General features: G+C 47.9%; 102 protein-coding genes, 1 pseudogene and 1 other annotated feature (1 of these 104 cut by a window edge). Of the genes and pseudogenes, 81 read left to right on the forward strand and 22 right to left on the reverse strand.

All coding sequences use genetic code 11. The features are described 5' to 3' along the window. The coding region (locus tag GCWU000182_RS10200; RefSeq protein ID WP_023391887.1) for a hypothetical protein at window positions 1-6,996 on the forward strand (6,996 nt) is incomplete at its 5' end. 362 nt (window positions 6,997-7,358) lie between these two features. Next, a complete protein-coding gene (gene trpB, locus GCWU000182_RS05890) occupies window positions 7,359-8,570 on the forward strand; it encodes a tryptophan synthase subunit beta (protein ID WP_023391888.1) in 1,212 nt (403 codons plus the stop codon). A gap of 51 nt (window positions 8,571-8,621) precedes the next feature. Here the strand turns inward: trpB and GCWU000182_RS05895 are convergent, their stop codons facing one another. The 5 genes from GCWU000182_RS05895 to GCWU000182_RS05915 all read right to left on the reverse strand — a co-directional run bounded on the left by GCWU000182_RS05895 (window position 8,622) and on the right by GCWU000182_RS05915 (window position 13,422). Further along, window positions 8,622-8,810, reverse strand: a complete 189-nt coding sequence (locus tag GCWU000182_RS05895) for a hypothetical protein (RefSeq protein WP_023391889.1) — start codon at window positions 8,808-8,810, stop codon at window positions 8,622-8,624. Between the two features lie 12 nt (window positions 8,811-8,822). After that, entirely contained in the window at window positions 8,823-10,868 is a 2,046-nt protein-coding gene (locus GCWU000182_RS05900; RefSeq protein ID WP_023391890.1) for an FtsX-like permease family protein, read from the reverse strand. A 1-nt stretch (window position 10,869) separates the two neighbouring features. Continuing rightward, window positions 10,870-11,628, reverse strand: a complete 759-nt coding sequence (locus GCWU000182_RS05905) for an ABC transporter ATP-binding protein (protein ID WP_023391891.1) — start codon at window positions 11,626-11,628, stop codon at window positions 10,870-10,872. Window positions 11,629-11,753: 125 nt separating this feature from the next. Next, entirely contained in the window at window positions 11,754-12,746 is a 993-nt protein-coding gene (locus GCWU000182_RS05910) for a sensor histidine kinase (protein WP_023391892.1), read from the reverse strand. Next, window positions 12,736-13,422: a response regulator transcription factor gene (locus GCWU000182_RS05915; RefSeq protein ID WP_023391893.1), complete on the reverse strand. Its 687-nt coding sequence runs from the start codon at window positions 13,420-13,422 to the stop codon at window positions 12,736-12,738. The genes GCWU000182_RS05910 and GCWU000182_RS05915 overlap by 11 nt, the downstream gene beginning before the upstream one ends. A gap of 249 nt (window positions 13,423-13,671) precedes the next feature. Between GCWU000182_RS05915 and GCWU000182_RS05920 the strand changes: the two genes are divergently transcribed. Continuing rightward, the gene (locus GCWU000182_RS05920; protein ID WP_035364190.1) at window positions 13,672-13,872 is read left to right on the forward strand and encodes a cold-shock protein; all 201 of its coding nucleotides are present in this window, start codon (window positions 13,672-13,674) and stop codon (window positions 13,870-13,872) included. A 50-nt stretch (window positions 13,873-13,922) separates the two neighbouring features. Here the strand turns inward: GCWU000182_RS05920 and crcB are convergent, their stop codons facing one another. Continuing rightward, the gene (crcB, locus tag GCWU000182_RS05925; RefSeq protein WP_023391895.1) at window positions 13,923-14,279 is read right to left on the reverse strand and encodes a fluoride efflux transporter CrcB; all 357 of its coding nucleotides are present in this window, start codon (window positions 14,277-14,279) and stop codon (window positions 13,923-13,925) included. A gap of 90 nt (window positions 14,280-14,369) precedes the next feature. Then, on the reverse strand, window positions 14,370-15,299 hold the full coding sequence (locus tag GCWU000182_RS09635; protein WP_051372933.1) for a hypothetical protein: 930 nt from the start codon (window positions 15,297-15,299) through the stop codon (window positions 14,370-14,372). 194 nt (window positions 15,300-15,493) lie between these two features. Between GCWU000182_RS09635 and GCWU000182_RS05935 the strand changes: the two genes are divergently transcribed. From GCWU000182_RS05935 to GCWU000182_RS05945, 3 genes and pseudogenes are all read left to right on the forward strand, one after another. Further along, window positions 15,494-16,687: an acetate/propionate family kinase gene (locus GCWU000182_RS05935; RefSeq protein ID WP_035364192.1), complete on the forward strand. Its 1,194-nt coding sequence runs from the start codon at window positions 15,494-15,496 to the stop codon at window positions 16,685-16,687. 273 nt (window positions 16,688-16,960) lie between these two features. Beyond that, window positions 16,961-18,592, forward strand: a pseudogene (locus GCWU000182_RS05940) (PTS transporter subunit IIBC); the annotation flags it as partial. A 75-nt stretch (window positions 18,593-18,667) separates the two neighbouring features. Further along, window positions 18,668-19,504: an endonuclease/exonuclease/phosphatase family protein gene (locus tag GCWU000182_RS05945; RefSeq protein WP_023391899.1), complete on the forward strand. Its 837-nt coding sequence runs from the start codon at window positions 18,668-18,670 to the stop codon at window positions 19,502-19,504. A gap of 574 nt (window positions 19,505-20,078) precedes the next feature. On the opposite strand, the gene GCWU000182_RS05955 is transcribed toward GCWU000182_RS05945, so the two are convergent. The 8 genes from GCWU000182_RS05955 to GCWU000182_RS09640 all read right to left on the reverse strand — a co-directional run bounded on the left by GCWU000182_RS05955 (window position 20,079) and on the right by GCWU000182_RS09640 (window position 26,054). Further along, on the reverse strand, window positions 20,079-20,741 hold the full coding sequence (locus GCWU000182_RS05955) for a hypothetical protein (protein ID WP_035364195.1): 663 nt from the start codon (window positions 20,739-20,741) through the stop codon (window positions 20,079-20,081). Between the two features lie 17 nt (window positions 20,742-20,758). Continuing rightward, a complete protein-coding gene (locus tag GCWU000182_RS05960) occupies window positions 20,759-21,397 on the reverse strand; it encodes a hypothetical protein (RefSeq protein ID WP_023391902.1) in 639 nt (212 codons plus the stop codon). Between the two features lie 20 nt (window positions 21,398-21,417). Continuing rightward, window positions 21,418-22,020 (reverse strand): hypothetical protein, encoded by a 603-nt coding sequence (locus tag GCWU000182_RS05965; protein WP_023391903.1) that lies wholly within the window; start codon window positions 22,018-22,020, stop codon window positions 21,418-21,420. A 14-nt stretch (window positions 22,021-22,034) separates the two neighbouring features. Beyond that, complete coding sequence (locus GCWU000182_RS05970; protein WP_035364197.1) at window positions 22,035-22,640, reverse strand: hypothetical protein; 606 nt, start codon at window positions 22,638-22,640, stop codon at window positions 22,035-22,037. A gap of 169 nt (window positions 22,641-22,809) precedes the next feature. Then, a complete protein-coding gene (locus GCWU000182_RS05975; RefSeq protein ID WP_035364200.1) occupies window positions 22,810-23,073 on the reverse strand; it encodes a hypothetical protein in 264 nt (87 codons plus the stop codon). 9 nt (window positions 23,074-23,082) lie between these two features. Beyond that, a complete protein-coding gene (locus tag GCWU000182_RS05980; protein ID WP_023391906.1) occupies window positions 23,083-23,643 on the reverse strand; it encodes a hypothetical protein in 561 nt (186 codons plus the stop codon). Window positions 23,644-23,760: 117 nt separating this feature from the next. Further along, the gene (locus GCWU000182_RS05985; protein WP_023391907.1) at window positions 23,761-24,999 is read right to left on the reverse strand and encodes a toxic anion resistance protein; all 1,239 of its coding nucleotides are present in this window, start codon (window positions 24,997-24,999) and stop codon (window positions 23,761-23,763) included. Then, complete coding sequence (locus tag GCWU000182_RS09640) at window positions 24,999-26,054, reverse strand: 5-bromo-4-chloroindolyl phosphate hydrolysis family protein (RefSeq protein ID WP_023391908.1); 1,056 nt, start codon at window positions 26,052-26,054, stop codon at window positions 24,999-25,001. The genes GCWU000182_RS05985 and GCWU000182_RS09640 overlap by 1 nt, the downstream gene beginning before the upstream one ends. Before the next feature lie 169 nt (window positions 26,055-26,223). Here GCWU000182_RS09640 and GCWU000182_RS05995 point away from each other — a divergent pair, with 169 nt between their 5' ends. From GCWU000182_RS05995 to GCWU000182_RS06030, 8 genes are all read left to right on the forward strand, one after another. Beyond that, complete coding sequence (locus GCWU000182_RS05995) at window positions 26,224-26,805, forward strand: NUDIX hydrolase (RefSeq protein ID WP_023391909.1); 582 nt, start codon at window positions 26,224-26,226, stop codon at window positions 26,803-26,805. Beyond that, window positions 26,798-27,292, forward strand: a complete 495-nt coding sequence (locus tag GCWU000182_RS06000; protein ID WP_023391910.1) for a hypothetical protein — start codon at window positions 26,798-26,800, stop codon at window positions 27,290-27,292. Before GCWU000182_RS05995 ends, GCWU000182_RS06000 begins: the two co-directional genes overlap by 8 nt. A 20-nt stretch (window positions 27,293-27,312) precedes the next feature. Further along, the gene (locus tag GCWU000182_RS06005; protein ID WP_023391911.1) at window positions 27,313-28,014 is read left to right on the forward strand and encodes a 5'-methylthioadenosine/adenosylhomocysteine nucleosidase; all 702 of its coding nucleotides are present in this window, start codon (window positions 27,313-27,315) and stop codon (window positions 28,012-28,014) included. Further along, the gene (locus GCWU000182_RS06010; protein ID WP_023391912.1) at window positions 28,014-28,562 is read left to right on the forward strand and encodes a DNA-3-methyladenine glycosylase I; all 549 of its coding nucleotides are present in this window, start codon (window positions 28,014-28,016) and stop codon (window positions 28,560-28,562) included. The genes GCWU000182_RS06005 and GCWU000182_RS06010 overlap by 1 nt, the downstream gene beginning before the upstream one ends. Window positions 28,563-28,806: 244 nt before the next feature. Beyond that, entirely contained in the window at window positions 28,807-29,415 is a 609-nt protein-coding gene (rpsD, locus tag GCWU000182_RS06015; protein ID WP_023391913.1) for a 30S ribosomal protein S4, read from the forward strand. 93 nt (window positions 29,416-29,508) lie between these two features. After that, window positions 29,509-30,468, forward strand: a complete 960-nt coding sequence (rnhC, locus tag GCWU000182_RS06020) for a ribonuclease HIII (protein WP_023391914.1) — start codon at window positions 29,509-29,511, stop codon at window positions 30,466-30,468. Between the two features lie 337 nt (window positions 30,469-30,805). Next, window positions 30,806-31,237 (forward strand): DUF3378 domain-containing protein, encoded by a 432-nt coding sequence (locus GCWU000182_RS06025; RefSeq protein ID WP_023391915.1) that lies wholly within the window; start codon window positions 30,806-30,808, stop codon window positions 31,235-31,237. A 496-nt stretch (window positions 31,238-31,733) separates the two neighbouring features. Next, entirely contained in the window at window positions 31,734-34,358 is a 2,625-nt protein-coding gene (locus GCWU000182_RS06030; protein ID WP_051372935.1) for a Spy0128 family protein, read from the forward strand. A 109-nt stretch (window positions 34,359-34,467) separates the two neighbouring features. On the opposite strand, the gene GCWU000182_RS06035 is transcribed toward GCWU000182_RS06030, so the two are convergent. Then, complete coding sequence (locus tag GCWU000182_RS06035) at window positions 34,468-35,379, reverse strand: DMT family transporter (protein WP_051372936.1); 912 nt, start codon at window positions 35,377-35,379, stop codon at window positions 34,468-34,470. Between the two features lie 166 nt (window positions 35,380-35,545). Here GCWU000182_RS06035 and zapA point away from each other — a divergent pair, with 166 nt between their 5' ends. From zapA to GCWU000182_RS06115, 16 genes are all read left to right on the forward strand, one after another. Continuing rightward, window positions 35,546-35,884 carry a cell division protein ZapA gene (gene zapA / locus GCWU000182_RS06040; protein ID WP_023391919.1) on the forward strand — a complete coding sequence of 113 codons (339 nt, stop codon included), beginning with the start codon at window positions 35,546-35,548 and terminating at the stop codon, window positions 35,882-35,884. Between the two features lie 30 nt (window positions 35,885-35,914). Next, window positions 35,915-36,481, forward strand: coding sequence for a CvpA family protein (locus tag GCWU000182_RS06045; protein ID WP_023391920.1), 567 nt, complete (start codon window positions 35,915-35,917; stop codon window positions 36,479-36,481). 20 nt (window positions 36,482-36,501) lie between these two features. After that, window positions 36,502-38,856, forward strand: a complete 2,355-nt coding sequence (locus tag GCWU000182_RS06050) for an endonuclease MutS2 (protein WP_023391921.1) — start codon at window positions 36,502-36,504, stop codon at window positions 38,854-38,856. A 74-nt stretch (window positions 38,857-38,930) separates the two neighbouring features. Beyond that, window positions 38,931-39,242 carry a thioredoxin gene (gene trxA, locus GCWU000182_RS06055; protein ID WP_023391922.1) on the forward strand — a complete coding sequence of 104 codons (312 nt, stop codon included), beginning with the start codon at window positions 38,931-38,933 and terminating at the stop codon, window positions 39,240-39,242. A gap of 396 nt (window positions 39,243-39,638) precedes the next feature. Beyond that, a complete protein-coding gene (gene atpB, locus GCWU000182_RS06060; protein WP_035364204.1) occupies window positions 39,639-40,358 on the forward strand; it encodes a F0F1 ATP synthase subunit A in 720 nt (239 codons plus the stop codon). Between the two features lie 34 nt (window positions 40,359-40,392). After that, entirely contained in the window at window positions 40,393-40,608 is a 216-nt protein-coding gene (atpE, locus tag GCWU000182_RS06065) for a F0F1 ATP synthase subunit C (RefSeq protein WP_023391924.1), read from the forward strand. Between the two features lie 39 nt (window positions 40,609-40,647). Then, window positions 40,648-41,160: a F0F1 ATP synthase subunit B gene (gene atpF, locus GCWU000182_RS06070; RefSeq protein ID WP_023391925.1), complete on the forward strand. Its 513-nt coding sequence runs from the start codon at window positions 40,648-40,650 to the stop codon at window positions 41,158-41,160. Next, on the forward strand, window positions 41,157-41,714 hold the full coding sequence (locus GCWU000182_RS09645) for a F0F1 ATP synthase subunit delta (protein ID WP_023391926.1): 558 nt from the start codon (window positions 41,157-41,159) through the stop codon (window positions 41,712-41,714). Before atpF ends, GCWU000182_RS09645 begins: the two co-directional genes overlap by 4 nt. Beyond that, window positions 41,715-43,235, forward strand: coding sequence for a F0F1 ATP synthase subunit alpha (atpA, locus tag GCWU000182_RS06080; protein WP_023391927.1), 1,521 nt, complete (start codon window positions 41,715-41,717; stop codon window positions 43,233-43,235). A 22-nt stretch (window positions 43,236-43,257) separates the two neighbouring features. Continuing rightward, window positions 43,258-44,199 (forward strand): ATP synthase F1 subunit gamma, encoded by a 942-nt coding sequence (gene atpG / locus GCWU000182_RS06085; RefSeq protein WP_023391928.1) that lies wholly within the window; start codon window positions 43,258-43,260, stop codon window positions 44,197-44,199. Between the two features lie 3 nt (window positions 44,200-44,202). Beyond that, window positions 44,203-45,660 (forward strand): F0F1 ATP synthase subunit beta, encoded by a 1,458-nt coding sequence (gene atpD / locus GCWU000182_RS06090; protein WP_023391929.1) that lies wholly within the window; start codon window positions 44,203-44,205, stop codon window positions 45,658-45,660. A gap of 13 nt (window positions 45,661-45,673) precedes the next feature. Then, on the forward strand, window positions 45,674-46,120 hold the full coding sequence (atpC, locus tag GCWU000182_RS06095) for an ATP synthase F1 subunit epsilon (RefSeq protein WP_023391930.1): 447 nt from the start codon (window positions 45,674-45,676) through the stop codon (window positions 46,118-46,120). A gap of 111 nt (window positions 46,121-46,231) precedes the next feature. Further along, entirely contained in the window at window positions 46,232-46,909 is a 678-nt protein-coding gene (locus GCWU000182_RS06100; protein ID WP_035364214.1) for an MgtC/SapB family protein, read from the forward strand. A 442-nt stretch (window positions 46,910-47,351) separates the two neighbouring features. Further along, window positions 47,352-47,984 carry an AAA family ATPase gene (locus GCWU000182_RS06105; RefSeq protein WP_023391932.1) on the forward strand — a complete coding sequence of 211 codons (633 nt, stop codon included), beginning with the start codon at window positions 47,352-47,354 and terminating at the stop codon, window positions 47,982-47,984. Window positions 47,985-48,567: 583 nt separating this feature from the next. Then, entirely contained in the window at window positions 48,568-51,210 is a 2,643-nt protein-coding gene (locus tag GCWU000182_RS06110) for a valine--tRNA ligase (protein WP_023391933.1), read from the forward strand. A gap of 83 nt (window positions 51,211-51,293) precedes the next feature. Continuing rightward, the gene (locus GCWU000182_RS06115) at window positions 51,294-52,613 is read left to right on the forward strand and encodes a bifunctional folylpolyglutamate synthase/dihydrofolate synthase (RefSeq protein ID WP_023391934.1); all 1,320 of its coding nucleotides are present in this window, start codon (window positions 51,294-51,296) and stop codon (window positions 52,611-52,613) included. A gap of 96 nt (window positions 52,614-52,709) precedes the next feature. Here the strand turns inward: GCWU000182_RS06115 and GCWU000182_RS06120 are convergent, their stop codons facing one another. Together GCWU000182_RS06120 and radC are read right to left on the reverse strand one after the other, a co-directional pair. Further along, entirely contained in the window at window positions 52,710-52,913 is a 204-nt protein-coding gene (locus GCWU000182_RS06120; protein ID WP_023391935.1) for a cold-shock protein, read from the reverse strand. A 211-nt stretch (window positions 52,914-53,124) separates the two neighbouring features. Then, the gene (gene radC, locus GCWU000182_RS06125) at window positions 53,125-53,820 is read right to left on the reverse strand and encodes a RadC family protein (protein WP_023391936.1); all 696 of its coding nucleotides are present in this window, start codon (window positions 53,818-53,820) and stop codon (window positions 53,125-53,127) included. 183 nt (window positions 53,821-54,003) lie between these two features. On the opposite strand from radC, the gene mreB reads away from it, so the two are divergent. The 21 genes from mreB (at window position 54,004) to queA (ending at window position 72,708) form a co-directional block, all read left to right on the forward strand. After that, a complete protein-coding gene (gene mreB / locus GCWU000182_RS06130; protein WP_035364217.1) occupies window positions 54,004-55,026 on the forward strand; it encodes a rod shape-determining protein in 1,023 nt (340 codons plus the stop codon). Between the two features lie 22 nt (window positions 55,027-55,048). Beyond that, window positions 55,049-55,885 (forward strand): rod shape-determining protein MreC, encoded by an 837-nt coding sequence (mreC, locus tag GCWU000182_RS06135; RefSeq protein WP_023391938.1) that lies wholly within the window; start codon window positions 55,049-55,051, stop codon window positions 55,883-55,885. A gap of 2 nt (window positions 55,886-55,887) precedes the next feature. Continuing rightward, window positions 55,888-56,430 (forward strand): rod shape-determining protein MreD, encoded by a 543-nt coding sequence (gene mreD, locus GCWU000182_RS06140; RefSeq protein WP_023391939.1) that lies wholly within the window; start codon window positions 55,888-55,890, stop codon window positions 56,428-56,430. A 118-nt stretch (window positions 56,431-56,548) separates the two neighbouring features. After that, a complete protein-coding gene (locus tag GCWU000182_RS06145) occupies window positions 56,549-56,992 on the forward strand; it encodes a MarR family winged helix-turn-helix transcriptional regulator (RefSeq protein WP_023391940.1) in 444 nt (147 codons plus the stop codon). Beyond that, a complete protein-coding gene (locus GCWU000182_RS06150) occupies window positions 56,989-57,720 on the forward strand; it encodes an ABC transporter ATP-binding protein (protein ID WP_023391941.1) in 732 nt (243 codons plus the stop codon). Before GCWU000182_RS06145 ends, GCWU000182_RS06150 begins: the two co-directional genes overlap by 4 nt. Further along, on the forward strand, window positions 57,713-59,230 hold the full coding sequence (locus tag GCWU000182_RS06155; RefSeq protein WP_023391942.1) for an ABC transporter permease/substrate-binding protein: 1,518 nt from the start codon (window positions 57,713-57,715) through the stop codon (window positions 59,228-59,230). Before GCWU000182_RS06150 ends, GCWU000182_RS06155 begins: the two co-directional genes overlap by 8 nt. A gap of 52 nt (window positions 59,231-59,282) precedes the next feature. After that, window positions 59,283-60,047, forward strand: coding sequence for a nuclear transport factor 2 family protein (locus tag GCWU000182_RS06160; RefSeq protein WP_023391943.1), 765 nt, complete (start codon window positions 59,283-59,285; stop codon window positions 60,045-60,047). Window positions 60,048-60,116: 69 nt separating this feature from the next. Beyond that, window positions 60,117-60,190, forward strand: a sequence feature (ribosomal protein L21 leader region). A 36-nt stretch (window positions 60,191-60,226) separates the two neighbouring features. Then, window positions 60,227-60,535 (forward strand): 50S ribosomal protein L21, encoded by a 309-nt coding sequence (gene rplU, locus GCWU000182_RS06165; RefSeq protein ID WP_023391944.1) that lies wholly within the window; start codon window positions 60,227-60,229, stop codon window positions 60,533-60,535. A gap of 5 nt (window positions 60,536-60,540) precedes the next feature. Next, window positions 60,541-60,885, forward strand: a complete 345-nt coding sequence (locus GCWU000182_RS06170) for a ribosomal-processing cysteine protease Prp (RefSeq protein ID WP_023391945.1) — start codon at window positions 60,541-60,543, stop codon at window positions 60,883-60,885. Window positions 60,886-60,898: 13 nt separating this feature from the next. Continuing rightward, complete coding sequence (gene rpmA, locus GCWU000182_RS06175; protein ID WP_023391946.1) at window positions 60,899-61,189, forward strand: 50S ribosomal protein L27; 291 nt, start codon at window positions 60,899-60,901, stop codon at window positions 61,187-61,189. 161 nt (window positions 61,190-61,350) lie between these two features. Continuing rightward, on the forward strand, window positions 61,351-62,622 hold the full coding sequence (locus GCWU000182_RS06180) for an FtsW/RodA/SpoVE family cell cycle protein (protein ID WP_023391947.1): 1,272 nt from the start codon (window positions 61,351-61,353) through the stop codon (window positions 62,620-62,622). Continuing rightward, window positions 62,612-62,995, forward strand: a complete 384-nt coding sequence (locus GCWU000182_RS06185) for a YlbG family protein (RefSeq protein ID WP_023391948.1) — start codon at window positions 62,612-62,614, stop codon at window positions 62,993-62,995. The genes GCWU000182_RS06180 and GCWU000182_RS06185 overlap by 11 nt, the downstream gene beginning before the upstream one ends. Next, the gene (rsmD, locus tag GCWU000182_RS06190; protein ID WP_023391949.1) at window positions 62,992-63,558 is read left to right on the forward strand and encodes a 16S rRNA (guanine(966)-N(2))-methyltransferase RsmD; all 567 of its coding nucleotides are present in this window, start codon (window positions 62,992-62,994) and stop codon (window positions 63,556-63,558) included. Before GCWU000182_RS06185 ends, rsmD begins: the two co-directional genes overlap by 4 nt. A gap of 12 nt (window positions 63,559-63,570) precedes the next feature. Beyond that, window positions 63,571-64,071: a pantetheine-phosphate adenylyltransferase gene (coaD, locus tag GCWU000182_RS06195; RefSeq protein WP_023391950.1), complete on the forward strand. Its 501-nt coding sequence runs from the start codon at window positions 63,571-63,573 to the stop codon at window positions 64,069-64,071. Between the two features lie 117 nt (window positions 64,072-64,188). Further along, window positions 64,189-64,989: a TIGR00282 family metallophosphoesterase gene (locus GCWU000182_RS06200; RefSeq protein ID WP_023391951.1), complete on the forward strand. Its 801-nt coding sequence runs from the start codon at window positions 64,189-64,191 to the stop codon at window positions 64,987-64,989. 18 nt (window positions 64,990-65,007) lie between these two features. Next, window positions 65,008-67,590: a DNA mismatch repair protein MutS gene (mutS, locus tag GCWU000182_RS06205; RefSeq protein WP_023391952.1), complete on the forward strand. Its 2,583-nt coding sequence runs from the start codon at window positions 65,008-65,010 to the stop codon at window positions 67,588-67,590. Between the two features lie 32 nt (window positions 67,591-67,622). Continuing rightward, complete coding sequence (gene mutL / locus GCWU000182_RS06210; RefSeq protein WP_023391953.1) at window positions 67,623-69,596, forward strand: DNA mismatch repair endonuclease MutL; 1,974 nt, start codon at window positions 67,623-67,625, stop codon at window positions 69,594-69,596. Further along, complete coding sequence (msrB, locus tag GCWU000182_RS06215; protein WP_023391954.1) at window positions 69,593-70,030, forward strand: peptide-methionine (R)-S-oxide reductase MsrB; 438 nt, start codon at window positions 69,593-69,595, stop codon at window positions 70,028-70,030. Before mutL ends, msrB begins: the two co-directional genes overlap by 4 nt. A 5-nt stretch (window positions 70,031-70,035) precedes the next feature. Continuing rightward, window positions 70,036-70,623: a Holliday junction branch migration protein RuvA gene (ruvA, locus tag GCWU000182_RS06220; RefSeq protein ID WP_035364220.1), complete on the forward strand. Its 588-nt coding sequence runs from the start codon at window positions 70,036-70,038 to the stop codon at window positions 70,621-70,623. A 13-nt stretch (window positions 70,624-70,636) separates the two neighbouring features. Then, window positions 70,637-71,665 (forward strand): Holliday junction branch migration DNA helicase RuvB, encoded by a 1,029-nt coding sequence (ruvB, locus tag GCWU000182_RS06225; protein ID WP_023391956.1) that lies wholly within the window; start codon window positions 70,637-70,639, stop codon window positions 71,663-71,665. An 8-nt stretch (window positions 71,666-71,673) separates the two neighbouring features. Further along, on the forward strand, window positions 71,674-72,708 hold the full coding sequence (gene queA / locus GCWU000182_RS06230; protein WP_023391957.1) for a tRNA preQ1(34) S-adenosylmethionine ribosyltransferase-isomerase QueA: 1,035 nt from the start codon (window positions 71,674-71,676) through the stop codon (window positions 72,706-72,708). A 74-nt stretch (window positions 72,709-72,782) separates the two neighbouring features. On the opposite strand, the gene GCWU000182_RS06235 is transcribed toward queA, so the two are convergent. Both GCWU000182_RS06235 and GCWU000182_RS10080 read right to left on the reverse strand, forming a co-directional pair. After that, a complete protein-coding gene (locus tag GCWU000182_RS06235) occupies window positions 72,783-73,136 on the reverse strand; it encodes a winged helix-turn-helix transcriptional regulator (RefSeq protein ID WP_023391958.1) in 354 nt (117 codons plus the stop codon). Window positions 73,137-73,159: 23 nt separating this feature from the next. Then, a complete protein-coding gene (locus GCWU000182_RS10080) occupies window positions 73,160-73,312 on the reverse strand; it encodes a DUF4044 domain-containing protein (RefSeq protein WP_023391959.1) in 153 nt (50 codons plus the stop codon). A 191-nt stretch (window positions 73,313-73,503) separates the two neighbouring features. Here GCWU000182_RS10080 and gndA point away from each other — a divergent pair, with 191 nt between their 5' ends. The 8 genes from gndA to GCWU000182_RS06275 all read left to right on the forward strand — a co-directional run bounded on the left by gndA (window position 73,504) and on the right by GCWU000182_RS06275 (window position 84,053). Continuing rightward, on the forward strand, window positions 73,504-74,949 hold the full coding sequence (gndA, locus tag GCWU000182_RS06240) for an NADP-dependent phosphogluconate dehydrogenase (RefSeq protein WP_023391960.1): 1,446 nt from the start codon (window positions 73,504-73,506) through the stop codon (window positions 74,947-74,949). A 352-nt stretch (window positions 74,950-75,301) separates the two neighbouring features. Further along, on the forward strand, window positions 75,302-76,993 hold the full coding sequence (gene argS / locus GCWU000182_RS06245; RefSeq protein ID WP_023391961.1) for an arginine--tRNA ligase: 1,692 nt from the start codon (window positions 75,302-75,304) through the stop codon (window positions 76,991-76,993). Window positions 76,994-77,045: 52 nt separating this feature from the next. After that, window positions 77,046-77,543, forward strand: coding sequence for a methylated-DNA--[protein]-cysteine S-methyltransferase (locus tag GCWU000182_RS10385; protein WP_023391962.1), 498 nt, complete (start codon window positions 77,046-77,048; stop codon window positions 77,541-77,543). Between the two features lie 161 nt (window positions 77,544-77,704). Next, window positions 77,705-79,408, forward strand: coding sequence for a M3 family oligoendopeptidase (locus GCWU000182_RS06255; protein WP_023391963.1), 1,704 nt, complete (start codon window positions 77,705-77,707; stop codon window positions 79,406-79,408). Window positions 79,409-79,430: 22 nt separating this feature from the next. After that, window positions 79,431-80,792 carry an MATE family efflux transporter gene (locus GCWU000182_RS06260; protein ID WP_023391964.1) on the forward strand — a complete coding sequence of 454 codons (1,362 nt, stop codon included), beginning with the start codon at window positions 79,431-79,433 and terminating at the stop codon, window positions 80,790-80,792. Window positions 80,793-80,813: 21 nt separating this feature from the next. After that, window positions 80,814-81,884, forward strand: coding sequence for a Gfo/Idh/MocA family protein (locus GCWU000182_RS06265; RefSeq protein ID WP_051372938.1), 1,071 nt, complete (start codon window positions 80,814-80,816; stop codon window positions 81,882-81,884). Next, the gene (locus GCWU000182_RS06270) at window positions 81,884-83,170 is read left to right on the forward strand and encodes a DEAD/DEAH box helicase (protein ID WP_023391966.1); all 1,287 of its coding nucleotides are present in this window, start codon (window positions 81,884-81,886) and stop codon (window positions 83,168-83,170) included. The genes GCWU000182_RS06265 and GCWU000182_RS06270 overlap by 1 nt, the downstream gene beginning before the upstream one ends. A gap of 16 nt (window positions 83,171-83,186) precedes the next feature. Continuing rightward, on the forward strand, window positions 83,187-84,053 hold the full coding sequence (locus GCWU000182_RS06275; RefSeq protein ID WP_023391967.1) for an ROK family protein: 867 nt from the start codon (window positions 83,187-83,189) through the stop codon (window positions 84,051-84,053). 48 nt (window positions 84,054-84,101) lie between these two features. Here the strand turns inward: GCWU000182_RS06275 and GCWU000182_RS06280 are convergent, their stop codons facing one another. Continuing rightward, window positions 84,102-85,148, reverse strand: coding sequence for a DUF1189 family protein (locus GCWU000182_RS06280; protein ID WP_035364233.1), 1,047 nt, complete (start codon window positions 85,146-85,148; stop codon window positions 84,102-84,104). Window positions 85,149-85,587: 439 nt separating this feature from the next. On the opposite strand from GCWU000182_RS06280, the gene GCWU000182_RS06285 reads away from it, so the two are divergent. The 13 genes from GCWU000182_RS06285 to GCWU000182_RS10205 all read left to right on the forward strand — a co-directional run bounded on the left by GCWU000182_RS06285 (window position 85,588) and on the right by GCWU000182_RS10205 (window position 102,132). Beyond that, on the forward strand, window positions 85,588-87,333 hold the full coding sequence (locus GCWU000182_RS06285) for an ABC transporter ATP-binding protein (RefSeq protein WP_023391969.1): 1,746 nt from the start codon (window positions 85,588-85,590) through the stop codon (window positions 87,331-87,333). Next, window positions 87,330-89,084 carry an ABC transporter ATP-binding protein gene (locus GCWU000182_RS06290; protein WP_023391970.1) on the forward strand — a complete coding sequence of 585 codons (1,755 nt, stop codon included), beginning with the start codon at window positions 87,330-87,332 and terminating at the stop codon, window positions 89,082-89,084. Before GCWU000182_RS06285 ends, GCWU000182_RS06290 begins: the two co-directional genes overlap by 4 nt. Window positions 89,085-89,107: 23 nt before the next feature. Continuing rightward, complete coding sequence (locus GCWU000182_RS06295; RefSeq protein WP_035364236.1) at window positions 89,108-89,647, forward strand: GNAT family N-acetyltransferase; 540 nt, start codon at window positions 89,108-89,110, stop codon at window positions 89,645-89,647. A gap of 105 nt (window positions 89,648-89,752) precedes the next feature. Next, window positions 89,753-91,105 (forward strand): glutathione-disulfide reductase, encoded by a 1,353-nt coding sequence (gene gorA / locus GCWU000182_RS06300; RefSeq protein WP_023391972.1) that lies wholly within the window; start codon window positions 89,753-89,755, stop codon window positions 91,103-91,105. A 22-nt stretch (window positions 91,106-91,127) separates the two neighbouring features. Continuing rightward, window positions 91,128-91,376, forward strand: a complete 249-nt coding sequence (locus GCWU000182_RS06305) for a hypothetical protein (protein WP_023391973.1) — start codon at window positions 91,128-91,130, stop codon at window positions 91,374-91,376. An 11-nt stretch (window positions 91,377-91,387) separates the two neighbouring features. Next, the gene (locus GCWU000182_RS06310) at window positions 91,388-92,149 is read left to right on the forward strand and encodes an acyl-ACP thioesterase domain-containing protein (RefSeq protein ID WP_023391974.1); all 762 of its coding nucleotides are present in this window, start codon (window positions 91,388-91,390) and stop codon (window positions 92,147-92,149) included. Window positions 92,150-92,168: 19 nt separating this feature from the next. Then, entirely contained in the window at window positions 92,169-92,927 is a 759-nt protein-coding gene (map, locus tag GCWU000182_RS06315; protein ID WP_023391975.1) for a type I methionyl aminopeptidase, read from the forward strand. Between the two features lie 158 nt (window positions 92,928-93,085). Continuing rightward, window positions 93,086-95,737 (forward strand): FtsK/SpoIIIE family DNA translocase, encoded by a 2,652-nt coding sequence (locus GCWU000182_RS10390; RefSeq protein WP_023391976.1) that lies wholly within the window; start codon window positions 93,086-93,088, stop codon window positions 95,735-95,737. 74 nt (window positions 95,738-95,811) lie between these two features. Then, a complete protein-coding gene (locus tag GCWU000182_RS06325) occupies window positions 95,812-97,146 on the forward strand; it encodes an FAD-dependent oxidoreductase (RefSeq protein ID WP_023391977.1) in 1,335 nt (444 codons plus the stop codon). A gap of 24 nt (window positions 97,147-97,170) precedes the next feature. Then, window positions 97,171-98,514 (forward strand): DEAD/DEAH box helicase, encoded by a 1,344-nt coding sequence (locus tag GCWU000182_RS06330; RefSeq protein ID WP_023391978.1) that lies wholly within the window; start codon window positions 97,171-97,173, stop codon window positions 98,512-98,514. Between the two features lie 1,136 nt (window positions 98,515-99,650). After that, complete coding sequence (gene ccpA, locus GCWU000182_RS06335; RefSeq protein WP_023391980.1) at window positions 99,651-100,655, forward strand: catabolite control protein A; 1,005 nt, start codon at window positions 99,651-99,653, stop codon at window positions 100,653-100,655. A gap of 134 nt (window positions 100,656-100,789) precedes the next feature. Next, window positions 100,790-101,476 (forward strand): SatD family protein, encoded by a 687-nt coding sequence (locus GCWU000182_RS06340; protein WP_023391981.1) that lies wholly within the window; start codon window positions 100,790-100,792, stop codon window positions 101,474-101,476. Beyond that, window positions 101,473-102,132 (forward strand): hypothetical protein, encoded by a 660-nt coding sequence (locus tag GCWU000182_RS10205; RefSeq protein ID WP_023391982.1) that lies wholly within the window; start codon window positions 101,473-101,475, stop codon window positions 102,130-102,132. The genes GCWU000182_RS06340 and GCWU000182_RS10205 overlap by 4 nt, the downstream gene beginning before the upstream one ends. A gap of 73 nt (window positions 102,133-102,205) precedes the next feature. Here the strand turns inward: GCWU000182_RS10205 and GCWU000182_RS06350 are convergent, their stop codons facing one another. Then, a complete protein-coding gene (locus GCWU000182_RS06350; RefSeq protein ID WP_023391983.1) occupies window positions 102,206-102,418 on the reverse strand; it encodes a YjzD family protein in 213 nt (70 codons plus the stop codon). Between the two features lie 202 nt (window positions 102,419-102,620). On the opposite strand from GCWU000182_RS06350, the gene GCWU000182_RS06355 reads away from it, so the two are divergent. From GCWU000182_RS06355 to GCWU000182_RS06395, 9 genes are all read left to right on the forward strand, one after another. After that, window positions 102,621-105,971 (forward strand): DNA polymerase III subunit alpha, encoded by a 3,351-nt coding sequence (locus GCWU000182_RS06355; protein WP_023391985.1) that lies wholly within the window; start codon window positions 102,621-102,623, stop codon window positions 105,969-105,971. Window positions 105,972-106,088: 117 nt separating this feature from the next. Then, window positions 106,089-107,054 carry a 6-phosphofructokinase gene (gene pfkA, locus GCWU000182_RS06360; protein WP_023391986.1) on the forward strand — a complete coding sequence of 322 codons (966 nt, stop codon included), beginning with the start codon at window positions 106,089-106,091 and terminating at the stop codon, window positions 107,052-107,054. Window positions 107,055-107,077: 23 nt separating this feature from the next. Continuing rightward, window positions 107,078-108,835 carry a pyruvate kinase gene (pyk, locus tag GCWU000182_RS06365; protein WP_023391987.1) on the forward strand — a complete coding sequence of 586 codons (1,758 nt, stop codon included), beginning with the start codon at window positions 107,078-107,080 and terminating at the stop codon, window positions 108,833-108,835. 141 nt (window positions 108,836-108,976) lie between these two features. Then, window positions 108,977-109,645 (forward strand): ComEA family DNA-binding protein, encoded by a 669-nt coding sequence (locus GCWU000182_RS06370; protein ID WP_023391988.1) that lies wholly within the window; start codon window positions 108,977-108,979, stop codon window positions 109,643-109,645. A 113-nt stretch (window positions 109,646-109,758) separates the two neighbouring features. Further along, window positions 109,759-110,190, forward strand: coding sequence for a hypothetical protein (locus GCWU000182_RS06375; protein ID WP_156905294.1), 432 nt, complete (start codon window positions 109,759-109,761; stop codon window positions 110,188-110,190). Window positions 110,191-110,267: 77 nt separating this feature from the next. After that, window positions 110,268-112,064: a ComEC/Rec2 family competence protein gene (locus tag GCWU000182_RS06380; RefSeq protein WP_246269787.1), complete on the forward strand. Its 1,797-nt coding sequence runs from the start codon at window positions 110,268-110,270 to the stop codon at window positions 112,062-112,064. Between the two features lie 86 nt (window positions 112,065-112,150). Next, window positions 112,151-113,059, forward strand: a complete 909-nt coding sequence (locus GCWU000182_RS06385; protein WP_035364239.1) for an ABC transporter ATP-binding protein — start codon at window positions 112,151-112,153, stop codon at window positions 113,057-113,059. Further along, window positions 113,052-114,332, forward strand: coding sequence for an ABC transporter permease (locus GCWU000182_RS06390; RefSeq protein ID WP_023391992.1), 1,281 nt, complete (start codon window positions 113,052-113,054; stop codon window positions 114,330-114,332). Before GCWU000182_RS06385 ends, GCWU000182_RS06390 begins: the two co-directional genes overlap by 8 nt. A gap of 26 nt (window positions 114,333-114,358) precedes the next feature. Next, window positions 114,359-115,343: the 5' portion of a hypothetical protein gene (locus GCWU000182_RS06395; protein WP_023391993.1), read on the forward strand. It continues 479 nt past the right edge of the window; only the first 985 of its 1,464 coding nucleotides appear in the window; its start codon is at window positions 114,359-114,361; its stop codon lies beyond the right edge, outside the window.

The following is a 115,343-nucleotide window of genomic DNA, read 5'->3' on the forward strand; positions in this document are numbered from 1 at the left end:
AGCACTAAGAAGGTACCGAATGTCGGGACCTATGTCATTGAATCAGATGGAACGATTACCTTCACACCAGAGAAACAATACGTTGGGACACCAGATCCTGTAGTTGTAAAACGTGTTGACAAGAATGGGACTGAAGTGACGGCTACTTACACGCCAACCGTAACGAAAGTAACGCCAACTAGCACTGATGCCACATCGAATGGTGTTCAAGGCCAACCACAAACAGGGACACCAGTCTTCACACCAGGTGATGATGCTGTGCCAATCGACTTGGATAGTCCAATGACTTTCGAAGATGGGCAGCCAACTAAGACGGTGCCAGGTGTCGGGGTCTACACCATCAACCCAGATGGTTCTGTCACCTTTACACCAGACAAACAATATGTTGGGACACCAGCACCAGTCACTGTTAAACGCGTGGACAAGAACGGTACTGAAGTCACCGCTAAGTACACCCCAACTGTGACCAAGGTAACGCCAACTAGTACTGATGCCACATCGAACGGTGTTCAAGGCCAACCACAAAAGGGCACGCCAACTTTCACCGAAGGTGATCCATTGGTGCCACTTGATGATACCAAGCCAATGACCTTCGAGGATGGCTCAAGCACTAAGAAGGTGCCAAATGTCGGGACCTATGTCATTGAATCAGATGGTACGATTACTTTTACGCCAGACAAGCAATACGTTGGGACACCAGCCCCTGTAGTCGTAAAACGTGTGGACAAGAATGGAACGGAAGTGACCGCTCAATACACGCCAACTGTGACCAAAGTGACTCCAACAAGCACTGACGCTACATCGAACGGCGTTCAAGGCGTTCCACAAACAGGAACCCCAGTCTTCACACCAGGTGACTCAGCCGTGCCAATCGACTTGGATAGCCCAATGACCTTTGAAGATGGGCAGCCAACTAAGACTGTGCCAGGTGTCGGTGTCTACACCATCAACCCAGATGGTTCCATCACTTTCACACCAGACAAGCAATACGTTGGGACACCAGCCCCTGTAGTCGTAAAACGTGTGGACAAGAACGGGACTGAAGTGACCGCTCAATACACGCCAACTGTGACCAAAGTGACTCCAACAAGTACCAACGCAGAGTCAACTGGCGTTCAAGGCCAGCCACAAAAGGGCAAGCCAACATTCACCGAAGGTGATCCGTTGGTGCCGCTGGACGATACTAAACCGATGACTTTCGAAGACGGTTCAAGCACCAAGAAAGTGCCGAATGTCGGGACCTATGTCATTGAGTCTGATGGATCTATTACCTTCACGCCAGAGAAACAATATGTTGGAACACCAGATCCTGTAGTTGTAAAACGTGTAGACAAGAACGGGACCGAAGTAACTGCTAAGTACACGCCAACCGTAACGAAAGTGACGCCAAGAAGTACTGACGCTACATCAAACGGCGTTCAAGGTCAGCCACAAAAGGGCACACCAACTTTCACCGAGGGTGATCCATTGGTGCCACTTGATGATACCAAGCCAATGACCTTCGAGGATGGTTCAAGCACCAAGAAAGTCCCAAATGTCGGGACCTATGTCATTGAATCAGATGGTACGATTACCTATACGCCAGACAAGCAATACGTTGGGACGCCAGATCCTGTAGTTGTAAAACGCGTAGACAAGAACGGTACGGAAGTCACCGCTAAGTACACGCCAACTGTGACTAAGGTCACACCAACAAGTACTGACGCCACATCGAACGGTGTTCAGGGTGTTCCACAAACCGGTACCCCAGTCTTCACGCCAGGTGACTCAGCCGTGCCAATTGATTTGGACAGCCCAATGACCTTTGAAGACGGACAGCCAACCAAGGCGGTGCCAGGTGTCGGTGTTTACTCCATCAACCCAGATGGTTCCATCACTTTCACACCAGACAAGCAATATGTTGGGACGCCAGATCCAGTTGTGGTCAAACGTGTAGACAAGAACGGAACGGAAGTGACGGCTAAGTACACGCCAACTGTGACCAAAGTGACTCCAACAAGTACCAACGCAGAGTCAACTGGAGTTCAAGGCCAGCCACAAAAGGGTAAGCCAACATTCACCGAGGGTGATCCGTTGGTACCACTTGATGACGCTAAGCCAATGACTTTCGAGGATGGCTCAAGCACCAAGAAAGTTCCAAATGTCGGGACCTATGTCATTGAGTCAGATGGCTCCATTACCTTTACTCCAGAGAAACAATATGTTGGAACACCAGACCCAGTTGTAGTCAAACGCGTTGACAAGAATGGAACGGAAGTGACTGCTCAATACACTCCAACTGTGACCAAAGTAACGCCAACAAGTACTGATGCCACATCGAACGGTGTTCAGGGTGTTCCACAAACAGGGACCCCAGTCTTCACGCCAGGTGACTCAGCCGTGCCAATTGATTTGGACAGCCCAATGACCTTTGAAGACGGACAGCCAACTAAGACGTTGCCAGGTGTTGGTGTATACACCATCAACTCAGATGGCTCTGTCACCTTTACCCCAGACAAGCAATATGTGGGGACACCAGCCCCAGTCACTGTTAAGCGTGTAGACAAGAACGGAACGGAAGTGACGGCTAAGTACACTCCAACTGTGACCAAAGTGACGCCAACAAGCACTGACGCTACATCAAACGGCGTTCAGGGCATTCCACAAACCGGTACCCCAGTCTTTACACCAGGTGACTCAGCCGTGCCAATCGACTTGGATAGCCCAATGACCTTCGAAGACGGTCAACCTACTAAGACTGTACCTGGTGTAGGTGAATACTCCATCAACCCAGATGGCTCTGTCACCTTTACCCCAGACAAGCAATATGTGGGGACACCGGATCCTGTAGTTGTAAAACGTGTTGACAAGAATGGTACAGAAGTAACTGCTAAGTACACGCCAACTGTGACAAGAGTAACACCAACTAGCACCAACGCGACCTCGGAAGGCCTACAAGGTCAGCCACAAAAGGGCACACCAACTTTCACCGAGGGCGATCCATTAGTGCCGCTTGATGATACCAAGCCAATGACCTTCGAGGATGGCTCAAGTACTAAGAAAGTGCCAAATGTCGGGACCTATGTCATTGAGTCAGATGGCTCTATTACCTTCACACCAGAGAAACAATATGTGGGAACACCAGATCCTGTAGTTGTAAAACGTGTGGACAAGAACGGTACTGAAGTGACTGCGAAGTACACGCCAACGGTAACGAAAGTGACGCCAACCAGCACTGATGCCACATCGAACGGTGTTCAGGGTGTTCCACAAACAGGGACCCCAGTCTTCACGCCAGGTGACTCAGCCGTGCCAATTGATTTGGACAGCCCAATGACCTTTGAAGACGGACAGCCAACTAAGACTGTGCCAGGTGTTGGTGTATACACCATCAACTCAGATGGTTCGATTACCTTTACCCCAGACAAGCAGTATGTGGGGACACCGGCCCCAGTTACTGTTAAGCGTGTTGACAAGAACGGAACGGAAGTAACGGCGAAGTACACCCCAACTGTGACCAAAGTAACACCAACAAGTACTGACGCTACATCAAACGGCGTTCAGGGCACTCCACAAACAGGGACCCCAGTCTTTACACCTGGCGATCCAGCAGTACCAATCGACTTGGATAGCCCAATGACCTTCGAAGACGGTCAACCTACTAAGACTGTACCTGGTGTAGGTGAATACTCCATCAACCCAGATGGCTCTGTCACCTTTACCCCAGACAAGCAGTATGTCGGGACACCAGCCCCAGTCACTGTTAAGCGTGTTGACAAGAACGGTACTGAAGTGACCGCTCAATACACGCCAACTGTGACCAAGGTGACGCCAACAAGTACTGACGCTACATCGAACGGCGTTCAAGGCCAACCACAAAAGGGCACACCAACTTTCACCGAAGGTAATCCATTAGTACCACTGGACGATGCTAAGCCAATGACCTTTGAGGATGGCTCAAGCAACAAGACTGTACCAAACGTTGGTGTCTACACCATCAACCCAGATGGTTCCATTACCTTTACCCCAGACAAGCAGTATGTTGGGACACCAGCCCCAGTCACCCTTAAACGTGTCGATAAGAACGGTACGGAAGTCACCGCAACATACACACCGACGGTGACGAAGGTAACGCCAACCAGCAGCCCGGCTACTTCAACTGGTCCACAAGGTCTTTCCCAAACTGGCAGCCCAGTCTTTACCCCAGGGGATCCGGCAGTGCCGATTGATCTGGATAGTCCAATGACCTTCGAAGATGGTCAACCTAAAAAGACAGTTCCAGGTGTAGGGGAATACTTTATCAATCCTGATGGCTCTATCACTTTCACGCCGGACAAACAATATGTCGGAACTCCTGCGGCAGTAGTCGTCAAACGTGTCGATAAAAATGGTACGGAAGTGACCGCAACTTATACGCCGACGGTGACCAAGGTAACGCCAACTTCTGAGGATGTCAGCTCAACTGGCCTTCAAGGTCAACCACAAACTGGTACGCCAACTTTCACCCCAGGTAACCCTGAGGTGCCAATGGATGACACGGTGCCAATGACCTTCGAAGATGGTTCAAGTACTAAGTCAGTTCCGGATGTGGGTGTTTACACCATCAACCCAGATGGATCCATCACTTTCACACCAGACAAACAATTTGTAGGCAAACCAGATCCTGTAAGAGTCAAACGTGTCGATAAGAACGGCACCCCAGTGACCGCTGACTACCAAGTAGAAGTGACGCGCGTCACCCCAACCAGCACGCCTGCTACTTCGACCGGTCTACAAGGTCAACCACAAACTGGCAGCCCAGTCTTTAAAGAAGGGGCGCCAGAAGTTCCAATGGATGACAAGGTGCCAATGACCTTCGAAGATGGTTCAAGTACTAAGAAGGTGCCAAACGTGGGTGAATACACCATCAACCCAGATGGTTCCATTACTTTCACCCCAGACAAGCAATTTGTCGGGACACCAGATCCGGTAACAGTCAAGCGCGTGGACAAGAATGGTACGCCAGTGACTGCGACTTACACGCCAACTGTGACCAAGGTAACGCCAACCAGCACGCCTGCTACTTCGACCGGTCTACAAGGTCAACCACAAACTGGCAGCCCAGTCTTCAAAGAAGGGGCGCCAGAAGTTCCAATGGATGACACGGTGCCAATGACCTTCGAAGATGGCTCAAGCACTAAGACGGTGCCAAACGTGGGTGAATACACCATCAACCCAGATGGCTCCATTACTTTCACCCCAGACAAGCAATTTGTCGGGACACCAGATCCGGTAACAGTCAAGCGCGTGGACAAGAATGGTACGCCAGTGACTGCGACTTACACGCCAACTGTGACCAAGGTAACGCCAACCAGTACGCCAGCCACTTCAACTGGTCTGCAAGGTTTACCACAAACAGGTACCCCAAGCTTTAAAGAAGGGGCGCCAGAAGTTCCAATGGATGACAAGGTGCCAATGACCTTCGAAGATGGTTCAAGTACTAAGTCAGTACCAGGCGTAGGGGAATACACCATCAACCCAGATGGTTCCATTACTTTCACCCCAGACAAGCAATTTGTCGGGACGCCAGATCAGGTAACAGCCAAGCGAGTGGATAAGAACGGCACCCCAGTGACGGCGACTTACACGCCAACTGTGACCAAGGTAACGCCAACTAGCACGCCAGCGACTTCAACGGGAGCACAAGGCTTACCGCAAACAGCTAGCCCAAGCTTCACTCCAGGTGACCCAGCGGTGCCAATAGACGATACGATCCCAATGACCTTCGAAGACGGATCAAGCATTAAGTCCATTCCAGGAGTGGGTGAGTATGTCATCAACCCAGATGGCTCCATTACCTTCACGCCAGACAAGCAATTTGTCGGGACACCAGATCCAGTAACGGTTAAACGCGTTGATAAGAACGGCACGCCAGTGACCGCCACCTACCAAGCGACCGTTCTACCTGTGGCTCCAATTGCCAACGACGATTACTCTTCAGGTGTCGTTAACCAAGCCCAAACGGGTCAAGTTAAGTTTGTACCAGGTTCTGCTAATGTTGACGGCACAGAACAATCCGTTGACTTAGTCCCAGGCAGCCTCAAGTTTGTGGTCAATGGCCAAGCCGTGGCTGACACCACTATTCCAGCCCTAGACCAAGATGGCAAGCAAGTAGGGACCTACAGCTTAGCCCAAGACGGAACCGTGACCTTCACACCAAATCCAGGTTACGTGGGTCAACCAGTGTCAGCTCGTGTTCAAGCTACTGACGTCAACAGTACGACTGCGGAGGCAACTTACTCACCAGTGGTCAACGCTAGCGTAACTAGCGAAGGCATGAAGGGTCAAAGCCAAAGCAAGCTACCAGACTTCAAGGGCCAAGTGGATCCAAAAGTTCCAGCTTACCTTGAAGGTGGGGTCACTAGCGTGACCGTGCCAGGTCAAGGGACTTACACCGTCAACCCTGAGACAGGCCAAGTGACCTTCACGCCAGAACCAGACTTTATTGGCCAGGCAAGTCCAATTACGGTCATCCGTCGTGATGTCAACGGGAAGGAACTGAAGATTCAGTACATCCCAACAGTATACGGACAAGTGAAGACACAAGATACGACTTCAACCGGCTACCCAGGCGAAAAACAAACTGGGACGCCAGTCTTTGAAGGCGATGTGGATCTAACCATCCCAGCTACCTTCGAAAATGGTCAAACTGAATTAACCGTACCAGGGGAAGGGACTTATGTTCTTAACCCAGATGGTTCTGTGACCTTCACGCCAGAAGCAGGCTTCTTAGGCCAAGCAAGTGGTGTGACCGTAGTTCGGGTTGACCGCAACGGGCGCAAGGTGACCGCACAATATGTGCCAACCGTTGTGCCAGTGCCAGTCGCTCCAAGTGAGCCAGAGGTGCAAAGACAAGGGCTCTTACCAGCAACTGGTGAAGCCCCAGACTATAGCTTCTTCTCAGGTGTGGCCTTGACTATCTTAGCAAGTGTCGGCCTAGTTGCAACGCGCAAGCGCCAAGCGACAGATGAAGACTAAAATCTAGTCAGATAAGACCAGCCCCAGCTTTCATTCGAGAGCTGGGGCTTCTTATTTTGAAAATTAGGCTTGCATTCTGAGAAAAAAGGTGTATAATGAGAATCAAATGAGAGAGAAGGAGGGCATTCGCCATGACATTTACAGCAACTCAAAGTTGGCAAAGCTGGCATAGATAAGTTGTGTGTATGTTCTGGAACATAGATGCAACTTTTAGCGTAGTCTAAGATGCATCTATGTTGGCGAATTTGTTCCCGATCAGGAGATTAAGAGCCGCATAGTCGCTACTATGTGGCTCTTTTTGTATCTTAGCTAGCTTTGACTTTTGATCAGATAGACAAGCAAAATTAGAGGAGGAACCCCTTATGACACAAGAATTAACACAAACACCAACAGGCTTTTTCGGAGAATTTGGCGGTAGCTATGTACCACCAGTTGTACAAGAAGCCTTGGACCAATTAGCGGAAGCCTATGACCGCTACAAGGATGATCCAGAATTTCTGGCTGAATACCACCATTATCTCAAGGACTACTCAGGTCGTGAGACCCCACTCTACTATGCGGAGAGTTTGACCCAACATTTGGGCGGGGCTAAGATTTACCTCAAGCGTGAAGACCTCAACCACTTGGGGGCCCACAAACTTAACAACGTCATCGGGCAAATCCTATTGGCTAAACGCATGGGTAAGAAGAAGGTCATTGCTGAAACGGGGGCTGGCCAACACGGGGTGGCGACTGCTGCTGCGGCGGCCAAGTTCGGCATGTCTTGTGACATCTACATGGGGGCTCTAGACGTGGAACGTCAGCGTCTCAATGTCTTCCGTATGGAAATGCTGGGGGCCACCGTTCATGCTGTGCAAGAAGGGGAACGAACCCTCAAGGAAGCCGTTGACGCTGCCTTTGGCGCATGGATTCAAGGCATTGAGGATACCTTCTATGTCCTAGGTTCTGCTGTGGGCCCTCATCCTTATCCTTCCATGGTCAAGGACTTCCAGAAGGTCATTAGCCAAGAAGCTCGTCGTCAGATTCTGGAAAAAGAAGGGCGCCTGCCTGACATGGTCATTGCCTGTGTGGGGGGCGGCTCCAATGCCATCGGGGCCTTTGCTGAATTCTTACCTGATAGCCAGGTAGCCCTAGTGGGGGTTGAAGCAGCTGGCCATGGTCTCCAGACCGACCGTCATGCCGCGACCTTGACCCTGGGGACTGTCGGGGTTGTGGATGGCATGAAGACCTATGCCCTTTTCAATGAAGATGGCTCAGTCATGCCAGTCTATTCCATCTCGCCAGGGCTGGACTATCCTGGGGTAGGGCCAGAACATGCCTATCTCAAAGATGCAGGCCGGGCTAAATATGTGCCAGCAACGGATGCCGAAGCTGTTCAGGCCCTCTTACTCTTAACCCGTCTGGAAGGCATTATTCCAGCTATTGAGAGCTCTCACGCCCTAGCGGAAGTCATTAAACGTGCCCCTCAGATGTCACCTGATCAAATCATTATCGTCAATGTCTCTGGTCGTGGGGACAAGGACGTGGCAGCCATTGCCGACTACCTGCAAGCTCACCCAGAACTCAAATTATAAGCTAAAAGAGACAGACCTTCTAAGAGGTCTGTCTCTTTTGCTCTAGTGCTATTAAGTTAAGAGGAGATGGGCTAGGCCAAGCGCTAAGATTCCAGCTGTCATCAGGGCCAATTTGCCTCCTAAGTGGGCCAGCCAGATGTGAAGGCTGAGCTTGACAAAGACTAGCAATCCTAAGACTAGTGAGAGGAGGCAGAGGGCTTGGAGCTTGATAGCGCGTGGAATTTGAAGTAAGCGGCTCATGGCTAGGACCTCCTAACTCTTGCTGGAGACAATCTTCTCGTAGCTGCGTGAAGTAATCAAGAAGACTAGGAAGTAGAAGAGGGTGATGGCCAGGGCGGTGCCAATAGTTGGCAGCAAGATATCTTCTAGGCGCATAGCGGAAATCAAACGCAGAATCAGACTCATCATGTGATAAGCGCCCGCCAGGTGGCAGAGGGCCAAGATAATTGGGGCGAAGAAGACCACAGTGATTTGCTTGCGGATGGTCTTGTGGATGGCTTGCTTGGTCAGACCAACCTTTTGAAGGATTTCAAAGCGATCTGCGTCTTCCAGGCCTTCAGAAATTTGCTTGTAGTAGATGGTCAAGGCTAGGCCCAGTAGGAAGATAGCTGCAAGGAAGATACCGATGAAGAAGATAGAACCAATCATCTGCATGTAGGAGTCGCGGATTTCCGCCTTAACCAGGAAGGAAGCATTAACGGGAATGCCTTCATCAACATGCACTGTCTTGAGCACGTCTTCAAGATGCTCGGCAGAAGCTAGTTGTTGGTCGTGACTGGCCTGGCTATTGGCATAGACCGTGTAACGACTAATGAAGTTGGTGCCTGCCAGCTTGTCTTGGATGGCGGACAAGTCGGAGACGACTAAGAGGGTCCGGTGATCCACAAAGTTCATCGTGAAGTCTGGTGCCTTAGTCTCCAAGAGGTTAGAGGTCAGGTGTTCTTGAATTTGGAAGTTTTGGCCTGCCACTTGGATCTCTTGATTCTTGCGATCGGCCGCGCTGGCTTGATTGTCGAACCAGAGCACTTGGTTGGCTGACAATTGATAGTTTTGGCCACTTAAGTGATTATAGTCTGCTAGGCTGATAATATTGAGGGTGGCACTTTCCTTGTCCGGATTATCATGTTTGACCATGCCAGTCTCGCTATCGACATGGACTTCTTGGCCGGTAAAATCATGGCCATGGAATTTACCCATGACCTGGATGTAGTGGGTATGATCCATATCTACTAGGTCCAGTTGATATTTCTGACCAAATTGACTTAATTGCTCTTCTAGCGTCTTGCTAGCATCCACACTAGGCACTTGATAGGAGTAGTTGAGGCTGAGACTATAGTCAGTAGGATAGAAACGGTTAATGGCAGATTCGGTCCCTAGGAAGAGGGAAATCCCCGCTGATAAGGTCACCAGTGCCATGGTGGAGAGTAGGCAGATGGTTGCCAGTCCGACCCCATTTTTACGCATACGGAAGATCAGGTTAGAGGTGGAAATAAAGTTCTCAGGCTTATAGTAGTAGGACTTGCGGCCTTTGAGGAACTTGAGTAGGGTAATGGAGCCCGCCTGGAAGAGCAGGTAGGTCCCAGCTGTTACTAAGAGGACCGCCAGGAAGAAGACCATGATGGCAGCCAGGGCATTTTCAATGCTTAAGGCCAAGTAGTAGCCATAGCCCATTAATCCCAAGCCAACTAAGGCGCTAATCCAGGTAAAGCGGCCCTTCTTCTCACCACGTCGACTTTCACGAACTAACTGCAGGGGCTTGAGACGGAAAATCCGCCAGCTATTGATGACAATGAGGCTTAAGTAGAGTAAGAGGATTAAAGTCAGGCAGGTCCACAAGTATTGGGGCTGGAACTTGGTATCCAATTCCAGGCTCAAATCCATAATCCGTTGATAGAGGGCTAGAATCAGGCGGTTGACCAGGACACCAGTGGCAATCCCAACTAGGGCCGACAGGCCACTGAAGACGGTGATTTCAATCCACATGAGGGAGAGTAGGTGGCGACGCTCAAGGCCTAGGATGCCGTAGAGCCCGTATTCCTTGGTTCTTTGCTTGAAGACGAAGCCGTTAGCATACCAGATAATAGCGGCCCCGGTAATGGCTAGGATAATCATGCCCAGAGCCAGAACGGTCACGATGGAAGGACCTCCCCGCAGGCTAGACAGGCTAGGATTAAAGGCCAGGGTGATGAAGTTATAGAGGAGGGCTACCGAGGTCACGAAGGCCAAGGCGAAGGGCCCATAGAGACGGTAATTCTTGCGCAGGTTGGCCAGCGCTAAGGGAAAGAGTACTTTGCTCATCTTACTCACCTCGACTTGCCATGGCGGTCAGGGTGTCACTGATTTGTTGGAAGAAGGCGGTGTCGGTCTTGTCCCCGCGGAAGAGTTGGTGATAGAGAATGCCGTCGCGAATGAAGAGGACCCGCTTAGCCTTGCTGGCAGCCGTCGTTGAGTGGGTGACCATGAGGATGGTTTGGCCCTGGCGGTTAATGGCTTCGAACTGGTCCAGAATCATGGCCGAGGACTTGGAGTCTAAGGCCCCTGTTGGTTCGTCGGCTAATAAAAGGGAAGGTTGGGTAATAATGGCCCGACCAATGGCTACACGCTGTTGTTGCCCGCCTGATAATTCATAGGGGAACTTATCTAAGAGGTCGCCAATGCCTAGTAGGTTAGCGACCGGCTTAACCCGGCTATCCATTTGCTTGGCAGGTTGGTTGGAAAGAACCAGGGGCAGGATCATGTTGTCCTTAACGGATAGGGTATCTAAGAGGTTGAAGTCTTGGAAGACGAAGCCCAGCTCATTACGGCGGAAGGCAGCCACATCGGCTTGCTTAATGGTAGTGGTGTCTTGCCCGTTGAGATAGACCAGCCCCTTGGTTGGCTGATCTAAGAGGGCCAAGATATTGAGTAGGGTGGTCTTACCAGAACCTGATTCCCCCATGATGGCTACATATTCACCTGCTTCGATCGAAAAGTGAATATCCTTGAGGGCTTGGACGGCTTGGCCGCCAAATCGAGTATGATAAGTTTTTTGTACGTGTTGAACATCTAGTAAAGTCATGTCAGTCACTCCTTCTTGAGTTATTTGATAGTTTCATTATATAAAACCGGAAATTGCCTTACCTTAGCTTTGGCTTGCAATTTCCGGTTTAATCTTACATTATTGTCACTTTGGCAGTGACTGACTTAATCTTGGGCTAATTGGGCTTGATTCAAGTCCAATTGAACTTGCGTTCCTTGGCCCACTTGGGACTGAAGGTTTAGACCAATACCTAGATTGGCGGCGATGGCCTTGCAGAGGTAGAGGCCCAAGCCAGAGGATTGCTGGGAAACCCGGCCGTTAAAGCCTGTAAAGCCACGCTCGAAGACCCGAGGAATGTCCTGGGCTTGGATACCAATGCCTGTGTCGGCAATAGTCAAGATACCCTCTTGGATACTAATCTTAATAGTCCCTTGCGGGGTGTACTTGATAGCGTTAGACAGGAGTTGCTCCAGAATCAGTTCCAGCCACTTGCGGTCGGTCACATAAACATAGTCTAGACCTTGCAATTCCAGGGTCAGGGGCTTATGGATAAAGAAACTCGCATATTTTTTGACCACTTGATTAACCAGGTCCTGAATCTTGACCGATTCTATCTGCAAATCTTGGTGGAAGGTATCCATACGCAGATAGTGTAAGACCAGGTCGACATATTGGCTAATCTTGAAGAGTTCCTGTTGCAGAAGGGGCCGGAGGGGACCTGTTGGATCCAGTTGCTCGACCAGGAGTTGAGCGGCCGACAGGGGTGTTTTAACCTGGTGGGCCCAGAGGGTGTAGTAATCTAACTGTTCATGGTAGTTGGCTTGATAGGCCTGCTGGGCTTGGAGCAGTTGGTGGTGAGCTTCTTGCAGGCCCTGCCAGATAGTCTGCTCAGCCAAAGTAGAATTGGAGTCCTTAAGATGGTGCTGGTGATTGGTCAGCTGTAGTTCAACCCGTTGAGTGTGGCGCCATTCCTTCCAGGCATCTAGGCCTGCCAGGGTCACTTGTAAGACCAAGCTTAGGATCAAGATATAGAGGGCAAGGTCCTGGTATAGCGGAAAGGCAAAGGCCGAAACCAGCAGTAGGCCGTCTTGTAAGAGGCTGCTGACTAGTAGCCAGCGGCGGTTGCGTAGCCAGGATAAGAAAAAGTTAGGCTTCATGAGCAGTCACCAGGCCGTAGCCAATTCCTTTCTTAGTGTGGATGAAGTCCTCCAGGCCCACGCCTTCTAATTTCTTGCGGAGACGGGCCATGTTAACACTGAGGGTGTTGTCGTCGATGAAGACTTCACTAGACCAGAGTTCCTGCATGAGTTGGTCGCGGCTGACATAGTGGCCAGCTGAGGCGAAGAGGACCCGCAGAATCTGGAATTCGTTCTTAGTTAAATCCACCAAGTTCCCCTGGTAGTGGAGTTGGGTGGTCTTGAGATTGAGCATGGCCCCATGATACTCGGAAAACTCCGTCTCGGCTGTCAGTTCATATGCCCGACGCATGAGGCCTTGGATTTTGGCCACCAGAACCATGCTGTCAAAAGGCTTGGTAATGTAATCGTCAGCCCCCATATTGATGGACATGACGATTTCGGTTGCTTGGTCATGAGAGGACAGGAAGAGAATGGGCACATTGGAGACCTTGCGGATTTCCTGGCACCAGTAGTAGCCGTTAAAAAGCGGCAGGGTGATGTCCAGAATGACTAACTGGGGTGAGGTTTGGAGATAGAGATCTAAAACCTTATCAAATTCCTGGACTAGGATGACCTCGTAGTGCCAGGTGGCCAGGATATTTTGGATGGATTGGGCGATAATGGGGTCGTCTTCGACCAATAGAATCTTATACATGAGAGCCCTCCTTTGCTTCTATTATAGTGTAGCATAGGACGCAATAAGCGCCAAGTCTCAAGGGGGACAAGGAGAAATTTGCTAAAAAGTAGCTAAATCCTAAAATAAATAGGCAAAAAGACTTTACTTTTGGAACTTGTTCCATTATAGTATCAGAGTGGTAGATTAATTAAGAAAATGATTAAGATGCATTGCTTTCTTCTTGATTATTTGAATGATGTATTCCATAAAAAAATAAGGAGGAAAGTCATGTTAAACGGTACAGTGAAATTCTTTAACGTCGATAAGGGCTTTGGCTTCATCGCCGGTCAAGACGGAGTCGATGTTTTTGTACATTTCTCGAATATCCAAGCAGATGGTTTCAAGACCTTGAATGAAGGCCAAACGGTCTCCTATGACGTCCAAGAAACATCGCGCGGTTTGCAGGCCATTAATGTGGTTGCTATCTAATTGATATAAAAAAAGGCTGGAAGCTAATGAGCTTCCAGCCTTTTGGTATTTTATAGCTTTCCTAAGTAGCAGCCCAGAGCGACACAGGCTAAGCCTAGAACTAGGCTGCTAGCCATGTAGAGCAGGGCTTGGGAATAGTGGCCCGCCTGCAGGAGTTTGAGATTTTCCAAGCTGAAGGTGGAGAAGGTGGTAAAGCCACCGCAGAGACCGGTGATAAGCAACAACTGATCGCCCGGGAACCAGGTTTGACGACCTAAGCGCGCGCTCAACCAACCAATCAAGAAACTCCCCACTAAGTTGATTGCCCAAGTCTTAAGTGGAAAGCTGCCCTGATAAGGCAATAGCCCTAGCAAATAGCGCAAAATAGCCCCCAAGGCGCCACCGACGCCGATTAATACAAATTCCATGTCATCACCTCATGGCTAACAGTATAACAGACTGCCAGGCTTGAGGAAAGAGCAAAAAAGACTGGGAGCTAGTCCCAGTCTGTTAAACATTTATGGATTGACAACATATTCTGTCATAACGTCTTCTTCACCTTGGCCGTAGTTGCCTGCGAAGTTTGGAGTTACCAAGGAGATGGTGCCATTCTTGTTGTGGAAGAGGTAGTAGGTATAACCGAATTGACGCTCATTCCCATTGACAATGGCTTGTGGAATGAGGCGGGTGTTGACCTTGACCGTCCGGATACCAGAACCATCTGCTGAGTAGACCCGAATTTCTTTGGTTGGGCCGTCGACTACTTGGAAGCGATAGGTGTTTTGCTTACTATCGTTGAGGTAGTTGAAGGACATGGTGTAGTTGGTGAATTCTAGGCTGTAATCACTTGGCGCATTGACTGTGTTCATGTGATAAGCCAATGGGCTTAAGTTCTTGGTGTCTACTCGGTAAGGGGCTTGGTCAGCCGGTACGGCTTCAACTGCCTTGTAGTCAGGTTTTTTGGTGCCGGACTCTAGGTATTCAACATAAGGTGTTGCAGGATCTGGTTTTTGAAGGGTATTGGAAGCTAATTTAGGGAAAGCTAGGGAAATGGTCCCAAATTTGTTATAGAAGAGGTAGAACTGGTGACCACGAATGGCTAGGCCATTGCTTGGGTCGCTAGTTACCGTCACACGGGTGTTGACATAAATGGTTCGGATTCCTTCTTCAGGGTAAGCCGATTGCAGTTGGATGGTTTGGGTTGGAATTTGTTCAAAATTGACAGAATAGGAAATTCCTTGGGTATAGAGGGTCTTGCTATCAGCGTCTAGCTGGAAGGAATCAGGGTTGTAACCTAAATCAACGGCTGGACGTCCATAGGTACGATTGCCTAAGTTCTCAACGGGCACTCCATAGATGTAATCATCTTGGGCGGATACTTGGCTGAGCGGTAGGGCTAATCCCAGCACCAATCCTAATGCCAACATAAGCTTAATAAATCGTCGCATTATCATAACCTCCTTGATGCGCACAGAAACATGTTTACTTTATGTTCTTATTATAAATTTCTAGGCAAATAGATTCAAGGAAAAAAAGATGACTTTTTTGCGTTTTTCTAATGTCTTTTCTATGCAAAGGCTTGCTAAGGGTGCTATAATAGGAGTATCGATTATTTAAAACTCAGAATGGAGCGATTAAGACCATGTCAAAAACAATGGCGATTAACGCTGGTTCTTCAAGCTTGAAGTTCCAATTAATTGAAATGCCACAAGAAACGGTAGTTGCAAAAGGTTTGGTAGAACGGATTGGTTTGGACAACTCAATCTTCGCAATCGAATACGGCGACGACCAAAAATTTGAACTTGTAGAAGAGATTGCGACCCACGACCGGGCAGTTGAACTCTTATTCGAACACTTAACCGAATTAGGGATTGTCAAAGACTACCACGAAATCACCGGGGCTGGTCACCGTGTCGTAGCAGGGGGCGAACTCTTCAAGGAATCTGCCTTAATCAATGATGAGGTCATCCAACAAGTGGCCGACTTAGGCGAATTTGCACCGCTCCACAACCCAGCGGAAGCTGCCGTAATGCGCGCCTTCAAGGAACGTTTACCAGAAATCACCATGGCAGCTGTCTTCGATACTTCTTTCCATACAACTATGCCAGCGGTTAACTACCTCTACAGCTTACCATACGAGTACTATGAAAAATTCAAGGCTCGTAAATACGGGGCTCACGGGACTAGCCACCACTATGTAGCACGTCGTGCGGCAGAAATGATGGGCAAAGACGTCAAAGACCTCAAAATCATTACCTGCCACTTAGGGAACGGGGCTTCGATTACTGCCGTAGACGGCGGGATTTCTGTTGATACTTCTATGGGCTTCACGCCATTAGCAGGTTTAACCATGGGGACTCGTACAGGGGATATCGACGCATCTTTAGTAGCCTTCGTTATGCAAAAACTGGGTATTAGCGATGTTGCTGAAATGGTCAACATCCTTAACAAGAAGTCAGGTCTTTTAGGGATTTCTGGCGTATCAAGCGATATGCGTGACATCTTATCAGCAGCTGCTGAAGGTAACGAACGTGCCCAATTGGCTCATGATATCTTCGTCAACCGTATCCAAAAATACATTGGTCAATACATTGCGGTCATGAACGGGGTAGATGCTATTGTCTTCACTGCCGGGATTGGAGAGAACTCCATCCAAATCCGTGAGGAAGTCATCAAAGGCATTACCGTCTTCGGTTGTGACATTGACACTGAACGCAACAACACACGTAAAGAAGCCATCATCTCACCAGAAGGTGCCAAGGTTACCGTCCTTAACGTACCAACTAACGAAGAAATGGAAATCGCGCGCGAAGTTGAGCGCCTCAAACAAGCTTAATAAGAGCATGACAAGGACTGGGACAGGGTGCCCAGTCCTTTTTTTGACGCCATATCAGCAGGCAATTTGTCAGTTTTTATGATACCGATATCAATCGTAAAACTTTCCCTTTATGAGCTTTACTTTTAGACTTGTAAACGCTAATATATAAGTGTAAGTACGTGTTGGAATCTTCATGTCATTATTCTTGATTGTCACTCTGCCAACTTGGGATTCCGACAACATGTGCGAAGGGTAGAGAGACAATTAGCACTTATAGAAAGGAGACACAAGATGAAAAAATTCTTGAGTTTTGAGTTCTGGCAAAAGTTCGGTAAAGCCCTCATGGTCGTTATTGCCGTTATGCCAGCAGCTGGTCTGATGATCAGTATCGGGAAAACCTTAGCGATTAGCTTTGCGTCTATTCCATTTTTAGTTACTACCGGTGGTGTCTTAGAAAACATCGGTTGGGCAATCATTGTAAACTTGCACATTCTCTTCGCGCTTGCGATCGGGGGGAACTGGGCTAAGGACCGTGCGGGCGGTGCCTTCGCAGCAGGTTTGGCCTTCATCCTCATTAACCGTATTACGGGTGCAGTCTTCAACGTGAGCGACAAGATGCTCTTAGATGAAGCTTCTACCACCCACACCTTGTTTGGTACGCCAATCATGGTTAAAGGTTTCTTCACCAGCGTGTTGGGTGCACCTGCACTTAACATGGGGGTATTCGTAGGGATTATCTCAGGTTTCTTAGGGGCTAACGCCTACAACAAGTACTACAACTTCCGTAAGTTGCCTGATGCCTTGGCCTTCTTCAACGGGAAACGTTTCGTACCGTTTGTAATTATCTTATGGTCAGTGATTACTTCTTTAGTAATGGCAGTTGTATGGCCATTTATCCAAATCGGGATTAACAACTTTGGTCTCTGGATTGCGACTTCGCAAGACTCTGCACCAATTGTTTCACCATTTGTCTTCGGGACCTTGGAGCGTCTGCTCTTACCATTCGGTCTCCACCACATGTTAACAATCCCAATCAACTACACCGACTTAGGTGGGGTTTACCAAATCCTGTCTGGTGACAAGATTGGTGAAATCGTTCGCGGTCAAGACCCACTCTGGTTAGCATGGGCATCTGACTTAGCTCACTTCCGCAACATTGGCGACATGTCTCAAGTCGACCACATCTTGAACAACTGGACTCCAGCTCGTTTCAAAGTAGGTCAAATGATTGGTTCTATGGGGACCCTCATGGGCTTGGCTTACGCTATGTACCGCAATGTGGACAAGGATAAAATGGCTGAATACCGCACCATGTTTATCTCTATCTGCTTGGCTGTCTTCTTAACAGGGGTAACCGAGCCAATCGAGTTCCTCTTCATGTTCGCCGCAATGCCATTATACTTGGTATATGCAGTGGTTCAAGGGGCATCCTTCGCTATGGCGGATATCTGGCCATTACGTGTTCACTCCTTCGGTTCTATCGAGCTCTTAACTCGTACACCGATGACCATTCAAGCAGGTTTGGCTATGGACTTAGTTCGCTTTGTTGTAACAACTGTAGCCTTTGCAGTGATTATGTACTTCATCGCTGACTTCATGATTAAGAAGTTTAACTTTGCAACTCCAGGTCGTAACGGTAACTACGATTCCGGTACTACTGACAGTAAAGAAACTGGTGAAGCAAAACCAGCTGACGAACAAGTAAACACCATCATTGAACTCTTAGGTGGTCGCGAAAACATCGTGGATGTTGACGCCTGCATGACCCGTCTACGTGTCTCTGTTAAGGATCAAAGCAAGGTTGGTTCTGAAGAAGCTTGGAAGAAAGCCGGTGCTATGGGCTTAGTCCTCAAAGACACTGGGGTACAAGCTATCTACGGTCCTAAAGCCGATGTCCTCAAATCAGACATCCAAGACGCTTTAAGTCATTAATCATTTCAAAAGGTTGAAAGAGTGGCTCGCACCACTCTTTGACCTTTTTTTCATAGGAGGCAAATTATGAAATTATTGGACCTCAATACCCATAGTTGGATTGAAGTGGAGCAGGAGCGCAAGCTAGGGGAGTTGATTGACTTTATTCTGGCAGGCGACTATGACCTGATTACCCTTCAAGAAGTCAACCAAACCATGACGGCGCCTCTCTGGGAGCCAGATGCTTACTTCTGTCCGGTGGCTAAGCAACGTTCCATTAAGCAAGATAACTTTGCCCGTCTCTTAGTAGAAGGCTTGCGCCAAGCTGGCAAGGCCTACTACTGGGCCTGGGCAGATGCTCACATTGGCTTTGATCGCTATGATGAGGGTGTGGCCATCTTGTCTAAGGAGCCAATGCAGCCAGAAGCTTATTGGGTGTCTGCCATCCAAGACCGGACTGACTATCACACCCGAGTCCTCTTGCGGGCACAGACTCATATTGGCGAGCGAGCTCTGCAAGTAGCCAGTGGCCATTTCTCCTGGTGGGATCCGGACAGTGATATTAGCTTTGGCTATGAATGGAAGAAGACGGAAACCATCCTGCGTGGCCATGCTGAGTTGCCACTGATTCTTATGGGCGACTTCAACAATCCGGCTGGCAAGCGCCAGGAAGGCTATGATTTGATTGCAGCGAGTGACCTTAAGCTCCAGGATGCTTTCCTAGTGGCTAAGGAAAAAGAGGGCGAGTTCACCGTCGAGAAAGCCATCGACGGCTGGGAAGGCAATGTGGATCAACTGCGAATTGACTTGGCCTTCTTGAGCCAAGACTTTGTGGTAGACAGCTACCGTGTCGTCTTAGACGGCCAGCGCGGTCCCGTCGTCAGCGACCACTTTGGTTTAGAAATCATTGCTCACTGGGCATAAAAATAAGCGAGAGGCTGAGATTCTGTGAATCCAGCCTCTTTTTTGTTCTGTTACTGAGGAAAAGCCATGCCCCAGGTCAGAAAACGTGGAAAAGGCCCGAAAACCGGGAGAAATCCAAGAGCCAGTGGCCCACTTTGAAGAGTGGACCACTAGCACGGCTGGAAATGGGGAAAAGGGCCGAAAACCGTGGAAAAGCCAGGAGCTAGTGGCCCACTTTAAAGAGTGGACCACTAGCACGGCTGGAAATGGGGAAAAGGGCCGAAAACTAAGGAAAAGTCGGGAGCCAGTGGTCCACTTTGGAGAGTGGACCACTGGCTGGGTCAGAAGCCGGGGAAAAGGCCCGAAAACTGGGGAGAAGCCGCGAGCCAGTGGCCCACTCTGGAGAGTGGACCACTAGCTCGGCCAGAAACCGTGGAAAAGGCCCGAAAACCGGGAAAAAGCCAAGAGCCAGTGGACCAATTTGAAGAGTAGACCACTAGCTCGGCCAGAAACCGGGAAAAAGGCCCGAAAACTAGAGAAAAGCCAGAAACTCCACTCAACAAAAAAGCGGCCGGCATTGCCGGTCGCTTTTGACTTATTTTCTAGGTGACCAGGTCTTGATGACTGGCTCTGCTTGGTTCTTGATGAAGGCGTCATCTGTGATATAAGATACGACTGATACCACATAATATTGATCTTTTTGGTCATTTGGTGCGAAGACATAGTAGACAATTTGGCTAGATAAGTCGGGATTGTCGTTTGGCCCATATTTTGCCTGAATCCTGATGGCTTCATCAGCAAAAGGCAACTTAGTCTTAGTGATCTCGATAAAGTAAGGGGTCAAGGTAGAGTTGACATGGAATACCTTATCCTTTGCGTGTAGTTCAAGATCAGTAGCCTTTTTCATGAATTCGGCCACTTTTTCGCGCGGATAGGCATCTAGTTTCTCAAGGGTGACCACGACATCTTCGTTATTGCGGTCGTATTGAAGCAGTCTACCCTCATTTTCCTCCTTGTATTTAGTGAACTCTTTAAAATCTTCTGGGACATTGACCCAACCTGTTAGATCGCTCCCAACACGTTGGGACTTGCCTTCATTGTAAACTTCTTTCTTGGCTTCTTCGCGTAGCTTAGAGATAGACTCAACGGAAGAAGTGTTGTCCTGCTGACTTTGTTCTTCGGCTAAGATAGCAGTTGGCGCTAAGCTAGTAGCCAAAGCCAAACTTAAGAGGACGCTTTTCAATAATTTTTTAGTCATGTGATTCATCCTTTCTACTAGTTGGCTGGCTTAGCTTGCCATTTTTCTAAGTGCTTAACTAAGTTTTTAAGGGATTCTTCATTAGAGCTGAAGAAGGTCAAGCGCACGATACGGTTGGCATCATCAGGATGGGCGAAGACAATGATGACGGACCGGCTATCATCTGATTTGGTCACATCAATTTGATAAACATAACCCAAAGGCTTGCCTAGGTCAACAGGGACAGTCGTCACCTTTTTGCTATGGGCTTTGAAGGCGTAGACGGACATGTCATTGTGGGCCATATAGTCCAGTGGTTTGAGTTTTTTGAATGCTTCAGGCAGGTCGCCTTCCTTGACGTCTTGGATATCGATGTAGAGTTCTTCTTGATTTTCTTTATCCAGATAGTGAATGGTGGTATCCTTGGTATCGCCTTTTTGTTCTTGGAAATTACCAGGAAGGTTGAAGTAGCCGGCATTAGGAAGCCCTACTTGGACTGATTTAGCTTGGGATTCGTTAGATTTTTTGAAAAATGAGTTTTTGCTTGATTCCTTGGCAGATTCTTGGCTGGTGCTACTTGCAGCACTTGATTCAGTGGCTTGAGCTACTGTAGTTAAGGCTAAATGACCGGCCAAGGCTAAGCTAGCCAAAGCTAATAGAGGGATAGATCGTTTCATTGGAAACTCCTTTCGTTGACTTACTTGGTATCAGACCAAGTTTTGGTGAGGGTTGGTAGTAACTTGTCGATGCTGTCGTTATTAAAGTTGTAGACGCGAATCAAAAGCAATTTGGCGCCTGTGCTAGCAGGGGCTAGATTGTAATTCATCAGCGTAGGGACTTTTTTGCCCTCCATTTCAAGTAGGATGGTCGCCGTGAGCGTCATACCTGCCTTAGGATCATCGGCCTTGAGTCGGTCGACAGCGACATAGCCGGCATTGCGCTTGCCCATTTCCTCACCCAGATAGCCCATGGTATAGAGGTAGACATCTGAGTTGTCAGGGGCATCTGCCACTGGCTGATGGGGATCCAGGGAACGCAAGATGACCGTAATACTGCCGTCGGCATTGGCCCATTCCTTGTATTTTTCCTCGTCCTTGGTCTGGCTAAAGTCGGCCGGAATGGTGACATAGCCCATGGTGTCCGTCCCCACGCGTTGGGTTTGGTCCATGTTGAGGGTTGGAGCCGCAGGCGCTTTATTATCTTGGGCGTCTACACTGCTTGGCGTCAGGCCAGCCAATCCCATTAAGACCAAGGTCAGACTAATCAGGAGGCCACGCCAGAATTTTTTTCTAAGTTTCATGGTCAGGCTCCTTTCTATTCATACTTGGTTGGGGACCAGGTAAACATAATAGGGGCTAATTTATCTATGGCAGCCCGGTCAGGTCCGGTGATGGTCAGTAGAATGACATCTTCCTTATTGTTAAGGCGGAGATAGTAGAAGGTAGATTCAGCCCGGTCAGGTAGGGTAGTCGCGACATGGTAGAAGGTCAAATTATTGACGGTCGCAAATTCTCCCATATTGTTGGTGCCACCTTCACCAATCCGCTCGCGCAAATTGAGGAAGCCAATCCAATAGACAGGCGACAGGTCTTTGAAGTCTTGAGGAATTTTGTCGTCGGTTGGCGACTTGACATCGCGAATGCCCCAGACGATTTCTTGGCCACTGGCCTCATCGCGGAAGCGGTAGGCTTGTTCGTCCTTGCTTTGGCCTTCGACAGGCACGAAGCGAAGAGGGATTTGCAGATAGCCGGCATCTTCATTACCGTAAACCGCTGTTTTTTCACCGAAAACATTTTTGTCTTCGGCAGTTGGTGGGGGTGAATTGCTCTCTTGGGCATGAGCTGTCCCTGGGAGACCAGCTGTTAGGAGGCAGAGACTAAGTCCGGATAGCAGAAGTTTCCGGAGCCATTTATGACTCATAATCATCTTCCTTTCTCTAGCAAGTGCAAATCATTCTGAAAATGACACTTGACTATGCAACTATTATACCACTCTTTGAAAAGGGCTTCAAATCATGTCCTGTTAGAGGGCCGGAACACAAAAAATAGCCCACCAGTTTTGGGACTCTGGTGGGCTATTTTTATAGCAACTATTTCATAAAACGAGTCAGAACCAAGCTTAAGATGGCACTGAGCACAGAGACTAGGATGAGGAGACCCAGCAACCATTCAAATTGCTTGAGCACTACTAAGACTAGCCCCAAGAGAGCCAGACTGGCATAGGCCACGCTCAGGACGACAATTTCCCGATGGGAACTTAATTCTAAGAGTGTGACAATATGGTCGCGGAACCAGTAGAGATAGCCAGCGAAAATCAGCAGACAGATGGGAATAAGGCTGAATAGGGCAGACATGAGAATCACCTACTTTTTCTTTTTCTTGAGCACTTGACTTTTGAGTCTTGGACTGACTTGCTTGCTTGAAATTGGGGGCAGGGGATTTTGGCGGAGGGCCAGGAAGATTAGAATCTGACGTAGGGCTTCATAGGCGATAGCCAGCGCTAGCAGAATTTCTAAGACTAGGGATTGGCTGACCCGCTGGCTAATGCCAATCAAGACCGCCAATAAGACCAAGACAAAGAGACTAATGTTGAGCTTGAGCTTGGATAAGTCAAAACGCTTGTAGAAGGTCGGATAGACCGCTAGGTCAGCCGTCAGACTTTGCCAGTCAGCCTTAGGTGTCAACTTGGTCAGGTAGTACCAGGTCATGAGGCCATAGAGGGTGGCGCAAATGGCTAAATTCAGCCAGATGGAGCTAGCAGGTGCTAGCGAAATCATGGCGAAGACGACCAGAATTAAGAAGTTACGATGATGGCAGGCTAGATAGATGGGGCGCTTTTGCTCCGGAATTAAGGCAAAGGCCTGACGCTGGGCGTCGAATAAATAGAGGGCTTGTTGCTTGTCATTAAATAATTCATTAAACATATAGCGAGTCCTTTCCTCTCTCTCTACTTCTATTATAAGACCCTTTTCAATTTCTTACAAGAGGGCAGGGAATAGAAAAAGGACAGGAAGTTGACTTCCTGTCCGGGGGGAATCTATTTATTCTTCTAGGTAGGCTTGTTGTTCGTTGGAGATCGCCATGAGCTTATCACGCAATTGACCTTCCATGAGCTGGAGTTCCTGTTCGGCGATTTGACGTTGACGGCGTCCTTCGCGTTGGATTTCCAGGGTTTGTTCGATGGTTTCAATCAAGCTGTTTTGCGTATGTTGTAAGGTCTCAATGTCGATAACACCTCGTTCGGATTCGCGGGCTGTGTCGATCGCCGATTGTTTGAGCATGTCGGCATTACGCTTGAGCAAGTCGTTGGTAGTTTGGGAGACTTGGCGTTGGCTAACCGCGGCATTTTGCTGACGGAGTAGGGTCAAGGCAATCATGACCTGGTTCTCCCAGAGCGGAATGGCCGTGTGGACGGAGACTTGAATCTTCTCAGCTAAGGCCTGGTTGGTATTTTGAATCATACGGATTTGTGGCGCTTGTTGGACCGTCATTTGGCGGGTTAAGCGCAGGTCGTGGGTCCGTTTGTCCAAGCGGTCTAAGAATTGATTGAGGTCGTTGACGGTTTGGACATCCATTTGGTCACCGGAAGTCTTGGCCTTTTCGATGGCAGCAGGGATAATCTCTTCCTGCAATTCCTGCATCTTAAGCTCGCCGGCTGCGATGTAGATGTTGAGGGCTTCGAAGTAGTCCTTGTTTTTCTGATAGAGTTGCTCCAACATGAGGTTGTCGTTAAGTAACTCATTCTTCTCGCGTTCTAGGCGGATGGCCACGCGGTCAATGGAAGTACCAATCTTCTGATAGCGGGCTTGGGTTTCGGCAATGGAAGCCTTAATCTTACCAAAGAATTTTTGGAAGATATTAGGAGAGGCCGTTAAGTCACGCGGGTTAGAAGATTCCAGTTGGTGCATGAGGTCGGTTAGGACGTCGGCAATTTCACCTGTATCCTTGAGTTGGACCTTATTGAGCATGCCATGGGAGAACTCGCTCAGTTTCTTCTGAGCATTGGAGCCGTAGGCGATGACGGCACTCATATTCTGCTCGTCAATCTGCTTAGCCAAATCATAGGCCTGTTGTTGGCGATGTTCTGGCAGGCGGTCAATCAGCTTTTCAGTGGTAACGGCCCGCTTAGCCATCATTTCGGCATCCACTAGGTCATTGTGTGGGGAGGCAGGGCTAGGCGCCTCTTCTAGGTCGAAGGGATTACCCAGCAAGTCTTCTACCGTACTAGTTTTAGGTGTTTGGTCTTGCATTTCTTCAAATAAATCGGGACGTTGTGACATTAGGCTTCATCCTTTCCAAGGTTAATGAGATCTTCAACACTTTCATCTGATTGGAGCGCTTCTTGGCTCTTAAGGGTGCGATTGGCTACGTAGAGTTCATCTTCCATGGCCTTGAGATCTTCCTGGTGGAAGTGGACATAGGCATCGTTAATGGATTGACAGAGCTTCTCAATAGTGGCCGCTGATTTTTCTAAAATCATGTAGGTTTGCTTGTTCTTGGCAACGTGGCCGTTAATTTCATTATACTTCTTAAGAATATCTTCTAGGGAAGGCAAGTACTTATAGAGGAAGTCGCTGGCTTCGACCAGGCGTTTAGGCTGATTGACGATGTCCTTGAAGTAGTTTTGGCAGACCTTAACGGTATTGTAGCGAACTTCCAAGGTACGGAGCTTAGCGTTTTGGTTGAACTCCTGCTCGATGCTTTGGATTTGAGGTTTGGCCGTAGCCAGTTGTTCGCGTAAGAATTGAATTTCTTGATCCGACAAGCCTGCTTGGCGGTAGTGTTGGACCTTGTTGCTGCTTGTGCGTGTGACAGAAGTCTTATAGGGGGCTTCCTCGCTAGGTCCGGCAAACTTGGCTAGAACCACCAAGCCGGTCACGCAGGCCAAGCCGAATAGCTCTAGGAAGATGAGACCGATGATCCATTCAAAGTCCATGTGTTGGCCTGAGACAATGGCATTGACAGCCAGGATGGTGCAGGCAATACCAATATAGAAGAAGTAACGGACCCAGTCAGCAGGTTTGAGCTTATTAATCAGCTGGAAGCCAGTGGTTAGGATTAGAAGGCCCAGTCCATAGAGGAAGAAAGCCCAGACTAAGCGTGAGGCCAAGCCATAGCCTCCGCCAAATAAGTCTTTGAATAGGAAATTCAAGACGAAGAGTAGGCCGATGCCAAGACCGGCACGACGTTGAATACTTTTTTTATATGCTGCCAAACGGCTGGAGAAATCTAAGTTTCGATAGGCTAGGTGGAGTACAAGGGAAGTGACAATCAAAGGACTGACAATCGTTAATTGACCTAGTAACCGCATATGTAACCACATATGTAACCACATATTCAAAACCTCCTTATTTGTTTTACTGTCTCTATTGTAGCACAGAACTTGAACTTGTATATCGGACTTGAGGCCTATTTTTAAGTAAGACTTAAGCCGTGGCCTTTTTCTTGCTTTATGGCAGGGGAGAGGCTATGCTAGAGTCAAGTAGTAAAAGGAGGTCTGCTCTATGAAAATTGCAGCCAATGAAGTCAGCTTTAATCAATCATCCCGCATGGTGTCGACCCAGTTAATCTTTGATGGCGTCATTCTGCAAACCTACCTTAATCAGGTAAGATTGGACCAGGGCCAGGTGGTTGAGCGTGAGCTTATCCATAAGAAACCGGCGGTGGCCATTCTAGCCGTCACGCCAGAAGACAAGGTCCTCTTGGTCAAGCAGTACCGGGCAGCCATCGACGCTGACACCTATGAAATTCCAGCTGGTATTCTAGATAAGGGCGACCAAGATACGCCCCTAGAAGGTGCCAAGCGTGAGTTAGAAGAAGAAACCACCTATCAGGCAGCCCACTGGCAGAATCTGGGCGACTTCTATGCCTCACCAGGCTTCTTAGACGAGAAGTTAACCCTCTATTATGCCCATGGTCTGGTTTCAGTCGAGAATCCGCTGCCTCAAGACGATGATGAGGGCATTGAACTCTTTGAAATGACGCGTCAGCAAGTCCAAGACTTACTAGATCAAGGCCAAGTGATTGACCTCAAGACCCTCTACGCCCTCCAACTCTGGTTAGGAGGAGGTGGCTTGCATGCCTGAGACCGAAACGCGCATGTCACGCTACCACGGCAAGGACAAGCATCGACGGGAATATGAAGACTATGTCAAGGGGGGCGCCAGCCAAGAAAGCAAGCAAGCGGATTGGCCATCTCTAGAAGACCAAGACCAGGACTTGGGCCAAACTCAGGTCTATTCTAGTAAGAATTGGCAAGAAGATCCCTATGCCTATCATGAAGTTGAGGAAATTCCGGATGAGCTTTCATCTTATTACCAAGACTATTCAGCTTATGAAGACTCGTCTTATGGGAGTGAGGCCTATTATGATGATGACCATCAGGCCTATGTGGCTTATGACGAGTACGATGAGGGATACGACCAATATGAAGAAGAGCCCGCACCGGCTCCTAGCAAGCCCCCTAAAGTCAAGGGACCTTATAGCCTGCGACTGGATCGTTTCCTTAATAATGCCCTGATACTGGTAGCTGTCTTGCTACTCATTGTCATGGTCATCATGTTTGTATTTTAATCAGAAAAAGGAGTTAATCTATGAAAATCGGACTTATTGGCGCCATGGAAGAAGAAATCCGCCTGCTCAAGCAAGCTCTCCAGCAGGAATCGGAGCAAGTTGTGGCCGGCTACACCTTCTACCAAGGTCAACTTTCTGGCCAGGACGTGGTCTTGGTCCAATCTGGGATTGGTAAGGTCAATGCTGCTATGACGGTGACCTTGCTCAAGCAGCTTTTTGATGTGGACCTGGTCATCAACACCGGGAGCGCCGGCGCCCTGGGCCATGGCCTCAAGGTAGGGGATGTGGTGGTAGCAGATCAATTGCGCCATCATGATGCGGATGTGACAGCCTTTGGCTATCAAATTGGCCAAATGGCCGGTATGCCTGCTGCCTATGAGACCCACTCAGCCTTGTCAGACCTAGCAGCTCAACTCTACCAAGCCAAGGGCAAGCAGGTCTATCGGGGTCTGATTGTGTCAGGTGATGCCTTCGTAGCGGGACCAAGTCAACAGGCTCCAATTAAGGCCAATTTCCCAACTGCCTTAGCCTGTGAAATGGAGTCGGCCGCTATCGCCCAAGCGGCCTATGTGCTCAAGACGCCTTGTGTAGTCATTCGGGCCATCTCGGACTCTGCCGATGACCAGGCTAACATCACTTTCGATGAGTTTATTCTCTTAGCTGGTAAGGAATCTGCTAGCTTGGTTATGGAACTCTTAGAGCGTATGGGGGAGGCTATCTAATGAAACGATGTGATTGGGCCACCAAGCATGCTTTAGAGACTCACTATCATGACACCGAATGGGGCGTGCCCTCTTATGACGACCATTATCTCTTTAAGATGTTGGTGTTGGAAGGCATGCAAGCTGGACTCAGCTGGTTGACCATTTTGTCTAAGATGGAGACTCTCTGCCAAGCCTATGATGATTTTGTGCCTCAAGTAGTGGCCGAGTATGATGAAGCCAAGTGGGAGGCCTTGTTAGCCGATCCTGGTGTGGTACGTAATCGCCTGAAGATTAAGGCTGTCACCACTAATGCCCAAGCCTATTTGGCGGTCTCTAAGGAGTTTGGTTCTTTTTCCAACTATATTTGGAGCTTTGTGCAGGGTCAGCCCCTTATCAATCACTGGACTTCAATCGACCAGGTGCCAGCCAAGTCAGACTTATCGGATAAGCTAAGTAAAGACCTGCAGAAACGGGGCTTCAAGTTCGTGGGTTCAACTACTGTTTATGCCTTTATGCAGGCAGTGGGAATCGTAAATGACCACCTAGAGTCCTGTGACTTTAAGTAGGAGTGACTAGGCTAAAATATTTGCGCGACAAGACTTGTCAGGGCCAAAAGAATTTGCTATAATCGTAAGAGTGTAAAATAATGCAGCATGAAAAAGGAAAGCGCGTCAACAGTTGATTGCCCCTTGGGGTAGGTTAGTAACTGCGGCTGCAGAAAAGCGAACGCCTCACATCACCTGCACGCATTCGGTTTTTTAGGATTATTTTACTCCAAACAAAAATCTATTTTATTGGAGGAATTCAAGAATGTCTCGTTACACAGGTCCATCTTGGAAATTATCTCGCCGCTTAGGCATCTCATTATCTGAAACTGGTAAAGAGTTAGCACGCCGTAACTACGCACCAGGTCAACACGGCAACCAACGTAAGAAAATCTCTGAGTATGGTTTGCAATTACAAGAAAAACAAAAATTACGCCACACTTACGGCATGAACGAGCGTCAATTCGCGACCTTGTTCCGCAAAGCTGGTAAGATCAAAACCGGTAAACACGGTGAAAACTTCATGGCTTTATTGGAAACTCGTTTGGACAACTTGGTATACCGTTTAGGTTTTGCTACCACTCGTCGTCAAGCTCGTCAATTAGTAAACCACGGTCACGTGACTGTTGACGGCAAGCGTGTGGACATTCCTTCTTACTTGGTAACACCAGGTCAAGTGATTGGTTTGCGTGAATCTTCTCGCGACTTAGCAATCATCAAGGAAGCTTTGGAAAACACTGTTTCTCGTTTAGACTTCGTTTCTTACGATGCAGCTGCTTTCGAAGGGACTTTGACTCGCTTACCAGAACGTAGCGAACTCAACGCTGAAATCGACGAAGCCCTCGTCGTTGAATACTACAACAAATTAGGCTAAGCCTAGAAATTAAGAAAACACGCCGGTTGACGGCGTGTTTTTTGCTAGGTAAAATACTAGAAGAGATTACCCAATATAGAAAGGAGCCTGCCCATGGCCTCAGTCACTCTCCAACTGGACGCAGCCACTCGCGCCCAAATGAAAGCAACTTATGCCGACTACCTGCTAGAGCCGGTGCCTCATAGTGAATTCCGCGCTCAAGTCGACGGCGTCACCATTACAGCCTATGCCAGTGGTAAGGTCCTCTTCCAGGGCAAGGATGTGGAAGCCCAGGTAGCTCGCTGGCAGGGCCAGGCGACTTCGGCGCCAAGCACCAAGGCGGGCGTCACTTCAACTAAGGCTAAGCCAGCCAATCACAGCCACTTACCTCAGGATTTCGCTAACTGGACCATTATTGGTAGCGACGAGGTGGGCAATGGCTCCTACTTTGGGGCATTGACGGTTTGCGCCGTCTACTTAGATGCCGGTGACCGGGCTAAAATTGAAGGCCTGGGTGTCAAGGATTCCAAGCTTCTGACGGATGCCCAGATTCTGGATCTAGCTCCTAAGTTGCGCCAAGTTCTAACACATGAGCTGACTATTTGTTCGCCAGCCAAGTATAATGAGGCCAACAAGACCCGCAATGCCAATGCCATTAAGGTTAGCCTCCATAACTTTACCATTCAGAAGCTGCTGGCCAAGCTGTCTGCCCGCCAGAAGTTGGCCCTGCAAGGGATTCTGATTGATGAGTTTACCAGCCCTCAGAACTATTTTAACTACCTGAAGAAGGAAGCACATCCCCTGACCAAGGGACTTTATTTCGCTGAGAAAGGGGAGAGTGCCCACTTGGCGGTGGCCTGCGCCTCTATCATAGCCCGGGCCTGGTTCCTGGAGTCCCTAACTACCTTTGGGGCGCCTTATGATGTGGTCCTGCCGTCAGGAGCAGGTGCCAATGTGGATGCTTTTGCAGCCAAGCTCATTAAAAAGTTCGGCCCTGATGTCTTGAGAGAAACGGCCAAGCTCCACTTCAAAAATACGGAAAAAGCCCTGGCCCTAGCGCGCAAGCTTAAGTAGGCCAGAGGCAAAAGAATAGCGATCTGTTTGCGAGTGAGTAAGCAGGTCGCTTTTTTGCTTTTTTAGGTACGTGCCTATCAAGAAGCTTGTATTATAGCGCTTATGCGAGCGATTTACGAAGGAAGTGAGTTAGCATCATGTAATTGTTGTAATAACTCAGGAATCATAAAACAGCTCTTTAGTAATTCAGAATGATCAATTCATTAAGCGAATGATTTACTTATGCTTTGGAATACCGTATAATACCATAATAAGATTAAATAAGAATAATTCAATAGTGTAAAAATGAGAAAGTGCATTTTCTTTAACAGCTGAGTATGGTGAGGTGAAGAATTAAATGGCAGAAAAGAGTATCACATTAAAATTGGAAGAAATCCAAGGAATGAAAAAATATTATGAACAATATTTACAAGATCCAGTTGAACATTCTGTATTTTTTGCTAAAGTGAATGGTGTTACTATCACAGCGTTTCAGAGTGGGACAGTTAGATTCCAGGGGGCTAGCCAGGATAATGTAGATAAATTAGTAGAAAAGTGGAAAGAAAAAAATGAGCAGAGTCAAAATGCTAGAAAGAGCTCCAAAAAGTTTATTTACTTGATTGTAGCTCTTATTATCTTTTTTGTCTCCACGAAAGCTATAGGGTATTTTTGGGGTGCGCTAAATAAAAAAGGAATTCCTTCAAATTTCGTAATTTTTATGACTATAATTTTAGGATCCATTATCTCTTCTTCGGTTACTTTGTATTTATACTTTAGAGAAAAGAAATAATGCATCCTAAAGAATCAAAGTGATAGATGCTTTGACTCTATTTTTATGAATAGGGTAAGTCGGTATTATTTTTGTGTTGTGGGGCAGGCGCCAATGTGGATGCTTTTGCAGCCAAGCTCATTAAAAAGTTCGGCCCTGATGTCTTAAGAGAAACGGCCAAGCTCCACTTCAAGAATACGGAAAAAGCCCTGGCTCTAGCTCGCAAGCTTAAGTAGGCCATAGGCAAAAGAATAGCGACCTGTTTACTAGTCAAGTAAGCAGGTCGCTTTTTGCTTTTATGGTGTTTTTTTAGGTAGGTGCCTATTAAGAAGCTTGTATTATAGCGCTTATGCAAGCGATTTACTAATGGTTCTAGAATACACAAAATTTATATACAAATCTTGACGGTTTTGGTAGAATGAGGTTGGTAGATACTACCATCAAACATTCCAAAAGACACTGACTCGCTAGAAAACCGCCGCTAGAGAGTGTGTAATATGGGGATAGGAGTGATTATTTGAAAAAACATAAGTTGCACAGTCTTCTGATTGTTTTGCTGATGGTTCTGCAAGTCTTCGCTAGCTCTCTTGTGGCCTTAGCGCAAGAAGCAGCGACCCCGGCATCACCAGCAACAGAAGCAGTTCAGCCAGCTACTGAGAATGCTGCAAACGGTGAGGAAGGCAAGGAAGATACTGCTCAAGAGGGAGATGCAGAAGCAGACGCACAAGCTGGGCATTTTCCGCAAGCGCAGGTTCAGCCATCTCAATATGAGATGACAACCAACTTCACCATCAATACACATCCGGTACAAAAAAATGGGAAATACGGGGAAGGGAAATTCTACATTACCCCAACCTACAAGATTCCTAACAAGGTGACCTTGAAAAATGGGGATACCCTTACCTATACAGTACCTAATGTATTCCAAGTTGAGGCAACCGGCCTAACAGAAGTTTCGGCTGGTGGCGAAGTTGTTGGGAATGTGGTGGTAGATCCAGCAACCAATACAGCGACCTTAACCATTACCAACGAAGCCTATTTTGCTAAACTCAATGAAGAGAAGACACTCACCATGTCCTTTACGGCGGTTTGGGCAGATAGTGTGCCTAAGAATGTCGTTCAAAACTTTACCATGCCAGGTGCTGGTGATTACGCTCTGACGCGTATTGTGGTTGATGAAGACCCAACTGGTTATACCAAGTGGGGCGTACAAAACAAAGACAACCCAGAGTTAATCGACTGGCGAATTCGCGTTAACCGCTATGCCAAGGCAGGTGTGACCAATGTTGTAATTAAAGACGCCATCCCTGAAGGCCAAGAATTTGTTGGTGAGATGACAGGGTATTATTTCACCGACTGGGAAAATGGGACTCGGGTAGACTCCTTTGCGGGTACAACGATCACCAATGAAGATGACAATAACTTCACAGTGATTCCTAACAAGGGTGGTAGCTTAGACGGACGTGGTCTCTACCTAATCTACCAAACTCGTATTACTGAACCGGTTGATCCTGTCACCAAACGAGCTATCAACCACGTAAGTTTCACTTCTGACACAGATAAGCAAGAATTTGATGGCTTTGCGCCATTAAAAACGACGGATGGTGTCGGGACGGGTGCTCGTTCAGACGTGGTGGTCTTCCAAGTGAATAAGAAGTTGGAAGGTCGCCAATTAAAGGCCCAAGAATTCGACTTCCAATTAGTGAACGCAGCAGACAATTCTGTCGTGGCGACTGCCAAGAACGACGATAACGGTCTTGTTAAATTCAAGAAAGTTAAGTTCAAGACAGAAGGGGAATTTACCTACAAGATTCGCGAATTCAAAGGCGACTTGCCAGGTGTGACTTATGACGAAAATGAGATCACAGCAACTGTTAAAGTAACCGACAAGGCGGGTGCTAAGACGGCTCAAGTGACATACGACCGCGAAGCCTTCACTAACACTTATAAGGCAGCAGCAACCAGCCTAGTTGTCAAAGCAAGCAAGAAATTAGCGGGTGCTACTTTAGCAGCAGACCAATTTACTTTCGAGTTAGTGGACAAAGCGACTGGCCAAGTAGTTGGCACCGCTAAGAACAAGGCAGACGGCTCTGTAGAGTTCCCAGCCTTAAACTACGATGCGGCAGGTAACCACACTTACACAATTCGTGAAGTGAACGATCAAAAACCTGGTTACTCCTACGATGACAAGACGCTTGAAGTGACGGTAGCCATTACTGACAACGGTCAAGGTCAATTAGAAGCGAAAGCCACTTACGCATCAGAAGAAGGTTTTGCTAACACTTATAAAGCAGCAGCTACTAGCCTAGTAGTTAAAGCAAGTAAGAAATTAGCAGGCGCCACTTTAGTCGCTGACCAATTCACTTTTGAATTAGTAGACAAAGACGGTAAAGTAGTTGGCACCGCTAAGAACAAGGCAGATGGTTCTGTTGAGTTCCCAGCTCTCAGCTTCGATGCAGCAGGCGACTATAGCTTCAAGATTCGTGAGAAGAATGAAGGGGCCGCAGGCTACACTTATGACGCAAGCGAATTCGATCTAACAGTAGCTGTAACTGACAATGGGCAAGGGCAATTAGAAGCCAAGGCTAGCAATGCTAAGCCGGCAGAATTCTCTAACAGCTACAAGGCTGGAGCAGCTAGCTTAGTAGTGGATGCTAAGACAGTCATCAAAAAAGGCCCTAAAGAAGAAGACGTACCAGTCAAGAAGGACCAATTCACTCTTGAATTAGTGGATAAAGACGGCAAGGTGCTTCACGCGCTTAAGAATGATGAAAATGGTAAAGTCGTCTTCCCGGCCTTAACATTTGATGCAGCGGGCGAATACACTTATACGCTTCGTCAAGTAAAAGGTTCTGAACCAGGCATGACTTATGATGACAAGATTTACACAGTTAAAGTCACCGTGTCTGATAACGGTCAAGGTCAATTGCTAGTCCAAGCAGAAAATGCAACCGGCGTGGTCTTCGTTAACCGACTTGCAGAGACAAGTCAGACTGAAGATCCAGGCAAAGACCCAGGCAAGAAGGAAGAGAAGCAATTACCAAAAACAGGTGAAGCTAGCTCAATCCTCTTAATTGGCTTAGGCTTTGTATTAGTGATTGTGGCAGGATTCGTCGTTAGACGTGAGCAAGTTAAAAACTAATGACGTCAAATCAGGCTCAAAGGCCAAAAAGGAACTAGGTTATATCCTAGTTCCTTTTTTCTTGCTTAAAAAGAGGAGAGAAAGTCTTTCTCTCCTCTTTAGATGTTTGCTAGTCATTAACGGGATGGGGCGCCGCCTTAGGATGCAGGGAGACCCAGACAACGGCCGCGATAATTAGGACCATGCCCAATAAATCAATCAGGTAGAAATGCTCGCTCATCAATAAGAAGGCGAAGAATACGGCTGAGATGGGCTCTGAAGCCCCTAGGAGAGAGGCTTCCATAGGCCCCACCAAGGCGACCCCCTTAAGGAAGAGGGTGTAGGCCAAGAGGGTGCCGACCACCACTAAGCCCGCCATAGCAAGAATAGTCAGTGGCTGCCAGTCAATTGGATAGGTCCAGGTCTGGTTAGCCAGGAAGAGGCTAGCGCCGCCCAGTAGTAAGCCTAAGCCAGTCACCAAGGTGGCGTTGTGGCGCTGTAAGAGGTCAGCTGGCAAAACCGTGTAGAGGGCGTAGCCGACAGCCGCAACTAAGCCCCAGCTTAGGCCAGCCGGTGTTAGGCTCAGGCTGGTGATGTCGCCATGAGTGGCAATCAGGGCCGTGCCCAGAATGGCCAAAGCAATAGCAGCTAGCAGTTGGCCAGTTGGGGCCTGGCGGGTCTTGAGGCTGACATAGGCAATGACCAGAATAGGGCTGGTATATTGAAGGACGGTGGCAGTCCCGGCATTAGAGGCCCCAATGGCTTCCAGATAGGTCAGCTGACAGAGCACAATCCCGAAGAGAGCGAAGATGACTAGCTGGACTAGGCTGCGCTTATCTTGGCTTAGGGCTTTGAGCTGGGGCCGCTGACAGGCCAAGAGATAGGTCGTCATAATGAGACCTGCTAGTAGCATGCGAATCGAGACGACAATCCGAGCTGGAATTTGGGCTGTCTGCATCAAGTACTGACCGCAGACTCCCGATAGGCCCCAAGAGGCTGCCCCCAAAATCGTATAAAGTCGTCCTTTCCATAATGCCGTCATGGTCTCTTCCTCCTTGTTTTCAACGCTTATCAGTATACACAATTTCTCAGTCCTTGTCATGACCCTTTTGCCCACCAAGCGAGAGGCCTTGGCAAAATTGCTTTTAGTTTCTTTTGTACTTATTTTTTGATACACTAAGGTTAATCAAGCTAAGGAGTGACTGTTCATGGAAAATAAACGACGTTTTCGCGCCGTAATTGAAGGTACCGAATATACGATTGTGGGAAATCGCTCAGCGACTCACCTCAATCAGGTGGTAGAATTAGTTAACAGCCAATTGGCTCAGTTAGCCGAGTTAGCCCCTGACATGTCGGCACGTGATCGGGCCATCCTCATGTCGGTCAACGCCTTATCTGATCAACTAGTTAAGGAACAGCGCATTGCAGAATTGGAAGCTCAGCTCCAAAGCCTGCAAGCCAAGGGCAGCGCTCAAGCTCAGGCCCCTAAATCTCCAGTAGCCGAGCCTAAGAAGGCCAGCCCTCAGGTTCCCTTTACCAGAAAGTAATACATAATGTAATTAAGGAGGAATTCCTTCATGTTAACCTTACTCATGCTTTTGATTCTCTTGTATGCCTTCTACCGCGGTTATCGCCGTGGCTTGGTCATGCAAGTGGTACGTCTGATTGGTTTTGTCATCGCCATGACCATTGCCAATCGCCACTATCAACCATTGGCACGTTTTATCTCTAACTTTATTCCTTTCCCATCAGTTCAACAGAATACCCAGATGACCTTCTATGACCAAGCCACTAGCTTCGTCATCGACCAGGCCTTCTATCGGGTCGTGGCCTATATTGCCATTGTAGTAGCAGGTTGGTTAGTGACTGAGTTTATTAGTCTCTTCTTCCGTAAGCTAGCCTTCTATGAAGTTTTCAAATGGGCTAACCACATCGGGGGCGGGCTGATTAGTGTCCTTATCGCCTATATCTGGATTTTCTTCTCGCTCTTTACCTTATCCTTGGTACCGCTAGAAGGCATCCAACAACAATTTGTTAATAACCCGATTGCTTATCGGGTCGTGTCGCAAACACCTGTCTTATCTGATATGGCCAACCGTCTCTGGCTCCAGGCCAATCCCAACAATAACAACAACAATCGTTAATATCAAAGGAGGAATTCAAGGTGACTGATCAGAAGATTTTTAGCACCTTGGAATTCGGTAAAATCAAACAAGCCGTGCAACATTATCTCCAGACAGAGTCGGCTGAGCGCCTGGTTCAAGCCATGGCGCCTAGCGACCAGCTGGACATTATTCAAACATGGCAGTCAGAAACCGAGCAAGCGCTCGGTATTTTGATGCAAGGAAAAGTATTACCGATTCCACGCCTAGTAAATATCGACATGGCACTTAAACGCTTGGAACTAGGCGCTAGCCTTAATGGTCAGGAACTGGCCGGCATTGCCAAGCTCCTATCGACCATCCATCAACTCATGAAGTTCTTCGACCAGTTGGCAGCCGAAGAGAAGACCTATCCGGCTCTTACGGCCTGGGTCTACCAAGTGGTGACCTTACCAGAAATTGAAGCGGAACTGGCCCAAGCCATTGACGAAGATGGCTCGGTCCTCTCGTCGGCTTCGGTTCTGTTGGCTAGCATCCGTCGCCAACAAGGCCAGATGGAGCAGCAAATCCGCCTGCAACTCAACCAACTGCTTAAGTCCAAGGCCAGCCAGCTATCTGATGCCTTAGTCACCATGCGGAATGACCGCTATGTCTTGCCGGTCAAGGCAGAGTACAAGCATCAATTTGGCGGGACGGTCCACGACCAGTCTTCAACGGGGCAGACTCTCTATATTGAGCCCCAGGCGGTTATGGAACTCAACAACAAGCGGGCTGAATTGCAGCGGGCTGAACGCCAAGAAATTGAACGGATTTTAATGGCCCTGTCTGAAGCCCTCATGCCTTATCAAGAAGAACTCAAGCGCAACGAGTGGGTTGTGGCCCATTTGGACTATATCCAAGCCCGCGCCCACTATGCCAAGTCGCTAGAGGCCACTCGACCTAAATTATCGGATCAGCAAATCGTGGCCATCTACCAAGCCCGTCATCCCCTGATTGCGGCTGACAAGATTGTGCCTAACGACATTATTCTGGGTGAGCATTATCAAGCCCTGATTATTACCGGGCCTAACACAGGTGGGAAGACCATTTTGCTTAAGACCCTAGGTCTCTTGCAGTTGATGGGGCAGTCTGGTCTCCATATCCCGGCTGAGGCGGAGAGTCGTCTGGGCATTTTCGATGCCGTCTATGCCGACATCGGAGATGAGCAGTCCATTGAGCAGAACCTGTCCACCTTTAGTTCCCATATGACCAATATTGTCAGCATCTTGAATCAGGTGACCGACCGGTCCTTGGTCCTCTTTGACGAATTGGGTTCGGGGACGGACCCTCAAGAAGGGGCCCTCCTGGCTATGGCCATCCTCAACCATTTGCGTAAAATAGGGACCCTGGTCATGGCGACCACTCACTATCCTGAGCTCAAGCTCTATGCCCATGAGACAGCCAATACTCTCAATGCCAGCATGGAATTCGATGCCCAGACCCTGTCGCCAACCTATCGCCTCTTGCTAGGGGTGCCGGGCCGGTCCAACGCCTTTGATATTTCAGGGCGTCTGGGCTTGGATCCAAGTATCTTAGCAGAAGCCCGTCAAGGGATTAAGGAAGACAGTCAGGCCCTCAATGACATGGTGGCCAAGCTGGAAGAAGAGCGGCGTCAGGCTGAGTTAGACCATGAAGCAGCCCAAGAATTGCTGGAGCAGGCCCAACAACTGCATGCCGATTTGCGACATGAATACAATCGCTGGCTAGAAGCCAAGGAACGCCTGCAAGACAAGGCCAAACAAGAAGCAAATGCTAAGGTGGCCCAGGCTCAGGCTCAGGCCGAAGCCCTGATTCAGGAAATTCGTGACCTGCAGTTAGAACAAGGCCAGAATCAGACCATCAAGGAACATGTCTTAATTGAAAAACGAGCTGGCTTTGAGCAACTCAAACAACCCGAAAATCTCAAGAAGAATAAGGTCCTTAAGAAGGCTAAGAACAACCGTCAACTCAAGGTAGGGGACGATGTGGAAGTCTTAAGCTATGGCCAACGCGGGACCATTATCGAAGTCAAGGGCAAGGAATACATTGTCCAAATGGGCATTCTTAAAATGAAGTTTGAGCAGGAAGAACTAGAACCGCTCAATCAAGTGGAGACCAAGACCAAGGTCAATGTTCACCGCCAAGCAGGACCTAAGGTGCAGACTAGCATAGACTTGCGGGGCGAGCGCTATGAGCAAGCCCTCTATCGTCTGCGCCAGTACTTGGATGCAGCACTGCTGTCCAACCATCCTATGGTTACTATTATTCATGGTAAGGGGACCGGGGCACTGAGACAGGGGGTTAAGGAAGTTCTAGCCAAACACCCTCAGGTTGACCGCTTCGAATATTCGCCAGCCAATGCCGGTGGTAATGGTTCGACCATTGTTTATTTCAAGTAGTGAGCAAAAAAATAGGCGTCCTCACAGTCCAGTGATACAATAGGAGTATCACAAGCAAAAGGGGAGTCTGTATTATGGCAAAACATTTAACAGATGCTGAATTTTTAACTTCAACTGCAGAAGGCGTAACCGTTGTTGACTTTTGGGCACCATGGTGTGGGCCTTGTCGTATGCAAGGGCCAGTTATCGATGCGCTCAGCGAAAAATATGACGGTCAAGTAGAATTCTTCAAGATGAACGTAGATGAAGAACAAAAAGTAGCCCAAGAGTTTGGCATTATGTCTATTCCAACACTCTTGGTTAAGAAAGATGGTCAGCCCGTTGAAAAACTCATCGGCTACCATGACCAAGCTAAGTTAGAAGCCATTCTAGCACAATACCTATAGGTCGATTAGCGCTTGAGCTAGGCGGCTTAGAAGCCAAGAGGGCGACTCCCTGGTGAGTTCGCCTTTTTTGCTTGCTACTTAGGCTAGTAGCAGCCCCTATCTATAAGAAAAAACTATAGATAAGAGGCCCCGTGAGAAAATGTATTTTTAGTGTCTTTTTATGGGGCTTGGGGTCCTTATATCAAGCATTGAGACGCCTAGTATCGAAATGTTAAACGAACAAATATTTTATAAAAAAATCAAACTCTAAAATTCGTTATTTGGAAGCGGTCACTTGAATTGTCAAGCAGATTTGAAAGTGATATAGTAGAGTAATAATGTGTGCTTTTCTATGGAATTGTAGTCAATCTCTTACGAACGCACAAAAAATACAATGGAGGAAAGAAGGGAAGACGTGTGGAAGAATCACGCATATTTGAACTCTTTGGCTTAGCCTTCAGTTGGAATACAGTGCTGGCGACCATTGCGACAGTGCTCCTGATATGGGGCTTGTGCGTTTGGTGTACGCGTAAACTGTCGGTTGACCAACCGGGTAAACCGCAATTGTTCCTAGAAACCATCATCGACTTTGTCCGCGGTATCGTGGGTGGGGCCATTACGGATCCCAATGCCCAAATGTACCAGCTACTTGGGCTGACATTGTTCTTGTTTGTTTTCGTGGCTAACATGCTGGGCTTACCATTCATGCTTAACTATGGCGAACATTCCTATTGGCGTAGCCCAACGGCTGACCCAATCGTCTGCTTGTCCATGGCAGCCTTAATGATTCTGCTCTCCCACTATATTGGGGTTGAGAAACAAGGTTTCAAGGGTTACCTGATTAACGGCTATACCAAGCCAATGAAGGCCATGATTCCGTTGAAAATCATTGAAGAGTTCACCAACACGATTACCCTGGCCTTACGGCTCTACGGGAACATCTTCGCGGGTGAAGTCCTACTGGGCTTGATTGCTAACCTGGCAACCTCTGCCGGTCTAGTCACTTGGCCTGTCGGGATTCTGATCCAAATTATTTGGCAAGGATTCTCACTCTTTGTAGGTTCCATTCAAGCCTACATCTTCGTCACCTTAACCATGGTTTACATGTCCCATAAGGTTGAGACGGAACACGAATAAACTGACTATATTTATTGATTAAAGGAGATATATTATGGATTACGCAATCGCTGCTGCAATCGCTGTTGCCTTCGCTGCATTAGGGGCATCAATCGGGAACGGGATGGTTATTTCTAAGACCATCGAATCAATCGCTCGCCAACCAGAATTGGAAGGTAAATTACGGATGACCATGTTCTTGGGTGTCGGTCTGATTGAAGCCGTGCCAATCATTGCGGTCGTTATCGCATTACTTTTCGCCTTCAAATAAGCCAGCTGACACTTGAAGGTCAAATTCGGGAGGCTATATATGAACACGCTGTTATTAAATACAAGTATCAATACCTCGTTGGGCCATACCATTGTTACCTTGGTGGCCTTCGTGATTTTGCTTCTCATCGTGAAACACTTTGCCTGGGGCCCACTGACTAAGATTTTGTCAGAGCGCAAACAGGTCATTGACCACGACATTCAGACAGCTGCTTCTGAGAAGGCAGCTGCCCAAGACGCCAACCGTGACGCGCAATTAGCCTTGCGTGACGCACGGGCGGAAGCAACTCAAATTATCTTGCAAGCCAAGAAACAAAGCCTGCAAGTTCAAGACACCATGCTCAAGGAAGCCAAAGAAGAGGTTATCCGCATGAAGGAGACTGCTCAGAAGGATATTGCCTTGGAACGTCGCCGTATGTTAAGTGACTTACGGGCAGAATTGACTGACATCTCCATTGAGATTGCTGAGAAGATTATCCAACGGGAAATCAAACCAGAAGACTATCACCGTTTAGTGGACGACTTTATTGAAGGAATGGATGATTTATCATGACAGAAGAAGTAAAGCAAGCCTCTGTCTCTCTCAAGCGTCCTCAAATTGCTGATATGGAAGAGGCTAAGAAGAAGCGGGAGAAAACCTTCGAAGATAAATTGTTGCGCAAGATGCAACAAGAATACCTAGAAACCTATCATGGTGAGGTCGCCCAGGCTGCGGCTAGTAATCAAGCAGGGGAATCTTCTGATGCGGATCAGGTTCGGGACGAGAACCGAACCCAGTATGAGGACCGTCTCTTAGACAAGCTCATGGCACAAATTTCAAGTGGTTATGAGAACCATGATGAACGTCGTCGCCAAGTCCGTTCTGAGACCTTGATGATTACCAGTGCCGTGCCTTTGACTGAAGATGAGAAGGAAAAGATGACCCGCAAATTCATGGAAATTACCAAGAAGCCTCTGCGTCGTATTACGACAGTGGTCGATCCTAGCTTGATTACTGGGGTCCGCCTGCAGTCAGAGACCTTCTACTATGAAGTGACAGGGCAGAAGAAATTAAGAGAAATACGTGCCTTCTTAGAAAAAGGCTGGTTACAAGGAGATGAATCGTAGATGACAGAGCGTTTAGAAGATCGTTTACGTCAACAGATCCGCCGCTTTAGATCGCAAGACAATTTAGAAGAGATCGGGACGGTCACCTTTATCGGTGACGGGATTGCCCGTGTTATTGGGTTAGAGAATGTCATGTCGGGTGAGATGGTCGAGTTTGCCAACGGCTCTATCGGCATGGTGCAAAACCTAGAATCCAATGATGTGGGGATTATTATTTTCGGTAAGTATGAGAATATCCACGAGGGTGACTTAGTCCGCCGTCTGGGTAAAATCATGGAAGTCCCAGTAGGTCCTGGTCTATTGGGTCGTGTTGTGGACCCTTTAGGTCGTCCATTGGATGGCTTAGGCCGGATTGACAGCAACCGCACCCGTCCAGTTGAAACACCTGCGCCTGGTATCATGGACCGTCAGAGTGTGAATGAGCCAATGCAAACAGGGATTAAGGCCGTTGACGCCTTGGTACCAATTGGTCGTGGTCAACGGGAACTGATTATCGGGGACCGTAAGACTGGTAAGACTTCCTTAGCGGTTGATGCCATTATTAACCAAAAGGGTAAGGATGTTATCTGTATCTATGTGGCCATTGGTCAGAAGGAATCCACGGTTAAGAACCTGGTCAACACCTTAGAACAGTATGGCGCCATGGACTATACCGTCGTCGTGACGGCTTCTGCCTCACAACCTGCGCCTTTACTTTACCTAGCGCCTTATTCAGGGACCGCTATCGGGGAAGAATTTATGTATAATGGTCAGCACGTCTTGGTGGTCTACGATGACCTATCCAAACAAGCGGCGGCCTATCGTGAAATGTCCCTCCTGCTCAAACGACCACCAGGTCGTGAAGCTTATCCAGGGGACGTCTTCTACTTGCACTCACGCCTCTTAGAGCGCAGTGCCAAACTTAGTGACGCCTTAGGTGGTGGGTCCTTGACCTCACTGCCAATCGTGGAAACCCAGGCTGGTGACATCTCCGCCTACATTCCAACCAACGTCATTTCCATTACCGACGGTCAAATCTTCTTGGAAAGTGATCTCTTCTTCTCGGGCATTCGACCAGCTATTAATGCCGGTCTGTCAGTTTCCCGGGTAGGGGGGGCAGCCCAACTTAAGCCAATGAAACAGGTCTCTGGGACCTTGCGGATTGACTTGGCTAGCTACCGTGAATTAGAAGCCTTCACTCAGTTCGGTTCAGACCTAGATGCGGCAACCCAACACAAGCTCAACCGTGGGAAACGGACCGTAGCGGTGCTCAAGCAGAAGCTGCACAAGACCTTGCCAGTTGAAGAACAAGTGGTCATCCTCTATGCCTTGATTCATGGCTATATGGATTCTGTACCACTGGAAATGATTGAAGACTATCAAGACCAACTTATGACCTTCTTCCGAGATAACTACGATGTCATCTTGCATGAGATTGTGACCAAGAAGGTTCTACCTGATCAACAGCTCATGGATAGCATCTTGGCTGAATTCGGCCAACGCTTTCAACCATTGAGTGCGCGGCCTTTGGTCGCTGACTAAGCCTGAGGAGGGGCGGACATAAATGGCTTTAAATGAAATTAAAAAGCGGATTGAGTCCACTAAAAAGACTGCCCAAATCACCAATGCCATGCGGATGGTGTCGGCTGCCAAGTATAACAAGATGGCCCAAGACGCCAAGGATTACTTCCTCTATGCTGAGAAAGTGCGCAAGATGGTCTCCCATGTGGCGAAGTCCCAGTTGGAGCTCTTAGATGATGGGGTGCCCATTCGTCAAGACGGGCTCAACTATATCGACTTTCACGATATGCTCTTAGAGCGTCCCGTTAAGAAGACCGGCTATCTGATTATTTCCTCAGACCGTGGTTTGGCGGGGAGCTACAACTCCTCCATAATCAAGGCGGTCCAACAGATGTTTGAAGAAGACCATGCTGACAAGAGTGAGATTGTGGTCTTAGCCATTGGGGAGCCGATTGCCAAGTTTTGTCGGGAGAACGGCTACTATGTAGCCAAGGAAATGCACGACATTTCTGACCGACCAACCTTCGGTGAGGTACAAGCCATCGTCAAACGGGCGGTCAAGCTCTTCAAGGAGCAGGCCTTTGATGCCCTCTATGTCTGCTACAATCACCATATTAACGCGGTTAGTTCCCAATTCCGGGCTGACCAGGTCTTGCCTTTGACTGATTTAGATGTCTTAGATGAGGACGAGGATGATATGGCCAATGTTGACTATCTAGTAGAGCCCTCTCAAGGGGCCTTGCTGGACGTACTCCTGCCACAGTTTGCAGAGAGTCAGATTTATGGGGCCATTGTCGATGCCAAGACGGCTGAACACGGCAGTCGTATGAACGCTATGCGCAGTGCGACGGACGCAGCCAATGAGATGATTGACGCCTTGAAACAACAATTTAACCAAGAACGTCAATTACGAGTAACCAATGAAATTTTAGAGATTATCAATGGGGCCAATGCCCTGAATGATAATAAGAAGAAGGAGGATTAGACCATGCGGATTGGACGAATTGAGCAAGTCATCGGCCCAGTTGTCGATGTGGCTTTTCCGGTTGAAAATGGGGTACCTGATATCCACCATGCCTTGGTGGTCACCCGTCAACCCGTCAGTGAAGCAATGGACTTGTCAGATGTAGACCTGTCCCAAACCATTACCCTGGAAGTTGCCTTAGACTTAGGGGATGGGGTGGTCCGGACCATCGCCATGGAATCTACCGACGGGCTCCAGCGTGGGCTAGCCGTACTGGATACAGACCGTTTGATTGAAGTGCCGGTAGGGGAAGTGACCCTAGGCCGGGTCTTCAACGTCTTAGGTCAACCAATTGATGATATGGGTCGCCTAGATGGCGATCATGAGGTGCGGGGGATTCACCGTCCAGCACCAACTTTTGAAGAATTAAGTTCTAGTTATACCATTCTTGAGACCGGGATTAAGGTCATCGACCTCTTAGCCCCTTATATCAAAGGGGGTAAAATCGGCCTCTTCGGCGGTGCCGGGGTAGGGAAGACGGTCCTCATTCAGGAATTAATTCATAACATTGCCGAACAATTAGGGGGGATTTCGGTCTTCACTGGGGTCGGCGAACGGACGCGTGAAGGGAACGACTTGGTTTTCGAAATGCGTGAATCCGGGGTTAACAAGAAGACCGCCATGGTCTTCGGCCAAATGAACGAGCCACCTGGTGCCCGTATGCGGGTTGTCTTAACTGGTTTGACCATGGCCGAATACTTCCGTGATGAGCTCAAACAAGACGTACTGCTCTTCATCGACAACATTTTCCGTTTCACCCAAGCGGGTTCAGAAGTTTCTGCCTTACTGGGCCGCATGCCTTCTGCCGTAGGTTACCAACCAACCTTGGCGTCAGAAATGGGGGCCATGCAAGAACGGATTACCTCAACTAAGAATGGGTCCATTACCTCCATCCAGGCTGTCTATGTGCCTGCCGATGACTATACGGACCCGGCGCCAGCTACCACTTTCGCTCACTTGGATGCGACCACCAACTTGGAACGTCGTTTGACCGAGCAAGGGATTTACCCAGCGGTGGATCCACTGGCTTCCACTTCAAGTGCCTTGGCAGAAGAAATTGTTGGCCAACGCCACTACAACATTGCCCTTAAGGTACAGAAGATTCTGCAACGCTACCGTGAATTGCAAGATATCATTGCCATTCTGGGGATTGAAGAATTATCTGATGAAGAGAAAATCGTGGTTAAACGTGCACGTCGTCTCCAATTCTTCCTATCGCAAAACTTCCACGTAGCCGAAGCCTTTACCGGGATTCCTGGTTCCTTTGTGCCAATTGAAGAAACCCTTCATGGCTTTGAAGGAATTGTGGACGGTAAGTACGATGCCTTACCTGAAGAAGCCTTCCGTAATGTGGGGCCAATTAGCCAAGCCATTGAGAAGGCACGTAAAATGGGCGTTGACTTGCCAGCAGGCTTAGATTAAGAAGGTGACCACTATGGCCAATCCAAAGGACCAGCATACCATGCGGGTACGCATTTACTCGCCTCAAGGGGTTATCTATGATCACCAAGCCCTGTCCTGCAGTGTTCGGGCAGTAGATGGTGGCCTAACCGTTCTACCTAACCATACGCCAATTTTGGCACCGCTAGAACTTAGCGTTGTCAAGGTGGTTCGGGTACATGAAGGCTTTACTGATGACTTTATCGCTATTAATGGTGGCGTCTTGGAAATGCGCAACAATGAAGTAGAGATTATCTCTAACTACGCTATCCGAGGCAAAGACATCGATGAAGCCCAAGTCAGCGTGGAACAACAAGAAGCCGAGATTAATATGCAAGAAGCTATTGCTAACAAGGATAACAAGGCCTTTGTCAAGGCTAAGATTGAATTGGACCGGGCAATGAACAAGATTACGGCCTTCCGCCGCAAGCGGGGCCTCTAGGAAAAGGGCTGAATATCAGCCCTTTTTTCATGCCTGAGAGGGCAATTAGCTCGCATTTTTAAGTGGGATGGGCTATAATGAACTGTTATTAAAGTGAGAAAGGAAGAGCTCATGTCAGCTTATGTTATTTTAGTCAGACTCTGTCTGGCCATCCTCTTCGCTGGGGTTATCGGTTATGACCGCCAACGTAAGAATCGACCGGCCGGTCTGCGCACCCATATTTTAGTCTGTATCGGAGCTACCGCTATCTCCATGATTCAAGCGGCGGTATTCTATCAAAAAATAAATGAATACCCTCAAATTTCGGTAGACCAAGTGCGTTTATTAGCTCCTATCGTCAGCGGGATTGGTTTCTTAGGTGCTGGGACCATCGTGGTTACCAAGCAAAGGGTTGCTGGCCTGACTACGGCTGCTTCCCTCTGGACAACAGCGGCGCTGGGGATAGCCCTCGGTATGGGTTATTATGAAATTGCTGGTTTGACCTTCTTAGGGGTTATTTTCTCCCTAACGGTCATTCGCTTTATTGTCCGTATCCCGGATGTTAAGCGTCTCGAAATCCATTATGTCCATCGCGTAGCAACCAAGGAATTCTTTGCCGACTTCTTCAAGACTCATCACATTGAACTGACCGATGTTCAATTCGATGTGACCAATGTAGACGGTAAGAAGATTTATCGCAATACCTTCACCATTCATTTGCCTAAGGACCTTACCCATGTGCAATTAATTGAAGAATTATCCACTAATCCGGATATTATGAAAGTTCGACTAGTCTCTATTAATGAATAGCTTGTCATGATCCAACTTTTCTGCTACACTTAGTGTATTCACATAAGAGACGATGAAGAGAAGGGGTTCAACCGACTAATCCAGAGAGGAAGCCTCAGGCTGAAAGCTTCCACAGGATGAACCAAGTAGCTCAGAGTATCAGGTGCCAACGACAGCCCACTGTCCAGTAGTCACTGACGGAGGAGACACTCCGATAGCAACAGACGAGTGATAAACTTAGGTGGTACCGCAACTTAGCTCGCCCTAGGCAGCCTTGTGCTGACTAGGGCGAGTTTGACTTACCCATATATGATATAATCGTCTGGATCCAGCCCATTGTTAAGTAAAGAAAGGGGTATTTAAAGGGGGATTAATAGTGTTTGTTAGAGCGATTAGACCGTTGTTTTTTTCGTGTGAATGTAGGAATATCCAGCTATACGATAGGTTGAAGTTTTTAAATAATATGGATGATAAGGGACTGCACTTTGGTAAGATTACACTTTTTACCGGGTTAAATGGATCAGGAAAGACGACTATTCTAAACATTATCGCCAATAAATTAGGCATTCGCGAAAGTGGAGGGTCCAGAAACTTCATAGGCAATCGTCAGACAGAGCCGGAACAATACGCTGATTTATTCAGATTAGTAAGAGTAGCGTCCCAAAGAGAGAAAGATGCCTTTTATTTTCGGGCGGATACGTTTTATCAAACGAAGCGGTTTGTCGATGACTATCAGTTGAATGACTACTATGGCGTTAAATCAATGAATAATTTTTCGAACGGAGAGAGTTTCATGCGTTTTGTCCAATTTCGCTTGAAGGATAGTGGGGTTTATTTGTTCGACGAGCCTGAAGCTGCACTTTCACCTAGTATGCAGATGACATTATTAGTAGAGTTTAAGCGTATGTTAGACCATGGATGCCAGCTCATTATAGCTACTCACTCTCCGATATTGCTTGCATATCCTGGTGCTGTAATTTACGAGATTAATGATAGTGAAATTACTCAGAAATCATATGAAGAGACGGAAGTGTTTAATACCTATTCCTTATTCATTAATAATCACCATCGCATGATTGATCAACTACTCGATTGATGTAAAGTCACTTGCCTTAATGCCTCTTTTCTGCTACACTAACTATATCACATAACTAACGATGAAGAGAGTCGGTTCACCGCCCACCCCAGAGAGGAAGCCATCGGCTGCAAGCTTCCATAGGATGAACCCAGTAGCTCAGAGTATCAGGTGCCAACGGCCCCAGGCCCAGTAGTCCCTGACGGAGGAGGCACTCCGATAGCAACAGATGAGTAACAAAACTTAGGTGGTACCGCGAGACCCTCGCCCTAGGCAGCAACAGGCTGACTAGGGCGAGTTTTTTCGTAGTAGGAAGACAATACTATTTCGTTCTTGTCCGTGTACCTCAAGTGAAAATCTGGAGTCGTGTCCGAACTGACAGCCTTAGGGCGCTAAGGATGTCAAGCGTATGAGCAGTCGTAGGAGCCTTTGGCGACGTACGAATGCCATAGCTGGGCAAGCTGGAAGACTCCGCAGGAGGCTGGAGGCGGTCCCGCTCTTAGGGCTGTCAGTTCGGCTCGAGTGACGGAAGATTTTCACGTTTTTAGGCACAAGACGGCGCATTTCTCCACCCACCCATCGTTAATTTTATAAGGAGGACATTATGACCAAAGAACTATCAACCAAATATAATCCCCAGGCCATTGAAGCCGGGAAATACGAAGAGTGGTTAGAACGTGGCGTCTTTAAGCCATCGGAAGACCCAGAAGCAGAGCCTTATTCCATTGTCATTCCACCACCAAACGTAACCGGTAAACTCCATCTGGGCCATGCCTGGGACGTTACCTTGCAAGATATGATTATCCGTCAGAAACGGATGCAAGGCTTTGACACCCTCTGGTTACCTGGTATGGACCATGCCGGCATTGCCACCCAAGCCAAGGTCGAAGAAAAATTACGTGGCCAAGGCCTGTCTCGCTATGACCTGGGCCGGGAGAAATTCCTGGAACAAACCTGGGCTTGGAAGGAAGAATATGCTGGCCATATTCGCCAACAATGGGCTAAGATGGGGATTTCTGTCGACTACAGCCGCGAACGCTTTACCTTGGATGAGGGCTTGTCAGAAGCTGTTAAGAAGGTTTTCGTAACCCTCTATGAAAAGGACTTGCTCTATCGTGGCGAATACATCATCAACTGGGACCCAGCAGCTAAGACTTCCTTATCTGATATCGAAGTCATCCATAAGGATGTAGAGGGTGCTTTCTACCATATGAAGTATCCTTTGGCAGACGGTTCAGGTTACTTAGAAGTGGCGACTACCCGTCCTGAAACCCTCTTAGGGGATACGGCCGTGGCAGTTCACCCGGACGATGAACGCTATCAAGCCTTGATTGGCAAGAAGGTTATCTTGCCATTAGTTAACCGCGAAATTCCAGTGATTGCTGATGAATATGTGGAGCAAGACTTTGGGACTGGGGTAGTTAAAATTACGCCAGCTCACGACCCTAACGACTTTGAAGTGGGGAACCGTCATGACTTGCCACGTATCAATGTCATGAACGATGATGCCACCATGAACGAATTAGCAGGCAAGTACCAAGGTATGGATCGCTTTGCTGCACGTAAGGCGGTGGTAGCGGACTTAGACGCTGCTGGCCTCTTAATCAAGATTGAACAACACTTGCACTCTGTGGGTCACTCTGAACGGACTGGTGTCGTGGTAGAACCTCGTCTGTCGACTCAATGGTTTGTCCGCATGGGACCTTTGGCTGAGCAAGCCATTGCCGCTCAGAAGGCTCAAGGGGAGAATACCGTTAACTTCTACCCACCGCGCTTTAACGATGCCTACATTCGTTGGATGGAAAACATTCACGACTGGGTAGTATCCCGTCAACTCTGGTGGGGGCACCAAATCCCAGCCTGGTACCACAATGAGACAGGTGAGGTTTATGTAGGCATGGAAGCTCCTGCAGATAGCCAAAACTGGACCCAAGACCCAGACGTCTTAGATACCTGGTTCTCAAGTGCCCTCTGGCCATTCTCTACCATGGGTTGGCCTGATGAGGAGTCAGCTGACTTCAAACGCTACTTCCCTAACAACACCTTGGTAACGGGTTATGACATCCTGACCTTCTGGGTCAGCCGCATGATGTTCCAAAGTTTGGAATTCACCGGTCGTCGTCCTTTCCAAAATGTCCTCATCCATGGTTTGATTCGAGACGCGGAAGGTCGCAAGATGTCCAAATCCCTGGGTAACGGGGTGGATCCAATGGATATCATCGAGCAGTATGGGGTAGACTCCCTGCGTTGGTTCCTGGCCAATGGTTCAGCACCTGGCCAAGATGTCCGCTTCTCGACTGATAAGATGGATGCAGCTTGGAACTTCATCAACAAGATTTGGAATGCCAGCCGTTATGTGCTCATGAACGTGGGCGACTTGACCTTGGATAACTTGTCCATTGGCCAAGACTTGACCCTAGCGGATCGTTGGATTCTAGCCCGTCTCCAAACCACCATTGCAGATGTGACCCGTCTCTTCGAACGCTTCGAGTTCGGAGAAGCTGGCCGTATCCTCTATAGCTTCATCTGGGACGACTACTGTGACTGGTACATTGAAATGACCAAGGAGCAACTCCAAGACAAGGAAGCCGCTAATACAACCACCAAATCTATTTTGGTCTTTGTCTTAGATCAATTCCTCCGTCTGCTCCACCCAATCATGCCATTTGTAACGGAAGAAATCTGGCAACAAATTGGTGGCCAAGACAAGTCCATCGTAGTGGCGGACTATCCACGTATAATGGAGGCTTACCAAGATAGCCAAGTGGAGGCCCAAATGGCTCAATTAATGGAATTGATTCGTGCCGTGCGGACCATCCGTAACGAGATGAATACGCCATTATCTAAGCCGGTAGATCTCTTCATTAAGGTCCAAGATGTAGCAGGCCAAGCCCTCTTGGAGGCTAACCAAGCCTACATCAAGCGCTTCTGTAACCCAGCGCAGCTGCTAATCAGCCAAGCACCCGAGCATCCAGAAGAAGTGGTAACTCAGGTCTTGAACTTCGCTGAGATTTTAATGCCACTTAAGGGCTTGATTAAGCTAGAAGATGAGTTAGCCCGTCTGGAAGGCGAACAAGCTAAGTTGGAAAAAGAAGTGGCACGTATTGATGGCAAATTGTCTAACGAGAAATTCGTTTCACGCGCGCCTGAGCAAGTGGTGGCGGAAGAGCGCAACAAGCGTCAAGGCTACCTTAGCCAATTAGAGACTGTCAAGGAACGGATTCAACAAGTCAAAGACTTAATGTAAGCAGTAAGATAGTAGAAGGCTAGGACGTGCGTCCTAGCCTTCGGTCTATGCCTTGAATTAAGTTACTGATTAAGGAGGATGTCATGGGACAAGAAATGACATGTATTGAAGACGCTCATGACTGGCTCAGTCGCCAGACCAGTCACCAGCTAAGACCAGGTTTTGACCGTATGCGCCAGGCCTTAAGCCTATTAGGCCAGCCACAAGTATCGCTGCCAAGTATTATTCAACTAGCCGGTACCAATGGCAAGGGCTCGACCTTGGCCTACTTACAGGGTTTGTTTATCAGCCAAGGACTGAGAGTGGGGGCCTTTTCCTCGCCCCATATCCTGGCCTTCAACGAGCGACTCATGTTCAACGGTCAGCCCATTGAGGATGAGAAACTTCTGGAATTGGTCCGCAGCATGGTGGAGCTTAATGAAGAATTGATAGCTCAAGATTGGGGTCCGCTCTCTGGCTTTGAACTCTATACGGTTATGATGCTAGTCTATTTCAGCCAGTGTCAGCTTGATGTCTGCCTGATTGAAGCAGGGGTAGGGGGACTCTGGGATTGCACCAATGTGTTAGAGGCTGATATGGCCTTAATTACCACTATTGGCTTTGACCACCAGGACCGACTAGGCCATAGTCTGGCGGAGATTGCCCAGCAAAAATTTGGCATTATTAAGCCAAGCACTAAGATAGTGGGGCTGGGGCGCCTGCCACAAGAAGCCTTGGCAGTCTTACCTGAAATGCTGGTTAATCTCAACTTCCAGGGAGAGGTCATGCAACTAGGCTGGGATTTCAATGCCACTCCGGCCAAAGAAGGCAAAGGGCTGGCTAAGCGCAGTTGGCAAGTAGAATTGCCGTCTGGGCGACGCTATGACCAGGTGACCATTGCCATGTTGGGCCAGCACCAGGGAGATAATCTAGCCCTAGCCTTAGCTGCATTTGAAGCTTGGATGAATCAAAAGCAAGGTGAGATTGACTGGGATCAGGCCCTAGCAGCTCTAGAAGGGGTAAACTGGCAGGGGCGCCTAGAGTGCTTAAGTCAGGCACCGCTTATCTTGGTTGATGGCGCCCATAATAGTCAAGGGCTCCAAGCCTTGGATGACTTCCTGACGCATGATTTGGCAGACTACCAGGTGACGGTAATTTTTGCTGGCCTCAAACGCAAGGACCAGGCTAGCCACCTAACTTATCTGCATAAGTGGGCGGAAGAGGGGATGGCAGTCTATCTGTCGACTTTTGACTATCCTGGGGCCATGACACAAGTTGATTGGCAGGCGCAAACAGCTTTGCCTTTCCTAGACTGGCAGCCTAAGCTAACCGACTATCAAGCTGGACAACAGGAGGCAAAAAAAGCCTTGATTTTGACTGGTTCTCTCTATTTTATTAGTCAGGTTAAGGAATTTTTGAAATAAATTATATATAAAATTAAATTACAAAAACCGGTACCGAAATTTGTCGAAAAAAATAAAGCGATGGAAGCTCCATCGCTTTTTGTGTGTTAATTGGCATTAAGCTAATTTTTCAACATTTGCTGCTTGAGGACCACGAGCGCCTTCTTCAACTTCGAAGTTAACAACTTGGCCTTCTTCTAAGGTCTTATAGCCCTCACCCAAAATAGCAGAAAAGTGAACGAATACATCGTTGCCGTTTTCGCGTTCGATAAAACCGAAGCCTTTTTCTGAGTTAAACCATTTTACCTTACCTTGCTCCATTATGCAATTCCTCCTTGTGCTGTCGCACAGTCTATATTATATTCTAGCCGTCGTTAGAAGGTGATAGGGACATCGCGATCTTACTAAACATAAAATATAACTTTATTATAGCACTCACTATACAAATTGCAAGCGTTATACTAAAAATAATTGGAAATACTATGCATATCTATTAAAGATACTGACGCAACTTATTGGTTGTACGGACAATTTAGTGGAAGAGCTTAGTTGTTTCCCGCAAGCTAACATAGTCATCATGCCCAATAATAAAGTGGTCTAGCAGTTCAATACCCATCAAATCACCACATTGAATCATGCGCTGGGTAAAGTGCAGGTCGGCCTGAGAAGGTTCAGGATCCCCAGAGGGATGGTTGTGGGCGATGATGAGGCGAGCAGTCGGATACTTGACGGCTTCCTTGAAGATTTCGCGGGGATGGGCCACACTGGCATTGACCGAGCCAATAAAGATAATCTGTTGGCGAATGACCTGATTCTTGCTGTTAAGGAAGAGGGCCATGAGGTGCTCCTGCTGCATATCACAGAGGGCGTCATGTAACCACTGACCGGCCGCCTTGGTGGAGGTGAGAGTGCCCAGCTTAGGTGGTCGCTTCTGGGCAATGCGTTGGCCAAGTTCGATGCAGGCTTGAAGTTGGATGGCCTTGACGGGCCCGATGCCTTTAATGGCTTCAAACTGATCGAGACTGGCAGACTTGAGCTCGCTCAAGTCCCGAAAATGGGTCAGGACAGCCAGGGATAAGTCTAGGACCCTTAAGTCTTGACTGCCGGTCCCTAATAGGATGGCCAGCAATTCTTGGTTAGAGAGGGCCTTGGCGCCGAAGTTGACCAGCCGTTCCCTGGGTAGGCTATCGGGAGGTAGCTCCCTTAGGTAGCTGACGGTTTTTCTCATAAAAATCACTCCTCATATATATATAGACCAAAGGGGTGGCTTTCGCATTTTTTAGGGCCAAGATTTTTAAGGCGGAGGCGTGTCAGGCAAATTTCAAATATTTCAACGGTCAAGAGTAGAATGAAGGGGGCTTTTTTGCTATAATGGATTGTAGCTATCATTTTAGTGAAGGAGGACATCTTAATGGCTTTATTCGGCAAGCAACGCTTAGGGATTGACCTAGGAACCGCTAATACCATCATTTACATTGAGAATAAGGGCATTGCGTTAAGAGAACCTTCTATTATCGCAATCAATTCAGAAACTAAAGAAGTCGTGGCTTATGGCAAGGAAGCAGCGGCTTTAGTTGGGCGTACGTCCGACAAATATGAAACCATTCATCCCATCCAAGATGGGGTCATCGCAGACTTTTCCTTGACCAAACAACTCTTGGCTTTCTTCATCAAGAAGGCCCTCCACCGCAGTCTGTCTAAGCCTGAAGTGGTCATTTCAGTGCCTAGTAATATTTCCAAGGTTGAGCGCCGTGCCGTTGTGGACGCCCTCAAGGACCTAGGGATTGGCCGGGCCATGATTATTGATGAATCTTTCTCGGCAGCTGTAGGGGCAAATTTGCCAATCTATGAACCACGTGGCCATCTCCTAGTCGATATTGGCGCGGGGACTACCAATATTGCCCTTATTTCCTATGGTGAAGTGGTCAAATCCTTGACCTCGCGAGCGGCAGGCAATGCTATGAACCAAGCCATCAAGGAATTAGTGCGGACCCATTACCACTTGGTGATTGGGGACCAGGCAGCCGAAGACTTGAAGCTGTCCATTGGCAATGCCGCCTATGCAGATTATGACAAAGAAGATACCCTGGTCGTCAAAGGCCGTAATTCGGGCACAGGTTTGCCTGATAGCAAGGAAGTAACCGCAGCTGTTGTGGCCCAAGGCCTTGACGAAGTCATCCGCCAAATAGCGACCGGCATCCGCCAGGTTCTAGAAGTGACGCCGCCTGAATTGGCTGCGGACATTAGCGAGAACGGTATCGTCTTGACCGGGGGCGCGGCCCTCTTGAAACGCCTGCCTGAACGCTTGCATGATAGCGTGGGCGTACCCGTTCACTTGAGTCAACAGCCCATTGATGCTGTAGCCATTGGTGCTGGCAAGATGCTTAAGACCATGACCGACCAAGCCAAAGAAAAAGAACGGAACGCGCGTTAGGCAGAAAAGGAGATATACTTGAATGTTAAATAATAAGAAATTAATCTGGATACTCCTGTCTGCCATTGCAGTAGTGTCCGTGGTCGCCTATACCATGATTAATGGGGCCAACAATGCGGTAACCAGTGCTATTAATGATGCGACCGCCTGGGGTGGCCGTCTCTTTTCTGAGCCGGTTTCCATGGTTGTGCGCTTCGTGGACTCAGTTGATAACTTGATTAACACCCATGAAGAAAACCAACACTTAAAAGAAAAAATCGACAAGATTTACGAACTCCAAGTACGGGTAGCCGATTTGGAAGCGGAGAACGGCAAGATGAAGCAAGAACTTAACTTGACCGAGTCCCTATCCGAATATACCACTGTTCATGCGACCGTTATTGCTCGTAACCCAGATCAATGGATGGAGAGCCTGGTCATCAACGTAGGGGCTAACGAGGGCATCCAGAAGAATATGTCCGTTATGTCAGGTAACGGCTTGATTGGCCGCATTATCGAAGTCAACCCAACCAGCTCCAAGGTCCTGCTCCTTTCTAATGAGCAATCGAATGACGGTAAGGTAGCGGCTAGCATCCAAATTAAGTCAGGTTCAGCCAACGGCATTATCTCGGGCTATGACCGCAAGACCAAGGAATACTTGATGACTCAAGTGGATCCAACGGTTTCAGTAGCTGCAGGGGACTTGGTTCAAACCTCTGGCCTAGGGGGCGTGACGCCATCTTCACTCTTAATCGGGGAAGTGACCGAAGCCAAGATGGATGACTACGGTCTTTTCCAAACAGTTCGGATCAAGCCAGCCGGTGAAATGACAGATATCCGCTTTGTGACGGTGATTAAGCGTCAAGGACGGAGTGAGTAAGTATGAAGGTAACTAGAGAACGCAAATTACGTTGGTTTATCCCACTAGTCTTCTTCTTCTCCATTATCATCGATTCTGCCTTGCCAGCAATCTTCCCAGCGGAGTTCTTAGCTGAGAGTCAGCATATTGTCAGTCACCTCATGCTGTACTGGGTCATTACCTTTGCCTTTTACTTCCGTGAACGAGAAGTCTTACTTTACAGTCTCTTGTTTGGGGTGGTGGCAGATAGTTATAACACGACCATTATTGGGGTTTTCGCCTTTGGTTATTGGTTCATTGCCTATTGTGTGACCCGGATTAAACGTTATTTGCCTAAGCGTGGCTTGGTGCATTTTATGCTCTTTATTGTCTTAATCAGTCTCTTGGACTTTGCCATCTTTGTCTTCTATCGGGAGACAGGCTATACCCAGGTGACCTTGAGTCGCTTCATTATGGAGAACTTGGTACCGACTTTGATTTTCAATACGGTCCTATCCTTTGTCCTCTATTTCCCAACCCGGTCCATTCTGACCTGGTTAGGTTACGAGAATTACTATATCGTTTAGAAATGACTCCGTGCCTAGCGCGGAGTTTTTTTACGGAGCATAGTAGTCAAATATTTTGACTAACTTTGGAATTATATGCTAAGCTAGTCATAAGGTAAATTGAAGGAGGAAGGTGACCATGACACAATCACCAATTGATCGCCGCTATATACGGCTCTGGGACCAACAAGTGTGTCTCTTTGAATGCTATGCCCGCCGTGTGGGTCTCCAAGGTAAGAGTTTAGTTATCTTGCTCTGGCTCTATCACTCGCCAAATGGCTGCTTACAAGGGTATCTGGCCGAGAAGACCCAGTCCACCAAGCAGGTAGTCCACGCTACTATTAAGAGCTGGCTCGCCAAGGGCTATGTCAGCCTATGTTCAAACACGCAAGACAAGCGGCAGAAGAAGGTGTGCCTGACGCCAGAGGGTTTGGCCTTTGCTGAGCCTATTATCAGCCGCCTACATGCCATGGAGCAAGCGGCTCTGGCTGATTTTTCGGAGCAAGAATTGGACCAGCTAGTCGCCTTAAGCGCACGCTATGTGACCGCCTTAGAGGCTCAAATGAAGGAGATGACCTTATGATAAAATTTGAAGCAGTAAGTAAAGAATTTGACGGGGCAAGAGCCCTAGATAATTTGACTTTTGAAATTGAAGCAGGGGAGTTTTTTATCCTAGTTGGTAAAAGTGGGAGTGGCAAGACCACCACGCTTAAGATGATTAACCGCCTGATTGAGCCGAGTCAGGGCAAGATTTACCGGAATAATCAAGCCATTCAAGACCTTGACCTTAGAAACTTGCGCTTGGATACAGGCTATGTCCTCCAGCAAGGGGCGCTCTTTCCCAATTTGACGGTGGAAGAGAATATCGAACTCATTCCTGAAATGAAAAAATGGCCTAAGATCAAGCGCCAGCAAGCCGCCCAGGACTTAATGACCAAGGTGGGCTTGGCACCAGAAAAATATAAGGACCGTTATCCAAGTCAGTTGTCAGGTGGGGAACAGCAACGGGTAGGAATCCTGCGAGCTATCATCTCTCAGCCTCAATTATTGTTAATGGATGAACCTTTTAGTGCCTTAGACCCCGTTTCTAAGACCCAGCTCCAGGATTTAATCAAGCAATTGCACCAAGAATTAGGCCTGACTATCGTTTTCGTCACCCATGATATGCAGGAAGCTCTTAAATTAGGGGACCGGATTTGCGTCATGCACGAAGGGCAGATTCTGCAAATGGCGGATCCTGCCACTATCCTAGCAGAACCAGCTAATGAGACAGTCGCCCAATTCTTTAAGGGAGGTGAGCAGTATGCATAACTTAGTTGAGGTCTTTATTAATCGTTTTGGTGATTGGCAGACGGCTATCTGGCAACATCTGCAAATATCCTTAGCGGCTCTCTTGCTAGCCATTTTGATTGCCGTGCCACTCTCTATTTTTCTGGCCAACTATCGCCGTCTAGCGGCTTGGGTCTTGCAGTTAACGGGGATTGTGCAGACCATTCCCTCACTGGCTATTTTGGGTTTGTTGATTCCCTTTATTGGGATTGGAACCCTGCCAGCCATTGTGACCTTGGTCGTCTACGGGCTCTTTCCCATTGTGCAAAATACCATTACTGCCTTCTGGGAGCTAGACCCTCAATTGGAAGAGGCAGCAACAGCCTTTGGTATGACGCGCTGGGAAAAACTACGTAAGTATCAGCTTGCCTTGGCTATGCCGGTCATGATGTCTGGCATTCGGACGGCTGCCGTCATGATTATCGGGACCGCCACCTTGGCCGCCTTGATAGGGGCAGGGGGCTTGGGTAGCCTGATTCTGCTAGGGATTGACCGTAATGATTCAGCCTTAATCTTGATTGGGGCCATTAGCTCGGCCTTCTTAGCAGTCGTTATCAGCTTAATTCTGGGCGCTCTGACAAAGCGTCGTCCTAAAACCTTGCTCTTAAGCTTCTTAACTACCGCAGTTTTAGTGGTGTCAAGCTTTGCCCAACCTTATTTCCTACCAATGGGTAACAACAAGCTAATTATTGCAGGTAAATTAGGGGCTGAACCGGATATCTTGATTCATCTCTATAAGGAATTAATTGAACAGGATAGCCACCTGCAAGTCGAAGTTAAGCCAAACTTTGGTAAGACTTCCTTCCTCTATGAGGCCCTCAAGGCTGGTAGTATCGATATCTATCCGGAATTCTCGGGCACCATTACAGCTTCGCTTCTAACTAATCCACCTCAGCTAGCCAATGACCAAGAGGCAGTTTATGAGGCGGCGCGGGATGGTATTTACCAACAAGATAAGTTAATTTACCTCAAGCCTATGGCCTACCAAAATACCTATGCCATCGCGGTCAAAGAAGCCTATGCTATGGAGCATGGCTTAGAAACCATTTCGGACTTGAAGAAGGTAGAATCGACAGCTCGTACTGGTTTTTCCTTAGAGTTTAATGACCGGCCTGATGGCAAAAAAGGGTTAGAGTCCCTCTACGGCCTGAAGCTTAACATTCAAACCATGGAACCTGCCTTGCGTTATCAAGCGCTAGAGCAAGATAAACTAGATGTCATCGAAGTATATTCGACGGATAGTCAGATTATCAAGTATGGCCTCAAACTCCTACAAGACGATAAACACCTCTTCCCACCTTACCAGGGGGCACCACTGCTCAGGGAGGAGACCCTCAAGCAACATCCTGAGTTAGAAGGCATTCTCAACAAGCTCCATAAGAAGATTACGGCTACCGAGATGGCTACCATGAACTATCAAGTTGACGTGGAAGGCAAATCAGCCAAGGAAGTGGCCCATGACTTCTTGTTACGCCAAGGCCTACTTAAATAGTTGGTAAAGCAATCTAAGAAAATAAGAGTTAGATGATAGAAAGGATGTCACCATGTCTCAGCAAATGCAAAACGCCCGAAAGCTCTATATGCGTGGGATTCAGGACGGCCAAATTGATGAGGTTCACCGTCACTATATGGGGGCTAGCTATACCCAGCACAGTACTGGTGTACCAGATGGTAAGGAAGGCTTCAAGGCCTTCTTTCAGGATTTCTTCCAACGCAATCCTGAGCGGCAAATTAAGATTATCCGCTATATAGAGGATGACAATTTCGTCTTCTTACATGTCCACCAATACCTTAACCAAGGTCAAACCCAATGGGTCACTGCCGACATCTTCCGCGCCGATGAATCTGGGCGTATTGTCGAGCATTGGGATGTCATTGAAGCATACCAAGAGCCAGCAGATGGACAAGTGGATCCTATTTTGGGAGATTTTGCCTTAGACCAGGCTGAGGATGCGGCAGAGAATAAAAAGCAAGTTCGTCGATTCTTAACTGAAGTGTTGCAGAATCAGGAGTTCCAAAGCTTCGACCGCTATGTTAGTCCAGACTTAGTCCAACATAACCTGGCCATGGGACAAGGGGGTCAAGCCTATCGCAACTATCTCCAGGACCACCAAGTCAACTATGATTTCGTCTTCAAGCTTCTAGCTCAGGGAGACTTTGTCGTGGCCTACTCTATGGTCTGGCAAGATGGTCAGGATTATGCCTGGATGGATATTTTCCGTCTTAAAGATGGCTTGATTGTCGAGCATTGGGATACCAAGGAAGTCATGCCGGCTAAGGAAGACTTAACCAACCTAGGGAAATTCTAGAGATTGCCTGCTAGCAGTTGACTTTGCTAGCGGGATGGTCTATAATATGACTGTTGTTTATGTGTAGCACCACATCTGCAACCGCGCAAGTTGAGTCTAAGCGCCAGTTCTGGCCACTTAACATGGCGAGTCTAAGTGCAGGGGATCAACCCCGAAAGAAAAATAAAGGAGGTGCTTGAATGTACGCAATTATCAAAACAGGCGGAAAGCAAGTAAAAGTAGAAGTAGGTCAAACAATCTTCGTTGAAAAACTCAACGCAGAAGCAGGCGAAACTGTTACCTTTGACCAAGTAGTCTTAGTAGGTGGCGAATCAACTAAAGTTGGGACTCCATTAGTAGAAGGCGCTTCTGTAGTGGCTAAAGTTGAAAAACAAGGCCGTGCTAAGAAAGTCGTGACTTTCAAATACAAACGTCGTAAAGACACTCACCGCAAACAAGGTCACCGTCAACCTTACACTAAATTAGTTGTTGAAGCGATCAACGCTTAATTCTTATGATTAAGATCAAAGGCCAAGTGGATACCAAAGGTGCTATCCGTCAACTGGAACTGTCCGGTCATGCCGGTGCAGGGGAGTATGGCGAGGATATTGTCTGTGCGGCAGTATCAAGCCAGGTTATCTCAGTAGAGAATTCACTTGAACGATTAGTCGGGCTGCCCTACGATGTCCAAGTCGATGAGGTAGCAGGTGGCTACTTGAAGCTGACGGTTCCGGCTTGTTCTAACAAGCAGCAGGAGCATGATGCGCAAGTCTTATTGCGTCATTTAGTGTATGCTTTGGAGGTCCTGGCTGACAATTATCCAGAGTTTATACACTTGAAGATTAACCAAGCAAAATAGGAGGTGCTCGAGAATGTTGAAATTAAACTTACAATTATTCGCCCACAAAAAAGGGGGGGGTTCGACTTCTAACGGTCGTGACTCTCGTGCAAAACGTTTAGGTGCTAAGGCAGCTGACGGCCAAACCATCACTGGTGGTTCTATCTTATACCGTCAACGCGGTACTAAAATCCACCCAGGGCTAAACGTTGGTAAAGGTGGCGACGACACATTGTTCGCATTAGTGGACGGCGTGGTACGTTTCGAACGTAAAGGTCGCGACAAGAAACAAGTTTCTGTCTACCCAGTAGCAGTTGAAGCTTAATAATGAGAGAGGTTAGGACTGAGTCCTAGCCTCTTTTTGTTTCTTAGCATGGGTAAAATCTGGCTCTATGCCCATTTACCGGGCTTTTGAGTAGCTATGGGTTTCTTCATGCTCAGTCCTATGGTATAATATGTGTACTATGTAGGGAGGCCTATCACAGCATGCAAAAAGCAAAGCAACCGAATCATGCCAAGCAGTCAAGACAGCACTTCTTGGACCAGATTCGCTATAACTTCAGCCGTATGGATTGGTGGATACTCTTGATTGTCGGTCTATTGAGTGTCTATAGCCTGATTATGGTCTATAGTTCAACACAATATTTATTGGAGAATGGGGCAACAGTGCCCACGCCACTACACTATCTAAGCCGGCAAATGTTTGGGATTGGCTTAGGTTTGGCCGTATCGGCAGTGGCCATTTGCCTGCCTTATCGTCTCTATATTGAGCCTTTCTGGCTCTTTGTCGCCAATGGCCTGATTGCCTTTTTAATCTTACTAACGCGTTTTATCGGGGTCTCAGGTGGTGGGGCCAGAAGTTGGCTCAGCTTTATGGGTCTCAACTTCCAACCAGGTGAGTTGGCCAAGATTGGTTTGATTCTCTTGATGGGTATTCTCTGTGTCAAGTCAAGACGTGAAGTGTTACTAACTAAAGAACGTTGGTTTGCCAATATGGACTATGAATCCGTCATTTCCATCGGTTTGATGCTCTTAGATTTAGTCCTCATTTTCGCCCAGCCTGATATGGGGATGTTTATGATTATTTCTGCCACTTTATTGCTGGTGGCCTTAGCCTTAATCATGAATAGCAAAACCCAAAAAGGCGTCTTATTAGCACTTGCATTAGTAGGTGTCGGGCTTATCACCTGGATTTATACCAATGCGGATAAGCTGGCGACCAGTGACCATTATCAATTACGGCGTTTTGGTTCCTTTGTTAACCCCTTTAAGTATGCCAAGGCAGCGGGTTACCAATTAGTCAACGCCTATATCGCCATTAGCCGTGGTGGCCTCTTTGGCCGGGGAATAGGTCATTCTTTGACCAAACAAGAGGGTTTGCCAGCGGGGCATACGGACTATATCCTAGCGGTAATTGGGGAAGAGTCAGGCCTAGTGGGCCTGGTCGTGGTAGTCTTACTACTATCGGCCTTGATTTTCCTCTGCTTCCGTTGGGCGGCCAAGAGTCAAGATACCTTCCGACGCGCCGTCTTCACCGGGGTTGGCTGTCTGCTCTTAGTTCAATCAAGCCTCAATATCGGTGGGGTATCCGGCTTGGTGCCTCTGACCGGGGTTACCTTACCTTTTGTCTCCTATGGGGGGACCAGTATGGTCTTGACCATGATGTTGGTCGGGGTCTTACAAGTCATGATTATTGAAGAAAAGCGGGTCTTAGAAGCGCAAGTCTCGCCAGTAAAGGAGGACTATCATGGAATTTAAGATGGTCAAGCGTAAAGAGCTCATTGTTTGGCTCTATTCCTTGAAACAAGTCAAGAATATTCGAAAATACGGCCATGTCCACTATATTAGTGATCGGCTACGTTATGTGGTGCTCTACGTCAATGCCAACCAAGTTGACCAAGTGACCCAACAACTCAATCGCCTGCACTTCGTGCGTAAGGTGGAAGGTTCCATGCGCGATGACATTGACATGACCTTCAAGGACGCCATTCCTAACCGTAAGGATCCAGACCTTAAGCCAGAGAGCGAGAAGGGCAACTTGGCCGGCCAACACAAGGATAATTTCTTATCTGATTTGGCCTCTTCTCTCGATAAGAACGAGGCGGCCGCTGAGAGTGGGGCGCCAGCATGAGAGTAGTCGCAGGACGTTATGGCAGCCGGCCACTTAAGCCTGTTCCAGGGCTCAACACGCGGCCGACTACCGACAAAATTAAGGAAGCCATCTTCTCATCTTTGGGTGGCTTTTTTGATGGCGGCCTCTGCCTGGATTTCTATGGTGGCAGCGGGGCTCTGGCCATTGAAGCTGTTTCTCGCGGCATGGACCGCGCGGTCATGACGGAAAAGTACCGTCCGGCCTTACAGACCATTAAGCAAAATGTCGCCATGACCAAGGAAGAAGACCGCTTCACAGTTTTGGCAGGGGACAATCGCAAGAGCCTTCAAAGCCTAAAAGTCTCAGAAGCAGACTTGGTCTTCGACCTGGTCTTATTGGATCCACCCTATGCCAAGCAGAAATTAGTAGAGGATATGGAATGGTTGCAAGCCCAAGGCTTAATCGACCCTGAAACGACCCTGGTCTGCGAGACCGATGATGTGACGGACTTGCCAGAGGTCATTGCCGGCTATCAACGCTATCAACACAAACGCTATGGCCAAACCCAGATTCATTTCTACGGGATGTCAGAAGCGGATTAAGGAGGAAGGCTTATGGCCGACAGACAAGAAACCGTGGCTCTCTTTGCTGGGAGTTTTGATCCCATTACCTTGGGACATGTGGATTTGATTGAACGGGCCAGTCGCCTTTTCAATCGTCTCTATGTAGTGGTGGGAGTTAATGCCCTCAAACAGCCACTCTTCAGCTTAGAAGAGCGCTTAGGCCATTTGCAGGCTTGCTTGGGTCATTTACCTAATGTGTCAATCCAGGTGCTAGAAGGCCAACTCATGGCCGACTTGGCCAAAGAACTTGGGGCCACTTGCCTGGTTCGCGGTCTGCGCCATTCAGGGGATTATGTCTATGAATTACCTATTGCTCAAGCCAATCGGGGCCTCAATCCTGACTTGGAGACCATTTTCCTGCAAGCTCAGCCGGCCTATCAGCACATTAGCTCTAGCCTGGTCAAGGAGATTGCCAGCTATGGCGGCGATTTGACCAGTTTGGTGCCAGCTAACCTTCTTGGTCCTCTCCAGTCTAAATATCAAAGTAAATAAGCGACTGAATCTAGGGATTCAGCGCTTTTTTAATAGGGAAGGTAACGCCTTTTTCCTTTATTTTAGGGCTAAGGATTGGTAAAATAAAAGAGATGTCAAAAGAGAAAGAGGGAGACCATGAAGCTATTATTTGTTGGCGATCTTGTGGGCACTGCAGGTATGGAGGCCTTAACTAGCTATCTGCCTTATCTTAAGCAAACCCACCGGCCCCAAGTAACCATCGTCAATGCAGAGAATGCCGCCGATGGCCGAGGCTTGACTGAGAAACTCTATAAGCAAATTTTAAGTCTGGGTGTAGAAGCCATCACCTTGGGTAACCATGCCTTTGATAACCGGGACCTCTATAGCTTCATAGAAGAAGCCAAGCCTTTGGTGCGTCCTGCTAATTTGCCGACCACAACGCCTGGCAAGGGCATCCACTATGTGCGCTATAACCAATATCAAGTGGCGGTCATTAATGTCCTGGGTACTGTCTTTATGAACCCGGTCACCAGTCCCTTTCTCATGATTGATGAACTAGTAGATCAGGCCCGTAAGCAAACGCCTTTTATCTTTGTGGATTGCCATGCGGAAGCGACTAGCGAAAAGTTGGCCCTGGCCCATTATTTAGATGGTCGTGTGTCAGCTGTCGTCGGGACCCATACCCATGTTCAAACCAATGATGCCAAGGTCTTGGCAGGGGGCACGGCCAGTCTGACTGACGTTGGCATGACAGGAGCCCAAGACAGTATCCTGGGCTTTGCGGCCAAGGAAGTCATTCAGCGCTTCACCAGCCAGTTGCCAACGCGCCTAGTGCAAGAAACCAAGGGGCCACTGGTGCTCAGTGCCTGCTTGATTGATTTAGATGATAAAACAGGGCTTGCCAAGTCCATTGTGCCTATTCAGGTGACCCAGGAGTCCCTAAGCAAATACTATTAAGAAGGGAGGACGCCCTCCGTGGCTGCAGAAGCTAAAATGACGCCCATGATGGCGCAATATCATGAAATTAAAGCCCAATATCCGGATGCCTTCCTTTTCTATCGTTTGGGGGACTTCTATGAGATGTTCTTCGACGATGCCCTCAAGGCTGCCAAGATACTGGAAATTACCTTGACCTCCCGCAATAAGAAGGCCGACAACCCCATTCCTATGTGTGGAGTCCCTTATCACTCTGCCAAAGACTATATCAAACGTCTGATTGAGTCGGGCAATAAGGTGGCCATCTGTGAGCAGGTCGAAGATCCAAAACTAACCAAGGGCATGGTCAAACGGGAAGTGGTCCAAGTCATTACGCCTGGGACCCTGATTGAAGAAGAAGCCCTTGAAGTCAAGGAGAATAACTACTTAGTGGCCTTACGTCAGGAAGGCCAGACCTTCTACCTGGCGGCCATTGATGTCTCTACTGGGGAAATTAAAGTCACCCAGACACCAAGACCAGCTCAACTCTTTAGCGAGCTCTATGCCCTCAAGCCAAGCGAGATGGTAGTCGATAGTAGTCTAGATACCGAGGTCAAAGACCAAATCAACCAGCAATTGGCTATTTATCTGTCTAGCTTTGACCTGACTGACCAGACGGAAGTTGGCACCCAGTGGGTGCTAGACCAAGCCAGCCCTCAAGAAGCTAGCCTCTTGAATCTCTTGCTAGCTTACCTCTATAGCATTCAAAAACAAGCCCTGGGACATCTGCAGCCCGTTGTCCGCTATGCTTTAGCTGATTATCTGCAGATGAATCATTTTGCTAAAAGTCAGTTGGAGCTAACCAAGTCTCTTAGAACAGGACGTAAGAAGGGCAGTCTGCTCTGGCTGATTGACCATACCAAGACGGCCATGGGTGGTCGCATGCTGCATCAGTGGCTGGAAAAGCCCCTGATTGATGAAGGCATTTTGCGCCAGCGTCACCAACAGGTGGCCCAACTCATGTCGGCCTACTTTGAACGTTTGGACCTGATTGCGGCCTTTGAGACTGTCTATGACTTGGAGCGTCTGGTGACGCGGATTAGTCTGGGGACAGCCCATGCCCGTGACGTGGACCATTTGCGCCAATCCCTTGGTCAGATTCCGCATATTAACCGAATTTTAGACGGACTCAATGCTAGCCAGAATCAGGTCCTCTTTGAAGGTTTGCCTGATTTTCAGGAACTCTACCAGCTCATTGACACGGTCTTGGCAGATGAGCCCCCAATATCTGTGACCGAAGGCAATATCATTCGGTCGGGCTACCATGAGGAATTGGACCAATACCGGGATGCCTTAGCTAATGGACACCAATGGTTGGCGGAATTGCAACAACGTGAACGCGATCGAACAGGGCTTAAAACCCTCAAAGTCGGCTACAACAAGGTCTTTGGCTACTACATTGAAATGAGTCGCCTTCAATCTGCCAACTTTGACGATCCACGTTATATCCGCAAGCAAACCCTCAGCAATGCCGAACGTTTCATTACAGAGGAACTCAAGCAACTAGAAACCACCATCTTGGGTGCCCAAGAAAAGGCCACCCAGTTAGAATACCAACTCTTTACCGAACTACGCCAAGCCATTGCGGCTTATACAGGCCAGTTACAGACCTTGGCTAGCCAGATTGCCAGTCTAGATGTCTTAGCTAACTTTGCTAGCCTAAGTGAGCGGGAAGATTACTGTCAGCCAGAATTGGTGGCAGAAGCCAAGTCTTTCCAACTGGAGGCTAGCCGCCATCCAGCCCTAGAGAAATTGATTGGTAAGGCGGCTTTTGTGCCTAATGACTTTGTCCTCTTACCAGATCAACCATTGCTGCTTCTAACGGGGCCTAATATGTCAGGGAAGAGCACCTATATGCGTCAGATTGCCTTCTGCGTCATTCTCAACCAGATTGGTTGTTTTGTGCCGGCTAAGTCGGCCAAGCTGCCAATTGTTGATAAGATTTTTACCCGAATCGGGGCTTCCGATGATATTTCCAGTGGTCAGTCGACCTTCATGGTGGAAATGATGGAGACCAATGTGGCCCTGCGCGAAGCGACACCACGTTCGCTCCTGCTCTTCGACGAGATTGGACGGGGGACTGCCACCTTCGATGGCATGGCCCTTGCCGAAGCCATACTTTATTACCTAGCTCAAGAAGTTCAAGCCGCAACCGTCTTCTCCACCCACTACCATGAATTGACTGATTTATCGACTAAATTACCCGTCTTACGCAATATTCATGTGGGTGCCACCGAGCAAAAGGGCCAAGTGGTCTTCCTTCATAAGATTTTGGAAGGAGCTGCCGACAAGAGTTACGGGATTCATGTCGCCAAACTAGCCGGCCTACCACAATCTCTATTGGTTCAAAGCCAGGAAGTCTTGCAGGAATTGGAGTCTAATAGCCAATGGTTGAGACGTCAAGAACCTGAAAGTGACGGCCAGCTTTCGCTCTTCGACCTACCAGCGACCAAGCCGTCGCCTAAGGTTCTGAGAGAGGACCAGGAGCAAGTGCTCAAGCAACTGGCTGCTTTGGACATTAACCAATTAACACCACTCCAGGCCTTAGAAGGCCTAGCCGCTATGCAAGATCAATTAAAGTAATTATCTAAGAAGTTATTGAAAGGAGGGATTTCATGGGCAAGATTCAACAAATGCCAGAAGCCTTAGCCAACCAGATTGCGGCCGGTGAAGTCGTAGAACGTCCCGCTTCAGTCGTTAAGGAGTTAGTGGAGAATGCCATTGACGCAGGCGCCCAAACCATTCGGGTGGAACTGCGGGAAGCGGGGATTCAGCAGGTCAAGGTTATTGACGATGGGGAAGGCATGGATGCGGAAGATTTGGCCAAGGCTTTCCTGCCTCACGCCACCAGTAAGCTCTATGATGTCCATGACCTCTTTCAAATCAAATCACTAGGCTTCCGGGGAGAAGCCCTTGCCAGCATTGGGTCTGTCGCCAAGGTGCGGGTAGAGTCCATGCAGGCGGGCGCAGAGGCCGGTCACTATATAGAGATTGCCGGTTCTCAGGTGCAAGCCCAGGGCATGACCAGTGCCCGTAAGGGAACGACCTTGACCGTCGATAGTCTCTTCTATAACACGCCAGCCCGTCTTAAGCATTTAAGCAGTCTAAAGACGGAACTTAAGCACAGTTTGAACTTTATTCAGGATATTGCCATGGCCTATCCCGACATTCGCTTCCACTTGGTCAATGACGGCCAAACCATCTTCCAGTCCTTCGGGACAGGGGACTTGCGCCAGACCATTGCCAATGTCTATCAACCTGCCATGGCTCGTCAGCTTATAGCCCTAGAAGCGGAGAATCTGGATTTCAAGATTAAGGGCTATATTTCGCCACCTCAGTTGACCCGGACTTCCAAGCACTATATCCACTGGATGATTAATGGCCGGGCCGTTCGTTCCTATGCCTTGACCGAGCTCTTGCTGCGAGCCTATGGCCGCCAACTCATGATTGGCCGCTATCCTTTGGCTGTCATTGCTATTGAACTAGATCCGCGTCTGGTAGATGTCAATGTCCATCCAACCAAGCAGACCGTGCGGCTTAGCAAGGAAAGCGAACTAGGCCAATTGCTGACCCAGGCGGTGGTAGAGAGCCTAGCCAGCCTCAACCCTGTGCCCAATGCCCAGGTTCAAGAACTGGCGGGCAGTCGACTCTTCCATCAACCAGAGCAAGTCAGCCCTCAAGGTCCAGCTGCCAACCAAGTCATGCCTTTAGATTTGGATGGCAAGGGGAAGGAGCCGACATTTGACTCGGCTTATGAGGAAGACGATGACTTAAGGACTAGCCAAGCAAGCCAGCCAGCCCAATCAGCGCCAGTCAGCCAGGTGGCAGAAAGCCTAGCCCCTGATTGGCAAGATAGACAAGTGGAGCAAGCCAGCAAGTTTGAGGATGATGCACCGAGTCAAAGTCAGCCAATTCAAGCGACATCAGAGGAGTCTAACAAGGAGACCCAAGCTCAGCCTAGTGGCAGTCAGGACTTACGTCCATCCTTTGGTCATTTACGCTATGTCGGCCAGATTCATGGCACCTATTTGATTGCGGAAAGTCCAGAAGGCTTCTACCTGATTGACCAACATGCGGCCCAAGAGCGAATTCGCTATGAGGCCTTTATGAAGCAGAAAATGGATACCAAGACCCAGCAAACCCTCTTGTTACCTTATCTCTTCCACTTTAGCCCAGCTGAGTTAGCTGGTTTAGACCAAGTCTTACCAAGACTGGCGCAACTGGGCATTGTCTTAGAAGCCTTTGGGCCTAAGACCTATCAATTGGCTTCCTACCCAACCTGGTTGGAAGCCCATGAAGTGGAGCAAACGGTGCGGGATTTGACCGAGCGCTTGGTCAAGCAACCAGATTTAAGCATTAACCAGATCAAGGAAGCAGCCCTGATTATGCAGTCCTGCCGTGGGGCTATTAAGGCCAACCACTACCTAGACGACAGTCAGGCTAGCTATCTCATTCAGGCGCTGGATGGTTTGGATGATCCTTTCCACTGTCCACATGGCCGGCCAGTCTTTGTCCAAATTACCGACAAAACGCTAGAAAAACTATTCAAACGGATTCAAGATCCACACCAAGGAGGTCACCAATTATGAGTCAAGAAAATTATCAAGAAGCCATCAAAGGCTTAAATGAAATCCAATATAAGGTTACCCAAGAAAATGCCACCGAACGTCCTTTTAGTGGCGAATACGATGATTTCTATGAGAAGGGCATCTACGTGGACATTGTCAGTGGGGAGCCTCTCTTCTCAAGTGCTGCCAAGTATGATGCGGGCTGTGGCTGGCCGGCTTTCTCTAAGCCAATCCAAGCCTCTGAAATTGTCGAAAAAGAAGATGCCTCTTTGGCACGAGTGCGGACAGAAGTGCGCTCTGCCAAGGCAGACTCCCATCTAGGCCATGTCTTTGGTGATGGACCTGAGGAACTAGGGGGCTTGCGCTACTGCATTAACTCGGCCGCCTTGCGCTTCATTCCTTATGATCAAATGGATGCGGCCGGCTATGGCGACTATAAACAATACGTGGAGTAATGACAATGTATGAATTTATCCAAGGGGAGCTGGTCCAAATCCAGCCCCTTCATCTTGTAATTAGCGCAAATGGTGTGGGCTATCGCCTGCTGTGCGCCAATCCCTACCGTTGGCAGGGGGAACTGCACCAGCAAGTTCTCTGTCCGGTAGAATTAGTGGTCCGAGAGGATGCCATGACTCTCTATGGTTTCCGTGATCAGCAAGAGAAACAACTCTTCAATACCTTGCTTAAGGTATCGGGTATCGGACCTAAGAGTGCCTTATCCATCTTGGCCTTGGACGACCATGTGGGCTTAATTCAAGCCATTGATTCAGGGGACTCTACTTATTTGACCAAGTTCCCAGGTGTGGGTAAGAAGACCGCCCAACAAATGATCTTAGACCTAAGTGGCAATCTGGATTTCCAAGCCCATGCGCAAACGCAAGCATCGGCTCCAGTCAGCCAACAACATTTAGAAGAAGCCTTAGAGGCCTTGGCTGGCTTAGGCTATTCGGCTAAGGAAATCAAGAAGGTTGAGAAGCCACTGCAAGAAGCAGGCTTAAATTCCACTCAGGAAATGCTGAGTGCGGCCTTCAAGTTATTAAGAAAGTAGAGGAGGGGCGACCATGTCTCATGATGAACGTATGCTGTCGGGTAACTGGCAGCCGGAAGACGAAGGCAATTTACTCAGTCTGCGGCCAAGTCGCCTGTCTGAATACATTGGTCAGTCCAAAATCAAAGACGAAATCGCCATCTATATCCAGGCCGCCAAGCAAAGGGAAGAGGCCCTGGACCATGTCTTGCTTTATGGACCACCAGGTCTAGGGAAGACCACCATGGCCATGGTCATCGCCAATGAGATGGGGGTAGGGCTCCACACAACCAGTGGGCCTGCCATTGAACGGTCGGGTGATTTGTTGGCCTTGCTCAATGAACTCAGCCCAGGCGACATACTCTTCATTGATGAAATTCACCGCCTGCCTCGGGTCATCGAAGAAGTGCTCTATTCGGCCATGGAAGATTATTTTGTCGATATTATTATCGGTCAGGGACCTTCGGCCCATCCTGTCCACTTTGAGTTGCCTCCTTTTACCTTGATTGGGGCGACCACACGGGCGGGTTCCTTGTCCAAGCCTTTGCGGGACCGCTTCGGTATTGTTTCCCACATGCAATTCTATACGCCAGATGAATTGGCTCTGATTGTTGAACGATCCGCCGATGTCTTCGAGACGCGGATTGATAGTGAAGGGGCGCGGGAAATCTCCTTGCGTAGCCGGGGGACCCCGCGTATTGCCAACCGTATTCTCAAGCGGGTTCGTGACTTTGCCCAAGTCAAGGGCCAGGGAGTAGTCGACTTAAGGATGGCCCAAACCGCTCTAGAAGTCCTGGAAATCGACCAATATGGACTGGACGCTATCGACCGTAAGATTCTCAGCTGTCTGATTGAGTTTTATGGTGGCGGGCCGGTAGGCCTTAATACCTTGGCCGTCAATATTGGAGAGGATACCGAAACCCTGGAAGATATGTACGAACCTTACTTGATGCAGAATGGCTTCATTCAGCGGACCCCGCGGGGTAGACAGGCGACCGCCTTGGCCTATGAGCACCTAGGCTATGCCTATTCCAACCCAGATGATAGAGAGAAAGTAGAGTAAAGCTAGAAATGTTAACAACCAAAGATTTTGATTATCACTTACCTGAGCACCTAATCGCTCAAACGCCTTTGGCGGATCGGGCGGCTTCTCGCTTATTGGTTTTGGACCGCCAAACGGGCCGAAAGCAAGATTTGCACTTTGATCAAATTATTAATTTTCTCAATCCGGGCGACGCCTTGGTGGTCAATGAGACCCGGGTTATTCCGGCCCGCCTCTTCGGTATCAAGCCGGAGACTGGCGGACACTTGGAGGTCCTGCTGCTTAACAACACTCAAGGTAATCAATGGGAATGTTTGATTAAGCCGGCTCGTCGCGCCAAGACAGGGACCCAGATTGTCTTTGGCGAGGATGGTCGTCTGACAGCAACCGTGGTCTCAGAAGGGGACCATGGGGGGCGGATTATTGAATTTAGCTATGAAGGGGTCTTTCTAGAGATTCTAGAATCTCTAGGTCAAATGCCTCTGCCACCTTATATTAAGGAACGTCTAGAGGATGCAGATCGTTACCAGACCGTCTATGCTAAGGAAAATGGTTCCGCGGCTGCCCCAACAGCAGGGCTTCACTTCACCGATGAATTGTTAGAGGCAATCAAGGCCAAGGGCGTGGAAATTATTCCCCTAGTTCTACATGTGGGCTTGGGCACCTTCCGCCCAGTCTCAGCTGATAGCATTGAAGACCATGAAATGCATGCCGAATACTATCAATTAAGTCAAGAATCGGCTGATGCCATCCAGGCCGTTCAGGCACGTGGTGGCAAGATTTTTGCAGTAGGGACTACCAGTGTCCGTACCTTGGAAACCATCGCCGCTAAATTTGATGGTCAAGTTCGAGCAGATTCTGGCTGGACTCAGATTTTTATCTCGCCAGGCTTTGAATTTAAGGTAGTTGATCACTTGATTACCAACTTCCATTTGCCATGTTCCACCTTAGTCATGTTGGTATCAGCCTTCTATAACCGGGAGGCAGTCCTAGCAGCCTATGAGCATGCGGTGGAGGCGGAGTATCGCTTCTTCAGCTTTGGCGATTCCATGTTAATTCTATAAAAATAAGCGTCTCCCTAGGGAGACGCTTTTATATTATGGCAAGCAAAAAAGGCTAGGACATAGTCGTCCTAACCTTAGGAATGGTCACATTGTAAATGTTGGCTACCCCAGTCCTTCATGGCGCTAATAATAGCCACTAGGCTCTGACCGGTATCCGTCAGGCAGTAGGTGGAGCTCACTTGATTGGCTTGTGACTCCTTGTGGTTGATAATCAAGCCATTGGCTTCGAGCAGCGCCAATTGTTGCTTGAGCATCTTGGGGCTGGCGCCATCCAATTCCTTGTGGAGCTGGCCAAAGCGTTGGGGTCCCTGGCTGAGGATTTCAATGATGCGGGGCACCCATTTCTTGCCTAGGAGAAGGGCCAAGGCTTCGCTGGCACATTCTGTCTTGATTTCAGAATCTGGTGTATAGTAGACTATTTGCGACATGGCGACCTCCTTACAAGATAGAATTAGCGGTTAATGAATGACAGGATAACTGAGCCGACAAGGGTGCCGACCATCAAGAGGACCATGAGAATGGCGGTAACGCGGACTAGTAGGTCCATTTTGCTTCTTTTCTTTTTAGGGGCGGAAGGATAGTTCCGCTCATGCAATGACGACATTAGGACGCCTCCTTTTGTAATTTCAGCCCTAATTTTACCCCAAAGGCTAGTGACTTTCAATCACTTTGGCCTAGAAGCAGAATTTATCTGCTATTTCTGGCACATATTAAGCGCAAAACTTTAATCGTAGGTTCATTTATGCTAAAATAAGACCGTTAAAAGTAAAAAGACAAATTGGAGGAATTGGATCAATGACTAAGCAACAAATTGGTGTCGTTGGTATGGCCGTGATGGGTCGTAACATTGCCTTAAATATTGAAAGCCGTGGCTACAGTGTCTCACTCTATAACCGTACCGGCTCTAAAACGACTGAGGTTTTGGAACAAAACCCAGGTAAGAACTTAGTAGGGACCTACACAGTAGAAGAATTCGTCAACAGCCTTGAATCTCCACGTAAGATTCTCCTTATGGTTCAAGCTGGCCGAGGAACGGATGCAACCATCGACTCACTCTTGCCACACTTAGATAAGGGTGACATTGTCATTGATGGTGGGAACACCTTCTTCAAGGATACCATTCGCCGTAGTGAACGCTTGGCAGAATTAGGCATTAACTTTGTCGGGACTGGGGTTTCCGGTGGTGAGGAGGGTGCCTTACACGGTCCTTCTATCATGCCAGGTGGGCCTCAATCAGCCTACGAATTAGTGGCGCCAATCTTGCGCGATATTTCAGCAAAAGCACCAGAAGATGGCGAACCATGCGTGACCTACATTGGCGAAAATGGTGCGGGTCACTATGTTAAGATGGTCCACAACGGGATTGAGTATGGGGACATGCAGTTAATCGCAGAGTCATACGACCTCTTACACCGTGTCCTTGGCTTGTCTGCTGCTGAGATTTCTCAAATCTTTGGCGAGTGGAACAAGGGTGAGTTGGACAGCTTCCTCATGGAAATCTCAACTCAAATCCTGGCAACCGTCGACCCAGCAACTGGTAAGCCAATGGTAGATGTCATCATGGACCGGGCTGGTAACAAGGGGACAGGTAAGTGGACCTCTCAATCTGCCTTAGACTTAGGGGAGCCATTGTCTCTGATTACGGAATCTGTCTTCGCCCGTTACATCTCAACCTTCAAGGAAGAACGTGTGGCAGCCAGCCAAGTCATTCCTGGGGTAGATTTCCAAGCTAACCTATCTGAAGCAGATAAAAAAGACATCATTGAAGCCGTGCGTCAAGCCCTCTACTTCTCTAAGATTGTCAGCTATGCCCAAGGTTTCGCTCAAATGAAGGCAGCTAGCCAAGAATACGGCTGGACCCTCAACTATGGCGAAATCGCCAAGATTTTCCGTGCAGGCTGTATCATCCGTGCTAAGTTCTTGCAAAAGATTACCGATGCCTACAGCAAGAACCCTGACTTAGACAACCTCATGTTGGATGACTACTTCCTCAATATCTTAGGTAGCAACCAAGCTGCGGTACGTCGCGTGGTGACTTTAGCTATTCAAGCAGGGATTCCAGTGCCAACCTTCTCAAGTGCTTTGGCCTACTATGATTCCTACCGTTCACCAGTCTTACCAGCTAACTTGATTCAAGCCCAACGCGACCTCTTTGGGGCTCACACCTACCAACGTGTAGACCGTCCAGGGACCTTCCACTTCCACTGGAACCAAGGTCGTGAGGAGCAATTAGAAGACTAAAATAGTCTAGCCAAGTCCCTAGGACTGTGATACAATACCAACTAGAATATGCAGTAAGCAGGAGAGAGTAGTCTGTCCTAGCCTCAGACAGCGAGCCGGGATGCTGAGAGCCGGTAGAGGTCAACAGATGAAGCGCACTCTTGGATACTATTTAGGTGAAAGGCCTAGGCCTGCTAGCCTAAGTCGGAGCCCACTCCGTTATCAAGTATAAGGGTTGCCCGCCGTCTGTCGGCAACTGAAGTAGAGTGGTACCGCGTATTAATTAGTCACTAATTCGCCTCTAGATTTCCCTTAGGGATATCTGGAGGCTTTTTTCAAATTTTCCATCTCATCAAACAATAGGAGGCATACAATGAATCAAAAATCAGCCGTCGTGTCAGCCCTCAGCCCAGTCTTGGCTGAGCACCTGACCGAGCAAGCAATTGAACAGTTAATTGAAGTTCCAAGTCATGCTGAGCATGGTGACTTGGCCTTTCCTGTATTCCAACTGGCTAAGGTCTTCCGCAAGGCCCCTCAAGCCATCGCCCAAGAAGTAGCAGAGCAAGTAGACGCCAGCAAGTTTGACAAGGTAGTTGCCATGGGGCCTTATGTCAACTTCTTCCTCAAGCGTGGCGCAGTAGTCAATGAAACCTTGCACGCGGTCCTAGAAGGGGGCGCTAGCTACGGCCAGTCAGACCTAGGGCAAGGTCGTAACGTCGTTATCGACATGTCTTCACCTAACATTGCCAAGCCAATGTCTATGGGCCATTTGCGTTCAACAGTGATTGGGAACTCCATTTCGCTTATCTTGGCTAAATTAGGTTACCAACCGGTTCGCGTCAACCACTTAGGTGACTGGGGAACACAATTTGGTAAGTTGATTGTGGCTTACCAAGGCTGGGGTGACGAAGCCACGGTTAAGGCTGACCCAGTCAAAGAATTGGTTAAGCTCTATGTTGATTTCCACGAAAAAGCTGAAACCCAACCAGAACTAGAAGACCAAGCACGGGCTATCTTCAAGCGCTTGGAAGATGGCGACCCAGAAATGTTAGCCCTCTGGCAATGGTTCCGTGAAGAGTCTCTTAAAGAATTCCAAAAAGTCTATGACCTCTTAGAAGTAGAGTTTGACTCCTATAATGGGGAAGCTTTCTACAACGATAAGATGGATGAAATCGTGGACCTTCTAGAAGAAAAAGGCCTCTTGTCGGTTGATAATGGCGCTACCTTGGTTCACTTGGAAGATGAGACGCTGCCACCTGCTTTAATCAAGAAGTCGGACGGTTCGACCCTCTACCTGACACGTGACTTGGCGACAGCTTACTACCGTAAGCGGACCTATGACTTTGCTAAGAACCTCTATGTCATGGGGAGCGAGCAAAGTGTTCACTTCAAGCAACTTCAAACTGTCTTAGAGATGATGGGCAACGAATGGGCAAAAGATATGGCCCATGTGCCATTTGGCTTGATTACCTTGAATGGGAAGAAGCTGTCTACCCGTAAAGGTAAGATTGTCCTCTTGGAAGAAGTGCTTAAGGAAGCGATTAGCCTAGCTCGTCAACAAATTGAGCTCAAGAACCCAGGTTTGGAAAACAAGGACCAAGTTGCCCGTCAAGTAGGGGTAGGGGCTGTTGTCTTCCATGACCTCAAGACAGAGCGTATGAATAGCTTCGACTTCAACCTGGAAGAAATCGTCCAATTTGAAGGGGAAACTGGACCATATGTTCAATACACCCACGCCCGTTCTCGCAGCATCTTGTCCAAGTACGGGCAAGAAGTCGACTTGTCAGCTGAATTTGACCTATCGGATGACTATGCTTGGGAAGTAGCTAAGAAATTAGCAGACTATCCACGCATTATCCGTCAGGCGGGTGACCGTTACGAGCCATCCGTCGTGGCTAAGTACTTGGTACAGTTGGCACAATTATTTAATAAATACTATGCTAATAGTCGCATCTTAGATCAAGATGCCGGCACTGCTTCCCGGATTGCCTTGGTAGCAGCTGTGGCTCAAGTCCTCAAGGATGGACTCCATCTCTTAGGCCTTCACGCGCCAGACAAAATGTAAGCAAAGTAAAAGGGGCGCCAGTCGCCTCTTTTTGCTCAGAAAGGATGACAAGATGTTAAGCTATTTCCTCTATGACCATGCCTTAGGTCAGCTGCTAGTCGTTGCCCATCAAGGGCGTCTAGTCTATATAGGCGCCTTTGGCGAGTCACTGGCGGACTGTCAGGCTGACTTAGACCCCAAAGGTCGCTACCAATGGCAGGAGCAGGAGCTGCCTGAGATTTGCCTAGCCTTGGATCAGTATTTTAGTGGTCAGGCCCCCCTAGCATTAGCCTATGACTTTATTAAGGGAACCGACTTTCAGCAGGCAGTTTGGCGGGCCTTGGCTCAGATTCCCTATGGTCAGACTTGTTCCTATAAAGAATTAGCACAAGCCCTGGGCAGGCCTAAGGCGGTTCGGGCCGTTGCCAATGCAGTGGGCCAGAATCCCCTTAGCATTCTCCTGCCTTGTCACCGGGTCTTGGCTCACGATGGGAGTCTGGGAGGCTATCGTGGTGGATTAGACATGAAGACCTATCTCTTGAACTTAGAAGGGACTGGGCCTAAGAAATAAATGAGCCCAGCTAAAAGTCCAGAAGCTAGCCGCTTTTGGGCTTTTTCTGTTTGGAGCCCATAGAGTGTGTATATTTTGGCACTGATTATGCAAAAATATAGGACCTAAAGGCTGGTTTTGTGCTATAATAAAGCTAACTGTAAATAGAAAGAAGTGATACCATGAAATTTTCAGAATTGGAGTATCAGCGTCCTGATCTAGACCTTCTGAAAGAAGATTTTTTTAATCAAATTTCACTGATTGAAAAGGCAGAAGAGGCGGAAGTTGCCCTCAAAGCCACCAAACATATTCAAGAAATCCAAAATACTTTAGGGACCTTATCAACCTTGGTCAGCATCCGTAACAGCATCAATACCAAGGATAGCTTCTACGAAGAAGAAACAGCTTTTTGGGATGAGCACTTCCCAATTATTGGCGAATGGGATACGGCTTACTATCGGGCTGTCTTAGGCTCTAAGTGGCGGAGTGAACTAGAAAACTACCTGCCAGAGACCTTCTTCCCAATGGCTGAGAACAGCCTCAAGGTCTTCAGTCCTGAGATTATTCCTTTGTTGCAACAAGAGAACAAGCTTAGCACCGAATACAGCAAGCTTCAAGCTTCTGCTGAGATTGAGTTCCAAGGTCAAACCTACAACTTGCCAGGTATGGCTAAGTTTGCCCAAGATCCTGACCGGGAGGTCCGTCGTCAAGCTTCTGAACTAGTCAGTGCCTTCTACAATGAGCATGAAGCTGAATTTGACAGTATTTATGATCAATTAGTCAAGGTTCGCGACCAAATCGCTAAGACCTTGGGCTTCAAGGATTTCGTTGAAGTAGGTTACTTGCGTATGAACCGCTTAGACTATAACCGTCAACAAGTAGAAGTTTATCGCCAAGAAATCTTGGAGCACGTGGTGCCTGTGGTAAACAAACTCTACCAACGTCAAGCAGATCGTTTAGGCTTAGAAAGCCTCAAACCTTACGACTTGGAGTATAAATTCAAGACTGGTAATGCCATGCCTCAAGGGACGCCAGAAGAAATTTTGGCTGCTGGGGTTAAGATGTACCATGAACTTTCGCCAGAAACAGGTGAGTTTATTGACTTTATGGTTGATCGCGAGCTCTTAGACTTGGTAACCAAACCAGGTAAGGCTAGCGGGGGTTACTGTACCTACTTGCCAGATTATGAAGCACCCTTTATCTTCTCTAACTTTAATGGGACGGCTGCTGACGTCGATGTCTTGACCCACGAAGCAGGGCATGCCTTCCAAGTCTTCCAATCCCGTTGGATCCAAACGCCAGAATGTGTCTGGCCAACCTTTGAATCTTGTGAGATTCACTCTATGTCCATGGAATTCCTGGCTTGGCCTTGGATGGAACTCTTCTTCGGCTCACAAACCCTCAAATACAAATTTACCCACTTATCTGGTGGCTTAATCTTCTTGCCATATGGGGTTTTAGTGGACCACTTCCAACATGAAGTTTACGAACATCCTGAAATGACACCAGCTGAGCGCCGTGCGACATGGCGTCGTTTAGAGCGCCAATATGTGCCTTGGAAACAGTATGAAGCAGATTCCTTCTTAGATCGTGGAGGCTTCTGGTTCCGTCAGGGGCATATTTTCGCCAGCCCATTCTACTACATCGACTATACCTTGGCTCAAGTCTGCGCCTTCCAATTCTGGAAACGAAGCCAGATTGATGATGATCCAAGTGTATGGACCGATTACCTCAATATTTGTCGGACAGGTGGGACCAAGTCCTTCCTTAAGATCGTGGCAGAAGCTAATCTTAAATCACCATTTGAACCAGGTAGCCTAGTAGAAACGGTGCAAGCCATTGAACAATATCTAGACGATATTCCGGAATCAGCCTTCCAAGCCTAGTCGCTAGAAAGGTGGTTCTATCATGGAACAATCGCAAGATCGGCAGATCAGTCGTCAGGTCCTTAACCTATCTTGGCCCATTTTACTTGAGGTCACCTTTACCTCCTTGTTCGGGATGGTTAATATGGTGGTCTTGGGCCAGTATGCGGGCGGACTCTATCCGGTCGATGTCAATGTAACGGCTGTGGGGCTGTCCAACCAACCCTTCTTCTTTATCCTTGCTGTCGTGCAGGCGCTAGGGGTAGGGGGGACAACCTTAATTGCTCGTGCCTATGGCGCTAGAGAGCTCCATCGACTGGGTCGTATTCTTAAGCACAACCTCATGTTGGGTTTGGCCTTATCGACCTTCTTTGTAGCCTCTGTCCTAATTTTCCAGAAAGCCATGATGGATTTTTTGGGAGCAGATGCCCTGACTCAAGAAGCAGGTTTAATCTACTATCGCTTGGTCATGATTGGCCTCTGGTTTAACTGCTTGGCGGCCCTCCTATCCTCTTCTATTCGAGGAGTAGGGGAGACTCAAATCCCTATGCGGATTAATGTCATAGCCAATGCCATTAATGTGACCTTGGCCTTCAGTTTGGTGAATGGTTATTTTGGACTACCAGAGCTGGGGATTACCGGAGCGGGGATTGCTACCTTGGTGGCCAATGTCTGCTCGGGCTTAGGCTTGCTCTTTTACATTTCTAGTGGCCGGTCAGCCATCCAGGTTGATTGGTTCAAGGATTGGAAATTGGAAGCCAGCACCTTTGCCGCTATTTTCCGCTTTGGGATTCCTTCGGCGGGTGAGCAAGTACTGCTGCGTTCTAGTTTGATTCTTTACACTAAGATTGTGGCTTCACTGGGAACAGTCGTGATGGCGGCCCATCAGATTGCCCTCAATATCTTATCCTTCTCCATTACGCCTGGTATGGCCTTGGGGATTGCCGCCTCTACCTTAGTCGGTCAATCCTTAGGGGCGGGGGATGTGGCCTTAGCTGATGCTTATGGCCGTAAGACAGCCAGATTCGGCCTCTACTTTGGCTTAGCCATGAGTGCCGTCTTCTTTCTAGGACGGGATGTCTTGGGCCAGATTTACACCCAACAAGCGGATGTTGTTAGCTTGGTCGCGATTCCACTTATCTGTATGGCGATACTCACGCCTTTCCAATTGGTTCAACTAGTTCAAGTGGGGGCCTTGCGTGGGGTGGGGGATACCCTCTTTCCTATGTTGTCCACGGGCTTCTCGGTCTTCTGTATCCGGGTCTGCCTGTCCTATATCTTGGTCAACTATGCTAACTGGGGTTTGGCCGGTGCTTGGATAGCCGTAATTGGCGACCAAACCATACGTTCCTTCCTCATTACCTGGCGCTATCGTCAAGGTAAATGGAAAACAATTCAAGTCTAAAAAATAGAAAGGATGGCCACAATGATTCGAGTTGGCACCATCGGGACCTCTCAGATTACAGAGCGCTTCTTAGAAGCCCTCAGTCTGCTACCAGAGGTTTATGAGCTCCACGGCGTCTATTCGCGCCAAAAGAATAAGGCTAAGGATTTAGCCCAGCGCTTTGGTGCGACCTATTACTGTGATGATTTGGCTGAATTCTGGGCGGATCCTGAGCTGGACTTGGTTTATATAGCCAGCCCCAATGGTGTCCATTTTGAACAGACCAAACGGGCCATCCAAGCTGGCAAACATGTCTTGGTTGAAAAGCCAATGTTTGCTAATGTGGATCAGTGGCAGGAGGCCCATACCTTGGCCCGAGCCCATGGTGTCTTACTCTTTGAGGCGGTCCTCCACATCCACAACCCTAACTATAAACGGCTTAAGCAACTGGTGGCCAACAAGCGCCAAGATGCTAAGCAGCCTTTCCTAGGGGCTAATTTTATTCTAGGACAGTACTCTAGTCGCTATCCGGCCTATTTGGATAGTCAGGCTCAGGGCTTGGAGGCTCCTAATATTTTCAACCCAGCTATGGCAGGAGGGAGCTTGATGGATTTGGGGGTCTACCCCATCTATGTCATCGTGGATCTCTTCGGTATGCCCCAGCGCCTTAAGTATTCAGCTGTTCAAGGAGCCAATGGGGTGGACCTCTTTGGTAATGCTATTCTCTATTATGACCAGTTTCAGGTCAGTCTCCTAGTATCTAAGGCGGTACATTCCACACAAGCCAGTGAAATCTATCTGGATAATGAGGTCATCGCCATTCAGGATATTACCCGTATTCGGACGGTCAGCCTGGCCAATAGCCAGGGGCAGACAGCAGTCATCAGTCAATATCAGCCTAAGCACGATATGGTGGGAGAACTCGAAGCCTTCGGCCAAGTCTTGCGAGGCTATCGCGGCCTAGAAGAAAAGAGTCCAGCTAATGAACTTTATCGCCACTGGATCCTCTTAAGTTATCAGGTGGCCCAAGTCATGCAAGCCATGCGACAATCGGCCCAACTCGCCTTTCCTTTTGAGGGAGAGGCCTATCAAGAAAGTGAGGTAAGCCTCTGATGTCAGAGACTCTAGAACTTGCTCCAGCCCTTGCCCAGGAATGGCAGGCTGCGGGCTATCAACAAGCCACCGCGATTCAAAATCTCATCATGGGGCCTTTAGCGCAAGGCCAATCCCTGGTGGCTATTTCGCCTACGGGCAGTGGTAAGACCTTGGCCTATCTCTTGCCAGTCTTAGGACAACTGCAAGCCGGGCAGGGGCTACAGGCCTTGATTTTGGCACCATCACAAGAGCTGGCCAAGCAAATTGCAGGTGTGGCCCAAACTTGGGGAGGTCATTTGGGTTTAAAAGTCCAATTAGTGGTAGGGGGCGCCAACTTTAAGCGTCAGCAGGAAGCCCTTAAGGCTAAGCCAGAAATCATCGTGGCAACGCCAGGTCGCTTCCTAGAATTAGCCAACCAAACCCGTAAACTTAAGGTCCATCAGGTCCGTTACTTGATACTGGATGAGGCAGATTATTTACTGCAAGCCGAGCATGAAGGGGCCCTTCACCAGATTAGAAAGTCCCTTATGCGGGATGTGACAGTAGCCTGGATTAGTGCCACCTATGGTCAGCCTTTGGTTGACTTGGTGGCATCTGGCCTTCCCCTCTATCAGGTGGAGAAGGACCAGGTCAGCCAGTCTGGCCAGGTAGACCATGTCTATGTACTGACGCATGACCGGCAAAAGGTCCAACAGCTCAAGCGACTAGCCCAAGTAGCTGACATGCAAGCCTTGGTCTTCTTTGAACAGGTCCATGACCTGGAAACGGTGGCGGCTAAATTAGTCTTTCAAGGCATTAAGGTAGCGGTCATGCATGGCCAACTGTCCAAGCAGGAGCGGGAGCGGGCCTTTCGCCTAGTCCAGCAAGGTAAGGTGACTTACATGCTGACGACTGATATGGCGGCGCGGGGCTTAGATATTCCTGATCTACCTTATATCATCCACTATAACCGAGTGGATAGCCTGGATACCTATGTTCACCGCTCAGGTCGTACAGGTCGTATGGGTAAGTCCGGGACGGTTCTGTCCCTAGTCAATGAACAGGAATTACGGGACTTGGAAAGGCTCTTAGCAGCCAGCCCTTTCCAACTGTCAGAGCGTATTACCTTCAAAGGCCAATTAGTTGGTCCGCAAGAGCGCGTTAGCCAGAAAGACCAAGAAGGGCTAGGGGGACCAAAAGCAAAGCCCAAGACAGGAGCCAAACCAGCCCGCAAAGCTAAGGCAGCTGTCGCGACCAAGCCTAAGAAGAAAAAAGACCGGCATCGCGACAGTAAGAACAAGGGTAAAAGAAAAGCAAAAGCATAGAAAGTGAGTGTGTAAGATGATTGGAGCAATTGAATTAGGCGGTACAAAATGTGTCTGCGCTGTCTTCGAAATGGATGGAACCTTGATTGAACGTTTGAGTGTCCCAACTGAGACGCCAGCTGAATCCATGCCAAGCATGATTAACTTCTTCAAGAAATATAGTGGGATTAAGGCCTTTGGTTTTGGTTCTTTCGGCCCAATTGGGGCGAACCCTAATGGCAAGGACTATGGCTATATCACCAATACACCTAAATTACCATGGCAACATTTTGATTTCTTAGGTGCCTTCAAGAAGGAATTTGATGTGCCAATGGCTTGGACTACCGACGTCAACGTGGCAGCCTATGGTGAAATGAAGCAAGGAGCTGCGCGCGGCGTTGAAAACTGTATGTATATCACAATCGGGACCGGTGTGGGTGCTGGGGTCGTAGTAGGTGGCAAGATTATTAGTGGTTTTGCTCATCCTGAAGCCGGCCACATTAGCCTTAAACGTCATCCTGAAGACCACTATGAAGGCAAATGTCCTTTCCACCACGACTGCTTAGAAGGCATGGCTGCTGGACCAGCGATTGAAGCACGTTGGGGTAAGAAGGGGATTGAACTCAGCAATGAGTTGGAAGTCTGGAACTTAGAAGCCTATTACATTGCCCAAGCTATCTACAACTACTATTTGATTTTGAGTACTGAACGCTTTATCTTGGGTGGCGGGGTTATGAAGCAACGCCAACTCTTCCCAATGATTCGTGAGCATTTAGTGGCACTTAACAATAACTATGTGACCTTACCAGAATTAGAAGGTTTCATCGTGCCACCAGCTTTGGAAGATAATGCTGGTATTACCGGCTGTTACGAATTGGCTAAGGAACTCTTAGAAGCCAAGTAAAGCACTTAAGACATAAAAAAGCTAGGACTTGAGGTCCTAGCTTTTTATTTAATCATTATCCTGATTTTGGTCAGCAGAGTCTTGTGACTGCTGGTCATTTTGACTAGTGTGATCTTGAGGGGTTGCCTCTCCTGCTTTGTCTTCCTCTTCACCTTCACCTTGATCATGACGCTCTTGTCTGGCTTCTTGAATCAAGGACATGAAGCGTTCGTTCATTTCCTCAGGGCTTAGCTTATTGGCATCTTCCTGTAGGTCTTGCATGCCTTCCTTGAAGGCTTGGCTATTGAAGGCCGAGAAGAGACTCATCATAAAGCGCTGTTGGGCGTAATAAATGAAGGCCACTGTATAGAGGGCCAAGAATACAAAGAAGACAAATCCTAGAGGCATAATGATTTGTAAGAGGCCATAGATAAGGAAGGGAACAAAGGTCACTTGAATAACTAGGCGCATGGTCTGGCTAAAGAGTTTGAAGGACTTGGACCGCAGGGTAGTGAAGTGAGCCAAGTAAGAAATCAGTAGGACTACAAACCAATAGAGTAACCAGGAGATAATCCAAGCCACGATGAAAAGGGACAGATAAAAGAACCAGCGGTAATTTTCAATAGAGTTTAAAGTTTGGCTAGCGACTTGCTTGTTAAAGTTGGCCTTGTAGAGGTCCGTAATTTGCATCATACGTCCGGCAACTTGGCCGAAAGCCCGATCTTTGAAGAGGAAGACGCTAGCCATGGATTTAGTAGACAGTCGGCTAGCAATATCCGTTGGGATAGTAGGTTGGTCTTGGGGCCCGCCAACCGTTACGGTATCATCAACAACCAATTGGAAGGATTGAGATTGGAAGTAGACAGGCTTTTGGTCTTGAGCCAGCTCTAGCTTACCGTCAACAGTATGGAAATCCGGTAGGTTAGATGAGCTGGCTTTGACATCGTCAAAGAGTTGATTGAGTGGCTTGAGGATCACCAGGATAGAGGTGACCGTTAGCCAGAGGATAATCAGCCGGCTAAGACGACGGAAGAATTTAAAGGGCACCTTGGAAAGCCCGAAGATTTGTTGGGGCATTCGCAAGGAAGAAAAGATAATGGCAATTAATTGTTTCAATGTGGTCATCCTTTATATTAATCTAGAAATTGCTTTATACAGGCTTAGTTTACCGAAAGCCACACCATATTGCAAGCCAAGCTACCTGAAAGGGCCTAGGACTAAGGAAGTTTGTAAAATAATTTCAAGAAAGGCTTTACAAATACGATAAGCCTGTGGTATCCTAGAAAAGTAAGAAAAAATGAAAGAAAGGAGTATGTGTCATGATCTTAGTAACTAAAACCAAACAAGCCAAACAACACCCACTCCTTTTAGACGTCATGCTATAGACAAGTGCCATACTAGGCCTTATAGCCAAGAATATAGAAGATGATAAGACGCTAAGCTGGAGTGGCAAGGATTAGGACTAGATTCTGTGCCTTGTACTGTCCATCTTAGGGTCTTTTTTGTGCGTCTATTAGGGGATTTTACCTATCTAACTATATTAAGGGGGATTTTTATGTTAGCTGCTATGTGGCAATTCATTAAACGTTATCCGATGACTTACCTGATTATTCTGCTTTCCATTATTGCCGACTATATCTTGTTGGTCATTCCTACGCGCGTAACTCAGGCCATTATTGATGCCATGGCCGACCACTCGCTGACGGGTCAGAGCCTGGCTCTCTTCATTGGCATTTTACTGGTGGTGTCGGTGGCTCAGTACACATCTGCATACCTATGGATGAGTCGACTCTTTAGTCAATCGGCATTCTATATCAAGGAAGTCAAGCTCAATCTCTACCAGAAGATCATCAGCATGCGGATTCAATTTTTTGAGAAGTTCCGTTCAGGCGACATGATGACTCGCTTTACTTCTGATGTTAGGGGAATTGAGGATTTTATGGGCTATGGCTTAATGGGCTTTCTCTTATCCGCGGGTACCTACTTTATCATTATTCCCATTATGCTATCTATTTCTTGGAAGGTGACCCTCTTAGCTCTTATTCCTTCTAGTCTCATCCTGCTTCCTCTTGTAATCTTAACGCGTCGACAAGAAGAAGCCGTGACGCAACAACGCGATGCGGTTGCTTCCCTTAGTAATGAGGTCTTAGAGGTCATAGAAGGCATTCGAGTGACGCGCGCTTACGGTAACAAACAAGAATCCAGTCAACGTTTCCAGGCAAAAACGCGCGATTTAGCCAGCAAGGCTATCCGGATTATGTACTACCAAGCGGCGTTTTGGCGCCTATCCATTACCATTATCTCTCTGACTGCGGCCTTAGTCATTGGCGTAGGGGGACTGGAAATGGCGGCAGGGCATTTGACCTTGGGCCAAGTTATTGCCTTGCAACTCTATTCACTTTCACTGGCTGAACCGCTCTGGTCCTTAACCGATTTGATTGTTGTCTATCAAAATGCCAAAGTCAGCCATGGTAAGATCCAAGAATTATTGGAAGCTAGCGATGATTTGGCCAGTCAAGGGACTCAAAGGCTAAGTGACCTAGAGGAGCTGAGCCTAGCTGATTATAGTTTCCGCTATCAAGGAGCTTCTGAAGACAGTCTCCGTCACATTCATCTGCGTCTGAAGAAAGGCCAGACCCTGGGGATTGTCGGTAAGACAGGTAGCGGCAAGACCACCCTGGTTCGCCAATTCCTATGCCAGTATCCCATTGGCCAGGGAGAATTCTTAGTCAACAACCAACCCATCAGTGATTTTAATCGTCACGATATGGAAAAGCTGATTGGTTTTGTACCGCAAGAACACTTACTCTTTTCACGTACCGTAAGGGAGAATATTCTCTTGGGTAATCCTTCTGCCAGTCAGAAACAAGTGGATGTTGCGGTGGCCATTGCAGCCTTTAGCCAAGACTTGGAACGTATGTCGGAGGGCTACGACACTCTGATTGGTGAGAAAGGGGTGGCCATATCAGGCGGTCAGAAACAACGTATCTCCATCGCCCGCGCCATGATTAAGGAACCCGAGCTCCTCATCTTAGACGATGCCTTATCGGCAGTTGATGCGCGGACCGAACGTATTATTATTGAAAATATCCAAACCCTACGAGCCGGTAAGACCAATATTATTACTACCCATCGCTTATCAGCTGTGGAGCATGCCGATTGGATTGTGGTCCTAGACCAAGGCCGCATTGTAGAAGAAGGTCGCGCAGAAGATCTCATGGCCCTAGGCGGTTGGTATGCTGAACAAGCATGGCGGCAACGCCTAAATGAAGAAGTCTCAGAAGAGGAGGTGATGGCATGAGTATCCCATTAAGATTATTTCGATTGGTCAAGGTAGAGTGGCGTCTATTCCTCCTAGGCCTAGTGCTCTTGGGCGGGGAGACCATTATTCAAAACTATGCCCCCTTAGAAATTCAAAGAGTCATTGACCAGGTGCTCACGCCTGTCTTCAATCAGGGCAAGGAACTGGATAGGGCAGCTATGCTGCAACATCTGGGCTTCTATGTAGGCCTGATTGCCTTAGCTTCGATTATTGGCTATTTTGCTAGTATTATCTTAATGTCATGTGCCAACCGTATAGTGGAATACATCCGCAATAAGGCCTTCGACGTCATGCAGAATCTGCCAGTCTCATATTTTGATGATAAGCCTGCCGGCAAGGTTTCCTCTCGCATTATTAATGACACGGAGACCCTTAGAAGCAACTTCTACGGTGGTATCATGTCTCAAGCCTTTCTTAATTTGACTCAGGTAATCATTATTTATGTCTTTATCTTTAGCTTGAACTGGTATATCGGTTTGGCCCTTTTACTGCTCTTACCACTCTTTTATTGCTGGTATGTGCTCTACAGTCGCCAAGTCTCTCAGGCCATGAAGGTTTTCTTCGAAGCTCAGAGTGAGGTTAATTCCCAGGTCAATGAAACCATGAACGGTAGTGTCATGATTCAGCTTTCGCACATAGAAGACAGCTTCAAATCCCGTTTCCAAACAATCGTAGAGCAGATGTACCAAGCAGCCCTAAAATGGATTCACGTGGACTCCACGGTCTCCTGGAGCTTGGGCGAATTGCTCAACCGGTTCTTTGTAGCCTTAATTTTGGCTGTGGTGGGTTATCAATTCTTGGGGCAGACTCTGGCTATTACAGTCGGCCAGCTCTTTATCTACATCAACTACTTGGATCGTCTCTTCATGAACCTCAATAACTTCGTCCGGCAATTCTCCCAGATTCAACAATCGGTGGCTACCGGCCAACGGGTCCTGGAATTACTGGACGCGGAGCAGGAAGTGGAGGTAGACCGAGACTTGGTAGTGACGCAAGGTCAAGTCGAATTCAAAGATGTCCATTTCGCCTATGTGCCAGGTCAACCTGTCTTGAAGGATTTGAATCTGCTAGCTCAGCCAGGTCAGACCATTGCCTTGGTGGGACATACAGGGTCAGGTAAGAGTTCTATGATTAATCTCTTGTTCCGCTTCTATGACCCCCAAGAAGGTCAGATTCTCATTGATGGCCAAGCCATTGGTGACTATTCCCGTGAGAGTGTCCGCAAGGAAATGGGGATTGTGCTGCAAGATCCTTATCTCTTCACTGGAACTATTGCTTCCAATGTGACCATGGGGAATGAGGCCATTGATGATGCGGCTGTCTGGCAAGCCCTTGAGCGGGTTGGGGCCAAGGATATGGTCAGTCGCCTGCCTCAAGGCATTCAGGCTCCTGTTTTTGAAAAAGGGGCTACCTATTCCAGTGGTGAACGCCAACTGATTAGTTTTGCCCGAACACTGGCTGCGGATCCTAAGATTTTGATTCTGGATGAGGCAACCTCCCATATCGATACGGAAACGGAGGAAATCATCCAACATGCCATGAAGGTCGTGAGCCAGGGGCGGACCACCTTTATCATTGCCCACCGTCTGTCGACTATTCAAGACGCTGATTTAATTTTGGTCTTACATGAAGGCCAGATTGTGGAACGCGGCAATCACCAAGCCTTGCTGGCCCAAGACGGACGCTATGCTGAAATGTACCGCATGCAGCTACAACAAGCCAATGGCTAGTAGCAGTGAAAAGGAGGCTTATGATGAGTAACTTGTATCTTAAGGAGATTAGTCCAGCTGATTATCCGGCCCTAGCAGCCTATCGTCAGGTCTATCTCAATCGTCAATTAGTCGCCCATGGCTGTGGTGACCTTGAAAACTATGACGATATGGTGGCTTGGCATCAAAGACAAGTGGCCATGACCAAACGTGAGACGCTGCCCCAGGGCTATGCGCCAGCCAAAATATGGTTAGTGATGGAGCCGGCCACTCAGGATAGTGCCAGTGATCGCTTGATTGGTCTAAGTAATTTACGGCTTGAATTAACGGATTATTTACGTCAGTTCGGTGGTCATGTCGGTTACTCCATCGCGCCAGATTGCTGGGGCCAGGGTTATGGCACTCAACTTTTGGCCTTAACTCTAGATAAGGCCCGTCAAGAAGGGCTCCAGCGGCTACTGATTACCTGTGACAAGACCAATCTAGGTTCAGCACGCGTCATTGAGAAGAATGGCGGTATTTTGGAAAATATGGTGACGGAAGCAGACGGCAATCTCTTGTGTCGTTATTGGATTGACTTATAGCTGATAGAAAGCGGGAGCCTGTCTCCCGCTTTTTGAGCATTATAGAAGGGATTTTGAACCAAATGGTGTAGTATAGAAGGGTAGAGATTATAAGGAGGTATTTGCATGACTGCAAACTATGATTTAATTGTAATTGGTGGCGGTAGCGGCGGTGTGGCGACAGCCAATCGCGCGGCTATGTACGGCGCCAAGGTAGCCTTGATAGAAGGCAAACGCTTAGGAGGAACCTGTGTTAACGAGGGCTGTGTGCCTAAGAAAATCACCTGGTACGCGGCTCATATGGCCGATGTTATGAACCAAGTGGGGCCAGGCTATGGTTTCCAAGATGTTCACTATCAGTTTAACTATCAGGAATTTGTTAAGGCGCGCGATACTTATGTGGCCAATGCCCGCGCTAGCTATGAACGTGGCTTATTAAATAATGGCATTGATTACATCAAGGGCTATGCTAAATTCATCGATAATCATACGGTCCAAGTTAATGGTCAGACCTATTCTGCACGTTACTTTATGGTTGCCACAGGTGGCCGTCCAGCGGTGCCAAAAGTGCCAGGCCACGAGCTCTTGGATACATCTGATTCCTTCTTCGAATGGCAAGACCTGCCTCAATCCGTTGCCGTTGTGGGGGCTGGCTATATTGCCGTAGAGTTGGCCGGTGTTTTACATGCTTTGGGAGTAGAATCTCACTTAGTAGTCCGCTATGACCGCCCATTACGTAAATTTGATTCCATGCTTAGCCAAGCCTTGTTGGACACTATGGCTGATCATGGCCCAACTTTACACGCTCATACCCAATTTGACGCCTATCGTCGTCGCCAGGATGGCAAGATTGAATGCTTGTATCAAGGTCAAGTAGTCTTAGTAGTGGATCGGGTCATTGCAGCCATTGGTCGGGCCCTTAATTCCGACGCTCTAGGCTTGGAAAATACCGACATTCAAGTCAATGAACGAGGCATTATCCAAGTCAATGACCAACATCAGACGGCCGTCCCACATATTTATGCAGTAGGGGATGTCATTGGTCGCCCAGCCTTGACGCCAGTCGCTATCCGTGCTGGACGTCACGTGGCAGAGTTCCTTTTCAATGGGGCAGCCTCTGCCGCCATTGATTACAGCCAAATTCCAACAGTTGTCTTCTCCCACCCGGCAATTGCCACAGTGGGTTACACTCAAGAAGAAGCAGAAGCTAAATTCGGGGCAGACAATCTTAAAGTCTACACTAGCCAGTTCAACTCCATGTATCAACGGGCTGCCGGACTCAATGTTCCTTCTAAGTTTAAGCTGGTTTGCCAAGGCCCTGAAGAGAAGATTGTCGGCCTTCACGCCATTGGCGAAGGGGTAGACGAAATGCTACAAGGCTTTGCGGTAGCCATTAAGATGGGGGCGACCAAGGCTGACTTCGATGCCACCATCGCCATTCACCCAACCGGTTCAGAAGAGTTTGTTACCATGCGTTAAGACTTGAGCTGGAGGCGAGATAATGGTAATATCTTTATTAGTTGGCGTCTTCCTGGGCTGGCTCATGGCCTTACTCTACCATGAGTTACCTGAAAGCAGAAGTCGCTTCATGGTAGCCGGCTTAATTGGTGCCTGGATTGGTAATTATTTTTGGTTCAAGCTAGGGCCTGCCATCTATGGATTTGCGCCGATTCCAAGTTTCTTGGGGGCAGGGCTCTTCCTAGGTCTAGCCTGGTTACTGGTTAATTTAACGGTCTCAAGCAAGCAATAAAGAGGTGTTCTATGGTTCAAACCCGCTTTTCTAAGTTTTTCCCACGTCAAGAAATCGTCCACAAGCAGGGGATTATTGAGCCCCAGCGCATGATTCGTTATGCTCTCATCACCTCTGGCGCTCATGACCAAGCGGTTCGGACCCAACTCAACTATGCCTTTGTCACTGAGTCCCAATCTTGGATTGTCACCCAGTACCGTTTGGAGCTAGTTGATCGCTATCAAGGACAGGATGACCTAAGGGTTGAAACCTTAGTCTGTGAGGCCAACCGTTTCTTCTGTAATCGTCGCTTCCGCTTCTATGAAGGAGACCGGCTGCTGGCCATTGTGGAAGCCCAATATGTCATCTTGGACTTGGATAAGCGCCGAATTGTGCGCTTACCAATTGAGGCTTTCCAAGAGGCTAATTTGGTTATAGCAGACGAAGAGCCGGCTCACTTCGACCCGGTTAAATGGGAAGGGGATCAAGCCCAAGAAAGCAAGACTCTTCCCCTGGTCATTACACCGGAGGTCATTGACGAAAATGGTCATGTTAACAATCTGGTCTATATTGGCTGGGCCCTGGATCAATTAGCCAGTCAAGCGCCATACTCTAGCTGTTATATCAAGTATGGCAGTGAACTTCTGCCTAATGACCAAGTGGAAATCCGAAGCCAGGTTCTTCCTCTGGGCGACCAGCAGTGGGTGACCGATCATCAAATCTATAATGTAAGTAAGGATAAAGTTGCCTGTCTGGTTCAGTTTGTCTGGAACCAGCCGGTTGACTTAGCTTAAGAAGGAGTGTATCTAATCCATGATTACCTTAAAATCACCGCGTGAAATCGAGGCTATGGCTAAGTCCGGCGAGATTTTAGCGGGCATTCACGTGCAGTTGCGTGACTTTATTAAACCAGGTTTAACAACAGCTCAAGTGGACAAGTTTGTGCAAGACAAGATTGAAGCTGCTGGGGCAGTGGCCGCTCAAATTGGCTATGAAGGTTATAAATATGCGACTTGTACCAGTGTTAATGACGAAATCTGCCATGGTTTCCCATCCAACTATGTGCTTAAGGACGGGGATATCGTCAAAGTAGACTTCTGTGTGGATTTGGCAGGGGCAATTTCCGATTCTTGCTGGACCTATGCTGTCGGTCAGGTAAGTCCTGAGAACCAAGCCCTTATGGAGGTGACCAAGGAAGCTCTCTATAAGGGGATTGAAGCAGCTCAAGTTGGTAACCGTATTGGAGATATCGGCCATGCCATCCAAACCTATGCAGAAGCTAAGGGTTATGGGGTAGTCCGTGACTTTATCGGCCATGGCATTGGTCCAACTATCCATGAAGAACCAGGTATTCCGCATTATGGGACCAAGGGCAAGGGCTTGCGCCTCAAGGAAGGCATGACCATCACCATTGAGCCAATGATTACCACTGGTACTTGGCAAATGAAGATGGACAATAATGGTTGGACGGCACGTACCCGCGATGGGGGCAATTGTGCTCAGTATGAACATTCCTTAGTGATTACCAAGGAAGGCCCACGCATTCTAACCCAACAAGTGCCTGAGGGCTAGTTAGCTCTTTACGGCTTTAATAGATAATTGGGAAGAGAGGATTGATTTCCCCTCTTTTTTTGCTTAGATAAGTCGGGCTCAATCATGCTATTTAAGGGATTTTATGCTATAATAGTGAGTGATGAACATTTTTACTAATTGATGAAGGAGGGGACCCTATGGCGCCGAAGAAAAAGACGACAACCAAGAAAAAAACAGGCTCAAGACCTGGCAAGAAGACCCAAGCAAGTCGTCAGCACCATGCCCTAAATCTCTCTGAACATACCACCTATTTGATTCTGGGTATTATGATAAGTTTTGTAGCTCTACTAGGCCTCTTTCAATGGGGGGCGCTAGGCGCTCTGATTGTTAATGGCTTTCGACTTCTAGTTGGGGAGACCTATGCCTTGTTGCTAGCGCCTATCTTGGCCTTAGGCCTCTATATGATTGTCAAGGGCCAACTCTTTGTGGTCCGGCTCCAGCATTTCCTAGGTGGTGTCATGACCTTGACGGCTCTAACCAGCCTACTGCATGTCAACCAATTTATTGGTCAGGAACCACTGCCACAGTCTATTTTTTCTATGACCTATCAGATTTTCCGCAATGAGATCTTGATGGGCCAAGTCCGCGTTCCAATGGGGGGCGGCATGCTAGGGGCCATGACCTATGCGACCTTTGGTTACCTCTTCGGCAAATGGGGCACCTATCTGCTGGTTGTCATCCTCTTCCTAGCAGGATTCTCCCTCTTACTCAATCTGCCATGGCAGGCTTGGCAAGGCTTGTTTGCCCGTATGTCGACAGGGATTCAAGGCCTTAGCCGGCGCCTCTTTCCGCCAAGCCAAGCGACAGAGCAAGAGCCAGCTAATCAAGTCTTCTATTCAGAAGATGAGGTGGAAGCCGCTCCACAAGCTCCAAGCAGATCTTCGAGTCGTAAATTATCACTATCTGAGCGTTTCTTTGGCTTTGTCGAGGAGGAAGATCAGGAGCCGGAACTAGATGATGCGGAGCACAATCTACCTAATCGTCTCAGACGTCGACCAGTAGTTAACTGGGAAGGTGAGGAGACTAGCAGAGCTCAGGCTCCTGTCTTAGATTTAGATTATCTAGAAGGCCAAGGCGCCCAAGAAGACACGGTGCCAATCGTTATAGCCAACGCGCATCAAGCGGAGGCGGACTGGGAGTCAGAAGACAATGTATTCGATATAGAGCCAGCTCCGGTATCAGACTTAGCGTCTGTCGAACCAGAACTTGAACCTAGCAAGCTACTAGCGCCAGTAGCAGATGCCGCTGCCGGCCATTGGCAGGCTCAAGCTCATGAACGAGCTGACTTAACGCGGGATGACTTGGACAGCCAATTAGATCAAATGGCGGAACAAGAAGGGCCTCAGACGCCAGTGGCCATTAAGAAACCACGGGCTCATAAACCTTATCAACTGCCTGGTAAGAACCTACTTAAGAAAATTCCGCCTGTTGACCAGTCGGAAGAATACGCCCGTATTAACGAGAACATTGCCAAGTTAGAGCGGACCTTTGAAAGTTTTGGCGTTCAGGCCAAGGTAGTTAAGGCCAACTTAGGCCCGTCTGTTACCAAGTATGAAATTCAGCCAGCTATCGGGGTCAAGGTCAGCAAGATTGTTTCCTTATCGGATGATATTGCCTTGGCGCTAGCGGCGCGCGATGTCCGCATGGAAGCCCCAATTCCGGGCAAGTCCTTAATTGGGATTGAAGTACCCAACACCCAGGTTAGTCCAGTTTCCTTCTGGGAAATCATTGATGCAGCGCTGGAAAGCAAGCACATTTTGGAAGTGCCACTTGGACGCGACATTTCGGGTGTGGTCTGCTTGGCTGACTTGAGCAAAATGCCTCACTTGCTGATTGCCGGGGCGACGGGTTCCGGGAAGTCGGTTGGGATGAACGTCATCATCACCTCCTTGCTGATGAAGGCTAAGCCAGATGAAGTTAAATTCCTCATGATTGACCCTAAGAAGGTTGAATTAACCATGTATGATGGCGTGCCTCATTTGTTGGCGCCAGTTGTGACCAATCCACGTAAGGCTGCCCAAGCCCTCAATAAGGTTGTCCAGGAAATGGAACGACGCTATGAACTCTTTGCCGCGACGGGTGTACGTAACATTGATGGTTATAATGAGCAAGTAGACAACTATAACAAGGAGCAGGGGACTGGCTACGAAGCCATGCCTAAGATTGTGGTCTTCATTGACGAGTTGGCAGACCTCATGATGGTGGCTAGCAATGAAGTGGAATCAGCCATTATTCGTCTGGCCCAAATGGCGCGGGCGGCCGGGATCCACATGATTATTGCCACTCAACGGCCATCGGTCGATGTTATTACCGGGATTATCAAGGCTAATGTGCCGTCCCGTCTGGCCTTTGCTGTCTCCTCTAGTATCGATTCCCGGACTATCTTGGATAGTAACGGGGCGGAGAAATTACTAGGTCGTGGGGATATGCTCTTCCAGCCTATGGGTAAGAACAAGCCTGTCCGGGTCCAAGGGGCCTATATCTCTGACTCAGAAGTTGAGAAGATTACGGAATTTGTTAAGAATCAACAGGAAGCAGAGTATGATGAAACCATGATGGTATCCGATGATGAGACTGGTGGAGCAGCTAGCGCATCTGATGATGAATACTTTGGTGAAGCAGTTGAGCTGATTCGTGGTCTTGAGACCATCTCTATCTCGCAATTACAACGTAAATTCCGGATTGGTTATAACCGTGCTGCCCGTTTGATTGATGATTTAGAAGCGCAAGGCTATATTGGGCCACAAGACGGGTCCAAACCGCGTCAGGTTTTTGTCCAAGCTGACTAATTTGCGGTTGAAAAGGGCGCCAAAGGGCGTATACTTAAGAGTGTGTAAGTCATAAGTTTAAGGGAGGATATGTCATGTCAAAAACTATTATCATAGGGGGTTCCTTTGCGGGTTTAAGCTGTGCGCTCCAAGCCAAGCAACTCTACCCTGACATGGAAGTGCAAGTCTTCGATAGCCAAGAAACAGTGGGCTTCATTCCAAGTGGGATGAACCTAGTCCTCAATCATGAAGTAGACCAATTAGAAGCGGCTAGCTTTATCTCGGAGAAAGAAGTGCGGGCAGCTGGTGTCCAACTCTATCTAGGCCATCAAGTGGTGGAAGTAGACATGAAAGCCAAGTGGTTACGTGCTAAGAATCTTAAGACCCAAGTCATTACAGACTATCCTTATGATCAGCTAGTACTGGCAATGGGGTCTAAGCAAACCGGTCACCTAGTTGCCCATCTAGACCACCCCGCTATCATCTCGACCAAGGACATTGGATCTGCCCACCATGCCTTAGAAGTCTTAGAAGATGCCGGACATGTGGTGGTTGTTGGTGGGGGCCAAATCGGGATTGAAGCCTGTGAAGCCCTAGTTAACGCCAATAAGCAAGTGACTTTGATTGAAGCCAATGATAGCCTGGCTGAACGTTATTTTGATCCTGATTTTGTTGAAGAAATCGAAGCCGCTATTGAAATCGTGGGGGTCGACCTGCGTGTCGGAAGCAAGGTAGCTTCTGTTGAAACTGACCCGCTACGGGTTATCCTAGAAGATGGTGATGAAATCTATGCGGACGCCATCCTCATGGGGGTCAATCTCTTCCCTAATAGCAGCCTGGTGTCGGATCAAGTTGAGCTTAATCCAGACAAGACCATCTGGACCAGTCCTTACTTAGAAACTAGCGTGACCGATGTTTTTGCGGTAGGGGACCTAGTTCAAGTACCTTATGCTGACCAAGGTCGTGACTTTATTGCTTTGGTTAACAATGCTATTCGTTCCGGCCAGATTGCAGCCTTTAACCTCAAGGAAAATCGCGTCAAGCAAGCTACCTCCCTGCGGGTCATTGGTTCACGTATCTTCAGCCAATATGTGGTCAGTGTGGCTAAGACGGAACATGAAGCCAATGGAACCAGTGCTCAGCCCGTTCAGACTATCACAGTTACAGCTGACTACTCCTTAACGGATTCAACCCCTGTTTATCTCAAGCTCATTACGGAGGCGGAGACAGGACGCATTCTGGGGGCCAAAATGCGTTCAGAATCTAATATTTTGACCTATGCTGACACCCTGGCCTTGGCAATTGGACAAGGCCTGACGGACCAAGAATTAGCCTTCCAAGACCGTCTCTATTATCCTTTAGAGACCGTCGCCAACCCTATTATTTACCGCGCTGCCTTGGAGTCTTATGCCCAACGGGTAGCAAAATAAGCAAATGCAAGAAAGAGGTGACCTATGACTAGGCCAACCATTGAAAGTCTCGAGCTAGCCCCTTTTATTAAGGAAGCTCTCGGGCAACTGGGATTTTCCCGCCTAACGCCTGTGCAAGAGGCGGTCATTCCCTATGCCCTCAAAGGGCGCAACCTGATTGTCCAATCCCAAACGGGCTCAGGTAAGTCTCATAGTTTTTTGATTCCTATTTTCCAGCAACTAGACCCTAGCTTGGACCAAGTCCAAGTGGTGATTACAGCCCCTAGCCGGGAATTGGCTACCCAGCTCTACCAAGCGGCCAAGCAACTGGCTAGCACAAGTCCAGAGCCTTTGCGGGTTGTGCATTATATGGGCGGGACAGATAAGCAACGTCAAGTGGATAAGTTGCAGGCGGGTCAACCCCAAGTCGTGATTGGGACGCCAGGTCGTATCTATGACTTGATGGCTAGCCATGCCCTCCATGTTCAAACCGCCAAAATCATGGTAGTCGATGAAGCCGATATGACCATGGATTTAGGTTTTCTTCAAGTGGTCGATGATATTGCTTCTCGCATGCCAGAAGATTTGCAGCTCATGGTCTTCTCTGCAACCATTCCTCAACAGCTTGAGGTCTTCCTCAACAAGTATGTGACCAACCCTGAGTTCATCCAGATTGAGCCTCAGGAGGTCTTAGCTAGCAAGATAGATAACTACCTGATTAATACCAAAGGGCGGGACCGCTCGGCCTTGGTCTATGATCTCTTAACCATGGGCCATCCTTTCCTGGCCTTGGTCTTCTGTAATACTAAGAAGTATGCTGCAGAATTGACCCAATGCCTCAAGGAACGTGGCCTAAAGGTGGCCTCCATTCACGGGGATTTAACGCCACGTGAACGTAAACGGGTCATGCGTCAAATCAAAGACTTAGAATATCAATATGTCGTCGCTTCTGACTTGGCTGCTCGTGGGATCGACATTCCAGGTATTTCCATGGTCATTAACACGGAATTACCTAAGGAGCTGGAATTCTTCGTGCACCGGGTAGGGCGGACAGGGCGTAATCAGCTGGCCGGCACCGCCTATACCTTCATGACGCCGGATGACGATCGGGCGATTGTGGAATTAGAAGCCAAGGGCATTGACTTCCAACAGGTTGACTTAGTCAAGGGCGAAATCCGTCCTGTTCAGTCACGCCATCGTCGTTTGGAACGGACGGACACCAAGCAGGATAAGGAAGATCCAACCGTAAGGGCCATGATTAACCGTAACAAGAAGAAGAAGGTTAAGCCTGGCTATAAACGTAAGCTCAATTACCAAATCAAGGAGCACCGCCAGAAGGAAGCCCGTAAGCAGAAAAGGGCAGAGCGGCGCCAAGCTCGAAAAGCTTAGCTAATGATTTAAGAGACTAACAATTGTTAGTCTCTTTTTTGTATGTGATTTGACGATTGACTAACATATGTGTGAATCATTATTGTGATAAGAGGGGATTTTTGCTTAATTTTAAAAGTTTGAAAGCTGATTAAGCATCCTATGCAAGAGGATTTCGAACTTTTTATTTACTTGTGAAAGGCTGCTATCAACACTTGTCTATTCAAATATCTTAGCCTAGGAATGAAATTCTATTTCAATCATTTTGCCTATTGCATTCTATTCCCTTATCAGGTATAATCTAATTGAAAGGTTTATCTTGAGCTTATTTTCAATCTTTTGTGGATCTTGGGTTGAAAATTTATTTCGTTCAACTAATTGTAATGCGCCGACGAAAATGTGAGACGCATTAAAGAGAGAAATGCGTTATAATAGTCTCATAAGATGTTAGTTCCTTGCTTTAAGTTTTCGACAACGAGGATTTAAAGGAGGGTAGTAGCAGCCTTCTAACAAATTGACTATATGTCCGTATGATCCCCTTAATGAACTTATCATGACGAAAGTCTTTGGGTCTTATCGTAGTATGTGTATGCCGATTTCATGCTACTTATAACCCCGGAAGACTTCCAATCAGACGTCATATGGGCATAAGCACTCAATTTAAACCTTCTTAGTCAGGTTAATGACTAAGCAATCCCTTCTATGATAGGTATCCCCTAATGCCTATGATAGAAGTCCCCTCTTGATACGGATATGCCGAATCCGTTGCAGCCGAGCTCCCTCTCGGCTGTTTTTTTATATTTTTGTCTTTCTTTGTCCCAGTCTTGAGCTGGGATTTTTTTATTTTCTCTTCAGACTAAGGCTTTTTATAATCTCTTTATATGAAAGTAGTTCAAATTAGATATAGGAATTTATTTGTGAATTTTACTTTCTTTCAAGTTAGAAGAGCGCTAAATTAGGATTTTTGGTTTTTCGACTCTCTTTTATGCAAATTCCGCTTACATTTGTCTTTGAAAACTTTTCATTTTTCTCAAACTTTTTCAAGGTAAGGGCATAGAATGGGTGATAAAATGTAAGTAAAACGCTTGCTAAACCTTTTTGTTTATGGTACTTTATAAGAGTATAAAAGTGTTTACCTAGGAAGTGAGGCATCAAGTATGGAAAAACAGACTATTACCATCTACGACGTTGCACGAGAAGCTGGCGTCTCCATGGCGACAGTATCTCGTGTGGTAAACGGCAACCCTAACGTTAAACCGTCAACTCGAAAAAAAGTATCAGAGGTCATTGAGCGCTTGGACTATCGTCCTAACGCCGTAGCGCGTGGCTTGGCAAGTAAGAAGACTACTACTGTTGGGGTCATCATTCCTAACGTGACCAATGTTTTCTTCTCGTCTCTAGCTCGCGGGATTGATGATATTGCGTCTATGTATAAGTACAACATTATTCTGGCAAACTCTGATGAAAACCCAGAAAAAGAAGTGCAAGTATTCAACACCTTGTTAGCCAAACAAGTGGACGGGATTATCTTCATGGGGAACGATATCCAAGAAAGCATCCAACATGAAGTCAACCGTACGCGCACACCTGTTGTCTTTGCTGGGACCATTCTGTCTAACACAGAGCTTTCCAACGTCAACATTGACTACCGTCAAGCCACTAAGGAAGCGACTGCTTTACTCTTGGCTCATGGCCGTAAAGTTGGCTTAGTAACGGGTCCTGGTGAATATGATATCAACCGTGACTTCCGTCTCCAAGGCTACTCAGAAGCCCTTAAGGAAGCAGGCGTTAAGTTCAAACAAGACCTAGTCATTCAAAAGCAATTCACATACGCTGATGGCGATAAGATTGCAGCGCAATTGATTGCAGCTAAGGCTAATGCGGCCGTTATTGCTGACGATGAAATTGCAGTAGCAGTCCTCAATGCTTTGACCGATCGTGGTGTCAAAGTCCCACAAGACTTCGAAATCATTACGGGTAACAACTCAATGTTGACCCAAGTGGTCCGTCCTAAGTTGTCCAGTATCCAAATTCCGCTCTATGATATCGGGGCGGTGGCAATGCGTCTCTTGACCAAAATCATGAACAATGAAGAAGTGGAAGAGCACCAAATTATCTTGCCACACAGATTCATTGCCCGTGGTTCAACTTTAGAAGATTAAGACTAATGTCAAAAACCAAGGGTTAAGTAAGCCCTTGGTTTTTGGTCTATTATAATGGACTTTATTGATTTGGTCTATTATAATGGACTTTATCGATTTGGTCTATTATAATAGACTTAAGAGAGGAGGTCACTATGAATCAATACTATGCTTTAATTGGTGACATCATTGAGTCACGCCAACTAGCCAATCGTGCCCAGCAGCAAGGAGCCTTAAGCCAGGTCCTCGATAACTTGAATGACCGCTATCAGACCCACTTGGCCTCACGTTTTAGCCTAACCCTTGGCGATGAATTTCAAGGCCTAGTCAAAGTAGGGGCACCCATCTTTCAAATGATTGATGAATTGCGTTTGGCCCTGCCTGACTTAAATCTGCGTTTTGGCCTTGGACTAGGTGAGATTCTTACCAGCATTAACCCAGCCCTTAGTCTGGGGGCCGATGGGCCGGCATATTGGCGGGCGCGGGAGGCCATCCAACAAGTGCATCAACAGCATCACTACGAGACAGTCCATGTCTATCTGGTGACGGGGCAAGAGGATCAGGATGCGACTTTGAATCATAGCCTGGCCTTGAGTGAGTTTGTTCGTTCTTCTTGGATCCAATCGCAAATGGAAACCTTCCGGACCATCTTAGACTTGGGTTATTATCAGTCGCGCTTTGATCAGAAGCGAGTGGCATCAGCCCTTGGTCTATCCTCTAGCGCCTTCGCCAAACGCATGAAATCGAGTGGCATCAAACTCTACTTGGATGTCAAAAATGACCTCAATCAGGCGATTGAGAATCTGGCCAGACAGGCAGCTCAAGGAGGGGAGAGCGCATGATATCAACCTATTCAATGGGCCTCTACTATGCGCTAGGCTGGATCTTAATCGAAAGCTATTACCGACCTTATGGCCAGGCCTTCTTAAAAGGGCGATTGGCCTGGTTAGAGCCTTGGATGCTCTACATGGTCTGGGGCGCCTTGCTCTTGGGACCTAATCTTGTCGCAGGGGGCCTGCTGATTGGCCTAGGAGTAGTGAATGCTGTCCTAGGCAAATTACTTAAGTCTAAACAAGTGTCTCTCATAATGGCCCTACTTTTACTTGGTGCTAGTCTTTATGCGGCAAAAGTAGGTTGGGTTTGGCCATACAAAGCTGATTGGCTGTGGACAGCCCTCTATGCCTTGTGGTTAGGAGCTCCTGTTAACCAACTATTCCATTTCCTCTTCCGACGTTTTCAACCTGAAATTGAGATTGATGACGCGACCATTGAAGGGGCAGGGGCCACAATTGGGATACTAGAGCGTCTGATAACGGGCTTGCTCTTAGTTAGCCAGAATTATGCCGCCTTGGGCTTGGTTTTCACGGCCAAATCCATCGCCCGCTACGATAAAATTTCCAAGAACAGCGCCTTCGCTGAATACTATCTCATTGGCTCACTCTTTAGTCTCTTGGCCGTTTTAGTACTCTATCAGGTCTATCAATTAGGAAGCTGGTAGGCCCAAGCTAGTAAAAATAGCCCTAGCAGTTTGGATGAAGAATCCAGACTGCTAGGGCTATTTATCTAGGCTATTAGGAATGCGCCTCTTTGCTTGCTTGAGCTTGGGAGCTGTCACCTTGAACGCTCTCCATGATTCGCGCCACAACGGCGACAACAATGGTAATGACAAAAGCCAAAATAGTCCCGCCCACTAAATCGTATTGGGCGCGTGTGAGTGAGCTACCTAGGTAGTAGACGATTTGTCCCAGGATGAAGCTCCAGAAAAATGTGACGATATATTTCATACTTTCCCTTCTTTCCTTTACAGTATAAGTGTAGCATATTTGCCAAATAATACAATGAAAAAGTTTTTGTTGCTAGTTCTTAACCAAATTTGCTTAAAGCTAAGCTCTACCTTGTACTTTAAGGCATTTCATGGCACAATAAAGGAGAGCGTGGTCGAATGCCTGTTCGGACCGCAAAAAGGGCTTGAGAGGAGGAAATCCCATGCTATTTAATGTTCATTCTGCCAATTCATTACTCGCCAGCACCTTGACGATTCCGTCCTATGTGGAAGCAGCTAAGGAACGGGGCTATCAAATCCTGGGTTTAGCAGATGTTCACAGCCTGCAAGGGGCGCTAGACTTCTATAATCGTTGTCAGGCTGCTGGTCTCAAGGCCATGATTGGGGCGACCATTAAGCTGCCTGGGGCTCTTAAGCAAACACAAGTTTATCCCTTCCTAGTTTATGCCCTCAATCAAGCAGGTTATTATGAATTAATTGGCCTTATTCGACGCCTGAGCCATCAGCCCCTGTCGCCAGGTGCTATTTGGGATTATCTGACCCAGTCCTGCCACAATTTATTCTATATCTCTTGTGGCCATGCCAGCGAAGTGGAACAAACCTTGATTCATAGTGGTGACCAAGAAGCTAGCTTAGTCTTAGAACGCTTGGAGCAAGTCTTTGGGCCAGGCAATGTCTATCTGGGGGTAGCGGCTTTCCCTTATAATCCAGTTGAAGGTGAGGCCCTTAAGGCCTTTGCTAAGGCTTATCAAGTTCCGCTAGTAGTGGGGCAGGGGGTCTCGACCTTAAATCAAGGCGATGCCTTCAGTCTTAAGGTTTTAGAAGCTATTGGGGCTAATGAGACCTTAGACGTGGAATTACGGGCCATGCAAGGGGTCCACTATGTCTATAATTGGGCGGATTTGGAGGCCCAGTACGTCCGTTTGGGCTTAGCTGACTGTTTGACTAATAGTCGCCAACTAGCAGACCGTATGCAGGTATCCTTGCCACAAAATCAGGCCTTTCTGCCAAAATTTCCGACGCCAGACCACTTGCCAGCTAGTCAATTCTTGCGAGACTTAACTCAGTCGGCATTAGAAGACTTGAGGCCTGCTGATTTGGCGGTCTACCAGCAGCGGCTTGACTATGAGCTAGAAGTTATCGATAGTATGGGCTTTAGCGACTATTTCCTCATTGTCTGGGATATTATTGTTTACTGCCAAAGTCACGCCATCCGAGTAGGGCCAGGTCGGGGTTCGGCGGCTGGCTCCTTAGTTTCCTACCTATTAGGGATTACGCGCGTCGATCCCATCCAATACAACTTACTCTTTGAGCGTTTCTTAAATCCAGAGCGCTATAATATGCCCGATATTGATATGGATATTCCCGATAATAAACGCCAACAAGTTTTGCATTATGTGGTCGAGCGCTATGGCCAAGAGCAGGTCGCTCAAATTGCCACCTTGGGAACCTTCGGGGCTCGAGCCGCCATGCGGGATACCTTACGAGTTCTAGGGGCGGATAGTGAGACCTTACGAGTCTGGGCGCGCGCCATACCAAAAGAGTTGGACATTAGCTTGCCTCAGGCCTATCAGAAGTCGGCTGCCTTACGCCAGTTAGTCAGTCAATCAGAGACCAACCAGCAGCTCTTCCAAGTGGCGCAAACCATCGAGGGCTTGCCGCGTCACATTTCAACCCATGCCGCGGCGGTGGTCATTCATGACCAAGCCTTGGATCAGGTTATTCCAGTCGTAGAACGACCTAACCAACCTCTTATGACTCAATTTACCATGTACGATGTGGAGAAGGTTGGCCTGCTTAAGATGGACTTCCTAGGCCTGAGAAACCTCAACCTGCTAGATACCATCATTAAGCAGGTTCAAAAGAGCCAAGCTGATTTTGATATTGAAGCAATTTCCATGGAAGATGCTCAAACGCTGGCCCTCTTCCGGGCGGCGGATACTAATGGGGTCTTCCAGTTTGAATCAGACGGCATTAAGCAAGTCCTACGCAAGTTGCAACCAGAGCGCTTTGAAGATATAGTAGCCGTCAACGCGCTCTTCCGTCCGGGACCAATGAAGCAGATTGACCACTATGTAGCGCGTCGTCATGGCAAGGAAAGCTATCAGGCTATCCATCCTATCCTGGAAGAAATCTTAGCGCCAACCTATGGCATCATCGTCTATCAGGAACAAGTCATGCAGGTCTGTCAACGTATGGCCGGTTTCAGCTTAGGACAGGCCGACTTGCTAAGACGGGCCATGGGTAAAAAGCAAGCCGATGTCATGGCGCGAGAACGCGAGCATTTCATTAGGGGGGCTAGAGAGCAGGGGATAGAACCTGAGATTGCGTCAGCTACCTACGACTATATCTATGAGTTTGCCAGCTATGGCTTCAACCGCTCGCACGCGGTGGTCTATTCGACCTTAGCCTTCCAACTGGCCTATCTCAAGGTCCATTACCCTCTAGCTTTCTACCAAGCCCTCTTGAATATGGGCAGTTCCAACCAGACGACCATGGCCGACTATATTCTGGAGGCCAAACGGCATACAGGTCCACTCCTTGGCCTCAATCTCAATGAGAGTCAGATAGGCTTTAGTGTCAGTGGACAGCAACTCCAAGTAGGTCTCTCAGCCATCCGGACCTTACGCCATGACTTTGTCAGTCACATAGTAGAGGATCGTCAGCTCTTAGGACCTTACACCGGCCTCTTGCATTTTATGCAGCGGCTACCTAAGAAATGGCTCAAGCACGAGTGGCTAGAAAGTCTGATTAGTGTAGGGGCCTTTGACTATACTGGCATGAACCGGCCAACCTTGCTTAAGAACCTAGACAAGCTCATGCAAAGTGTCACCTTCAGTGGCGGTAATTTGTCGCTCTTTCCAGAGCTAGAGCCACGAATTGAATGGGTGGAGGACTGGAACCCTAGCCAAAAGCGGGATAAGGAAGTGGAAATACTGGGCTTCTCCTTAGAGGGGCATCCAGTGGCAACTTATCAAGCCTTTGCCAAGTCCCATCCCAACTTACTGTCAGTAAGAGATATCTTAGCGGCCCAACCAAACCTCAAGGTCCAAACCCTAGTCTTAGTCAAAGGCATCCGGGTCATTAACACTAAGAAGCAGGAATTAATGGCCTTCCTCGAACTAGAAGACGAAGTAGCTAGCATTAGCGGGGTAGTCTTCCCGCAAAGCTATCGACACTATGTCTCGCTGCTTAAGGAGGGACAGGTCTTGCTAGTAGAAGGGACGGTCGAATTAGACCGCCAAGGGCGCCATCAGCTGATTATTAAGCGCCTGTCTCCAGTCAATGAACAGGAAGCCAAGGCACCAAATAGCCCGAATGAGCATCCTTTCCAACGTTGCTTTGTCCAGGTCAAGGCCTTCCAGGACCTCAAACCTTTTCTGCCAGGCTTAAGAAAATTTGCCGATCAATATTCTGGACCGGTAGCCATGATTTTAGTCGATGGCAATCGTCAGACCTTCCAATTGGATGATGCCTATCGGGTCTCCTATGGCCAGAAAGCGCAAGCAGAATTAGCAAAACTACTGACTCCTTTCAAAATTATCTACAAGTAATCGATTACATCTATTATTTTCGAAAAAATGTATGACTTTAGCCAATAAAAGTGGTAAAATAAGCCTTGGATATCAGTCCAAGTCGATTGATTACAATTCAACTTAGAGGTGAGAAACATGAAGCGTATTGCAGTCTTAACCAGTGGTGGCGACGCTCCTGGTATGAATGCAGCAGTGCGGGCTGTCGTAGAGCGTAGCTTGCATCACGGCATTGAAGTCGTGGGTGCTTACTATGGTTTTAAAGGCTTATATGAAGGTGACTTCAGACCTTTAGACGTAGCGACTTGCTCTCATGCCTTAAGACGGGGTGGCACCTTCTTATATTCTGCTCGATTCCCAGAATTTAAGGAGCCTGAAATCCAAGAGAAGGCAATTGAACAGATGAAGGCACATGGCATTGATGCCTTAGTCGTTGTGGGTGGGGACGGTTCCTTTACTGGGGCCTTGAAATTAACCCAGAAAGGTTTCCCAGCTATCGGGATTCCTGGGACCATCGATAACGATATCGCAGGGACAGAATACACCATTGGTTTTGATACCGCGGTTAATGTGGCCCTAGATGCTATTGATAAGATTACAGACACTGCTTCCTCCCACAACCGGACCTTTATTGTCGAAGTAATGGGCCGTCATGCAGGGGATATGGCTAGCTGGATTGGGGTGGCTGCTGGTGCAGATGCCATTGTGATTCCAGAAGAAGCCTATGATTTGAAAGCAATCGCAGAAACCATTGCTGCTAACCGCCGTGCCGGTAAGGATCATTCCTTAATCGTCTTGGCCGAAGGCGTCATGACAGCAGCTCAATTCCGTAAGGAATACGAAGCTGTCTCTGGTGACGACGTGCGTGATGTGACCTTGTCACACATTCAACGTGGGGGTAACCCAACAGTGCGTGACCGTGTCTTCGCAAGCTTAATGGGTGCCAAGGCGGTTGACCTCTTATTAGAAGGTCAAGCTGGTATCTTCTTAGGTCTCAAGAACGAGCAATTGGCAACTTTTGACATTGTGGAAACCTTGACCAAGGAAAAACACCAAGTCCGTCGCGATCTTTATGAATTAAACCAAGGCCTTAGCGCTAAATAAATAAGAGAAGGAGTTCTTTTAAAATGAAAAAAACTAAGATTATTTGTACCATGGGTCCTGCTTCTAACACAGCAGAACAAATGGCAAAGTTGATTGAAGCAGGGATGAACGTTGCACGTTTCAACTTCTCTCACGGTTCTCACGAAGAGCACTTAGAACGCTTCAACAACTTGAAGGCTGCCCGTCAAGCTACTGGCAAACTTTGTGCCATTCTCTTGGATACCAAAGGTCCAGAAATCCGTACTAACGACATGCAAGACAATGCCATCGACTTAGTGAAGGGCGCAACTGTCCGTATTTCTATGACTGAAGTCTTAGGGACTAAGGACAAATTCTCTGTAACTTACGCTAACTTAATCAACGACGTTGAAGTAGGTAGCCACATTCTCTTGGATGACGGTTTAGTTGACTTATTGGTAACTGAAATCGACCACGCTAACCAAGAATTAGTAACTGAAATTCAAAACTCTGGCGTAATCAAATCTAAGAAGGGTGTTAACGTTCCTAACGTTTCCATCAACTTGCCAGGGATCACTGAAAAAGACGCTGCTGACATCCGCTTCGGTGTTCGCGAAGGAATCGACTTCATCGCTGCATCTTTCGTTCGTCGTGCTAGCGACGTTATGGAAATCCGTGAAATCTTAGAACAAGAAGGTCGTCCAAACGTTAAGATCATCTCTAAGATTGAGAACCAAGAAGGGGTCGACAACATCGACGAAATCTTGTCTGTATCTGACGGTATCATGGTAGCGCGTGGTGACTTAGGGGTAGAAATCCCAACTCACGAAGTGCCAATCGTTCAAAAATACATCATCAAGAAATGTAACCAAGCTGGTAAACCAGTTGTAACAGCAACTCAAATGTTAGACTCTATGCAACGCAACCCACGTCCAACTCGTGCGGAAGCAGGGGACGTTGCCAACGCTATCTTCGACGGGACTGACGCAGTAATGCTTTCTGGTGAAACTGCAGCAGGGGACTTCCCAGAAGAAGCAGTTAAGACTATGGCTGCTATCTGTGTCCGTACTGAAAAAGAATTGCACGAACACGACGCATTCAGCATCAAACGCTTCGACCGTTCTGACATGACTGAAGCAATCGGTCAAGCAGTTGGTCACACTGCTAAGAACTTAGGTATCGAAACCATCGTAGCACCTACAAGCTCAGGTCACACTGCTTTGATGATTTCTAAATACCGTCCAAACGCTCACATCGTGGCAGCTACTTTCGATGAAGAAACTCAACGTTCATTAGCTGTAGCATGGGGTGTTATCCCTTACGTTATCGACCGTCCAACTTCAACAGACGAAATGATGGATAGCGCAACTGCTTTGGTTCAAGAAAAAGGCTTCGCTAAAGAAGGCGACTTAATCTTAATCACTGCTGGTGTACCAGTTGGTGAAGCAGGGACCACTAACTTGATGAAAATTCAAGCCATTGGGACTCAACTAGCGAAAGGTGAAGGCGTCGGTAACGGAAATTTTATCGGTAAGGCTGTTTTAGCAACTGATGCGGCCACTGCCAATGCTAAAGCAACTGCTGGGACTATCTTAGTAACTCGCGCAACTGACAAGGACTTCTTGCCAGCATTCGATAAAATCGGTGCTCTTGTTACTGAAGAAGGCGGGATCACTTCTCATGCAGCCATCATGGGTCTTGAAAAAGGGATTCCTGTCATTGTAGCAGCTAAAGATGTGCTTTCTAACGTGGCAGATGGTGAATTAATCACTGTAGATGCGCGTCGTGGTTTAATCTACCGCGGTGCAGCAGCGATCATCTAAGCTCACCTCACTTGTAATCAGCAACGCTCTACCATTAGGTAGGGCGTTTTTTGTCTTGTCATGCAAATTTAATAGAGGATTTTCGGATTAAATCAAAGCAAAGGGGTATATATATATGAAGACTTGTAGAGGAGGCATTATATGGAACCCCAATATCGACTCAAAACAGGTGCAACTAAGGCAAAATGGTGGTTAGTCGGCTTATTTAGCATAGCACTTATAGGCATTGTAATTGGCTTAATATGGCTTAACTTGCGCCCAAGACGGCCCATTATGCAAGAAGGGTCTTCTATTAGTTCCAGTACGCTTGCTGAGTCCATTTCTTCTCAGGCATCCGCCAAGACCGACAAGATTTATGTAGACCTCAAGGGGGCAGTCAAGCGTCCTGGTGTCTATGCCCTTGATCAGGGCAGTCGGGTCTTTGACCTGCTGGAAATGGCGGGCGGTTTGACCGAAGAGGCGGCTGAGCGGGCCCTTAACCAAGCTCAACTCCTAGTAGATCAGCAGAGTCTCTATGTCCCCACCATAGAGGAATGGCAAGCAGAGAGCCAAGGACCGCAAGCTAACGGGACGGGTAGTCAGGCTGCCATAGTTTCTAGCCCTAGTGCTAGCAGTGGTAAGGTCAATATCAATCAAGCCGATTTAAGTCAACTCGAGACCTTGCCTGGGATTGGAGCTAAAAAGGCCCAAGCTATTATAGACTATCGGACAGCAAATGGTTCCTTTCATTCGCTTGAAGACTTAGGCAAAGTCAAGGGGATTGGGCCCAAGTTGCTAGACAAGTTACGAGATCTGGTGATTTTCCAATGAAGGACAAGTTAAGAAGCTATTGGTCAAGTGGCTGTCTAGTACTAGCAAGAGGCTTTGAGCAAATAAGACATGCGTGGTTTTTTCTATGGATTTATGTCGCAGTTTTCATTGGCATGCTTTACCACAAAAATTGGGCTTGGAGCCTGGCCTTAGTCATTCTAATTGTGCGAATTTATTGTCTAGGACTTAAATGCAATCGTCGAAAATGTCTCTTGCTCTGCTTGCTTCTGAGCACCTGGTGCTTGGGCAAGTGGGCCTGGCAAGGCAATGAGCAGTCTCAACTTAATCAAAGCATAGAGCCGGACATAGTCCAAAACTATCAAGTAATTCTAGCGCCCAGCCAGGTCAAGCATACGGCCACAGGTTGGCAGGGCATAGGCTATTTAAAATTAGCAGATGGCCGACTCCTAACTGTTCTGGCAAAGGGGCAGGGCGACATTGATTGGGATTTAGGGTATGAGGTGATGGAAGTCAAGGGGCAGGCTAGTCTTAAAGAAGCCGAGCGAGCCCGCAATTTTGGGGCTATGACTATCATCAGAGCTTAGCAGATAAGGGGATTGATTGGGTATTAGACTTTAAATCGGTGACTAGCATTGAAGCCAAACCCTTGGCTTTGGGACTCATGGAGGCCTTACGCCAGTGGTTTTTGGCTCCCTTGGCTAGGTGGAAAGGGCAAGGATCTTCTTGGACCAGCTTGGTTTTACGCCTGCTATTTAATCAGCAGACTCCGGGCTTTCGCGACCAGTCGGTGAGCTTGGGGGTGCTGGGCCTTAGTCATTTTTTCGCTATATCGGGCTTTCATTTGCTTTATCTAAGACGAGTGCTGAGTCGTTTCTTTTTGCGATTGGGTTGCCTTAAAGAAAGTGTTGCTTTCTGGCTACCACTCTTTCTCCTCTTCTATAGCTGGCTATGTGGTTGGCCTATTGGCAGTATTAGAGTCTTAGGAAGCTGGGGACTAGTGACTTTTTCTAAGCATTTTGGCGACCAAACTATGACCTCCTTAGACCGGCTCTGTCTAGTGGGACTGGTCTGTCTACTCTGCCAACCTGGCCTAGCCTTTCAGCCAGCTTATCTGTTGAGCTTTAGCTTGTCGGTGGTACTGATATTTGCTAACCAAGCCATGGATCAACCTAAACATTATGGCTGGCGTCATCAAGTCTATGCGCTAGTGGCTTGTTTACTTATTACCTGGCCTCTGATGATGGATTGGCGTTATGAATGGTATCCGCTACAAGTTCTGGCCATATTTCTCTTAGGGATTGTCTTTGAATCGCTTATTATGCCGCTAGCCTTAGTGTCAAGCCTAACGCTCATTTTGCCAGGCTTAGACAGGCTGGCAAGTTTAATGGATGGGATTTATCAAGTCATGCTAGGAATGCTATCGCCTATAGGGAAATTCTTCTCCTGGCATGTTATCACAGGACGTTTAAGTTTCATCTACTGGTTCATTTTTCTAATTCTATTCCTAGTCTGGTTGCGTTGGGGCTGGCACCATCCTTGGACAACGGGAGCGGTCCTCGTCTGCGCTTACGGCTTAATACTGGGGCTTAAACCTTATTTGCATTGGCAGTCCAGTCTTACCATCTTGGATGTAGGGCAGGGGGATAGCCTGGTCTACCAAGCAGCCTGGTCCAAGGAAGCCTGGTTGATTGATACAGGTGGCAGGCCACCTTATCCAGCTAGCAAGGAAGGGCCCAGTTTTGACACTCAATATGGCTATTATAATCTGATTCCCGCCCTCAAAGCACAGGGGATTGGCTCACTGACCGGGGTCATGATTACCCACTCGGATTTAGACCATATTGGTAGCCTGGCTAGTCTCAGTCAAGAAGTTGCCATTGACAATCTCTGGATTAGCCAGCATACTGCCAGCCATCCGGTATGGCAGGAAATCAAGCCCTATCTGGCAGTAAGCACCCAAGTCCATGTTCTAGGACCAGGTCAAGTCTATTCTATCAAAGAAGGACTGACCTTCTACACCAATGACTTTAACCAGGCGACAGCCCCTAACGACGCCTCCATTGCCGCAACTCTAGCGATGGGTAGGCACCGTTTACTTAATTTAGGTGATATGTCGGGTGAATATGAGCAGGCCTTGATTGAACATTTCCCTGAGATTCAGGCTGATATACTTAAATGCGCCCACCACGGCAGTCGCTTTAGCAGTTCAGATGCCTTGCTCAATCACGTCCACCCTAAGCTAGCCTTGTTGTCTGCAGGAGTCCACAACACCTATCACCATCCTCATCCTGATACTTTAGCAAAACTAAGTAATAGGGGGATTCCCTATTTTGCAACGCCCTATCATGGCGCCATCCGCTATGAGTGGAGTGATTGGGGCTGGGAAAACTGGCGAACGGTTCTAGAAGCACAGCAATCTACCTATCCTAAAAGTGAGCCTGGCCAGTCAAAAAGATAAGCTAATCTTGTATGCCCATAGCTAAAGTGCTATACTGAATACGTCAACATGATTAGACCAAAAACTGTAGAGAGTAGGTGTTTTTTGTGTTAGAAGTGAAGCATTTAGTTAAGCACTTCGGCGACTTGTGCGCTGTCAATGATGTCTCCTTTAGGGTGGAGCCAGGTAGTATTATGGGGATTATTGGTCAAAACGGGTCAGGTAAGACTACGATTTTTCGGATGATTCTCAATTTCTTGAATTTAGAACCTGGTGCATCCATTGAGTGGCAAGGGCAGCCTATGAGCAGTCAAGTCTATGACACGGTGGGCTATTTGCCGGAAGAACGCGGCTTGTATGATAAGATGACCATTGAGGATCAGATTGTCTTCTTTGCCGAACTGCGTGGTATGAAGAAGGCCCAAGTTCTTGAAAAAATTGATTATTGGATGGAAAAATTCGATGTCAGAGGTAAAAGAAGCGATAAAATTAAGAGTCTGTCCAAGGGTAACCAACAAAAGGTGCAACTCATCGCGACCTTAATTCATGAGCCAAAACTCATGATTCTGGATGAGCCATTTTCTGGTCTAGACCCGGTTAATGCGGACTTACTCAAGCAAGGCATTCTAGAGCTCAAGGCGAAGGGGTCTTCCATTATTTTTTCTAGTCATAATATGAATAACGTAGAAGAAATTTGTGACCATCTGGTCATGATTCACTATGGTAAACAGGTGCTGTCAGGAACGGTTGACGAGGTTAAGGAATCCTTCGGCCGGACCCGTATTTTCCTAGAAAGTCCTGACTGGAATCAAGCCCAACTCCAAGCCCTGCCAGGCGTTGAAAAGGTCCGTCACCTAAGCGGTCATCGCTACCATTTGATTCTAAGTGAGGAGTCCGCCGGTCATGCTATCTTTGACGCGGTGACTCAGGGTAAGTATATTGCCCAATTTAGTCAACAACCGCCAACCTTAGACGAGATTTTCAAGTTGAAAGTAGAGGTGTCAGACCATGAGTAAGTTATGGATTATCGCCAAGGAAGTCTACCGCAAAAATGTGAAGAGTTGGGGTTTCTTCTTCATGGTCTTTGCGCCCTTTATTGTTATGGGTGTTTCTGCCTTGATTGGCTATTTTATTGCCAATGATGAATCGAGTCATGCCAATGAGACCATCGCCATTGTCAGCCAAGATCAGGGCTTGAAAGATAGTTTGGCTCAGGATAATTTGACTTATAAGTTGGTCTATTATGAAGATGAAGCCAGTGCTCGCCAGGCCCTTAACCAAAAAGGGGTTAACGGCTATCTAAAGGTCCAAGAAGACAATGGGCGCGTGCAAGCTACTTACTACCAAAAATCTACCGCCCATAGCCTGACCCTGTCTGCTTTGGCTGAAAGCCTCAATCGCTATCAACTCAGCAAAATAGGTCAAAGTCTTAACCTAAATGATCAACAAATTGCCACCATTCGTTCCAGTAAGGTATCAATCGGTAAGATTAATCTCAAGGAGAGCAAGGACGGGACTTATTCTGAAGAGGACGCTAAGTCCCTTCAAGTCATGGCCCGCATGGGGGCTGCCTTTGTGGCCATTATGCTATCCTATATGTTGATTCTAGCTTACAGTTCAATTTTTGCTCAGGAAGTGGCCTTGGAGAAGGGCAACCGCGTCATGGAAATCATCCTATCCTCCATTCCTGCCAAACAACATTTGTTAGGCAAAATTTTGGGTGCTTCACTGGTAATGGCTACCCAAATTGGTATTTACCTAATCTTAGGGATTGGCTTTTATTTCTTGACCGGCGTCTCCACCATTTTTAGCTACCTAGAGCCATTCAAACCGCTCTTGCTAGGAATTTTGCCTATCTTTGGCTTAAGTCTAGTCTTTGCTTTGATGGGGATGTTGGCCTATATGATTCTATCTGTTCTCCTAGGATCTATCGCCACACGACTAGAAGATGTCCAAAAGTCCATTCAGCCGGTCATCTTCACTACCATCATTGGTTTCTATATTGCCATCTATGGTCTCCAACAACCTAATTCACCTGTTGTGGTCATCGGCTCTTGGGTGCCATTCACTTCTCCATTTGTCATGCCGGTTCGTCTAGCGACTGAGACAGTCTCAAATTTGGAAATTGTTCTCTGCCTACTTGGCTGTTTTGCCTTTATGGTCTTTGCCTTCTGGTTGGCATTGACCTTCTACAAAGCGACCGTTCTCTCAACCAGTGACAAAGGGGTTATCCATGCCTTCAAGCGGTCTTATTCACTCTGGAAGAGTGAAAAGGGCCAAAAGGCTTAAGTTTAGAAAGCGAGTTATATTATTAGATGAAAAAATCCACCATTATTTCCTTCTTAAGTGTGGCCTGCCTCTTGGCAGCCTGCCAGACTAAGCCGCGCGACGCTGCTCAGGGTGGTGACGCCCTTTATGGTCCACCCGAGTCAGCTACTAGTCAATCTTCCCTTGATGAAGCAACCCGTCAACGCTATCAAGCTCTTAATAAGGTGCACGAATTCTACGAAAAACTAAGTGCGGTCCAAGTTAAAACGACTCTGACTCAAGAAGGAGGGGACTGGCAATCAGTTGCTGACAGTCAACAATTTTATGAAGCGGGTGCCTTGAAGGCCTATCGCAGTAAGACCGTGACCACGGTCAAGGATGCCCATTATGACTTGGAATTCTACTTCGACGGGGAACATCATTATGTGGCATCACCTCATGCGGCTTGGAATCAAAACGACAACGCCAAGAACTCCATGAGCTACCTCTATTGGGCCAAACTCCTAATTGAGGGAGATGACAACTCAGAGCTAGATTCTGAGGCACCAGAAGGTCAATGGCGGATTAATAAGACAGTGACCAATCCTGACTTGATCCAAGGCCTAGTTGGCCTGCTGGATTTGCCTGAAAGCTTCTCAGCTCAGGCCACTTACCAGGCGGACGTGACTTACCTGGTTGACAGTGAGACCGGTCAGATGCTTGAGGCCGCTCTTAAGCTGACCGTTACAGATGGGGAATCCAGCCATGTCTATCAAGCCAAGAGCACGACCCAAGTTCTAGAGGAATCTGTGACTAAGGATAGCCTTAAGCCTGATTTAGAGGCTCAAGTAAGCCCTCTTGAAGTGGCAGAAGGCCAGTGGTTAGAAGCCTTTAAGGCGGCTAATCCAACGCAGGCTATTAGTACTTATGAAGTGACAGAAGGTCGTCAAGCAGGTGACCAGGATAGTAATTTGCTTTATTTAACCAATAGCCAAAATGGCCAAGTCTTAGCCCAAGCTATTGGGACCATTCAGGACAAGCAAATCAAAGGCT

The sequence above is a fragment of the Abiotrophia defectiva ATCC 49176 genome (genome assembly GCF_000160075.2).
In the GTDB taxonomy this organism is placed as follows: Bacteria; Bacillota; Bacilli; order Lactobacillales; family Aerococcaceae; genus Abiotrophia; species Abiotrophia defectiva.

Bases quoted from the DNA above. Each gene is read 5' to 3' on its own strand.
- trpB (WP_023391888.1), top strand. From the start codon at position 7,359: ATGACACAAGAATTAACACAAACACCAACAGGCTTTTTCGGAGAATTT.
- GCWU000182_RS05895 (WP_023391889.1), bottom strand. From the start codon at position 8,810: ATGAGCCGCTTACTTCAAATTCCACGCGCTATCAAGCTCCAAGCCCTC.
- GCWU000182_RS05900 (WP_023391890.1), bottom strand. From the start codon at position 10,868: ATGAGCAAAGTACTCTTTCCCTTAGCGCTGGCCAACCTGCGCAAGAAT.
- GCWU000182_RS05905 (WP_023391891.1), bottom strand. From the start codon at position 11,628: ATGACTTTACTAGATGTTCAACACGTACAAAAAACTTATCATACTCGA.
- GCWU000182_RS05910 (WP_023391892.1), bottom strand. From the start codon at position 12,746: ATGAAGCCTAACTTTTTCTTATCCTGGCTACGCAACCGCCGCTGGCTA.
- GCWU000182_RS05915 (WP_023391893.1), bottom strand. From the start codon at position 13,422: ATGTATAAGATTCTATTGGTCGAAGACGACCCCATTATCGCCCAATCC.
- GCWU000182_RS05920 (WP_035364190.1), top strand. From the start codon at position 13,672: ATGTTAAACGGTACAGTGAAATTCTTTAACGTCGATAAGGGCTTTGGC.
- crcB (WP_023391895.1), bottom strand. From the start codon at position 14,279: ATGGAATTTGTATTAATCGGCGTCGGTGGCGCCTTGGGGGCTATTTTG.
- GCWU000182_RS09635 (WP_051372933.1), bottom strand. From the start codon at position 15,299: ATGCGACGATTTATTAAGCTTATGTTGGCATTAGGATTGGTGCTGGGA.
- GCWU000182_RS05935 (WP_035364192.1), top strand. From the start codon at position 15,494: ATGTCAAAAACAATGGCGATTAACGCTGGTTCTTCAAGCTTGAAGTTC.
- GCWU000182_RS05945 (WP_023391899.1), top strand. From the start codon at position 18,668: ATGAAATTATTGGACCTCAATACCCATAGTTGGATTGAAGTGGAGCAG.
- GCWU000182_RS05955 (WP_035364195.1), bottom strand. From the start codon at position 20,741: ATGACTAAAAAATTATTGAAAAGCGTCCTCTTAAGTTTGGCTTTGGCT.
- GCWU000182_RS05960 (WP_023391902.1), bottom strand. From the start codon at position 21,397: ATGAAACGATCTATCCCTCTATTAGCTTTGGCTAGCTTAGCCTTGGCC.
- GCWU000182_RS05965 (WP_023391903.1), bottom strand. From the start codon at position 22,020: ATGAAACTTAGAAAAAAATTCTGGCGTGGCCTCCTGATTAGTCTGACC.
- GCWU000182_RS05970 (WP_035364197.1), bottom strand. From the start codon at position 22,640: ATGAGTCATAAATGGCTCCGGAAACTTCTGCTATCCGGACTTAGTCTC.
- GCWU000182_RS05975 (WP_035364200.1), bottom strand. From the start codon at position 23,073: ATGTCTGCCCTATTCAGCCTTATTCCCATCTGTCTGCTGATTTTCGCT.
- GCWU000182_RS05980 (WP_023391906.1), bottom strand. From the start codon at position 23,643: ATGTTTAATGAATTATTTAATGACAAGCAACAAGCCCTCTATTTATTC.
- GCWU000182_RS05985 (WP_023391907.1), bottom strand. From the start codon at position 24,999: ATGTCACAACGTCCCGATTTATTTGAAGAAATGCAAGACCAAACACCT.
- GCWU000182_RS09640 (WP_023391908.1), bottom strand. From the start codon at position 26,054: ATGTGGTTACATATGTGGTTACATATGCGGTTACTAGGTCAATTAACG.
- GCWU000182_RS05995 (WP_023391909.1), top strand. From the start codon at position 26,224: ATGAAAATTGCAGCCAATGAAGTCAGCTTTAATCAATCATCCCGCATG.
- GCWU000182_RS06000 (WP_023391910.1), top strand. From the start codon at position 26,798: ATGCCTGAGACCGAAACGCGCATGTCACGCTACCACGGCAAGGACAAG.
- GCWU000182_RS06005 (WP_023391911.1), top strand. From the start codon at position 27,313: ATGAAAATCGGACTTATTGGCGCCATGGAAGAAGAAATCCGCCTGCTC.
- GCWU000182_RS06010 (WP_023391912.1), top strand. From the start codon at position 28,014: ATGAAACGATGTGATTGGGCCACCAAGCATGCTTTAGAGACTCACTAT.
- rpsD (WP_023391913.1), top strand. From the start codon at position 28,807: ATGTCTCGTTACACAGGTCCATCTTGGAAATTATCTCGCCGCTTAGGC.
- rnhC (WP_023391914.1), top strand. From the start codon at position 29,509: ATGGCCTCAGTCACTCTCCAACTGGACGCAGCCACTCGCGCCCAAATG.
- GCWU000182_RS06025 (WP_023391915.1), top strand. From the start codon at position 30,806: ATGGCAGAAAAGAGTATCACATTAAAATTGGAAGAAATCCAAGGAATG.
- GCWU000182_RS06035 (WP_051372936.1), bottom strand. From the start codon at position 35,379: ATGACGGCATTATGGAAAGGACGACTTTATACGATTTTGGGGGCAGCC.
- zapA (WP_023391919.1), top strand. From the start codon at position 35,546: ATGGAAAATAAACGACGTTTTCGCGCCGTAATTGAAGGTACCGAATAT.
- GCWU000182_RS06045 (WP_023391920.1), top strand. From the start codon at position 35,915: ATGTTAACCTTACTCATGCTTTTGATTCTCTTGTATGCCTTCTACCGC.
- trxA (WP_023391922.1), top strand. From the start codon at position 38,931: ATGGCAAAACATTTAACAGATGCTGAATTTTTAACTTCAACTGCAGAA.
- atpE (WP_023391924.1), top strand. From the start codon at position 40,393: ATGGATTACGCAATCGCTGCTGCAATCGCTGTTGCCTTCGCTGCATTA.
- atpF (WP_023391925.1), top strand. From the start codon at position 40,648: ATGAACACGCTGTTATTAAATACAAGTATCAATACCTCGTTGGGCCAT.
- GCWU000182_RS09645 (WP_023391926.1), top strand. From the start codon at position 41,157: ATGACAGAAGAAGTAAAGCAAGCCTCTGTCTCTCTCAAGCGTCCTCAA.
- atpA (WP_023391927.1), top strand. From the start codon at position 41,715: ATGACAGAGCGTTTAGAAGATCGTTTACGTCAACAGATCCGCCGCTTT.
- atpG (WP_023391928.1), top strand. From the start codon at position 43,258: ATGGCTTTAAATGAAATTAAAAAGCGGATTGAGTCCACTAAAAAGACT.
- atpD (WP_023391929.1), top strand. From the start codon at position 44,203: ATGCGGATTGGACGAATTGAGCAAGTCATCGGCCCAGTTGTCGATGTG.
- atpC (WP_023391930.1), top strand. From the start codon at position 45,674: ATGGCCAATCCAAAGGACCAGCATACCATGCGGGTACGCATTTACTCG.
- GCWU000182_RS06100 (WP_035364214.1), top strand. From the start codon at position 46,232: ATGTCAGCTTATGTTATTTTAGTCAGACTCTGTCTGGCCATCCTCTTC.
- GCWU000182_RS06105 (WP_023391932.1), top strand. From the start codon at position 47,352: ATGGATGATAAGGGACTGCACTTTGGTAAGATTACACTTTTTACCGGG.
- GCWU000182_RS06110 (WP_023391933.1), top strand. From the start codon at position 48,568: ATGACCAAAGAACTATCAACCAAATATAATCCCCAGGCCATTGAAGCC.
- GCWU000182_RS06115 (WP_023391934.1), top strand. From the start codon at position 51,294: ATGGGACAAGAAATGACATGTATTGAAGACGCTCATGACTGGCTCAGT.
- GCWU000182_RS06120 (WP_023391935.1), bottom strand. From the start codon at position 52,913: ATGGAGCAAGGTAAGGTAAAATGGTTTAACTCAGAAAAAGGCTTCGGT.
- radC (WP_023391936.1), bottom strand. From the start codon at position 53,820: ATGAGAAAAACCGTCAGCTACCTAAGGGAGCTACCTCCCGATAGCCTA.
- mreB (WP_035364217.1), top strand. From the start codon at position 54,004: ATGGCTTTATTCGGCAAGCAACGCTTAGGGATTGACCTAGGAACCGCT.
- mreC (WP_023391938.1), top strand. From the start codon at position 55,049: ATGTTAAATAATAAGAAATTAATCTGGATACTCCTGTCTGCCATTGCA.
- mreD (WP_023391939.1), top strand. From the start codon at position 55,888: ATGAAGGTAACTAGAGAACGCAAATTACGTTGGTTTATCCCACTAGTC.
- GCWU000182_RS06145 (WP_023391940.1), top strand. From the start codon at position 56,549: ATGACACAATCACCAATTGATCGCCGCTATATACGGCTCTGGGACCAA.
- GCWU000182_RS06150 (WP_023391941.1), top strand. From the start codon at position 56,989: ATGATAAAATTTGAAGCAGTAAGTAAAGAATTTGACGGGGCAAGAGCC.
- GCWU000182_RS06155 (WP_023391942.1), top strand. From the start codon at position 57,713: ATGCATAACTTAGTTGAGGTCTTTATTAATCGTTTTGGTGATTGGCAG.
- GCWU000182_RS06160 (WP_023391943.1), top strand. From the start codon at position 59,283: ATGTCTCAGCAAATGCAAAACGCCCGAAAGCTCTATATGCGTGGGATT.
- rplU (WP_023391944.1), top strand. From the start codon at position 60,227: ATGTACGCAATTATCAAAACAGGCGGAAAGCAAGTAAAAGTAGAAGTA.
- GCWU000182_RS06170 (WP_023391945.1), top strand. From the start codon at position 60,541: ATGATTAAGATCAAAGGCCAAGTGGATACCAAAGGTGCTATCCGTCAA.
- rpmA (WP_023391946.1), top strand. From the start codon at position 60,899: ATGTTGAAATTAAACTTACAATTATTCGCCCACAAAAAAGGGGGGGGT.
- GCWU000182_RS06180 (WP_023391947.1), top strand. From the start codon at position 61,351: ATGCAAAAAGCAAAGCAACCGAATCATGCCAAGCAGTCAAGACAGCAC.
- GCWU000182_RS06185 (WP_023391948.1), top strand. From the start codon at position 62,612: ATGGAATTTAAGATGGTCAAGCGTAAAGAGCTCATTGTTTGGCTCTAT.
- rsmD (WP_023391949.1), top strand. From the start codon at position 62,992: ATGAGAGTAGTCGCAGGACGTTATGGCAGCCGGCCACTTAAGCCTGTT.
- coaD (WP_023391950.1), top strand. From the start codon at position 63,571: ATGGCCGACAGACAAGAAACCGTGGCTCTCTTTGCTGGGAGTTTTGAT.
- GCWU000182_RS06200 (WP_023391951.1), top strand. From the start codon at position 64,189: ATGAAGCTATTATTTGTTGGCGATCTTGTGGGCACTGCAGGTATGGAG.
- mutL (WP_023391953.1), top strand. From the start codon at position 67,623: ATGGGCAAGATTCAACAAATGCCAGAAGCCTTAGCCAACCAGATTGCG.
- msrB (WP_023391954.1), top strand. From the start codon at position 69,593: ATGAGTCAAGAAAATTATCAAGAAGCCATCAAAGGCTTAAATGAAATC.
- ruvA (WP_035364220.1), top strand. From the start codon at position 70,036: ATGTATGAATTTATCCAAGGGGAGCTGGTCCAAATCCAGCCCCTTCAT.
- ruvB (WP_023391956.1), top strand. From the start codon at position 70,637: ATGTCTCATGATGAACGTATGCTGTCGGGTAACTGGCAGCCGGAAGAC.
- queA (WP_023391957.1), top strand. From the start codon at position 71,674: ATGTTAACAACCAAAGATTTTGATTATCACTTACCTGAGCACCTAATC.
- GCWU000182_RS06235 (WP_023391958.1), bottom strand. From the start codon at position 73,136: ATGTCGCAAATAGTCTACTATACACCAGATTCTGAAATCAAGACAGAA.
- GCWU000182_RS10080 (WP_023391959.1), bottom strand. From the start codon at position 73,312: ATGTCGTCATTGCATGAGCGGAACTATCCTTCCGCCCCTAAAAAGAAA.
- gndA (WP_023391960.1), top strand. From the start codon at position 73,504: ATGACTAAGCAACAAATTGGTGTCGTTGGTATGGCCGTGATGGGTCGT.
- argS (WP_023391961.1), top strand. From the start codon at position 75,302: ATGAATCAAAAATCAGCCGTCGTGTCAGCCCTCAGCCCAGTCTTGGCT.
- GCWU000182_RS10385 (WP_023391962.1), top strand. From the start codon at position 77,046: ATGTTAAGCTATTTCCTCTATGACCATGCCTTAGGTCAGCTGCTAGTC.
- GCWU000182_RS06255 (WP_023391963.1), top strand. From the start codon at position 77,705: ATGAAATTTTCAGAATTGGAGTATCAGCGTCCTGATCTAGACCTTCTG.
- GCWU000182_RS06260 (WP_023391964.1), top strand. From the start codon at position 79,431: ATGGAACAATCGCAAGATCGGCAGATCAGTCGTCAGGTCCTTAACCTA.
- GCWU000182_RS06265 (WP_051372938.1), top strand. From the start codon at position 80,814: ATGATTCGAGTTGGCACCATCGGGACCTCTCAGATTACAGAGCGCTTC.
- GCWU000182_RS06270 (WP_023391966.1), top strand. From the start codon at position 81,884: ATGTCAGAGACTCTAGAACTTGCTCCAGCCCTTGCCCAGGAATGGCAG.
- GCWU000182_RS06275 (WP_023391967.1), top strand. From the start codon at position 83,187: ATGATTGGAGCAATTGAATTAGGCGGTACAAAATGTGTCTGCGCTGTC.
- GCWU000182_RS06285 (WP_023391969.1), top strand. From the start codon at position 85,588: ATGTTAGCTGCTATGTGGCAATTCATTAAACGTTATCCGATGACTTAC.
- GCWU000182_RS06290 (WP_023391970.1), top strand. From the start codon at position 87,330: ATGAGTATCCCATTAAGATTATTTCGATTGGTCAAGGTAGAGTGGCGT.
- GCWU000182_RS06295 (WP_035364236.1), top strand. From the start codon at position 89,108: ATGAGTAACTTGTATCTTAAGGAGATTAGTCCAGCTGATTATCCGGCC.
- gorA (WP_023391972.1), top strand. From the start codon at position 89,753: ATGACTGCAAACTATGATTTAATTGTAATTGGTGGCGGTAGCGGCGGT.
- GCWU000182_RS06305 (WP_023391973.1), top strand. From the start codon at position 91,128: ATGGTAATATCTTTATTAGTTGGCGTCTTCCTGGGCTGGCTCATGGCC.
- GCWU000182_RS06310 (WP_023391974.1), top strand. From the start codon at position 91,388: ATGGTTCAAACCCGCTTTTCTAAGTTTTTCCCACGTCAAGAAATCGTC.
- map (WP_023391975.1), top strand. From the start codon at position 92,169: ATGATTACCTTAAAATCACCGCGTGAAATCGAGGCTATGGCTAAGTCC.
- GCWU000182_RS10390 (WP_023391976.1), top strand. From the start codon at position 93,086: ATGGCGCCGAAGAAAAAGACGACAACCAAGAAAAAAACAGGCTCAAGA.
- GCWU000182_RS06325 (WP_023391977.1), top strand. From the start codon at position 95,812: ATGTCAAAAACTATTATCATAGGGGGTTCCTTTGCGGGTTTAAGCTGT.
- GCWU000182_RS06330 (WP_023391978.1), top strand. From the start codon at position 97,171: ATGACTAGGCCAACCATTGAAAGTCTCGAGCTAGCCCCTTTTATTAAG.
- ccpA (WP_023391980.1), top strand. From the start codon at position 99,651: ATGGAAAAACAGACTATTACCATCTACGACGTTGCACGAGAAGCTGGC.
- GCWU000182_RS06340 (WP_023391981.1), top strand. From the start codon at position 100,790: ATGAATCAATACTATGCTTTAATTGGTGACATCATTGAGTCACGCCAA.
- GCWU000182_RS10205 (WP_023391982.1), top strand. From the start codon at position 101,473: ATGATATCAACCTATTCAATGGGCCTCTACTATGCGCTAGGCTGGATC.
- GCWU000182_RS06350 (WP_023391983.1), bottom strand. From the start codon at position 102,418: ATGAAATATATCGTCACATTTTTCTGGAGCTTCATCCTGGGACAAATC.
- GCWU000182_RS06355 (WP_023391985.1), top strand. From the start codon at position 102,621: ATGCTATTTAATGTTCATTCTGCCAATTCATTACTCGCCAGCACCTTG.
- pfkA (WP_023391986.1), top strand. From the start codon at position 106,089: ATGAAGCGTATTGCAGTCTTAACCAGTGGTGGCGACGCTCCTGGTATG.
- pyk (WP_023391987.1), top strand. From the start codon at position 107,078: ATGAAAAAAACTAAGATTATTTGTACCATGGGTCCTGCTTCTAACACA.
- GCWU000182_RS06370 (WP_023391988.1), top strand. From the start codon at position 108,977: ATGGAACCCCAATATCGACTCAAAACAGGTGCAACTAAGGCAAAATGG.
- GCWU000182_RS06375 (WP_156905294.1), top strand. From the start codon at position 109,759: ATGCTTTACCACAAAAATTGGGCTTGGAGCCTGGCCTTAGTCATTCTA.
- GCWU000182_RS06380 (WP_246269787.1), top strand. From the start codon at position 110,268: ATGGAGGCCTTACGCCAGTGGTTTTTGGCTCCCTTGGCTAGGTGGAAA.
- GCWU000182_RS06390 (WP_023391992.1), top strand. From the start codon at position 113,052: ATGAGTAAGTTATGGATTATCGCCAAGGAAGTCTACCGCAAAAATGTG.